Below are 112,731 nucleotides of genomic sequence, written 5' to 3'. Positions count from 1 at the left end.
CGATGCCGGCGCAACTTCCTGTCGCCTCCATCATCTCGAGGTCGAAGGTGGTGCGCTGCTCCAGCCGTTGCGCCTCCAGCAGGCGCCCCTGGTCGTGGAGCTGGTCGAGCCGCATCTTCAATTCGGACTTGATCGATTTGATCGCCTGCACCAGCGTCGGGCGCGGCGTCACATAGTGCGAATTGGCGTACATCTTGATGAATTCGAGCTCGTCCTGCTTGTGGCCGGTGAGCGGATCGAACTCCTCGATGTTCTCGATGGTGTCGCCGAACAGGTTCACGCGCCAGGCGCGGTCCTCATAGTGCGCCGGGAAGATGTCGATGACGTCGCCGCGCACGCGAAAGGTGCCGCGGCTGAAATCGGCCTGCGTGCGCTTGTACTGGAGCGCGACGAGATCGGCGATCAGCTGGCGCTGGTCGATGCGCTCGCCCTTCTTCAGCGCGAAGGTCATCGCGGTGTAGGTCTCGACCGAGCCGATACCGTAGATGCAGGACACGGAGGCGACGATGATGACGTCGTCGCGTTCGAGCAGCGCGCGCGTCGCCGAGTGGCGCATGCGGTCGATCTGCTCGTTGATCGACGAGTCCTTCTCGATATAGGTGTCGGTGCGCGGGACATACGCTTCCGGTTGGTAATAGTCGTAATAGCTGACGAAATACTCGACCGCGTTGTCCGGAAAAAAGCTCTTGAACTCGCCATAAAGCTGAGCGGCGAGCGTCTTGTTCGGCGCCAGGATGATGGCGGGACGCTGCGTCGCCTCGATCACCTTGGCCATAGTGTAGGTCTTGCCCGAGCCGGTGACCCCGAGCAGCACTTGCGAACGGTCGTTGCGCTGGATGCCTTCGACGAGTTCGGCGATCGCGGTCGGCTGGTCGCCGCGCGGCTGGTACGGTGACTTGATCTCGAAGCGCACGCCACCTTCGGACTTCTCCGGGCGCGGCGGCCGATGCGGGGTCCACACTTTCGTGGAGCCGTCATCCCTGCGGAACTCCGGCCGGCCCTCGCGGATCAGCGATTCCAGTGCGTCGGCGGTCGCCTTGACGCCGAGCGCCTCCATCTTGGTGCGCGGCGGACGCGCCAGCGCCTCGGCGTCGTCCTCCTCGGTGGGAAGGCCGAGCTGCCGGGCCAGTTCCGGATCGAGCGTCGGGATCGTAGCCGCGGTTCCGTAATTGGCCTGCGGCGCCTCGTCGAAGCCGCCGCCCTCCCGCGGTTGCGGATCTGGCCGCAGCGGCACCGGCCGATCCTGCGGAAATTCCTTCGGGGTCGAGGCGCGTGCCCGATGTGCGGCGGCCTCGCCGCCGGAGCGGCGGTCGCGCGAATTATCCGGCGGCGGCTGAAGGCCAGTGCCCGATCCAAGCCCGGCATCGCCGCGATTGATCGCGGGATTGAGCAATTCGGCCAGCGCCGGCCCGATCGGCTGCACATCGGGGCGGTGCGCCTTCGAGTTGGGTGCCTTGTTAGCTGCCTTGGATTTGGGGGATTTTGGGGGAGCAGGTTTCTTCGCCATGCCCCGAATATGGGACGAGTCCGTCGCCCAGAAAAGAGCGAAAGCCCGCCTGTGCGCAGGCTGCTGACAGCAAGTTGGCAGCAGGCCTTGGTTCAGTGGCCTTGCGACTACGCCGCCGGCAGTGGCCCGTCGCCGTCCACGACCGTCAGGCGTGGCTCGAGGATGTCGAGATGGATTCCGCCGCAATCGGTGCAGCGCATCGTCCAGTACTCGCACCCGGCGCGGCCGCCGATCACACGGAGCACCGTGAGATCGCCGTCGCATTCGGGGCATATCGCCAGCACCTTGCGCGAATAAATCCGCGGCCGCGCCGTGTCGTCGCATTCGATGACTGACATAAACCGGTGTCCCCCCTGTTACGCCACGCTGTCGTTCAGTTTTGTTGCCGTCTCGGCGGTCTATTCGTCGCTGTCGTCGGCGCGCCGGCGGAAGCGATCGATGTGATGCTTGGCGTCTTCGATCGCGGCGTCGGGATCGGGCCAGGCGAAGCCGACTTCCATGGCCGGAAACAGCACGCCATCGATGGCAACCGGGCTGAAATCGGCGCGCCGGATCCGGGCGTGCCACAGTCCCTTGCCAGCTTCGAAGGATTCGATGTCAAAGCCGTCGTAAATGGTCGTCATTGGTAGTCCCCAAATACTCTCTTGTCGGAGGGTTAGAGGACCACGTTTGCGGATTTCACAATGTGAAGCCGTTCACAAGCCGCCGGCTTTTTCACCGAAAGGGTGATGGTCAGTTCCGTGCGGCGGCGCGCCCGGACCGCCGCGGCCGGACCGCGGGTTCCGCGGCGGAACGCATGATCCAGCGGCGGAACGCGGCAAAATCGCGCTGTTCGGTTTGAAAACTGCGATAGAGCAGATACCAGCGCATGCCCTTGGGCACCGAGAGGTCGAATGGCGCGACCAGGCGTCCCGCGGCGAGGTCGTCGTCGATATAGGGCCGGATGCCCATGGCAATGCCGAGCCCGTCGGCGGCGGCCTGGAGTGCCTGGCCGTAGAACTGGAACTCTGGCCCGCGTGCGTTGATGCGAGCAAGGTTCGCGGCCTTGAGCCAGATCGGCCAGTCCTCCGGCGAATGCGTGACGCGGATCAGGCCGGGCCCTCTGAGATCGGCCGGCCGCTTCAGGCCATTGGCGAGGCGGGGCACGCAGACCGGGGTGAGGTCGCCCGCGAACAGCGGTTCGGCGACGAGCCCCGGCCAGTCGCCGGTGCCGAGCTTGATGCCGCAGCTCCAGTCCTCTCCGAACGGCACCTCGGCACCGCCGGTGGTGAAGCGCACCTCGATGTCGGGCTCCTCGCTGCGAAATTCCGACAGCCGCGGGATCAGCCAGCGCATCGCAAAGGTGTGGCCGACGCCGATGGTGAGCACGCGCACGCTGGACGGTGCCGTCACCTGCGCGGTGAGGCTTGCGAGCGCGTCGAAGATCGGCGTCAGGCCACTTTGATAGGCACGGCCTGCCTGCGTCAGCACGAGCTTGTTGGCCTTGCGCTCGAACAGTGCGACGCCGAGCCGCTCTTCCAGGAGATGCACCATGCGGCTGACGGCGGCCGCGGACACGCTCAGCTCGACACCCGCCGCAGCAAAGCTGCCGGTCCGCGCCGCGGCCTCGAATGCCTTGATGCCGTTGAGAAAGAGCAGCCGCCGCAAACGAATGACCCTCAGGAAAGCTGATGCCAGGCCAAGATAACTCAGTTTGCGAAGATGGGGCAAGGGAGGCACAAGAATGAGAGTAATTCCAAGTTGATTTGTCGACGCGAGGACGCTTCCCGCCTGAGGGCGAGAGCGCGGAGCAGTTTGCGTCCCTTACGCGACCACCACCGGAGACTTTCGTGACGCCCATCATGATCGCTGCCCTTGGATTGCTGATGGTCGCCACCGCGTTCCTGTCGGGGCTGTTCGGCATGGCGGGCGGGCTGATCCTGATCGGCGTGCTGCTGGCGCTGATGCCGCTGCCGACCGCGATGGTGCTGCATGCGATCACGCAGATGGCTTCGAACGGCTGGCGCGCTCTGCTGTGGCGCGCGCATATCCGCTGGCGGCCGGTCGCGAACTATATGGTCGGCGCTGCCATTGCGCTGGCGGCCTGGTCGCTCACCCGCTATGTGCCGGACAAGCCGATGGCGCTCTTGACGCTCGGCGCCACGCCGTTCATGGCACGGTTGCTGCCGACGAATATCAAACCCGATCCGGATCGTCTCTGGCAGGGCACCGTCTACGGCACGATCTGCATGGGCCTGATGCTGATGACCGGCGTCTCGGGACCGCTGCTCGACACCTTCTTCCTCGGCGGCGATTTCGGCCGGCGCGAGAAGGTCGCGACCAAGCGATGTGCCAGCTCGTCAGTCACTTCACAAAACTGATCTATTTCGGCGGCATCATCGACCAGGCCGCCACGCTCGACCCAGTGTTGGCCGGCGTCGCGATCGCGGCCTCCATGCTCGGCACCACGCTGGCGCGACGCATTCTCGAAGCCATGACCGACCAGCAATTCGTGGCTTGGTCGAACAAGCTGATCACCACCATCGCCTGTTATTACATCGCCTATGGCGGCTGGCTGCTGGTTCGTACGCCGGTGCTGGCTGCCTTCGACAAGGGAGGTTTGCAATGAACGAGACGGCCGACCCGCTGGTGCTGGACTTCGTCGAATGGATCGCGCGTGAGCCGCGCGCCTATGCCGAGGTGGTCTCGACCTGGAAGACCTCGTGCCCGCGCCTCACCATCTGGGAGGACGCCGCCGATCGCGGCTTCGTCGCGCGCCAGACACTGCCCGGCATCGGCCTGATTATCGCGGTGACGGAAGACGGCGAAAGGCTGCTGCGAACCAACGGGCGGTGACGTCTCTCAACATCGTCATTGCGAGCGCCAGCGAAGATTCCATGGGGAGTGGATAGCGACCAGATCTGAGGCCAGACTGAGGTTGCTAAATCCATTCAACCTGGAGACGACGATGTTGCTCGATCATCCTTCCGACGGACCGGCCGCTATCCGCACGCAGTTTGGCGCAATTTTTGTGTCATTGGAACTGAGCCGCTCGACATGGCTGGTGACCTCGCTGTCGCCCGGCAAGGGCGAGAAGATGTCCAGACACAGCGTGGAGGCCGGTGATATTGCGGCGCTCTTGAAGCTGTTTGCAGAGCTGAAGCAGAAGGCCCTGGCCCGAACGGGGGAGAACTATCCGATCATCACCATCCAGGAGGCTGGACTGGATGGGTTCTGGCTTCACCGCGCTTTGCAGCAGGAGGGCATTGAAAGCCACGTGGTCGATCCGGCCTCGATCGCGACGCCGCGCCGGCGCCGGCGGGCCAAGACGGACAGGCTCGATGGCGAGACGCTGCTGCGGTCGCTTCTGGCCTACAAGCGCGGCGAGCCGCGGGTCTGCGCGATGGTGGTTGCTCCTTCACCGGAGGACGAGGATCGCCGCCGACTTTGCCGCGAGCGGCGGACATTGATCGCGGAGCGGATCGAGCACGTCAACCGGATCAAGGGGCTGCTGTTTGCACAAGGGATATCCGGCTATGTGCCGCTGCGGCGCGACCGCAAGGCACGGCTCGAGGCCTTGCGCACCGGGGACGGGCGCCCGTTGCCGCAGCATTTGAAGGCGCAGGTCGGCCGCGAGCTCGCCCGGCTCGAACTGCTGCTCGAGCAGATCGCGGCGGTGGAGCGCGAGCAAGAGGCGCTACTGACGGCGAGCAAGCCAACCGGCGAGAAGGCTGCATCGGACCCGGTCACCATGCTGCTCGGCCTGAAGAGCCTGGGCCCGAACTTCGCTGCCGTTCTCTGGACGGAAGCCTTCTGGCGCCAGTTTGCCAACCGCCGCCAGGTCGCCTCCTATGCGGGGCTTGCGGCCACGCCATGGCGCAGCGGCGGTATCGAGCGCGAGCAGGGCGTGTCGAAGGCCGGCAATCCGCGGCTGAGAACCACGATGATCCAGCTCGCCTGGTTGTGGATACGCCACCAGCCCCAATCGGCTCTGACCCAATGGTTCAAGGCCAACAGCCAGCGCGGCCGCAAGCGCGCGATCGTGGCGTTGGCGCGCAAGCTGCTGGTTGCCTTGTGGAAGTATGTCACCCAGGGCGTCGTGATCGAGGGGGCCGTGATGAAGCCTGCCGCCTGAGCCCTCTTCACCACCTCAAAACCAATCTGCCGAGGTCCGATCGAACCTCGGCCGATCCGGGTGGACGAACCGATGGATTGCATGGCTTCAAACGCCGCAACGAAGAATGGCCTCGTCCTCTCGAGCCTGCCCGCCGCAAGCGGAATGTTGGTGCTGTCGCTATCACGCGACGACCGAATGTGAGTTTGATCTGGCAAGCAAAACCAGATTGTCAAAACTGGCTCGAACCTGAGATCGCCTGACGACAAGGAGTTATCCGCCCGACCACCAAAGCCTGATGGCGTGCTCGCTCAAGTCAAGGTCAAGCCGCTTCGCGGCGGCCCTACGGGCCGACCTTGACTCGATCTGCGCGCGCCATCCGAAGGGCCCCATGGTCGGGACGAAGAGCTGGCTGCAATCGAACAAAAAGCTGAACTACCACCTTGACACACCAAATCCCCATGTGAGCAATCCAGAATGTCTCCGCAGCGGCAGACTGGATTGCTTCGCTGCGCTCGCAATGACGGAACACCAAAATGTCGCTCAAACTCTTCGAACTCGTCGGCACCGATGCCTCGCGCCCGTTCAGTCCCTATTGCTGGCGCACGCGGATGGCGCTGGCGCATAAGGGGCTGACGGCGGAATCGCTGCCCTGGCGCTTCACCGAGAAGAGCACGATCGCACCCCACGGCTCGGAGAAGGTTCCGGTGCTGCTGCATCACGACAAGCCTGTGGTCGATTCCTGGGTGATCGCGAATTATCTCGAAGACAATTTTCCGGATCGCCCATCGCTGTTCGGCGGCGAGGGCGGCCGCGCCATGGCGCGCATGCTGAACGCGTGGGGCGACATCGCCATCGTCGGCGGCATCTTTCCGCTGATCGTCGCCGACATCCCCGAGAAGCTCGACGAGGTCGATGCCGCCTATTTCCGCAAGTCGCGCGAGGCGCGCTTTGGCGGCAAGACGCTGGAGGAGGTGATGGCGAGCCGCGATAGCGCTGTGATCGGCTTTCGCAAATCGCTGGAGGTGATGCGGCAGACGTTCAAGACGCAGGCCTATCTCGGCGGGGCCGCGCCGAACTATGCCGACTACATCGTGTTTGGCGGCTTTCAGTGGGCGCGCGTGGTGAGCCCGTTCAAGCTGCTTGAGGCCGATGATCCCGTCTATGCCTGGCGCGAAAGGCTGCTCGATGCGTTCGACGGCATGGCGCGGAAACCGCCCGGATTCGCGGTCTAGGTTTGCGCTGCCTCCGCTGCCGCCTTCCGCAAACACTCCCGGCACAGGCAATCCTCGCCCTTGACCGGCATCGGCAGCTTTGCCGTCTCCTCGGCGCACCAGCATTGGCCGGAGAGGTCGCAGCCGAATTCGGTGCCGCATCGGGAACAGGCGAGGCGGCGCGGTGCCGGTTGCGTGAGCGTGATTTCTTTCGGATTTGTCATGATTTACGCAAAAGCTTCGCCGTCATTTTCATGTCGGGTTCATCTCCGGCTGCGGTATATTAGGCGCCGCACACCGACCAGGGAAGCGGTTGGCACCGCGCGGAGGACAAATCGATGGCCCGCGATTCGCAAGCCGCCCTCGTCGCGCTGAACCGCTTCGGCTTCGGCGCCCGCGGCGGGGCCTCCGGCGATCTCATCAATGCGGCCTCCGATCCCCGCGGCTTCGTGAAGGCGGAACTGGCGCGTCCCCTCGGCGCGCTGCTGGAGGCGCCGGGCCTGCAATCGACGCCGCAGCTAGGCCAAGCCGCGTTCGCCTATCAGGATCAGGTCAAGCAGGCGCGCGAGGTCGCGAAGGCCGCCGCGCCGACCGAAGCGCCGGCGCCGCAGCCGCCCGCCGACCCGAAGCCCGACAATACGTTGCGCCGCAATCTCTCGCTCAACACGGTCATGACCGAGATCGCAGGTCAAATGACCGAGGCCAAACCTGCTGCCGACAACAAGGCCGCCGACAGTGCGATGAAGCCGGACAGCATGCAGCCCAATGCCGCGCCGGCTGCTGCAAAACCGTCGCCGCAGCCGCTCAACGTGATCCAGAAGACCTTTCGCGCTGAGGCACTGGCGCGGCTGCAGCGCGCGATGATGGCCGATTGCGGCTTCACCGAGCGCCTGGTCGTGTTCTGGTCCAACCATTTCTGCATCTCCGCGAGCAAGGGCGAGCTGGCGCGGATGTGGGCCGGTGCGTTCGAACGCGAGGCGATCCGCCCGCATGTGCTCGGGCGCTTCACCGATATGCTGAAGGCGGTCGAGCAGCATCCGGCGATGCTGTTCTTCCTCGACAACCAGCAATCGCTCGGACCGGACTCGCGCGCAGGCCAGAACCGCAAGCGCGGGCTGAACGAAAATCTCGCGCGCGAGATCATGGAGCTGCATACGCTCGGCGTCGGTGGCGGCTATACGCAGGAGGACGTTACCTCGCTCGCGCGGATCATCACCGGATGGACCTTTGCCGGCCGGCAGGGGCAGCTCGGGGCGCCCGGCTCGTTCGTCTTCAACGCCAACGCGCACCAGCCCGGGCCGCAACGGCTGCTCGGCAAGACCTATGAAGCGACTGGCCTTGCCCAGGGCGAAGCCGCGCTCGCCGACATCGCGCACCATCCGTCGACCGCGAATTTCATCGCCACCAAATTCGTCCGCCACTTCGTTGCCGATGATCCGCCTCAGGCCGTGGTTGCGCGGTTGCGCGATGTCTTCATCAAGACCGACGGCGATCTCAAGGCGCTTGCCACCGCGCTGGTCGACTCCAACGAAGCCTGGAAGGCGCCGCTGACCAAGATGCGCTCGCCTTACGATTTCCTGGTCGCGAGCGGCCGGCTGCTTGCGCGCGTGCCGGAGGATCCCGGTGGCTATCTCGGCAATCTGAACCTGCTCGGCCAACCCCTGTGGACGCCGGCCGGACCGAACGGTTTCCCCGACACGTCCGCGGCCTGGGCCGCTCCGGAAGGCATGAAGCTCCGGCTCGACATCGCTTCGCAGATGGGCGCGCGGCTCGGGCCCAACATCGATCCGCTCGACTTGCTGGAATTCGCTGCAGCCGATGCGGCGTCAATCGAGACGCGGCGGACCATCGAGCGCGCGGAATCGCGCCAGCAGGCCTTGGCACTGCTGCTGATGTCGCCGGAATTGCAGAGGAGATGACGATGATCGACTGCGTCGAAAACCGGCTCCTCACCTCGCGCCGCGGCCTCCTGCTCGGCGGCGCCTCCTTTGCGGCCTGGGCCTATTTGCCGAAATTCGCCCGCGCCGCCGCCGATGGGCGCGATCCCCGCCTGGTCGTGGTGATCCTGCGCGGTGCGCTCGACGGGCTCGCGACGGTCGCGCCGGTCGGCGACCCCGACTATGCCGGCCTGCACGGATCGATCGCGCTGACCGCCGATGGCGCGCATCCCGCGCCGATGCTCGACAGCTTCTTCGCGCTGCATCCGTCGATGCCGGAATTTGCGCGGATGTATCGCGCGCAGCATGCTGCGGTGATTCATGCCGTCGCGACACCCTATCGCGATCGCTCGCATTTCGACGGCCAGGATGTGCTCGAGAGCGGCTATGCCGGCCCTGGCCGCGTGCAGTCCGGCTGGCTCAACCGCGCGCTGGAAGCGCTGCCGCGCGGCGAGCGCGTGTCGAGCGGTCTCGCGGTCGGCCCCACCACGCCGCTGGTGCTGCGCGGCAACGCGCCGACCGTTGGCTGGGCGCCGGTCGCGCTGCCGCAGGCCGACGACGACACCGCGATGCGGCTGGTCGAGCTCTATCGTCACCGCGATCCCGCTTTGGCCTCCGCGCTGTCGCAGGGCCTTCAACTGGAAAAGGCCGCGAGCGGCGATGACATGAAGCCGAAGCCCGGCAATGCCGTGGCGCAGATGCGCCAGGTCGCGCGCGGCGCCGCCAAGCTGATGGCCGCCGATGATGGTCCGCGCATCGCCGCACTCGCATTTGACGGTTGGGATACGCATGCCAACGAAGGCGGTTCGGTCGGACGTCTCGCGTTCCTGCTCGGCGGTCTCGACAGCGCGCTCGCCGAATTCGAAAGCGGCCTCGGCGACCGCTGGCGCGACACCGTCATCGTGGTCGCGACCGAATTCGGCCGCACCGCGCGTATCAACGGCACCGATGGCACCGACCACGGCACGGCGACCGTCGCCCTGCTCGCCGGCGGCGCGGTCAAGGGCGGCCGTGTCATCTCCGACTGGCCCGGCCTCAAGCCCGCCAACCTCTTTGAGGCCCGCGACCTCAAGCCGACCACCGATCTCCGGTCCGTGATCAAGGGCGTGCTGCAGGGCCAGTTCGGCCTGTCCGATCAGGTGCTGGCCCAGACAGTCTTCCCCGACAGTGCCGCCGCGCGCCCGATGAAGGGGCTCGTGGCTTAGCAGCCGCCGGCGTCATTCCACGCCCGCGCCTTGCGGCGCGTCGCGGAATGACGACATGATGAGCCGAGCATCAGGAGACCACTCGCATGTACATCGCCATGAACCGCTTCCGCGTCGCCAAGGGATCGGAGGCCGCCTTCGAGCAGGTCTGGTTGTCGCGCGACACCCATCTGGACAAGGTGCCGGGCTTCGTCGAATTCCATCTGCTGCGTGGCCCCGAGCTTGAAGACCATACGCTGTATGCCTCGCACACGGTGTGGGCCAATCACGCGGCGTTTGACGCTTGGACAAAGTCGGAGGCTTTTCGTGCGGCGCATCACAAGGCCGGCGACAACAAGCCGCTTTATCTCGGCCATCCCCAATTCGAAGGCTTTGAGGTGATGCAGACGGTGGGACGCGGCGCCAAGTAGCGCCGCGCCGCAGAGATCAGCCTTTGGTGATCTCATCGATCTCGGCGAGATCGTCCGCGCTGAGCTGCCAGGCGATCGCCTTGACGTTCTGCTCGACCTGCTCGACGCGGGTGGCGCCCGCGATCACGCTGGACACCTGCGGCCGTGCCGCGAGCCAGGAGAAGGCGAGCTCGAGCATCGAATGGCCGCGCGCCTTGGCAAAGGCCTGGAGCTTCTCGACGATGTCCTCGTTGCGCGGCGTGACGTAGCGGTCGCGCAGCGCCGGCGCCTTGCCGAAGCGCGTGTCGGCGGGGGCTGCTGCGCCGCGCTGGTATTTGCCGGTCAGCAGGCCGCTCGCGAGCGGGAAGAACGGCAGCAGGCCGAGCTTGTATTCCTGCGCGGCCGGCAGCAAATCCTTCTCGATGTCGCGGACGACGAGGCTGTACTCGTCCTGCGCCGAGACGAAGCGGCTGACGTTCATCGCGCGCGCGGTGAACTCGGCCTCCGCAATGCGCCAGGCCGGAAAATTGGAATGGCCGATGTAGCGGACCTTGCCCTGGCGGACGAGATCGTCGAGCGCGCGCAGCGTCTCCTCCATCGGCGTCAGCGAATCGTAATCATGCTGCTGGTAGAGATCGATGTAGTCGGTCTTGAGCCGCGTCAGGCTGGCTTCGACCGCATTCATGATGTAGCGGCGCGAGGCGCCCTGCTTGGTGCCGTCGGCCGCCATCGGCTTGGAATATTTGGTGGCGAGCACGATGTCCTTGCGGCGGTCGCCGAGCACGGTGCCGAGCACTGTCTCCGAGCCACCCTGGCCGGCGTAGATGTCGGCGGTGTCGAACAGCGTAATGCCGAGATCGATCGCGCGGTGGATCACCTTGCGCGAAGTTTCCAGATCAGTGCGCTGGCCGAAATTGTTGCAGCCGAGCCCGACTGCGGACACGCGCAAGCCGGAGCCGCCGAGATTACGAATTTCCATGGGAGATCCTGTCAGAAAAAGCAGGCGCCCATTGTGACCGCGGTGCACCGCACCGGCAAGCGGCTGGCCGCGTTGCAGCCATGCTGAAAGGAACTGCGGACAAAAAAATGCGGCCCCTGTCAGACGCGGCGACTGACGGGGACCGCTTTGGGGCGTTTGATCGGTGACGGGGGCCTGATCAGACGCAACCGCAACTTAGTCCCGGTGTGTTACGGGCCAGTGACAGGCCGAGTTATCCACAGGGTTGCGACAGCCGCATCAGAACAGCTTGCGGTAGACGATGAAGCCGGAGCGTTCCGCGACCTTGTCGTACAGGCTCTGCGCCGTGGTGTTGGTCTCGTGCGTCTGCCAGTAGACGCGCGGCGCGCCTGCGAGTTTTGCGCGCTCGTAGACGCCGTGGATCAGCGCAGAGCCGACACCCTTGCCGCGCGCAGCCTCCGACGTGAAAAGATCCTGCAGATAGCATGACGGCTCAATCGCGGTGGTGCTGCGATGGAAGAGATAGTTCGTCATGCCGAGCAGCCGGCCCTCGCTCTCGGCGACCAACCCGTGCACCGGCTCGTAGGCGTCGAAGAAGCGCTGCCAGGTCACCTTCGTAATCTCAGGCGCGAGCGCGGTCGGCCCGGAGCGGCCGTAGAAGGCGTTGTAGCCGTCCCACAGCGGCAGCCATTGATCGTAGTCCTGCCGAGTGACGGAGCGAATGGTAAGCGACATCTGGGGAATCCGCGATTTCGAAGGATGCGCCTTCATACGTGATGATGGGCGCTTCGATCAATTGCCGTGTCGCGCTCACTCCGCCACGCGCAGATATCGGATCAGCTTTCGCGCCGTGGGATCGCGCAGCGAGCGGTAGTACTCGGCGCGGGCCGGCGCGTCGGTGTGGCGCACGAGGTCGGTCACGGGCGTGTAGCTCAGCATGCGGCCGCCGTCGGGCAGCGCGGTGCAGACGAAACGCAGCACCTCGCCATTGCGCAAATTGATATTGATCGGCGTGGCGTCGCCGATCCGCACCATCTCCATGCGCTGCGCGATGAAGACGCCGAGCTCATCCTCGGGCAGCTCGAACGCGCCAGTATCACGGCCGTGATACATCAGCGCGATGAAGGGTGGCTTGTCGTCGGCCTTTTCGTCCGGCAGCGCGAAATAATCGCGGAACGCGCGATTGATGAATTCGGCGCGGGTCTCGGCATCGAGCAGCACGATGCCGATATCGACCTGGTCGAGCGCCGCCGACAGCCGCGCCGCGGCGGCGTGGTTGTGCCGCTCGGCGGCAAAGGCGTCGAGCAGACGCTCGCGCATCAGGCCGGTGATGCCAGCGGTAAAGGCGGCCGTGAGCGCGAGCAGGCCGAGCGGCGCGAGATCGGTCACGTCAAAGCCGGGGGCGGTGCGATGGCTGAGCGCGAGCAGCGCCGCGCCGATCACGGCGATGGCGGCGCTGCCAAGCGCAGAGGCAAAGCCCGAGAGCGAGCCGGCCAGCGCCACGATGCCAACGAACAGCGGTGCAAGCGACAGAGCGGGAGCATGACGGTCGAGCAGGATCGCCAGCAGTGCGATCGCTGCCGTCAGCACGGGACCGGAAATGGCACGCCATCCGAACCGCATGGGCCTGGCTCGTTCTTCCCTGCACGAGATAAGGACGTCAGACTGACCGATGGTTGCGCCAGCGCAATCCGATTTCACGCGATGCGCTTAACGGGCGCTTGCCTGCGCGCTCAAAGCTTTCGGATGATTTTAGACCAAATGCGCGTGCATGATGCGCTGTTGCGGCGCGGGCGCATTCAGCGTCGAGGTGCCCGGGCCCTTGCGGGTGCCGACGAAAATCAACAGCGATGCCGCGACCAGGATGGCCGCAGTCAGGGTGATTGCAACGATGACCACAGGCGATTTCATCGGTGTCCCGTCGCGATGCCGGCAGGCGCGGGCCGCGCAGCACCTTGAAGGCAGGTCGAGGATGAAACGGGGATCAGACCGGCAGACCCATCGCCATGGTCGCCTTGGTCGTCAGCACTGTCAGGGTGACGATCACGCACAGCGAGAGCGCGGCGACGGCGAGCGAGGCCGCAACCGCGTTGGTCAGCCGCGAAGACGAAACGGTATCGGTTTGGCTACGAAAGCCTGCCGTGCCGGACGCCCGAATCATGGTCTAAATCCTTCAACGTGCGAGCGAATCACCCGCGACGCCGGACAACCTCACAATTTCAACTGGCGATATTGCGGCGGTCAAACCGCTGAAAGCGGCGGGATTACGGCAAAGGTTAACGCTATGCCCGCTATTTCTTAACGCCGTACCGGTTTTCAGGCTCCGGCCGCGATGCTGGCGGGATCGTCGATCTCGGCGGGGCGCCAGTCCATCGCCACGAAGCCAGGCGCGGCCTCGACGCGCTTCAGCCAGTCCCGGACCGCCGGGAAGGTCGAAAGGTCGAAGTCGCAGCGGTCGGCGAGGTGGGTGTAGCCGTACAGCGCGATGTCGGCGACCGTGAGCTGGCGGGCGGCGAAGTAGGCACTGGTTTTGAGATGGTTTTCCATCACCTGGAGCGCGCCATAGCCGCGCTCCATCCAGTCCTCCAGCGAGTGGGTCTGGAGGTCGCGGCCGCCCTTGACCAGCGACAGCCAGAAATAAGCCGCGCCGATATTCGGCTCGAGCGCGTGCTGCTCGAAGAACATCCATTGCAGCGCCTCGGCGCGATCGATCCGGTTCTCCGGCGCGAGCGGCGTGCCGACGGCGACGTACCACAGGATGGCATTGGACTCGGCGAGATAGCGATTGTCGCCGACCTCGAGCAACGGCACCTGTCCGGACGGGTTCTTCGCCAGGAAGTCCGGCGTCTTGCTCTCGCCGCGCAGAATGTCCACCTCGATGGGTTCGTAGGGCACGTTCAACAGCGCCAGCGCAAGGCGGACCTTGTAGCTGTTGCCCGAGCGTTGCATCGAATAGAGCTTGTACATTCTGGGAGTTCGATTCCGAAGGACGGGAAAGCGCGGTGCTTGTTGCCCCGCACCGCGGCTAAACAATGATGCCGATGCGAATCCGCCGCAAGTGCTGCCCCATAGAAAAACTCGAAAACCCTACCGCACTGCAACGTTGCAGAAGATCGTGTTCGTGCGACGGTGCAAATCAGATCACGCTTGCGTCAATATGCACGACGCACCGTTGCAACGTCAGCTGATCGTCAGTCTCGTGGCGCTCGCGCGGCGCAAAATTGCTCCGAGGACAAGCCTTGCCGGATATGAGGAGTTTGTCCGGCAAAGTTGCGGAAAATTGCGGGAAATCGAGCCTTGAAACGCTCCAAACCCGTAAACTTTTCCTGGATCGTGCCGAAGTTTCTTGCGGTGCAGCGGTACACGTTTTAGGGTGTGTCCATTCCCACAATCAGAGTCGTGACGACCCATGGGTTCACGACGCTTGTCAGGAGATGACAATGGCCTTCCTTGCTGCTGCGCTCGACCGTGTGAAGCCGTCCGCGACCATCGCGGTCACGGATAAAGCACGCGCGCTGAAAGCGGCGGGCCGCAACGTCATCGGCCTCGGCGCCGGCGAGCCCGACTTCGACACGCCCGCCAACATCAAGCTGGCGGCGATCCGCGCCATCGAGTCCGGGAAGACCAAGTACACCGCGGTCGACGGCATCCCCGAGCTGAAGGACGCGATCATCGCGAAGTTTCAGCGTGAGAACGGCGTCGGCTACAAGCCGAACCAGATCATCGTCGGCACCGGCGGCAAGCAGGTGCTCTACAACGCGCTGATGGCGACCATCAATCCGGGCGACGAGGTGATCATCCCGGCGCCCTATTGGGTCAGCTATCCCGAGATGGTGGCGCTCGCCGGCGGCGAGCCGGTGCCGGTGGTCTGCACCGCCGCGAGCGGGTTCAAGCTCCAGGCCGAAGCGCTCGATCGCGCGATCACGTCGAAGACCAAATGGGTGATCCTGTGCTCGCCGTCGAACCCGACCGGCGCGGCCTACACAAGGGCCGAGCTCAAGGCGCTCACCGACGTGCTGGTCAAGCATCCGCATGTGTGGGCGATGACCGACGACATGTACGAGCACCTCGTCTATGACGACTTCCAGTTCACCACTGTCGCGCAGGTCGAGCCCAGCCTCTACGACCGCACGCTCACCGTGAACGGCGTGTCGAAAGCCTATTGCATGACCGGCTGGCGCATCGGCTACGCCGGTGGTCCCGCGCAGCTGATCAAGGCGATGTCGACCATTCAGTCGCAGTCGACCTCGAACCCGTCCTCGATCTCGCAATGGGCGTCGGTCGAGGCGCTGAACGGTCCGCAGGACTTCATCGCCGCCAACAACAAGGTGTTCAAGGAGCGTCGCGATCTCGTCGTCTCCATGCTCAACCAGGCCAACGGCATCGAGTGCCCGCGTCCCGAGGGTGCGTTCTACGTCTATCCGTCCTGCGCCGGCACGGTCGGCAAGAAGGCGCCGTCGGGCAATGTGATCTCCAACGACGAGCAGTTCGTCACCGAACTGCTGGAGACCGAAGGTGTTGCCGTCGTCCAGGGTTCGGCCTTCGGCCTCGGCCCGGCGTTCCGCATCTCCTACGCGACCAAGACCTCGGACCTCGAAGACGCCTGCAAGCGCATCCAGCGCTTCTGCGGCAACCTGCGCTAAGCTCGCAGTAACGATCCGGCATGAAAGGGCCCGCGCAGAGCGGGCCCTTTTTTCTTTCACGTCCGCGCGATCTGGCACGCCCCCGACGAATGTGGCATAGACCCTCGTGCGGCTTCGCGCCGCGCCCTCCAATGCTCGCATCACATTCATCGCCGGAGACATTTCATGCGCCGCTCACTCCTCCTTGCCGGGCTCGCTGCCGCGAGCCTCGTTGCCTCGATCGCGGGCGCCAGCGCGCAGTCGCGGATGGTGCAGGTCGGCGTGCTCGAATGCCGCGGCGGCGCCAGCATCGGCTTCGTGGTGGGATCGGTGACCAATCTCGGCTGCGTGCTGCGCGCCGACGGCCTGCCCGAAGACCGCTACGTCGCGACGATCCGTAAAGTCGGCATCGATCTCGGCATTACCCAGGAGACGGCGCTCGCCTGGGGCGTGTTCGCGCCGGTCAATCGACTCGGCGCCGGCGATCTCTCCGGAAATTATGCCGGTGCGCAGGGCAGCGCCTCGGTCGGCGTCGGCCTCGGCGGCAACGTGCTGGTCGGCGGCTCCAACAATTCGATCGCGCTTCAGCCGCTCAGCGTGCAGGGCCAGGTCGGCCTCAACGTCGCGGCCGGACTCGAGAGCCTGGAACTCCGTCCGGGCCGTTAACGCGCGCCAACGGAGGTGTCCGTTCACCTCTCCCGAAGGGGAGGTCGGATCGCATCGACAGATGCGATCCGGGTGAGGGGTTACAATCTCACCGAAAGTTGCGGCCCTCACCCGGATTGCTCAGGCGCGCAATTGCGCGCCAAAGCAATCCGACCTCTTCCCGTCGGGGAGAGGTGGAACACCGGGCCGCACCAGCCATCAAGACTTTGTCTAACCGACGACGCACCGCAGCGACGTTTGACGCTTGCCAAATCTCGGGGACGGGCAGAGCATCTGCGTTTGCCGACCCAATCATGGGCCGAGCTCCACACCAAGGAGGCGGCGAAATGGGACAAGACGTCAGAAGTCCCCGAGGTCCACGGTGCATTGCGCTGGTGGGCCCTTTCCAAAGCGGTAAAACCACACTTCTCGAAGCGATCCTGGCGCGAACGGGCGCAATCCCGCGTGCCGGCAGCGTCGACGCCGGAACTTCCGTCGGCGACGCCACGCCTGAGGCCCGTCATCACAAGATGACCGTCGGGCTCACTGCCGCCACCACGAGTTTCATGGGCGACAGCTATACCTTCCTGGATTGTCCTGGTTCCGTCGAGTTCGCCCACGACATGCGCGCCGCGCTTCCCGCCGTCGATGCCGCCATCGTGGTCTGCGAGGCCGACGAGAAGAAGCTGCCGCAGCTTCAGATCATCCTGCGCGAGCTGGAGGAGCTGAAGATTCCGCGTTTCCTGTTCCTCAACAAGATCGACCGCGCCAACCAGCGCATCCGCGAGACGCTCGCGATGCTCCAGCCCGCTTCGCGCGTGCCGCTGGTGCTACGCCAGATCCCGATCTGGAAAGGCGAGCTGATCGAGGGCTTTGTCGATCTCGCGCTGGAGCGCGCGTTCGTCTATCGCGAGCACAAGGCGTCCGAAGTGATCGCGCTCGAAGGCGGCGATCTCGATCGCGAGAAGGAGGCGCGCTTCTCGATGCTGGAGAAGCTGGCCGATCACGATGACGCGCTGATGGAGCAATTGCTGGAGGACATCCAGCCGCCGCGCGATGCCGTGTTCGACGATCTCGCCCGCGAATTGCGCGAAGGGGTAATCTGCCCCGTGTTGCTCGGCGCCGCTGCGCGCGAAAACGGCGTGCTGCGTCTGATGAAGGCGCTGCGCCACGAGGCGCCCGGCATTGCGGAGACCGCAAAACGTCTCGGTGCGCCCGAGAGCAAGGATGCGCTCGGCTTCGTCTTCAAGACGCTCCACTCGCAGCACGGCGGAAAACTCTCGCTGACGCGGCTGCTCGCCGGCCATCTCGACGACGGCGCCACGCTGCAATCCGCCTCCGGCGGGTCGGGCCGCATCTCCGGCATTCTCGCCGTTAACGGTGCTTACGACAGCAAGCGTGCCTCGGCCGAAGCCGGTGACACCGTAGCGCTCGCCAAGCTCGATCCGATCAAGACCGGCGATACCGTTTCGAGCGGCAAGGCGCCGCCCGCCGGGCTCGCCGCCGCGGAGCCGATGCCGCCGGTGCTCGCCATGTCGGTTGCGGCCACCGACCGCAAGGACGATGTCAAGCTCGGCCAGGCATTGACGCGGTTGCACGAGGAGGATCCGTCGCTCGTCGTCGTGCAGAATGCCCAGACCCACGACACCGTGCTGTGGGGACAGGGCGAGATGCATCTGCGTGTCGCGAGCGAGCGGCTGCGCGATCGCTTCGGCGTCAAGATCTCCTCGCATCCGCCGGCGATCGGCTATCAGGAGACCATCCGCAAGCCGATCACTCAGCGCGGCCGCCACAAGAAGCAGTCCGGCGGTCACGGCCAGTTCGGCGATGTCGTGCTCGACATCAAGCCGCTGCCGCGCGGCGAAGGCTTCAAGTTCGACGAGAAGGTCGTCGGCGGCGCGGTGCCGCGCAACTATATCGGTGCGGTGGAAGAAGGCGTCGTCGACGGGCTGACGCGAGGCCCGCTCGGTTTCCCCGTCACCGATTTGCAGGTGACGCTGACCGACGGCTCCTATCACAGCGTCGATTCCTCCGACCTCGCCTTCCGCACGGCCGCGAGGGTCGGGCTCAATGAAGGCTTGCCGCACTGCCAGTCGGTGCTGCTGGAGCCGATCCACGTGGTCGAGATCGTCTGTCCAACCGATGCCACCGCCAAGATCAACGCGATCCTGTCGGCGCGGCGCGGCCAGATCCTCGGCTTCGACACCCGCGACGGCTGGAGTGGCTGGGACTGCGTCCGCGCCATGATGCCGGAAGCCGAGATCGGCGAGCTCATCGTCGAGCTGCGTTCGGCAACGGCAGGTGCGGGCAGCTTCACGCGTCAGTTCGACCACATGGCCGAAGTCACGGGCCGCGCCGCCGACCAGATCATCGCCGCGCATCAGCACGCGGCGTGATCCGGTAAAGCATCACTCTGTCATTCCCACCCTCTCCCTCGTTCTTTGTTCAGACCGGGGACATGGTGGACGGGTGTTCGGAGACATCGTGGACAGTTTCGACAGCGAATCAAGGAGGCTGTCGGATGCCGTTCCGCGAGGTGTCTCGGATGGACGCGAGATTGGAGTTTGTGATGTTGGCCTCGGCAGAGGGAGCCAACGTTCGGCAATTGTGCCGTCGGTTCGGGATCAGTCCGACGACGGGCTACAAGTGGTTGGAGCGTTGGCGGACAAGCGGGACGACGGGGCTTCAGGAGCAGTCGCGGCGGCCGCAGCATTCGCCGCTGCGCAGCGTTGCGGCGACAGAGGATGCGGTGCTTTCGGTCCGCACGGAGCATCCGGCCTGGGGCGGCCGCAAGATTGCCAGGCGGCTGAAGGATCTCGGCCACGATGAAGTTCCGGCGCCCTCCACGGTGACGGCCATCCTGAAGCGGCATGGTATCGAGCTCGGCACATTCGGCGGTGGTCAGGCCCCCTTCACCCGCTTCGAGCGCGGGCGGCCGAACGAGTTGTGGCAGATGGACTTCAAGGGCCATGTGGCCATGCACGCCGGCCGGCTTCATCCGCTGACCGTGCTCGACGATCACTCGCGCTTTTCCGTGGTGCTTGCGGCTTGCGCCAACGAGCAGACCGAAACGGTCCAGCAGCAACTCATCACCGCATTCCGCCGCTACGGCCTGCCCGAGAGGCTGATTACCGACAACGGTTCGCCCTGGGGCGATGGCCCGGGCAGCCCGTTCACCCCGCTCGGCGTCTGGCTGATCGAGCTTGGCATCAGGATCAGCCATTCGCGGCCCTATCATCCGCAGACCATGGGCAAGGACGAACGCTTCCACCGCAGCCTCAAGGCCGAAGTGCTGTCCGCTCCGCCCTTCGCCGATCTCGCCGCCGCCGCGCGCGCCTTCGAGCACTGGCGCAACGTCTACAACACGCAGCGACCACACGAGGCTATCGAGCTGGCCGTCCCGGCCAGCCGCTATCAGCCGAGCCAGCGCGCCTATGTCGAGACCATCGCGCCCTTCGAATACGCCCCGGGCGACATCGTGCGCCGCGTCCAGCAGGGTGGTCACGTCAGCTTCCTCGGCCGTGCCATCAAAGTCCCCAAGGCCTTCCGCGGAAAGGCGATCGCCTTCCGGCCAACCACACAGGACGGCCTCTTCGACGTCGTCTTCCGAACCCAGACAATTGCAACCGTCGATATTCGGCCTCTCGACGGCAGGCTCGAAAGTGTCCACGATGTCTCCGAACACCCGTCCACCATGTCCCCGGTCTGAACAGTTCTTACGGGAGAGGTGGGGTTGAGGGGTCATCTCTCTCCACACGTCATTGCTCGCGACGCGAAGCAATCCAGACTGTCTCCGACGAGGCGGTCTGGCTTGCTTGATCGCAGTGATCCTCGCCATGACGGAGGAGCGCTTGCGTTCGTCTCATAATGATGTATTTTACATCATTGTATATGCATGAAATATCACTTATAAGCTCTGACACGTGAGGCCACGGTGATCACGTCTTTCCAGATGCGGGCAGCCCGCGCGCTGCTTGGCATCGACCAGAAAACCCTGGCCGAGCTCGCGGGCGTGTCGCTGCCGACCATCCAGCGGATGGAGGCTTCTACCGGCAATGTGCGTGGCGTGGTCGAGACCTTGATCAAGGTGGTCGAGGCGTTCGATCGGGCCGGCATCGAGCTGATCGGCGAGCAGGCCCGCAGCGATAGCGGCGGGCGGGGCGTTCGCCTCAAGGAGCCGGGGCCGCCGCGCAGCATCGGGGCATGATCGCGTTGATCCTGCCCGGGATCAGGATGGACTAGCGCATCGTCGCACGCGCTGCACGATGCATCGGAGCATTGTGGGGGCAGCGGAGCACTTTGCTGAAAATGAGCATCACAAGCGATCACGCAAACGGCTTGCGTCAGTTGCGCCGGCCGACCTTTGCCGAACTCTATCTGCCAAAGCTCATCACCGTCTGGCGCGAAGGCTATGGCCTGTCGGATTTCCGCGCCGACGTGTTTGCAGGCCTCACCGTTGCTATCGTTGCGCTGCCGCTGTCGATGGCGATCGCGATCGCCTCGGGCGTGACACCGGATCGCGGACTCTACACTGCGGTCGTCGGCGGCTTCATCGTGTCGCTGCTCGGCGGCAGCCGCTTCCAGATCGGCGGCCCTGCGGGCGCCTTCATCGTGCTGGTCGCGGTGACGGCGGAGCGGCACGGCGTCGACGGCGTCGTTCTCGCCACCATGATGGCGGGCGTGGTCCTGATCGCCGCGGGCCTCCTGCGCGTCGGCACCTACATCAAGTTCATTCCTTATCCCGTCACGGTCGGCTTCACCGCGGGTATCGCCGTGATCATCTTTGCGAGCCAGCTGCGCGATCTCTCGGGCATCACCCTCGCGGGGAAAGAGCCGAGCGAGTTCGTGCCGAAGCTCGCCGCGCTCGCAGGTGGCCTTCACACCGTCAATCCGTCCGCACTTGCCGTCGCTCTCGTCAGCATCGCCATCATTGCCGGCTTGCGGCGCTGGCAGCCGTCCTGGCCCGGCATCCTGATCGCGGTCGTGCTTGCGGCCATCGCGACGGCTGCACTGTCGCTGCCAATTGAAACCATCGGCAGTCGTTTCGGCGGCATTCCGCGCGAATTGCCGTCGCCGGCGCTGCCGGCGTTTTCGCTGGCCAAGGCAAAAGCGGTGCTGCCCGATGCGATCTCATTCGCGCTGCTTGCCGCGATCGAATCGCTGTTGTCCGCGGTGGTCGCCGACGGCATGACCGGGCGCCGTCACCGCTCCAATTGCGAGCTGGTCGCGCAAGGCGCCGCCAATATCGGCGCGGCGCTGTTCGGCGGCATTTGCGTCACCGGCCTGATTGCGCGCACCGCGACCAACATCCGCGCCGGCGCGCGCGGGCCGCTGGCGGGCATGCTGCACTCCGTCTTTCTGCTGCTGTTCATGCTGGTCGCAGCACCGCTTGCGAGCTACATCCCGCTCGCCGCGCTCGCTGCCGTGCTCGTCGTGGTGTCCTGGACCATGGCGGAGAAGCACGAATTCGCGACGCTGCTGCGTTCGTCCTGGGGCGATGCAATCGTGCTGCTCGCAACCTTCCTGCTCACGATCTTCCGCGATCTGACCGAAGGCATTCTGGTCGGCTTCGCGCTCGGCGCGGTGCTGTTCATCCACCGCATGGCGGAGATGACCGGCATCGAGGAGCGCTCGCCGCTGGTCGCGGCCGATCGCCCCGATGACGGCAATGGCGAGCGCGTGCCCTACGATCCCGCGCTGGCGGTCGACCGCGACGTGCTGGTTTACCGCATCACTGGCGCGTTCTTCTTCGGCGCGGCCTCGGCCATCGGAGGCGTGCTCGATGGCATCGCCGACAAGCGCAAGGCGCTCGTCGTCGATTTCGCGGCGGTGCCATTCCTGGACTCCACGGCGGCGAATGTGTTGGGCCGTGTCGCAGACAAGGCCCAGCGCCAGGGCATCCGGCTGTTCATCACGGGGGCTTCGCCCGCGGTCCGCCGTGCATTGCTGACGCACGGTGTGAGCCCGCGACGCGCGCGTTATCGTCAGACCATCGAGCGCGCGGTCGCGGACATCAAGGCCGCCCCCGGCGCGACCGAAGCCACGGTGTAGCATCCGCCTGCTTGACAGGACCGGCCGGACACGAAATGGATCGCCCTCGAACACCACCCGAGGGAAAGGATGACCGTGACCAAGGCTCCCGCGGCCTGCTTGATCGGATGGCCGGCAGCGCATTCGCGCTCGCCGCTGATCCATCATTACTGGCTGCGCACGCTCGGCATCGCGGGCGGCTATGTCATCGAGGCCGTTCCGCCCGAAGACCTGCGCGATTTCGTGCTGCGGCTGTCGCTGCGCGGTTTCGTCGGCGCCAACGTCACCATCCCGCACAAGGAGGGCGTGCTGGAGCTGTCGACCCCCGATGCGCGCGCCAGGGCCGTGGGCGCCGCCAACACGCTGTGGTTTGCCGACGGCGAGCTGCGCTCGACCAATACCGATGTCGAGGGCTTTCTCGGCAATCTCGACGCTAGCGCGCCAGGCTGGGACAAGGCGGACGAAGCGTTGGTGCTGGGGGCCGGCGGCTCATCGCGCGCGGTGGTGTTCGGCCTGCTCGAACGCGGCTTCACGCGCGTTCATCTTGCCAACCGCACGCTGCCGCGGGCCGAGGCGCTGGCCGCGCAGTTCGGGCCGAACGTGCGTCCGCTTGCCTGGGACGGGGTCAACGACATCCTGCCGCGGGCAAAACTTCTCGTGAACACGACCTCGCTGGGCATGCACGGCCAGCCCGCGCTCGAGGTCGATATGGTGCGCCTGCCGCAAGAGGCCGTGGTCGCCGACCTGGTCTATGTCCCGCTGGTGACGCCGCTGCTCGCGGCCGCCAGGGCCCGCGGGCTGAGGACCGCAGACGGGCTCGGCATGCTCCTGCACCAGGCGGTGCGCGGCTTCGAGCTGTGGTTCGGCCAGAGGCCGCAAGTGACCGCGGAGCTGCGCGCGCTGGTCGAGGCCGATCTCACAAAGACTTGAGAGAATAGTGTGCGGTCTCCGGCGTTCACTATCCGTGGGGGCAATCGGAGACTGTCATGACGATCCAACGTGCTAATTTCACGCGCCCGCTCATCGCCATCGCGATGGTGGCTGCTTCCACCCTCGCGGCCGTCGCGCAGAAGGCGCCGGTGCCGACCCGCGTCCGCGGCACGATCGAGAGCGTCGATGGTGACGCGATGCAGGTCAAGTCGCGCAGCGGCGAGGACGTGAAGCTCCACATCGCCTCCGACGTTCGCGTGGCCGGCGTCACCAAGATCTCGCTCACCGACATCAAGGTCGGCTCGTTCGTCGGCGCCACCACCGTGCCGGGACCGGACGGCGGCGAGAACGCCGTCGAGGTGCATGTGTTTCCAGAGAGCATGCGCGGAACCGGCGAAGGCTCGCGGCCCTATGATCTGAAGCCGAACTCCAGCATGACCAATGCGACGGTGTCCGAGAGCGTGGTCGGCAATGACGGCCATACGCTGCTGGTAAAGTACAAGGACGGCGAGAAGAAGGTGTTCGTTTCCGATATGACACCGGTCGTGACCTTCGTGCCCGCAGACAAGTCCGAGCTGAAGGCCGGCGCCAAGGTCATTGCCTTCATGAAGCAATTGCCCGATGGCTCGTTCGAAACCAATCGCGTCAGTGTCGGCCGTGACGGCCTGACCCCGCCGATGTGATCGAAAATTCAGGGAATAGCGGCGGTCAGACGGGGTTGCCTTGTCTGATCGTCGTAACGCCCTGGAAGGACGAGGCCATGTCGACACTGAACAACTGGATGCCACGCGCTGTCGTGGCTGCATTCGCCACCTTTATCGCCGTTTCAACCGTCTCGGCGCAGCAGACGCCGACCGTCCGCATCCGCGGCACCATCGAAAGCGTCGACGGCAACACGCTCGGCATCAGGACCCGCGAGGGCACCGACGTGAAGGTGCGCATGACCGACAATGTCGCCGTCTTCGCGGTGGTGAAGACGCAGCTCTCCGAGATCAAGGAGGGCTCCTATATCGGCGTCACCGGCATGCCCGAGCCCGACGGCACGCAGAAGGCGATTGCCGTGCATATCTTTCCGGAAAACCAGCGCGGCGCCGCCGAAGGTTTCCGCCCCTGGGATGCCCGCGCCAACTCGACCATGACCAACGCCACCGTGGCGCAGACGGTCAAGGGCACCGACGGCCAGAACATCACGGTCAAATACAAGGACGGCGAGAAGAAAGTCGTGGTGCCGCCGGAGACCCCGATCGTCACCTTCGTCGCCAGCGACAAGTCGGAAGTGAAGCCCGGCGCCAAGCTGATCATCTTTGGTGCGGCGAAGAAGGATGACGGCACGCTGGAGGCGAACCGTGTCAATGTCGGCCGCGACGGCGTGACGCCGCCGATGTGACACGAAGTGTCATTCCGGGGCGCGCTGAGCGCGAACCCGGAATCTCGAGGTTCCCCGGTGCGCAATTGCGCACTTGAGGTCTGGTCCTTCGGACCATCCCGGAACGCGGGCTAAAACAAGGGTGGGCAAAGGCGCACTTGCGCCCTGCCCACCATTGTCCCGCGTTTCGCGACGTTGGTGGGCACGCTTTCGCTTTGCCCACCTACCAGCACCTGTATCCTTACGGCGCCACCGCAATAATATGATCGTCGATCTCGTCGATCCTGTTGACGCCGCACAGGCCCATGGTGGTGAGCAGCTCTTTCTGGATGATGTCGATCGCCTTGGCGACGCCGGCCTGGCCGCCGGCGCCGAGGCCATAGGCGTAGGCGCGGCCGATCATGCAGGACTTTGCGCCGAGCGCGAGCGCGCGCATCACGTCCTGGCCGGAGCGGATGCCGCCGTCGAACATGATCTCCATCTTCTCGCCGACCGCGTCGGCGATCTCGGGCAGCACCTCGATCGAGGATGGCGCGCCGTCGAGCTGACGACCGCCATGGTTCGACACCACCAGCGCCTGCGCGCCGGTCTTGGCCGCTTCCTCGGCGTCCTCGACGTCGAGAATGCCCTTGATGATGAGCTTGCCCGGCCAGATGCTGCGGATCCACTCGACATCCTTCCAGTTCAGCGAGGTGTCGAACTGCGAGGCGGTCCATTCGGCGAGGCGGTTGAGGTCCTCGGTGTTCTTCACGTGACCGGCGATGTTGCCGAAGGTACGGCGCTTGCCCTGCAGCACGCCGGAAACCCACGCCGGCTTGGTCGCGAAATCGATGAATTTCGACAGCGACCATTCCGGCGGGATCGTCATGCCGTTCTTGATGTCGGCATGGCGCTGGCCGATCACCTGGAGATCGACGGTGAGCACCAGCGCGCTGCACTTCGCCGCGATCGCGCGCTGGACCAGCTCCTTGATGAAGCCGCGGTCCTTCATGACATAGAGCTGGAACCAGAACGGCTTCTCGACATTGGCAGCGATGTCCTCGATCGAGCAGATCGACATCGTCGACTGCGTGAACGGGATGCCGGCGGCCTGCGCCGCGCGGCAGGCGTGAATCTCGCCATCGCCATGCTGCATGCCGAGCAGGCCGACCGGCGCCAGGATCAGCGGCATGGTCGATTGCTCGCCGAGGATGGTGGTCGAGGTGTCGCGCTTGGAGACGTCGACCAGGATACGCTGGCGGAACTTGATCGCCTGCATGTCCTCGCGGTTGGCGCGCAGCGTTTCCTCGGCATAGGAGCCGCGGTCGCAATAGTCGAAGAACGCCTTCGGCACGCGGCGCTTATGCAGCGCGCGAAGATCGTCGATACAGGTGATGTGCTTCATGAACGTTCCCCGGCCCGCTTTAGATCGGAAGTCTTGTATTGGAGTTCTTGCATCGGAAGGTTTCGGGGTCATCTAGCATGGTTGGATGCACAGCCAAATCGATTGCGAGAGGGCGCCATGACCAGGCCGCGCACAGGACCTTCGCCGGAAGAGATCAAGGAGAAGCAGGATCTCGACGACGCGCTGGAGGAGGGGTTGGAAGAGACCTTCCCGGGCTCCGATCCGGTCAACGTCACCCAGCCGGCGCCGAGCCGCGCCGACGGTCATGTGAAGCGGAGCGACTAGGGGCGGTTCCGCTTCGTTTCGGGCCCTCAATCGGGAAATATAGTATTAACAACAGGTTACCGGGACGCCGGCGGCCCCCGGTTCCGTAATGATTAATCACATTTATTGAAGCCAAGTTGGCCGCAATGGCTTTATAACACCTCAGCAAATCAGGGATGCGGGGCCCGTCGGGGCACCCGGAGGTTGTCGTGGGAATTCCTGGTTGTTGGGGGACGATATGAGCCGCAAATATTTCGGGACGGACGGGATCCGGGGCCGCGCCAACGGACTGATCACGCCGGAGCTCGCGCTCAAGGTCGGCCAGGCCGCGGGCCTTGCGTTTCAGCGCGGTGACCATCGCCACCGGGTCGTGATCGGCAAGGACACCCGCCTGTCCGGCTACATGATCGAATACGCGATGGTCGCGGGCTTCACCTCTGTAGGCATGGACGTGCTGCTGGTCGGCCCGATGCCGACGCCCGCGGTGGCGATGCTCACCAAATCGATGCGCGCCGATCTCGGCGTGATGATCTCGGCCTCGCACAATCTGTTCGAGGACAATGGCATCAAGCTGTTCGGGCCGCAGGGCTTCAAGCTCTCCGACGACGTCGAGAAGCAGATCGAGCAGATGCTCGACGAGCCCATCGAGAAGAGGCTCGCACAAAGTGCGAGCCTGGGCCGCGCCCGCCGTATCGACGGCGTGCATGACCGCTACATCGAATTCGCCAAGCGCACGCTGCCGCGCGATCTCTCGCTCGACGGCCTCCGCGTCGTGATCGACTGCGCCCATGGCGCCGCCTACAAGGTGGTGCCGGAAGCGCTGTGGGAATTGGGCGCCGACGTGGTGCCGATCGGTGTCGAGCCTGACGGCTTCAACATCAACAAGGATTGCGGTTCGACTTCGCCGGAAGCGCTGTCGCGGAAGGTGCGCGAGATGCGCGCCGACATCGGCATCGCGCTCGACGGCGACGCGGACCGCGTCATCCTGGTCGACGAGCGCGGCCATGTCGTCGATGGCGACCAGCTGCTGGCGGTGATCGCACAGAGCTGGAAGGATGACGGACGGCTGTCGCGTCCGGGCATCGTTGCGACCGTGATGTCCAATCTCGGCCTCGAGCGCTTCCTGAAAGGGCAGGGGCTCGATCTCGTGCGCACGCCGGTCGGCGATCGTTACGTGCTCGAGCAGATGCTCAACGGCGGCTACAATCTCGGCGGCGAGCAGTCCGGCCACATCATCCTGTCCGACTACGCCACCACCGGCGACGGCTTCGTCGCCGCGCTGCAAGTACTGGCCGTGGTGCAGAAGCTGCGCCGGCCGGTGTCGGAAGTCTGCCATCGCTTCGATCCGCTGCCCCAGATCCTCAAGAATGTCCGCCACAAGGGCGGCAAGCCGCTCGACAATTCCGAGGTGAAGTCCGCGATCTCCGACGGCGAGAAGCGGCTCAACGGCCACGGCCGCCTCCTGATCCGCTCCTCCGGCACCGAGCCGGTGATCCGGGTGATGGGCGAGGGCGAGGACCGCGTCCTGATCGAGGACGTCGTCGACACCATCGTCTCCGCGCTGGGACACGCCGCGGCGGCTTGAGCTTTTCCTTCTCCCCCTGTGGGTGTTCAGACCGGGGACATGGTGGACGGGTGTTCGGAGACATCGTGGACAGTTTCGACAGCGAATCAAGGAGGCTGTCGGATGCCGTTCCGCGAGGTGTCTCGGATGGACGCGAGATTGGAGTTTGTGATGTTGGCCTCGGCAGAGGGAGCCAACGTTCGGCAATTGTGCCGTCGGTTCGGGATCAGTCCGACGACGGGCTACAAGTGGTTGGAGCGTTGGCGGACAAGCGGGACGACGGGGCTTCAGGAGCAGTCGCGGCGGCCGCAGCATTCGCCGCTGCGCAGCGTTGCGGCGACAGAGGATGCGGTGCTTTCGGTCCGCACGGAGCATCCGGCCTGGGGCGGCCGCAAGATTGCCAGGCGGCTGAAGGATCTCGGCCACGATGAAGTTCCGGCGCCCTCCACGGTGACGGCCATCCTGAAGCGGCATGGTATCGAGCTCGGCACATTCGGCGGTGGTCAGGCCCCCTTCACCCGCTTCGAGCGCGGGCGGCCGAACGAGTTGTGGCAGATGGACTTCAAGGGCCATGTGGCCATGCACGCCGGCCGGCTTCATCCGCTGACCGTGCTCGACGATCACTCGCGCTTTTCCGTGGTGCTTGCGGCTTGCGCCAACGAGCAGACCGAAACGGTCCAGCAGCAACTCATCACCGCATTCCGCCGCTACGGCCTGCCCGAGAGGCTGATTACCGACAACGGTTCGCCCTGGGGCGATGGCCCGGGCAGCCCGTTCACCCCGCTCGGCGTCTGGCTGATCGAGCTTGGCATCAGGATCAGCCATTCGCGGCCCTATCATCCGCAGACCATGGGCAAGGACGAACGCTTCCACCGCAGCCTCAAGGCCGAAGTGCTGTCCGCTCCGCCCTTCGCCGATCTCGCCGCCGCCGCGCGCGCCTTCGAGCACTGGCGCAACGTCTACAACACGCAGCGACCACACGAGGCTATCGAGCTGGCCGTCCCGGCCAGCCGCTATCAGCCGAGCCAGCGCGCCTATGTCGAGACCATCGCGCCCTTCGAATACGCCCCGGGCGACATCGTGCGCCGCGTCCAGCAGGGTGGTCACGTCAGCTTCCTCGGCCGTGCCATCAAAGTCCCCAAGGCCTTCCGCGGAAAGGCGATCGCCTTCCGGCCAACCACACAGGACGGCCTCTTCGACGTCGTCTTCCGAACCCAGACAATTGCAACCGTCGATATTCGGCCTCTCGACGGCAGGCTCGAAAGTGTCCACGATGTCTCCGAACACCCGTCCACCATGTCCCCGGTCTGAACACTCGCCGCTGCGCCATAGCCGATGCAAAGCATCGGCGTTCCTTAGAACGGCGGCCGAAGGCCGCCTATGCCACCCTCTCCCACAGGGCCCACAGGGGGAGAGGGGAAGTTGCGCATCCCAGCCATCGACGATTGGCGGTGGTTCGGCCGCAGCTAGCATCGTAGTTAGGCGATGCGGCGTTCGCCGCGCCTGCCGGGATGCTGCATTGAACAAGCCTGTCGTGGTCTCAGAGGAAACACTGACCGAGCCCGTCGTCGTCAGCGACGTCGCGCCCAAGTCTGGCGTCAAGACAGCCGCGGGGCCGGCCTATGTCGTGCTCGCCGGCATCAGCTTCTCGCACTTCCTCAACGACACCATGCAGTCGCTGATCGCCTCGGTGTATCCGATCCTGAAGGACACCTACGCGCTCGATTTTGCGCAGATCGGCATGATCACGCTGGCCTTCCAGTTCACGGCCTCGCTGCTCCAGCCGGTGGTTGGCCATTACACTGACAAGAAGGCGCAGCCTTACTCGCTGTCGATCGGCATGGCCTCGACCTTCTTCGGCCTGCTGCTGCTCAGCGCCGCGCACCAATATCTCGTCATCCTGATCGCCGCCGCGCTTGTCGGTCTCGGCTCGGCGGTGTTTCACCCCGAATCCGCACGCATCGCGCGGCTTGCCTCCGGCGGCCGCTACGGTTTTGCGCAATCGGTGTTTCAGCTCGGCGGCAGTTTCGGCACCTCGATGGGGCCGGTGCTCGCCGCCCTGATCGTCGTGCCGTTCGGGCAGGGCAGCATCGCCTGGTTCTCCTCGATCGCGTTCCTGGCGATCGTCATCCTCTGGCGCATTGGCCGCTGGTACGAGCCGCAGATCAAGGCGAAGAAGGCGGCGCCGGTTCAGGCTCATCCCGATGCGCCGAGCTCGCGCCGCGTCACCGTCGCGCTCCTCGTGCTGGTGGCGTTGTTGTTCTCGAAGCAGCTCTACGTTTCGAGCCTGTCGAGCTACTACATCTTCTACCTGATCGACCGTTTCGGCGTGTCGACGCAGGCCGCTCAAATCTATCTCTTCATCTTCCTGGCGGCGAACGCGGTCGGCGCTTTCTTCGGCGGGCCGTTAGGAGATCGCTTCGGCTGCAAGATCGTGATCTGGATTTCGATTCTGGGCGCGCTGCCGTTCACGCTGGCGCTGCCCTATGCCGGGCTCTATGCGAGTGCGGTGCTGTCAGTCATCATCGGCCTCATCATCTCCTCGACGACGTCGTCGATCATCGTGTTCGCGCAGGAGCTGGTGCCGCATCGCTTCGGCATGATCTCCGGCGTGTTCTTCGGCGTCGCCTTCGGCATCGGCGGCCTGGGCGCCGCCGTGCTCGGCAAGCTCGCCGATCACACCTCGATCGAGTTCGTCTATCAGGTCTGCGCCTATCTGCCGGCGATCGGCCTGCTTGCGGTGTTCCTGCCAAAACTGCCGCAGCACGCGCGTTAACAAATCTTCCTTCGCTGCATTGCGGCTTCACACATCGTTAGCAATTGCGGCGTGCAGCTGCCGCATATTTGCAACGCTTGCGTCGCATCCGCGTGTGCAGTGAGAAAAAATCAACCTTAAAAATTAGGGTTAAGCGGCGCTTAAGCATTTGGTGCCATCGTCCGCCTGTGAGTTTCCAGAACGTGAGGCGCCCGTATTGAGCCTCACCGGCCATAAGGACGAAGCCAATGCGTAGCGTTAAGTCTCTCCTTGCCGCGGGTGCGGCGTCACTGATCTCGTCGATGGCGTTCGCCGCCGATATGCCGATCGCGGCTCCGCCTCCCATGTACGCGCCGCCGGCCCCGCCTGCGGACTTCGGCGGCTGGTATCTCCGCGGCGACGTCGGCATGACCAACCAGCGCGCCAAGAGCATCGAGGGCACCGTAGCGCCTGGGTTTACGAAGACGACGGAGGGACTCGGCTTCGACTCGTCCCCGTTGTTCGACCTCGGTGTCGGCTATCGCTTCAACAACTGGTTTCGTGCGGACGTGATCGGCCAGTACCGGGGCAAGGCTAACCTGCATGGTGCGGACAACGTCATTGGGCCCGACTTCGTCGGCTCCAACAATTACAGCGGCAGCAAGTCCGAGTGGGTCGTCATGGCGAATGCCTATGTCGACCTCGGCACGTGGTGGTGCATCACCCCGTTCGTCGGCGCCGGTGTCGGCGGCTCCTACAACAAGATCAGCGGCTTCCGCGACGACGGCATATCTTACACTGTGGGAAATACTCCGCCCCTCGCCAACAGCGTCGCCTACTTCGCCGACAACGGAAAGTGGAACTTCGCCTGGGCCGCTCACGCTGGTCTCGCCTACAAGGTCAACCCAGGCTTCACGGTCGAACTGGCCTACAGCTACATGAATCTCGGCGACGCCGCGCCCGGCAACTTCCGCCTGTTCGACAACAGTGCCTCCGGCCCGACCTCGATCAAGCTCAAGGACCTCACCTCGCACGACATCAAGCTCGGCGTGCGCTGGGATCTCAGCAGCCCGCCGGCCTACATGCCGCCGCCGCTCGTCACCAAGGGCTGATCACCAGCCTCATCGGTTAAAGTCTCTTAACGGCGCGGGATCATCCCGCGCCGTTTTGCTTTGCGTATTTTTCATTGCTCGACGGCGACGAAAGCCTCCGGCGCAACCATTGGTTAAGGTTAACGAGCCATGATCACGAATGAAAGTTCGAGTTCGATGGAGCGTTGCAATGCGTAGGCTTTGGTTGGTGGCGGCGATGTTGGGGACGGTGTCTGCCGCGCACGCGGCCGACATGCCGGATCTGCCGATCCTGCGCGGCAGCTTCACCGACGGTCTGAGCAAGTCCAATGTCAACTGGCAAGGCTTCTATGTTGGCGGTCAGGCCGGCTACGGATCCTCGGACGAAAGCTTCAGTGGCACAAACACCAACAAGCTTGCCGCTTTGCTCGACCATAACGTCGTCGAGCAGATGCAAGTCTCTCAATGGAATCTCGGGCTTGGCAAGCAATCGAGCCGCGCCAGCGGCTATGGCGCCTTCTTCGGATATAATGAGCAGTGGGAAGATGTCGTCTATGGTCTTGAAGTGAGCTATCTGCACGGCACTTATGGCGGCTCATCCAACGCATTCAAGGAGCTTGTCAGCGGAACTACGCTTACCGACGGCGCCTTTCATGATGTTGCGGTAACGTCATCAGCCGCGATGGCGATCTCGGATCTGGCGACATTCCGTGGACGCGCGGCTTATGCCTGGGGTTGTTTCCTGCCCTACATGTTCGGCGGGCTCGCGCTTGGTAAGGCCGACATTTCGCGTTCGGTCTTGGTCACCGATGCGGTCAGCACCAACGGAGTTTCCTGGACACCGCTTCAGCCGCTGAGCTCGACGGACGTCCAGCACAATCACCTGATCTACGGCTACACCGCCGGTGTCGGGATTGACGTCAACCTGGTCGGCGGCCTGTTCATGCGCGCCGAGTACGAGTACATCCGCTTCAGCTCAGCGGTCGACACCAGCATCAACACCGTGCGCGCGGGTCTCGGCTACAAGTTCTGACCGCCGTCTATGTCGACTGTTGACAGCATCGCGTCGTCCTGATGCTCTGTCGCCCGACATGGGGCGGCAGTGATGCAGATTTACGGCGACAGCAATTCCGGCAATTGTCTGAAGGTGAAGTGGGTCTGCGACAAGCTCGCATTGCCCTATCGCTGGATCGAGATCGACACGCGCAAGGGCGAGACGCGCACGCCGCAATTTCTGAAGATGAACGGCGCCGGCCAGGTGCCGACCATAGCCTTCGACGACGGCCGCACGCTGGCGCAGTCCAACGCCATCATCCGCTATCTCGCCCGCGACAGCGCGCTCGTTCCGCGCGACGCCTTTGCTGCCGCCAAGATGGACGAATGGCTGTTCTGGGAGCAGTACAGCCACGAGCCCTATATCGCAGTGTGCCGCTTCCAGCTGGTCTATCTCGGCAAGGATGTCTCCGAGCTCGATCCTGACAGGGTCAAGCGCGGCTATGCGGCGCTCGACCGCATGGAAGCGCATCTCACCGCGAGCTGCTTCTTCGCGGGCGATGAGGTTTCGCTCGCCGACGTCTCGCTGCTCGCCTATACGCGCCTCGCGCATGAGGGCGGATTTGATCTTGGCCGCTATGCCGCCGTCCGCCGCTGGATCACAGAGGCCGAAGCCTATCTCGGTCTACCGCCGGCGCGCTGAGTTCCTCGCGCGGAGTCCCTCGCGCAGAGTCCCGGAGTTTCCAGTATGAACGATAAGTCCGTCTCCATCCGCCCTGCGCGCCGCGAGGACGTCCCCGCGATCGTGGCGATGCTCGCCGACGATCATCTCGGCCGCGCCCGCGAGCGCGTCGAGGATCCGCTTCCGGCCATCTATTACCAGGCGTTCGAGCGGGTCGAGCGCGATTCCAATCTCACGCTCGTGGTTGCCGAAAGCGAGGGCAGGGTGGTCGGGTGCCTGCAACTCGCGGTGCTCGCAGGCATCAGCTCGCAAGGCGGCATTCGCGGCCTGCTTGAAGATGTGCGCGTTGCTTCCGATTGTCGCAGCCGCGGCATCGGTGAGCAATTGGTGCAATGGGCGATCGCGGAAGCCAAAGCGCGCGGGTGCAATCTGGTCGAATTGCTGACGCATTCGAGCCGCGTCGATGCGCAGCGCTTCTACAAGCATCTCGGATTTGTGTTGAGTCACGCTGGCATGACTGTGCGTTTTTGATGCAGGTGATGGCGAGCGTTGCGCAAGCTACATAATCGGATCGCGCGTTCGTTCATCTTAACAGCTGATAAACTACCCCTCGGTCGTTCACGTTGATCGAGGAACGAATGGTGCTAGCGCTGCGTCTGAAACCGGGCTCGGTCGGTTCGGGGATTTCGATGAAAAGCTATTCCATGATCAAGGTCGGCAACGACTACGTTGTGCAGGCCAACGACAAATGCATTTTGAAAGTCGGCAGCCGCCGCAAAGCTGCGCAATTGATCAGCGAGGCCACGGACTTGCTGAACGCGCTCGCCGTGGTCGAAGCGCCGGACATTGCGCCGGAGGCGCCATCACTCGCGCGTGAGGCCCCTGAACTTCCTTGACGACTCTTCCCGTTTCCCGTATCAGCCGCGGCGGGACACCTCCCCCCAACGGGAGGCTTACTATCTGGAAGGGTAGATTATGATTGTAGCGAAGCCCGCTTCGCGGCCGACCGTGCCGCATTTCTCCTCCGGCCCCTGCGCCAAGCGCCCCGGCTGGAACGCCCAAAATCTCAAGGACGCAGCGCTCGGCCGTTCGCATCGCGCGAAGGTCGGCAAGACCAAGCTCAAGCTCGCGATCGATCTGACGCGCGAAGTGCTTGAAGTGCCGGCCGATTATCGCATCGGCATCGTGCCGGCGTCCGATACCGGCGCGGTCGAGATGGCGCTGTGGTCGTTGCTCGGGGCAAAGCCCGTCACCACGCTCGCCTGGGAATCCTTCGGCGAGGGCTGGGTCAGCGATATCGTCAAGGAATTGAAGCTCAAGGACGTCACCAAGCTGAACGCGGCTTACGGTGAAATTCCCGACCTTTCGAAGGTCGATCCCAAGAGCGACGTCGTCTTCACCTGGAACGGCACCACCTCCGGCGTGCGCGTGCCAAACGCCGACTGGATCAGCGCGACCCGCGAAGGTCTGACGATTTGCGACGCGACGTCGGCCGCCTTCGCGCAAGCTCTCGACTGGGCCAAGCTCGATGTCGTCACCTTCTCCTGGCAGAAGGCGCTCGGCGGCGAGGCCGCGCACGGCATGCTGATCCTGTCGCCGCGTGCGGTGGAACGGCTCGAGACCTACAAGCCGGCCTGGCCGCTGCCGAAGATCTTCCGCATGACCAAGGGCGGCAAGATCAACGAAGGCATCTTCGTCGGCGAGACCATCAACACGCCGTCGATGCTCTGCGTCGAGGATTATCTCGACGCGCTGACCTGGGCCAAGTCGATCGGCGGGCTCAAGGCGCTGATTGCGCGTGCCGACGCCAACACCAAGGTGCTGGCCGACTGGAAGGCGAAGACGCCCTGGATCGACTTCCTGGCCAAGGACGCTTCGATCCGCTCCAACACCTCGGTGTGCCTGAAGTTCACCGATCCCGCGATCACCTCGCTCTCGGAGGACGCGCAAGCCGAGTTCTCCAAGAAGCTGGTCGCGCTGGTCGAGAAGGAAGGCGCAGGCTACGACTTCGCGTACTACCGCGATGCGCCGGCAGGCCTGCGCATCTGGTGCGGCGCCACCGTCGAGGCCAAGGACGTCGAGCTGCTGACGCAGTGGATCGACTGGGCTTTTGCCGAGACCAAGGCGCAACTCGCCAAGGCGGCCTAAGTCTTTGACCCTCCCCTGGAGGGGGAGGGTCGACGCACCGTCAGGTGCGTCGGGGTGGGGTGATCTCTCCACACGGCGCATCGGCAATTTTCATTGTTGCGGCTTCACCCCACCCCGGGCGCTTCGCGCCGACCCTCCCCCTCCAGGGGAGGGTGTGAAGGAAGACACATCCCCATGACCAAACCCAAAGTTCTCATTTCCGACGCACTCTCGCCCGCTGCCGTGCAGATCTTCAAAGACCGCGGCGTCGAGGTCGACTTCCAGCCCAACCTCGGCAAGGACAAGGACAAGCTTGCCGAGATCATCGGCAATTACGACGGCCTCGCGATCCGCTCCGCGACGAAGGCGACCGCCAAGATCCTGGAGAAGGCCACCAACCTCAAGGTGATCGGCCGCGCCGGCATCGGCGTCGACAATGTCGAGATTCCGGCGGCGACGGCCAAGGGCATCATCGTGATGAACACGCCGTTCGGCAATTCGATCACGACCGCCGAGCACGCCATCACCCTGATGCTGGCGCTGGCCCGCGAGATCCCGCAGGCCGACGCTTCGACCCAGGCCGGCAAGTGGGAGAAGAACCGCTTCATGGGCGTCGAGATCACCGGCAAGGTGCTCGGCGTGGTCGGCTGCGGCAATATCGGCTCGATCGTCGCCGATCGTGCACTCGGGCTGCGCATGAAGGTCGTCGCGTTCGATCCGTTCCTGTCGCCGGAGCGCGCCAAGGACATCGGCGTCGAGAAGGTCGATCTCGATGACCTGCTCAAGCGTGCCGACTTCATCACGCTGCACACCCCACTCACCGAGAAGACGAAGAACATCATCGACGCGGCCGCGATCGCCAAGATGAAGAAGGGCGTGCGCCTGATCAACTGCGCCCGCGGCGGTCTCGTCGACGAGCAGGCGGTGGTCGATGCGCTCAATTCCAAGCACATTGCCGGCGCCGCCTTCGACGTGTTCGTCGAGGAGCCCGCGAGTACGAACGTGCTGTTCGGCCATCCCAACGTGATCTGCACGCCGCATCTCGGCGCCTCCACCACGGAAGCGCAGGAGAACGTCGCGCTGCAGGTCGCCGAGCAGATGTCGGACTATCTGCTCACTGGCGCGATCTCGAACGCGGTGAACTTCCCCTCGATCACCGCGGAAGAAGCGCCGAAGCTGAAGCCGTTCATCGCGCTCGCCGAGAAGCTCGGCTCGTTCGCCGGCCAGCTCACCGAAAGCGGCATCCTCAAGGTCGAGATCACCTATGAGGGCCACGTCGCCGAGATGAAGATCAAGGCGATCACCTCGGCGGTACTGTCGGGCCTGCTGCGGCCGATGCTGGGCGAGGTCAACGTGGTATCCGCGCCCGTCGTCGCCAAGGAGCGCGGCATGGTGGTGGACGAGATCGTCCGCGCCGCCCAGAGCGACTATGAGAGCCTGATCACCGTGACGGTCGCGACCGAACGCCAGGAGCGCTCGGTCTCCGGCACCGTCTACCACGATGGCAAGCCGCGCCTCGTCGACATCAAGGGCATCCGCGTTGACGCCGAGTTCGGCAAGTCGATGATCTACGTCACCAACGAGGACAAGCCGGGCTTCATCGGCCATTTCGCTGGCCTTTTGGGCGACGCCAAGATCAACATCGCGACCTTCCATCTCGGCCGCGTCGAGCAGGGCGGCGACGCCATCGCGCTCGTCGAGGTCGACGGCGCGGTGCCGGCGGACGTGCTCGCCAAGGTCCAGGCGCTGCCGCAGGTCAAGCAGGTCAAGGCGCTGACGTTCTGATCCTTCACCTCTCCCGTAGGGAGAGGTCGGATCGCATCGCAAGATGCGATCCGGGTGAGGGGTTAGGCTCTCACTGCGCCTCCCTCATCGCGCCTGTCTCCGACATATTCCGACGCACGGAACAACGCCGCCTTCTCGCGAGGGCGGCGTTTTTATTTTCCCGACGGCCCGGACTTGTGTACCAATGGCGTCAGGACAATTCGTTCAGAGAACGCTCCGTTCAAAACGTTCGATAAGGGAGAAAACAATGCGTGAAGCCGTCATCGTTTCCTACGCGCGCACGGGCCTCGCGAAATCCGGCCGCGGCGGGTTCAACATCACGCCGCCGATGTCCCTCGCGGCCCACGCCATCCACCACGCGGTCGATCGCGCCGGCGTCGACAAGGATTATGTCGAGGACTGCTATCTCGGCAATTGCGCCCATGGCGCGCCGAATATCGGCCGCCAGGCCGCGCTGCTCGCCGGCATGCCGACGTCGACCGGCGGCGTCTCGGTGAACCGCTTCTGCTCCTCGGGGCTGCAGACCATCGCGATGGCCGCCAACTCGATCCGCTCCGACGGCGCCGACTGCATCGTCGCGGGCGGCGTCGAGAGCATCTCGATGCCGGGCGGCGGCACGCCGAAGGAGTCGATCGATCCGGAGCTGCTCAAGACCGCGCCTGACATCTTCATGGCGATGATCGACACCGCCGACATCGTCGCCGAGCGCTACAAGCTCAGCCGCGAATACCAGGACGAGTATTCGCTGGAATCGCAGCGCCGCATGGCCGCCGCGCAGCAGGCGGGCAAGTTCAAGGACGAAATCGTCCCGATGAAGACCAAGATGAAAGTGGTCGACAAGGCGACCAAGGCCGAGAGCATCGTCGACTACGTCGTCGATCGCGACGAATGCAATCGCCCTGAAACCACGCTGGAAGGATTGGCCAAACTCGAGCCGGTGAAGGGCCCGGGCAAGTTCGTCACCGCCGGCAATGCCAGCCAGCTCTCCGACGGCGCCGCTGCCGTGGTGCTAATGGAAGCCAAGGACGCCGAGAAGCGCGGTCTCAAGCCGCTCGGCCGTTTCGTCGCCTGGGCCGCCGCAGGCTGCGAGCCGGACGAGATGGGCATCGGCCCGATCTTCGCCGTGCCAAAACTGTTGAAGCGTCACGGCCTGAAGATCGACGACATCGATCTGTGGGAGCTCAACGAGGCCTTCGCCAGCCAGTGCCTCTACTCGCGCGACAAGCTCGGCATCGATCCCGAGAAGTACAACGTCAACGGCGGCTCGATCGCGATCGGCCATCCCTTCGGCATGACCGGCGCCCGTCTCACCGGCCATTTGCTGCAGGAAGGCGCCCGCCGCAAGGCCAAGTGGGGAGTCGTCACCATGTGCATCGGCGGCGGCCAGGGCGGCGCCGGCCTGTTCGAGATCTACAGCTGATCTGAACGCCCGACATGTGAAAGGCACGGCGCTTGCGGCGCGCCGTGCCTTTTTCGTTGCGCATCCATCGCGACAGAATTATATAGCGCGTGTCGGAAAAGGCAGATTTGGTCTGGTAAGCCCAAATCCTTTCGGTAACGAAAGCTCTGGTCTTTGGCCTTGTGCACGAGATCCCCGCGACGAACATCGGGCGCCACGCAGGCGCTCAATCGTTCGTCCGTGTGATTCTCGCATTTCAGGGAACGCTCCGGTCGAACATCGACCACAGGAGCGTCTCATGCAAACTCAATCCCTCAATCTTTACGACGTCGTCATCGCCGGTGCCGGCCCCGTCGGCCTGTTTCTCGCGTGCGAGCTGCGGCTCGCCGGCGTCTCGGTGCTGATGCTGGAGCAAGCACACGACCCGCATTCGGCCTTGAAGCAGCTGCCGTTCGGCCTGCGTGGCCTGTCGGTTCCGACAACCGAGGCCTTTCACCGGCGTGGTCTGCTTGACGAGATCGTCGCCGCGCAGCGCGCGAAGTCAGGCGCGATCAAGAGTGCTGCGCACTGGATGCAGCAGGCCCGGCGGCCTGCCGGTCATTTCGCCGGCATCCAGTTCTATCAGGACGATGTCGATGCCGCGAAATGGTCATGGCGCCTGCCGACGCCGGCTGATGCCAGCGTCGCGGTCGATATGGAAACGCTCGAAACCGTGCTCGCCGGGCGCGCAAGCAGCCTCGGCGTCGAGATCCGGCGTGGTTTCGCTGTCAACGCCATTGCCGTTTCAGAAGACGACGTAACCGTGCAGCCGGCCGGCGAAACATTTCGCGGACGCTGGCTTGTCGGCTGCGACGGCGGCCGCAGCACGGTGCGCAAGGCTTGTGGGTTCGACTTCGTCGGCACCGATCCCGAATTCACCGGCTACTCCATCGAGGTCGAGCTTGCCGATCCGGAGAAACTAAACCCAGGCCGCAACTACACGCCCACCGGCATGTACACCTATGCGCAGCCCGGCACGATCGCGCTGGTCGATTTCGATGCTGGCGCGTTCCATCGCACCGCGCCGATCGCGATCGAACACGTGCAGGGCGTCTTGCGCCGCGTCTCCTGCACCGACGTCACCATCAGCGAACTTCGCCTTGCCGCCACCTGGACCGATCGCGCCCGTCAGGCCGCGACCTATCGCAAGGGGCGCGTGCTGCTCGCGGGCGACGCCGCGCACATCCATTCGCCGCTGGGCGGCCAGGGCCTCAATCTCGGTCTCGGCGATGCCATGAATCTCGGCTGGAAGCTGGCCGCGACAATCCAGGGCCACGCACCGGCGGAACTGCTCGACACCTATTCCCACGAGCGGCATCCCGTCGGCGCGCAGATCCTCGACTGGTCGCGCGCGCAGGTCGCGATCATGCGGCCGACGCCGAGCACCCGCGCGCTCCAGGCCATCATGCGCGATCTCATCGAGACCCGCGACGGCGCGACCTATTTCGCCTGTTACGTGCGCGGCGTTTCGCTGCGCTACGATCTTGGCGGCCGCCATCCGCTGGCCGGCCGCAGCTGTCCCGATTTCAAATTGGCCGATCACACGACGGTCGGAGAACGCTTAAGCCAGGCGAAAGGCATCCTGCTGGACTTCGACGCGCGTGCGCCGCTTTGCCCGTTTGCAGGCCGCTGGGCTGATCGGATCGACTATGTCGCGAGTGAGCCCGCGGATCGGCTCGGCCTGAGCGCCGTGTTGCTGCGCCCCGATGGCTTCGTCGCGTGGGCGAGCGACGGGCACGCCCGATGAAGAAGAGGCAGCTCAAGCCGCAGCGCGTTGGTTCGGCGAGCCTGCGGAGGCGCGCTGAGCGCCGCCCTACGCCCTTGCCACCACCGGCGCGAACGTCACCTCGATCAGCGTGCCGGAATGGCCTGCGCTCTTGATGTTGAACTGGGCGCGGTTGGCTTCGACCAGCGCCTTGGTCAGCGACAGGCTCAGCGCGGAATTGTCCGCGGCATCGCCAGGCGGCGGCGTGCGGAACGGCTCCATCGCGGCGGCGAGTTCCTTTTCGCTCAGGCCATGGCCGGTGTCGCGGATGCGCAGCGCGATCTCGCCGTGATCGTTCAGCGCGGTCGAGACGATGACCTGGCCGCCGGCGCTGGCGAGCCGGATCGAGTTCGAGATCAAATTCATGGTGACCTGGCGCAGCGCGCGTGCATCCGCCGTCACCTGCGGCAGCGCGTGCGCGAGCGAGGTGCGGATGATGATGCGCTCGCGATTGGCCTGCGGCTGCATCACGGTGACGCAGGCTTCAACGAGGTCGTTGAGGTTGAGGTTGGCGAAATTGAGATCGAGCTTGCCGGTCTCGATCCGCGACAGCTCCAGCAAATCGTCGATGATGGTGATGACGCGCTCGCCGGAGGCGCGGATGTCCTTCATGTATTCGCCGTAGCGTTCGTTGCCGAGCGAACCAAAGCGCTCGGAGATCATCACCTCGGCAAAGCCGATGATGGCGTTGAGCGGCGTGCGGATCTCGTGGCTGATCCGCGCCAGCATGTCGGCCTTGGCATTGGCGGCGCCGTCGACGAGGCGTCGTGCCTGCGTCAGCTCGCTCTCGCCCTTCTTGCTGTGCGAGAGGTCGCGGAACACGGCGAAGAAGTTCGGGCCGTCGGGCCGCGTGCGACCCATGATCATGGCGAGCGGAAGCACGCCGCCCTTCTTCTCGCGGCCCAGCACCTCGCGGCCGTGGTCGAGCAGGCTCGCGATGTCCTGGCTCTTCAGGCTTTCGAGATAGTCGATGACGATCTGCTGGCTCTCCGGCACGAACAGCGTCACCAGATTTTGCTGCATCAGCGCCTCGCCGTCATAGCCGAACAGCGCTTCCGCGCTGCGGTTGCAGGCGTGGATGTTGCCTTCGGCGTCGAACATCACGATGCCCTCGGCCGTGGTGTCGAGGATCGCGGCGAGATCTTCCGCGTCGGTATCGCCGGCCTCGAGCTCCGCCTCCGGCAGATCGGGGATCACCACCACCGGCTCCGCCATCAAAGGCGCGGCGACGACAGGCGCGGCTGGCGGCAGCGCGCAGATCAGCGCATGCGCGCTCGCGCCGTCCCAGTCGATCGTGTGCAGATGCGCTTCCGTCGTCACCAGCGGCTGCTCGCCATTGGCGATCGCTGCGCTGATCGTCACCGGCGTGCCGGCCTGCGACGTGCTGCTGGCGGCGGAGACGCCGGGCTCGACATAGAGCGCATCGAGCCCGCCGGCATCTTCCAGCGCGCCGAGGCTGGCATAGCCCATGCGCGTGAGGAAGGCGGGATTGGCGTAGAGCAGGCGATCGAGCCGGTAGATCAGCATGCCCGTCGGCACCAGATCGAGCAGGGCGCGGTCGCGCGTGCTGTGGCCTTGCGCGGGCGGCGCGGGCTTGCTCAGCCATTCGGCTGCCGCCGGCGGCGCCCCAGGCTCTGATATCCGCGTCGGTGCATCCTGCGTGATCTCTTCTACCGGCGGCTCGGCCGCGGCGGATGCGATCGTCTCGCGCTCGCGTTCGAGCCGCTCGGACAATTGCCGCGCGAGCTCGTTGAATGCGCTGTTCTCGACCGGCGTCAGTGTCGGCGATCTCGGATCACTGGGTGATCTCTGATCACCGGGTGCGCGGAACGGCACGACATTCGGAGGCGTTTCCACTGGCGTTTCCGGATCGGTTGGGTGTGAATTCGCGTCGGTGATTGGTGAGGGCGGTTCAGGCTCAGTTGCAGTCGGCGGTTCAATTTCAGGCGGCGGCTCGACCACCGGCGGAGGCGGCGCCTCTGCCTCGACCTTGGCCTCCGGCTCCGCCACATCGGCCGAAAGCCGCTGCGCTAGGCGCGGCTCGGCGAACAGCTCGTAACGGCGCAGCGTATCGAGCCGGTTGAGGCCGTCGAGATCGCGGCAGACGCCAAAACCCTTGAAGCCTGCAAAATTGCGCTCGCGGTCGTAGACCGGCAGGCCTGCGAGCTCGACCGGCAGATGCTCGCCGCCGTCGGCCGGCCAGTTCACGGTGATGCCGGCCCAGGTGTCGTGGCTCGCCAGCGCCTGCGCGACGCGCCCGTCCGGATCGAGCGCAAACTCGTCGGCGATCTCGCGCCAGGGCCGGCCGAAGCCGGCCGTCGTGTGCGGGCCGATCAGGCGGATGAACTCGTCTGAGCCGAGCACAAAGCGCCCCTCCGCATCCATCTGCCACAGGAAACGCAGCGGATGCTGGCGCGGTGTGTCAGCATGTGCGGACCGCGTCTCCGCGTGTCCAGGCGGCTCGACCATGTGGCTTGTGATCGGCGCGGGTTGCGGCGGCACGATGGCTACGGACGGGTTTTCAACCGGTGTTTCCAGCTCCGCAAAGGCGTCGAACAGGTCGATTCCGGCGGCGGGTTCGTTCGCTGGCGGCGTCTCGACGGCCTGCGGCACCGGCTCGACCGGCGCCGGTGGAGCAGGGGCCGGCGCTGCTTCGGGCTCCGCGACTGGCACGGCAACCGGCGTGCTTTCAGCGGCAGGCGCAGCCTGCGCGACCGCAGGCTCGATCAGCGCGACCAGGCCGACATCGGCACCGGTGCCGACCCGTTGCAGCACCATCTTGCCGAAACCGATCGGCAGCTCGACGCGCCCTGTCGCGAGCGCATCGCTGCGCGCCTGCTCGAGGCCGGCCTCGCCGAGATTGCGAAAGCCGCGCAGGGGGCGGGCCGCCTCGCTCGCGCCGATGAACAGGCCGTCGGGCGCGAACGCCGCCATCGGCACCGTCGCGCCGTCGACCAGGCGAAGCAACCGCTCGACCAGCGGCATGGTGCGCGCGCCCGCATCCATCGCGGTGACGAGCACGGCTTCGCGGCCATCGGCAAAGGAGAGCCGCGCGCAGGCGCAGGTCATCAGCGTGCCGAGCGCGGCGCCAAAACCGCGCAGCCGCTCGAGCCTGACCGCGCCGCTGGCCGGCAGCTGGCGGGCGAGCCGGGTGACCTGGCGGCGATGGCCGTCGGCGGGTCCGAATGTCTTTTGCGCGAGGAGTTCCGCATTGGCCGCGCCGAAGAATTTGGCGCCGACCGCATTGGCCCACAGCACGCGGCTGCCGTCGAGGGACCAGAGCCACGCCGGCAGCGGCGAGGTCGCATGCACGGACAGCCTGGGATCGCCGACGCCTCGCAACTGGAAATCCGAACTCGTCATCCGACCGGCTTTAAATCCCGCTGTCACGCTTCACGGTGGAGCTGCCGGGGAATGGCAGCCTTAAGAAAGGGTTAGTATCGCCCGTGGCCGCGGGCAGGTCCACGGCCCGACCTTAACGGGCGCGTCCTAAAGCCGCGATAACCTTAATGTGGCCGAACCCGCAAGCAGCATGGTCGTTGCATCCGCAGGATTCGCGCGAGGGCCGGCGTCATACCGGCAATACCGTCGCCGTCTATCCTCAGGTCGGGCAGGGCGGAACGGCCGAAACGGCCGGCACAACCAGCAAGACATGACAGGCAAGGAAAGAGGAGTCGCCAATGACTGACCAGGCACATTTCGAGCTTCCGCCGGAGATGCGCAACATGGCGGAATCGAGCTTCAGGCAGGCCCGCGAGGCCTTCGAAAAGCTTCTCGCCAACGCTCAGGCCGCCGCCGGCTCGCTGGAGGAACACAGCGCGGCCATGCGCACCAGCGCCAGGGATCTCAGCACCAGGGCGCTGTCCTTTGCCGAGGCCAACGTGCAGGCCTCGCTCAGCTACGCCCAGTCGCTGGTGCACGCCAAGGACGTCTCCGAGGTGATGCGGCTGCACGGCGAGTACGTCCAGGCGCAGATGAAGGCCCTGGCCGATCAGGCCGGCGAAATGGGCCAGATCGTCCACCGCGCCGCGATGGACGCGACCAAGCAGAAGCATTAGCCCCCGCCGGCGTGGCACCAGAGGTGCCCATCCTCCCCTGGAGGGAGGATCGGTTCGCATGAAATGCGAACCGAGATGGGGTGACGGTTTCTCCGCCTTGCACAGTGCCCGCGTGGAGAGATCACCCCACCCCGCTCGCGCTGCGCGCCATCGACCCTCCCCCTCCAGGGGAGGGTAAGAAATCAGCGCATTTTGTTGGAGTTTCCAGCACCCGACTACCCTCAACCCCCGGTTCCCCACTCCGGGAACCTCACCCTTACCGAGATTAAATTTCGCAACGCATCCCCGGATCGCGTTGCGCTGCACAATGTTGACATGTTAGGCAGGAATACTCCTGGGCGCTGGACGAGCCATCTCGTTTGTTTTGCGTTTCCAGTCTTTCGTACCCGCCATTCGTAACAAGAAATGGCCCCGGTTGGCCGGCGGGCGCGCCAGAAGGCTCACTCCATTTTACTTTTATCGTGAGGGACAACCATGACAGGTGCGACTGATCCGTTTTCTGCCTCGATCATTCCGTTCGAGGTCCCCGAGCAGGTGCGCGCGTTCGCCGAAAAGGGCGTTTCGCAGGCCCGCGAGAACTACGCCAAGTTCAAGGACGCCGCCGAAACCCACAACGGCACCGTCGAGGCCGTGTTCGCTTCGGCCAACAAGGGCGCGAGCGAGTACACCGCCAAGCTGATGGAGTTCATGAAGGCCAACACCACGGCCCATCTGGACTTTGCCCAGGAGCTGCTCGGCACCAAGTCGCCGACCGATGCCTTGCAGCTCTGGACCGGCCACGCCAAGACCCAGCTCGAGACCTTCCAGGCCCAGGCCAAGGAGCTGGTCGAGATCGCCCAGCGGGCCGCAGCTGCGACCGCCGAGCCGATCAAGGCCTCTGCCGCGAAGCTCTACCCGCCCGCCGCCTGAGCGGATTGGATGGTTTGAGTTAAGAAACCCGGGCCCCATGGCCCGGGTTTTTCTTGGAAATTACGTTGCTTAAGACGGCGATTTCAGGGTTTTGCGGCCTTGCCAAAAACGGCCGTTGCACCTAGTTTCCGCCCCGTCCAGCCTCCTCGGTGACCGGCCCTCTCAGGGCGCCCAGAGGTGCGGCTCGCAAGGATGCAGTTGTAGCTCAGTTGGTTAGAGCGCCTGTCTGTGGAACAGGAGGTCGGTGGTTCGAGCCCACCCAACTGTACCAACGAAATCAATAACTTCTTCCAGTCTTCGCGCGAAGGCCAACGGCCACTAGCTACCACGGCGACGGAAACGCGGTCTGGTTCTAAAAGCGTCCACGCAGTGCGCAATGCGCTATCGGTAGCGAGCCGAGACTTTCATGGAAAAGCAAGGCAGGCGAAAAGATCGTGAGCTTCTTCGAGCGTCTAAAGACAGAAGCATCCGCTGAGTGGCGGGCCTACACCGAGCATCCCTTCACGAACGGATTGGCGGACGGCTCGCTCCCCGAAGCGGCGTTTCGCCACTACCTCGTTCAGGATTATCTGTTCCTCATCGAGTTTGCTCGCGCCTACGCGCTCTCGGTCTACAAGTCGCCCAAACTTGCCGACATGCGTGAAGCAGCCGCCGGCCTTTCGGCCATCCTTGATGTCGAGATGAACCTGCATGTGAAGCTCTGTGCCGGTTGGGGTCTGTCCCCGAGCGACCTGGAACAAACACCTCCAGCGGTCGAAATGCTGGCCTATACACGCTACGTGCTCGACGCAGGAATGCGCGGCGATCTGCTGGCGCTCAAGGTGGCGCTTGCCCCCTGCGTGATCGGGTACGCCGAGATCGCAACGCGGCTCGCCTCGCGACCCGGTGCGGACGCTGCGACGAACCCCTATCGCGTTTGGATCGCCGAGTACGCCGGCGTGCCATATCAGGAGGTCGCGGCAAAAGCGCGGGCGCACCTGGAGCATCTCGCCGACCTCTACGCCACGCCGGCCCGCGAGGCAGAGCTGATTGCGACCTTCAAGGAAGCCACCCGGCTCGAGGCAGACTTCTGGGAGATGGGCTGGCGCGCGGGCCGGCGTGTTGAATAACCCTTTCGGCAATCGTCAGGCTCATAACGTGAAGGTCATAGGTTCAAATCCCATCCCCAAACAGCCCTACAGACCATCCCAGGTCATGGGAGCGCTATACGTCGGCCTCGTTCGAATGAAATATCCGGCGATAGTGGGATCGGACATCGCTTTCACACTCACAAGCCCGCTGGCCGATCATGTCGAGGTCAAGAAGACGGATGCGCCCTCGAGAATAGGTGATCATTCCCGCCTTTTGAAGTTCGCCGGCCACCTCCGTAACGCTCGTGCGCCTTACGCCCATCATTTGCGCAAGAAAATCCTGCGTAAGAAGAAGATCCGCTCCAGCCAGATCATGCATACGCAGAAGCCATTTGCATGTTCGCGCCTGAACCGTGTGGAGAGCGTTACAAGCTGCCGTTTGTTGCACTTGAGCCAAAAAGAATTGATCGTATTTCACGAGCAACCCGCGAAAGGCTGGGATCGCATCGGCGGCTTCTCGCAACAAATCAGATGAGATGACTGATACGTCCCCAGACACCTGCATCACGACGTGGTTGAGTGAAACCTTGTCATCAAGCGCCTGCGACGCGCCAAACACGCCGTCGTTTCCGATCATGCCGGTTTCGATAGCTCCCCCGCCGATGGTCTCTACAACACAGGAAATGATGCCGGTGTGAGGAAAATACACTTTCTCTATGCGTGCATGACTTTCGGCGAGCACATCGCCCTGCGCCAGGGGCACAACAACCAGAGCGGACGAGATGCGGTCGAGAACGTCCGGGCCAAGCCGATTGAGAAGGAAGTTTTTGCGATGTGGCACTGGGTGCGCTCCTCTGCCATGCAGGCGGGAGCAAAATCACTCTCAGCTATCGGCGCCCATTGACGTAGCCGATAATGGGGAAATTTTAGGCCCGCTGGCCGGCATAGCAAGGATTAAGTGAGCCGAATATTCCGGGCGGCAGCCGCCCGCGGAGCTCTATCGTTCTGTCGAGAACCGGATGCTGCATCACCGCGCAATCTCGGCATCTATCGGTGACTGAGATTTCTGCAGGCTCCCGCCCAGTTCTGCGACATGGCTGTTTCCTGCAATCTGTCGGCTACCGTACCGACAGTCCATCCTAACGAACGTTAACTCTCTGCATCCGCACTTCACCTGCCATGAGAGGAGCGCGTCATGCCGAGGCGCCGTTTCAAACAGACGACTTCGCTGGATCATCGCCTGGAAGAACAGGCAAAGCGCCTCAGGCGCGAAGCGTGTGGCATTCCGCCTGGTATCGAGCGCGATCGCCTAATTCGAAGGGCAAGGCAAGTCGAGGTCGCCGCGCACATGAGTGAGTGGCTTTCGTCGCCCGGGCTGCGGCAGCCGAAATGACGAACGTACGAACCAGCAAAGCTCCCCTGATTCTACAGGCGGCGGACGTACTTCAGCGTGCCCGCAAGCTGCCGGTCGGGGCTGCGAGAAATGACCTCCGACAGCTGGCAAGGGGGCTGCTGAAACTCCACCGGGCCGGCATTCGCGCAAACGTCCAGATAATCGAAAAGCGAACGTCCCATTAGGGCCTTGCTTCTGCATTTCCTACGATCGATCTCCCAACCAAGGAAATGAGCAGAGGGGAAGTCTAGGGGAGCGGCTGTTGCGGGTCCCGCAACCAAACAAATTACGGTGCCAGTGCACGAATCCCCGTGACATCAGGCGACATCGATTTGATGCACCGTAATTCGGCGTTCGGCTCGGAAACAAACCCAGGTTCTCAGTAAGTCTACGGATTGATCTCAGCCGCAGGTTGCGGCTAGTCGCTCCCACATATGTTTTTGGATATTTTTGACGTCGAGGCACCCGGCCACAAGACCGCCCTCGACGCGCCGATTGCAGTTAGCCGCATTGATGTCGCCCTGATCCTGATCATGGCGGCCCTTGCCGGTTACTTCTTCATCTATCCGCTCTGGCGGTCCCAATTCTTCATTGAGATATGGTTCACCGAGGGCTGGAACGCATACTTTCAGGATGCCGCCGCATCGGGCGGGCACGTCTATCCTTCTGCGAATACCCTCATCGTCAACAATTACCCGCCGCTGTCCTTCTATGCGATCGGGCTGCTCGGGAGTGTGCTCGGCGATAACCTCTTCGTCGGCCGCGCTCTGTCATTGATATCGCTTGCAGTTGTCAGCATCGAAATTTTCGCCTGTGCGAGGATACTTGCAGGTGGCGTGATCGGGCCCGCGCTCGGGGCGCTGTGGTACGCAGCGATCATGTCCCACAACTTCACCTCCTATGTAGGGGCGAATGATCCTCAGCTCGCCGGCGAGGCCATCATGGGGTTCGGGCTAGCTTGGCTGTTGCGGCGACACAAGGCTGGTGAAAGGCCCCTCGGACCGCTGCTCGTGATGGTCGTGGGCGGCTTTTGGAAGCACAATATGATAGCCGTCCCGTTGACAGCGGTCGTCTGGCTGCTTGCGCGACGAGGAAGGCAGGCTTTCGCGCCACTTGCGTTCAGCGCGCTTGCCGCCGTAGCGGGCCTGGCTGCCTGCGGATGGATGTTTGGTGCTGACTTCTTCCGCAATCTGCTTACAGAGCGCGACTACAGCCTCGGGCACATTCTCGGCAATATGGGGCATCTCCAGTGGTCGGCACCCGGAGCGGTCATCTGGCTCTCCTGGGTGTTCAACAACCGGAGCCTAGGCGCCAAATTCACGTCCATTCATGTTCCCATCGCCTTGGCCTCGTGTCTTCTGCAATGGACCGGTGATGCGATCTTCGGCAACGCCGAGTTCGATTGGATCATCGCGCTCGGCATCGCTATCGGCGTAACCTGTGCGTCGATTGAGACCAGCATCGTTGCTCGATATATTGGTCCAAGCTGGACCAGGGGCGCCGTCGTGGCTCTGCTGGCTGTCCGCCTCATCGCAACCGACCGGCAGGAGCCTTTGCTGATCCTGATGGACCCGCAGTTCAGGCGCGGGTTCGAGGCTGGAGAGCAGTCCGTCCGGACGGAGGCCACACAGGTCGCTGCGATCGACGGTGAAGTCTATTGCGGCATCAAGATCGTGTGCAGGCTCGCCGGGAAGCCTTTTTCAGTCGATGATTTCAAGGTCGGTCAAATGCTCGCAACAAAGCGCTTGAACCGATACGACCTGGACGAACTACTTGCCTCCCGGCGCATCACCACGTTCCAGAGCAATCCGATTGGCATGGGCAGCGTCGATACATCGCTGGCTCACGCCATTCAGCGGGCAAGGACCCCTTGAGCATTTCAATTGTGGTGCTGGGTGTCACCGCGATCAGCGTCATCAGATGGAACGCGTCACACGTTCGATTTCCGGAACTCCCTGAACATCCGTTCAAGAAAGTTTCGAGACGGAAACCGGAACGTCACCATGCGCGATTTGTTTTTCTCGCCGAGGGGTAACTAACACTGGAGAAGGGAACATGAAGAAGCTGTCTTACGTTCTCGCCGCGTTAGCCACCGTTGCGGTTGCCGTGCCGACCATCGCGAGCGCAGGAGAGTTCGGCGTTCGCATCGGCAGCGATCGCGACTACTACTCTGACCATTATGGCCCGCGTGCGGAATTCTATGCGCATGATCGTGGCTGGCATCGTGGCTGGTATGATCGCGACGCCGACCGGACGGTCGTGATCAGGCGACACCATCACTACGATTGGGACTAACCGGAAAAGGGCCCCTTTGGGGGCCCTTTTTTGGCAGGGTGCGGCGCTGTCACTGCAACTCATGTTCCCCCGAACATATGATGTGGGAATCGATCCGCGGCGTTCCGCGGAACGTGCGATTGAAACCTTTGTTGCTCGCGCAATCGCGAACGGCGCAGGCGGAACGACCGTCGGCGGCAGGGATTTGTCGAGGGTCAATCGCAGAGATGGAGAAGACGATGACGCACTTGAAACGACTGAGCGTGGCTGCCGTGATGGCCGCGATCGTACCGCTCGCCGCATCAAGCCCGAGTTTCGCCGCGGGACGCGGACCCGGCTGGTGCACGCCTCCCGGCGGAGACGCTGTTGGAGCCGCAGGCCCTGCGATGAACGGCGGCCAGCTGTCAGCTGGCGTCGGCCAATGCCGGAGCTATGGAAGCTATCACCGAACCTACAGCTACCGGACTCCCGGCTATGCGTATGGCTACGCTGAGCCCGGCTGGGGCGCACCGGTCGACGAGCCGGATTACTGGTAACCGAACCTGACGCTATGGCACAGAGCGCGGCGCGGCCGACACCGGCCGCGCCGCTGTCGTAGTTGGACAAGTTCCATGCGGAAACAGACGGCGCAATGTTTCCGCCGCTACCTCACCCGGCAACCACCATCAGCACCACCGGCAACGTTACCGCCGCCAGCAGCGTGCCCAGCGCCACCGCGCCCGACACAGGGTTCACCAGCCGCTGATACTGAACCGCAAAAATATACGCGTTCGCGCCGGTCGGCATCGCCGCGAACAGCACGATCACGCCGGATGCCACCGGCGGCAGGTTCAACAGTTTGGCCAGCACGAACGCCACCGCCGGCATCGCCAGCAGCTTGAGCGCGCTCATCACGACGACGCTCTGCATCTCGCCCTTCACCTCGAAACGGAACAGGGTGATGCCGAGCGCGATCAGCGCCGCCGGCGATCCCGCCTGCGCGAGCAGCTCGACCGTCTTGTCGACGACGGAGTTGAGGCCGAGGCCGGTGAAACGCCAGATCACGCCGAAACCGATCGCGAGCATCAGCGGATTGCGCGCGACATCGGCGAGCACGGGCCGGATCACCGCGAGCGGCGAGCCCGTCCGCTTGCGGCTGACAAGCTCCATCTGCAAAATGCCGCAGAGCCAGAGCAGCGGCGTGTTCACCGACAGTATCAGCGACATCGGGCCGGCCGCCTCGTTGCCGAGCGCCGAGAGCACGAGCGGAATGCCGAGCATTACGATGTTGCCGTAGACCGAGCCGATCGCGAACACGACGCCGTCCTCGCGGTTCTCACGCCGTTCGCGCAAGGACGCCGAGATCAGAAGCGCCGCGATCCAGGTGAGGGCGAGCGCGCCGTAATAGGCGCCCCACATCCTGTAAGGGCTGACATCGGGGAATTCCGAGACGACGATGGTGCGGAACAGCAGCGCGGGGATCGCGATGCTGAAGGCGAATTCGGAGATGCCCTTGTGCGCGCCCTCGGAGACGAAGCGAAACAGCACCGACGCATAGCCGGCCGCGATCAGCGCAAACACCGGGGCGACGATCAACACGGTGGCCATGCGGTCCTCCCCCTCACGGGGAGATTAGGCCGACCACCCCACGCGCGTCTCGATCCTGCCATCATGCCGGTGTTTTGCCCGACGTGTCAAAGGAAATTCGTAAAATCCGCAATGGTGCGAAAATTCGCCAAGCCGCCCAGGGCCCTGGCTACTGTGCATGGGGTTGTTTTGAAGGTTTTGGGTCGGAGGCGCAGCCCCACACACGACTGTCATCCTCCGCGTAGGCGGGGGATCCAGTACGCCGCGGCTTCTCGATGAACTACAAAAGACGGCAGGCCGCCCTCCCTGTTGCCGAGAGCGCACAGCTCCCGGGTTTCGCTTCGCGCCTCGTTGCCAACGAACGCCCGTTCACTCACACTCTCGTCCGACTCGACACTTTGGGGGGATCGATGCCGGTATCTCGCTTCAGGACATCCTTGGCTGCCGCCACGTTCGGGATGGCGCTCGCCGTTCTGGTCCAGCCGGGCACGGGCTTCGCCTACACGCCGGAGCAGGAGCAGGCCTGCACGCCGGATGCGATGAACCTGTGCGGCGAGTTCGTTCCGAACGTCGATGCCATCACCGCCTGCATGATCCGGAAGAAGGCGCAGCTGTCGCCGCAATGCGCGGTGTTCTTCCGCCGTGGGCCGGAGCCGGGCGAGGTCCGTGCCGGTCAGCCTACCAACATCAAGCCGGTCGTTGCGAAGAAGACCAAGCCGAAGGCCAAGAAGAAAAAGACCGACGACGGCTAGGCGCTCCGCCCCGCGTTCCTTCCCTGAAACTCGCGACCCCCTCGCGTCAGATTGACTCAGGGGCATCAGCCACGCGACAGCCACCGGACTCGTTTTGTTCACGCGGCTCGCGCGCACGCATGCAGCAATTGCTGTTACGTTCGATGGCAAGGACCACCGCGACGGTTTGCGCGGCAAGGTTGTAGTCCGAGTTTTCCCGCGTGATTGGCTGGAAAAACGCGCGATTGCCCGTGTGAACAGCGATTCATGAAGGTTCGTGTCTGTCGTCGCGCGCAGCAGTGTGACTCAAAAGCCAACACGCTTTGTTATTTCGTGGCTTTGACACAGCTCCCGATAAATTTATCTTTCACGAATCAGCGCGGTGATTCATTTTCGTGGCCTGGGGTCAATCTGGAGGCCAGAGGTATGAACGTTATTGTTTTTGCATCGCGTAAAGGCGGCTCGGGCAAGAGTACCCTGGCCGCACATCTCGCTGCGCAGATCAAGGCGAGCAAGCAGGTGATGCTTGTGGACGCGGATCCGCAAGGCTCGCTCACGTTGTGGCACAAGCTGCGTGGCACCAACGAGCCGCCGATCAAGGCGGCCGTGAACTCGGTCAGCGGCATCGTCTCCGCTGCCAAGCGCGACGGTTACGAGTGGGTGCTGATCGACACGCCGCCGAACCTGTCGGCCGTCGTCGACGACGCCATCAAGAACGCGACCATGGTGGTCATCCCGGCACGTCCCGGCGTGTTCGACGTCAACGCGGTGCAGGAAACCATCCAGATGTGCCGCGCGGCGCGCAAGCCCTACGCGGTCGTGCTGAACGGTGCGCCGGCGCGTCGCGACGAGTCCGAAAGCCCGATCGTCACGATTGCCCGCGAAGCGCTGGCCAAGTTCCGCGCGCCGGTGTGGGGCGGTCAGATCACCAATCGTTCGGATTTGCTGATGGCGCTCAGCCACGGCGAAGGCGCGCGAGAGTATCAGGCCGAGAGCCGTGCAGCTCAGGAAATTGCAAGGCTGTGGGCGGCGATCGAGCGTTCAGTGAAAGCTATTCGCGGCACGGCGTCGGCTTCCGGCGCAATGCACAAGCAGGCGGCATAATTTCATCACTCATTTCCCCGGACGACAAACGCGCGGCGTGTCCCGCGCGTTTTGCGTTTGTAGGAATGAGGATGAAGGGTCAGGCCACCATCAGCATGTAAAACACGATGACCGGCGACAGCGTCAGGATCACCGACCAGATGCCGACGGCCCAGATGATGTCTTCGGTGGAAAAGCCCTGCTGTCCGGCGCCGTAATGCGACGCCGCATCATTCTGATTGTTCAAGATCGCCCCCGCGATTTCTTCGCTAATGGGCTGAACGATACGCGGAATGTTTTAAGATTCCGGGCCGCTGCCGCGCTCGCATTTTGAGCGCATTTGTGACCCCGGCTTAACCATGCAAGCGGTCTTGCGTCATCAGGCGAGCCAGACCCGAACAGCAGCACCGGCATCAGGCCGAGCATCACGGCCCAGAAGCCGAACGACGACACCACCAGGATTCCCTGCAAAAGATCAGCAGGCGCGAAGCTTTCCGCCGCGGTCGGACGAACGCGTTGCCCCATGGTCATTCCCCCTTTTGAAAGACGTTGAAGCAAAACGATAGGCGCCATTGCGTAAACGAGGCGTGGATGCGCCATGCGGCGACAGCGAACGCCGTTCGCGCCCCTTAACCACGGCTACGCGCTCGCGCTCCCTCTCCCCGTTCTACGAGGAGAGGCGAGGGAGAGTGTTACGCCGCGACTTTCATCCGCCGCTCGATCTCGCGATCGAGTTGGGCGGCGAGCTCGCTGCTCACCTCCACCATCGGCAGGCGCACCTCGGGGCTGTCGATCAGGCCGGTCCGCCACAGCCAGTACTTCGCCGGCGCCGGGCTCGGCTCGGTGAAGAGCAGCCGCGTCAGCTCCGCGACCTCCTGCCAGCGCGCCAGCGCCGCATCCTGGTTGCCACGCTTCAGCTCGGCCTGCACGGCGGCGAAGGTTGCGGTCTCGAGATGGGCCGACAGCAAAATGCCGCCATCGGCGCCGTCGCTGAGCGCCTCGAAATAATTCGCGTCCTCGCCCGTGAGCACGCGAAAGCCCTTCGGCCTGTCGCGCAGCAAAGCGATCGACTGCTCGCGGCTCGCGCCGCAATCCTTCAAGCCGATGATGTTGGGATGCTCGGCGAGCCGCAGCAGGGTCTGGTTGGTGATGCCGACGGCGCAGCGATAGGGAATGTTGTAGAGCGCGAGCGGCCAGGCGGCGTGATCGGCCAGCGCCTCGAAATGCGCGAGGATGCCGCGCTGCGACGGCCGCACGTAATAGGGGCTCGCGATCAGATAGAAGTCGATCGGCCAGTCCGCGGTCTCGTCTAACCGCTCCTTCATCCGCGAGGTGTCCGCGCCCGATAGGCCAAGCCCGATCGGCAACGTCCGGCGGCCGGCCGCCATCTCGTCGCGGACGGTGGCGACGAGGCGTTCGAGCTCGGCGTCGCGCAGCGTCATGCCTTCGCCGGAGGTCGCCCCAAGGATGAAGCCGTCGATCGCCTGTGTGCAGTAGTGCCGCGTCAGCCGCCGCAGCGATGTCTCGTCGAGGCGGCCATAGTGAAACGGCGTCGCCAGCGGCAGCCAGAGCCCGTGCATATGGGTTCGCAGATCAGTCATGTTCCTTCTCCTTCTCCAAGAAAACCTGAGACGGAGGGCACATGAAAAAAACCCCGTCCAGGCGGCGGGGTTTTCGGGATTTGCTTGCGATGACGAAGCGTCGTTAGCGCGCGCAAAAATCCGAGGTCCCCGGATGGGGGCCCTTTTTCGAGACGATTGCGCACGACTTCGTGATCATGTGGAAATGATGCGGGGTATGCCCAAAACTGTCAATACACGCGGAAGGCGAAAGCTGAATTGGACAGAAAAAAAGCCGGACCCGAAGGGCCCGGCTTAGGTATTGGCCACGTGAGGCCGACACAATCACCTTCCAAGAGGGATTACTGAACTCCCGCGCCACTGGAGGAGGGGGACAAATGCGCAACGCGAAGGCTCAGCGTGCAAGCAGTATGGGCTTGACGAGCGGCATGCAGCAACCGCCGAGGCCGCATGTCAGTCATGCGGAAATCAGGACGGCCAGCGCTGCGCCTTGCTCACCACGAAGTCGCGGAACACCTGCACGCGCGCGACCGTCTTCAGCTCTTCCGGATAGACGAAATATGTATCGAGCTGGATCGAATCCGATTCGCCGAACAGTTGTACGAGGCGGCTCTGTTCTTCGATCAGGTAATCCGGCAGCGCCGCGATACCGAGGCCTTGCTGACAGGCGCGCACCAGGCCGAGGATGTTGTTCACCCTGAAATAGGCCTCGCGCGGACCGCTGCCGTTGCGGCCCGCTTCGACCAGCCAGTTGCGGTTCTGCAGATGCGGCGCGAAGTTGCCGTCGGACAGCGTGATGATGCGGTGGGAGTCGAGCTCCTCCAGCGTGCGCGGCGTGCCGAAGCGCTTGATGTAATCCGGCGAGCAATAGGCGTGGAAGCCCATCGCGAAAAGCTTGCGCTGGATGAGATCCGGCTGCGTCGGCTTGCGGGTGCGGATCGCGACGTCGGCTTCGCGCATCGACAGGTCCAGCTCCTCGTCGGTGACGATCAGCGAGATCCGGATCTCCGGATAGAGCGCGGTGAATTCGCCGAGCCGCGGGATCAGCCAGTTGATGCCGACGCCGGGCGTAGTGGTGATCTTGAGATCGCCGCTCGGCCGCTCGCGGCTGTCGGTCAGTTTCGCGCGCGCAGCCTGCAGTTGCATGAACACGTCATGCGCGGTGCGGAACAGGAGGTCGCCCTGCTCGGTGAGGATCAAGCCGCGGGCGTGGCGGTGGAACAGTGAGACCGAGAGTTCCTGCTCAAGTGCCGAGACCTGGCGTGATACCGCCGATTGCGACAGGCCGAGCTGCTCTCCCGCATGCGTGAAGCTTCCCGCCTCCGCCGCAGCGTGAAACACCTTCAGCTTGTCCCAATCCATATCCGTAAATCCGTCGCGTGTTCGAGGCATGATCGTTATTCCGCTGCCGCGCGCTCGCTGGCGCGCAGGGCCAAGAAACGTTCGGCCTCGAGGGCTGCCATGCAGCCGAGGCCGGCGGCCGTCACGGCCTGGCGGTAGGTTTCGTCAGCGACGTCGCCGGCGGCGAACAGGCCGGGCACTGAAGTCGCGGTCGAGTTCGGGGCGACCTCGACATAGCCCGACGGTTTCAGCTTGACCTGGCCTTTCACGAGCTCGGTCGCGGGCGCATGGCCGATGGCGACGAACACGCCGTCGGTCGGCAGATCGGTCAAGGCTCCGGTCCTGACATTCTTCAGGCGCACATGGGTGACCTTGTTCGGGTTCTCGGTGCCGCAGATCTCGTCGACGGCGGAGTCCCAGACCACCTTGATCTTCGGGTGCTTGAACAGGCGCTCCTGCAGGATGCGCTCGGCGCGGAAGTGATCGCGGCGATGCACGATGGTGACCTGCGAGGCATGGTTGGTCAGGTACAGGGCCTCCTCGACCGCGGTATTGCCGCCGCCAACCACCACGACGTCCTTGTTGCGGTAGAAGAAGCCGTCGCAAGTGGCGCAGGCCGACACGCCGCCGCCCTGGAATTTCGTCTCGGACGGCAGCCCGAGCCAGCGCGCTTGCGCGCCGGTGGCGAGAATCACGGCTTCGGCAAAGTAGACGTCGCCCGAGTCGCAGGTAAGGCGAAACGGCCGCTGCCAGGTCTCCAGCTTGGTGACCAGGTCGGTGACGATCTTGGTGCCGACATGAACCGCCTGCTTCTCCATCTGTTCCATGAGCCAAGGGCCTTGGATCACGTCGGCGAAGCCCGGATAATTCTCGACGTCGGTGGTGATGGTGAGCTGGCCGCCCGGCTGGATGCCTTGGATCAGGATCGGCTCGAGCATCGCGCGCGCGGCGTAGATCGCCGCGGTGTAGCCAGCCGGACCGGAGCCAACGATGACAACCTTTGCATGAACAGGAGCGGACATATTTGCGGACGCCTTTCACGGGGGATCTGCAGCGCGGGCGCGGAATGTGCCGGGAGGCCTCGCGGAGGCGCTGAAATATCAGAGCTAATCTAAGCCTTCTGGTGAGCTATGCAAGAATTGCATTCCCAATCGGCGGATTTTTCCAACAAGGAACAAAAGTCAGCTGGGGTGAACGCGCAATAAAATTGCGCTGGAGGGCGTGACTGGCTATGAGGTTGCATCAGATCCACCCCGATAGCGCCATAAAGGCCAGGAGTTCCCATCACGTGTCGCGGAACCTTGACGAGATCGACCTGAAAATCCTCACCGAGATCCAGGCCGACGGTCGAATCACCAATGTCGAGCTCGCCAAACGGGTCGGTATTTCGCCCCCGCCCTGCCTCCGCCGGGTCCGGGCGCTGGAGGAGGAGGGCTACATCCACGGCTACCGCGGGCTGCTGGATGCGCGAAAGCTCGGCTTCGACGTCACGGTGTTCGCCGCCGTGCATCTCTCCAGCCAGGCGGAAGCGGATTTGCGCGCGTTCGAGGAATTCGTCCGCGCCGAGCCGCTGGTGCGGGAGTGTTGGATGCTGTCCGGCGAGGTCGATTTCATCCTGAAATGCGTCGCGCCCGACATGGCGACCTTCCAGGATTTCGTGACGCACCTGACCGCCGCGCCCCATGTCCGCAACGTCCGGACCTCGCTGGTGCTGCATAATTCGAAGTATGAGGCGGCCGTGCCGCTGGACGTGAAGGGTCGGAGGTAGCGCCTCTTTCGTCATTGCGAGTTTAGTACCGGCCGGGGGCCGACCCGCGCAAAACTGCTACGCAATTTTGTCGCGAGCTCCTCGCAATGACGAGAGCGCGGGCGCCTCATATTCCAAGCAACACGCCGAAACAAAAAGGCCGCGCGGATGGCGGCCTCTTCGAAACGTCAGTGCGCAGCGGCAGATCCTTACCGCCACTCCACCTTGGTGATCTCATACGCCTTGGCGCCGCCGGGGGCGTTGACCTCGACGGTCGAGCCCTTCTTCTTGCCGATCAGCGCGCGCGCCAGCGGCGAGGTGATGGAGATGCGGCCTTTCTTGGCGTCGGCCTCGACCTCGCCGACGATCTGCCACACCGCCTTCTTCTCGGTGTCCTCGTCGACCAGCGTCACGGTGGCGCCGAATTTGATGGTGTCGCCGGAGAGTTTTGAGATGTCGATGATGTCGGCGCGCGCGAGCTTGTCCTCGAGCTCGGCGATGCGGCCCTCATTGTGGGACTGCTCTTCCTTCGCGGCATGGTATTCCGCGTTCTCCGAGAGGTCGCCGTGCGAGCGTGCCTCAGCAATGTGCTCGATAATGCGCGGACGGTCCTCGGACTGGCGCTTCTTCAATTCTTCCCCGAGTGCGGCAAAGCCGCCCGCAGTCATCGGAACCTTTTCCATCTCTTCTCTCGTCTTTCGATCGCGCGCCCCACGACAACGTAGGGCGCGGCAATCTTGATTCGTCAGTATGTCCGGGGGCTGAACACGCCGCCGCCGGAGCGTTAGGTGGGCCTAGCGCCGGAACAGAACAACCGCAATGCCCGGACAGTTCCTCCGGCCATTGTGGCTTCATTGCCAATCACTTAGCGCAAGGCTTAACCTCTCAAGGCTTGGCCTTCCGCTCGCGATCAGGTTTCCGAAAAGTAGCTCTGCAGGGTCCGAACCTCAAGGTCCCCGCCCAGATAGGCGCGGATGCCCTGCGCGGCCGCCACGGCCCCGGAAAGAGTGGTGTAATACGGCACTTTATGCAAGAGGGCCGCGCGCCGCAGCGATCGGCTGTCGGCGAGCGCCTGCGGACCTTCGGTGGTGTTGAAGACCAGCTGGACGTCGCCATTGGTGATGGCGTCGACGATATGCGGCCGGCCCTCCAGCACCTTGTTCACCTTCTCGGTCGGGATGCCCTCGTCGGTCAGGAAGCGGGCCGTGCCCGAGGTCGCCAGCACCTTGAAGCCGAGCGAATGCAATTCGCGCACGGCCTCTGCGATGCGCGTCTTGTCGCTCTCGCGCACCGAGACGAACACCGTGCCCTTGCGCGGCACCCGCGTGCCGCCGCCGAGCTGGCTCTTGGCGAATGCCACCGCGAAGGAGCGGTCGATGCCCATGACCTCGCCGGTCGAGCGCATCTCCGGACCGAGCACCGTGTCGACGCCGGGGAAGCGGGCGAACGGAAACACCGATTCCTTCACCCCGACATGCTTGAAGTCGGCCTTCTTCAGCTTGAAGTCGGCGAGCTTCTCGCCGGCCATGATGCGTGCGGCGATCTTCGCGACCGGCGTGCCGACCACCTTGGCGACGAACGGCACCGTGCGCGAGGCGCGCGGATTGACTTCGAGCACGTAGATCTCGCCATCCTTGATCGCGTATTGCACGTTCATCAGGCCGACGACGTCGAGGCCGAGCGCGAGCTCGCGGGTCTGCCGCTCCAGCTCCTCGATCATCTTGGCGTCGAGCGAGTGCGGCGGCAGCGAGCAGGCGCTATCGCCGGAATGGATGCCGGCTTCCTCGATGTGCTCCATGATGCCGACGATGAAAGTGTCCTTGCCGTCGCAGAGGCAGTCGACGTCGATCTCGGTGGCGTCGGACAGATAGCGGTCGAACAGCAGCGGGTTCTTGCCAAGCACGGTGTTGATCTGCCCGGTCTTGTCATTCGGATAGCGTGCCTTGACATCGGCCGGCACCAGTTCCGGCAGCGTGCCGAGCAGATAGTCGCTGAGCTGGTTCTCCTCGCGGATGATCTGCATCGCGCGGCCGCCGAGCACATAGGACGGGCGCACAACCAAGGGCAGGCCGAGATCGGTCGCGACCAGGCGGGCCTGCTCGACCGAATAGGCGATGCCGTTCTTCGGCTGCTTCAGCCGCAGCTTGTCGAGCACGCGCTTGAAGCGGTCGCGGTCTTCGGCAAGGTCGATCGCATCGGGCGAGGTGCCCAGGATCGGCACTTCGGCGGCTTCCAGCGCCCGCGCGAGTTTCAGCGGGGTTTGGCCGCCGAACTGCACGATCACGCCGTGCAGCGTGCCGTTGCTGCGCTCCTTCGCGATGATCTCGAGCACGTCCTCGGCGGTGAGCGGCTCGAAATAGAGCCGGTCGGCGGTGTCGTAGTCGGTCGACACCGTTTCCGGGTTGCAGTTGACCATGATGGATTCGTAGCCGGCGTCGTGCAGCGCAAAGCAGGCATGACAGCAGCAATAGTCGAACTCGATGCCCTGGCCGATACGGTTCGGGCCGCCACCGAGGATGATGACCTTCCTCTTGTCCGACGGCGTGCTTTCGTCGGCGGTGCTGCCTGCAAACGGCGACTCGTAGGTCGAGTACATGTAGGCGGTCGGCGAGGCGAATTCGGCCGCGCACGTGTCGATGCGCTTGTAGACCGGACGGATGCCCAGCGCGTGACGCTTCGCGGTGACCTCGGCTTCCGTCGTCATTGCGAGCACGGCAAGCCGCGCGTCGGAGAAACCCATGGCCTTGAGCGTGCGCACGCCGAAGGCATTGCCGGGCAGGCCGTGCTTCCTGACCTTCTCTTCCATGTCGACGATGCCGCGCATCTCGCCGAGGAACCACGGATCGATCTTGCAGGAGTTGAAGATCTCCTCGTTCGACCAGCCGAGCCGCATCGCCTGCGCGACCTGGAGAATGCGGTTCGGCGTCGGCGTGCCGAGCGCGGCGCGGATCGCATTCTTATCGTCGTCGCGACCGAGGCCCTCGATCTCGATCTCGTCGAGGCCGGTCAGCCCGGTCTCGAGCCCGCGCAGCGCCTTTTGCAGGCTCTCCTGGAAGGTGCGGCCGATCGCCATGACCTCGCCGACCGACTTCATCGATGTCGTCAGCGTGGTCGATGCACCCGGGAATTTCTCGAAGGCGAAACGCGGGATCTTGGTCACCACGTAATCGATCGTCGGCTCGAACGAGGCTGGCGTCGCACCGCCGGTGATGTCGTTGGCGATTTCGTCGAGCGTGTAGCCGATCGCGAGCTTGGCCGCGACTTTGGCGATCGGGAAGCCGGTGGCCTTGGAGGCCAGCGCCGACGAACGCGACACGCGCGGATTCATCTCGATCACGACCATGCGGCCGTCCTCGGGATTGACGCCGAACTGCACGTTGGAGCCGCCGGTCTCGACGCCGATCTCGCGCAGCACCGCCAGCGAGGCGTCGCGCATGATCTGGTATTCCTTGTCCGTCAGCGTCAGCGCCGGAGCGACCGTGATGGAGTCGCCGGTGTGCACGCCCATCGGGTCGAAATTCTCGATCGAGCAGACGATGATGCAATTGTCTTTCTTGTCGCGTACCACCTCCATCTCGAACTCTTTCCAGCCGAGGACGGATTCCTCGATCAGGACCTCGTTGGTGGGGGACGCGTCGAGACCGCGCTCGATGATGTCGAGGAACTCTTCCTTGTTGTAGGCGATGCCGCCGCCAGTGCCGCCCATGGTGAAGGAGGGACGGATGATCGCGGGCAGGCCGATCTCGGACAGCGCCATCATGGCCTGGCCGAATGCGTATTCCTGATAGCGCTTGCGGCGGTCACTCTCGCCGAGCGTCCATTGCCGGTCGAGCTCTTCGAGCGCTGCGCCCGACAGCTTCTCGCGTTCGGCGTGGTATTTGTCGCGGAACGACTTCTTCAACCCGGAGGCGTTGGCGAGCCGCGACTTCGGCGTCTCGAGCCCGATCTTGGTCATGGCCTCGCGGAACAGCTGGCGATCCTCGGCCTTGTCGATGGCATCGGCGGTGGCGCCGATCATCTCGACGTCGAACTTTTCGAGCGTGCCTTGCCGGCGCAGCGACAGCGCGCAGTTCAGCGCGGTCTGTCCGCCCATGGTCGGCAGCAGCGCGAAGCCGCCGGGAACGACGTGACGTTCCTTCTCGATGATCTTGGCGACGATCTCGGGCGTGATCGGCTCGATATAGGTCGCATCGGCCAATTCCGGGTCGGTCATGATCGTGGCCGGATTGGAATTGACGAGGACGATGCGAAAGCCCTCTTCCTTCAGCGTCTTCACCGCCTGTGTGCCTGAATAGTCGAACTCGCAGGCTTGGCCGATCACGATGGGACCGGCGCCGATGATCAGGATGGTCGAGATGTCGGTTCGTTTAGGCATCACCGCTCGCGGGCTGGAATTCAGGCACAAAAAAAGGGCGCGCTTGCCGCGCGTCCCCTAAGCCGAGAGCGCGGGGTCTCCCTCGCGCGCGGGTGGGTCTTAGACCAGTTTTCGGAGCGGCGAAACCCCGAAAAGCGCCCCATCAACCAGCAATTTTGACGGGTTTCGGCCGCGCCCGCCAGCCACGGGCGAGATGCACCAGAAGCGAGGCCGCAACGCTCGATCCGCCGATCCAGCCGAGGTCGTTTGGCGAGAGGGCGGCCAGCACGGCCCCGCCCAGGGCGCCGCCGATGGCGAAGCCCAAATACATCGCCGACGCATTGAGCGAGAGTGCGATCATCGAGGCTTGCGGCTCGATCCGGATGATGCTGGCGATCTGGGCCGGATAGAATGCCCAGCCCGATAGGCCCCAGAGGAAGATCGCGCCCAGCACCGCATAATGGGCCTGTCCGGGCATCAATTTCAGAACCAGCGAATGCAGGATCAGCGCGCTGGCCATGCCGGCGAGGCCGAGGGCTGCGGTCGCGAGCGCGCCGAGCCGGTCGGCCAGCATGCCGCCGAGCATGTTTCCGATCGCGGCCGCGCCGCCAAACACCAGCAGCGCAAGGCTGATTTGCGCAGCATCGAAGCCCAGGCCGCGCAGCGGGACCGCAAAATAGGTGAATACGGTGAAGCCGCCCAGCGCCCATAAAATCGTGATCACAAGCGCGACCAAGACATTGCTGTGACGCGCCACGGCCAGCCTTTCGCTGAGCGAGGCTGTGTTGCGCGGCAGGCCGCGGGGCAGGCCGAGCAGGAGGCCGGCGAGCGCCACTGCGCCGATCATTGCGACCATGGCAAAGGTCGCGCGCCAGCCGAGCAGGCTGCCGACGAGATTGCCGAGGGGCACGCCGATGACGGTCGCAACCGTAAGGCCCGAGGTGACCAGCGCCACCGCGCGGCCGCGCCGTTCGGGCGAGGCGACCGCCACGGACACCGCCAGCGCCGTCGGCATGCACAGTCCTGAACCCAGTGCCATCAGCATGCGCGAGGCCAGCAGCAGGGCGTAGCTGGACGCCACCATCGCCGCGAGGTTTCCGGCGATGAAGGTCGTCAGTGCGAGCGCCAGCACGGTGCGGCGGTCGATATTGTTCAGCGCCAGCGCCAGGATCGGCGAGCCGACGGCATAGGTGAGGGCGTAGGCGCTGACCAACTGGCCGGCGGCGGAGACCGAAATCGACAGGTCACTGGCGATCGCCGGCAAAAGTCCAGCAATGACAAAGCCTTCGGTGCCGATCGCAAAGGCCCCCAGGGCCAGCCAGAACACGCTCATCGGAGGCAATCCTTATGTTCAGTGTTTATTGAACTATCGAAGATGGCGATTCAGGAGTCAACTGGTTCAAGAACTATTGAACATTGCGCCCACATCGCTATGATTCCAGGGTCATGAGCCGCACACCTCCGCACCCCACCCGCGAGCAGATCGAGCTGCCACTGGTTCTGGATTGTCTGAGCGATCCGATCCGGTTGGCGATCGTGTATCAGCTCGCCCAGCAGGAACCTGTCAGCAGCGAGCTTTGCTGCGGCGACTTCAACGGGCTCTCGGGAAAGTCGAACCTCACCTATCACTTTGCCAAGCTGCGCGATTGCGGGCTGATGCAGACCCGTGTGGCAGGCACAAACCGCTTCATGCGGCTGCGCCGCGAGGATCTCGAGGCACGCTTTCCCGGCCTGCTCGATGCTGTGCTCAAGTCAGCGGCAAAGGACGCCGACAGGCTTCGGCTTGTCGCCGAGTGTGATGTGGTTGAGGCGGGGTGAGGTTTTGGGCGGGGGCAGTCCGTCTACGCTTGCGCTGCGCTCCAGCTTCGCCGGACACGCTTCGCCCCTCTGGGGTTTGCGTGGCTTCGTCACGCCCGACTACGCCCTGCGGGCTTCGTCGCGGCAGCCTTCGCCACGATAGGGCTTGCCGAGCCGAAGCTGGCGAAGCCAGCGAAGGCTGGAGACCCGGCCTGGATTTGAACCAGGATGAAGAGCGATGCACTGCTCTCGCGTAGACGCTTCCGCCACCGGGCCGCAGCGATCATGTCCGATCGAGGCGCGACAAGCCACCTCAGGTGGTCGTTATGCTTAACGCATCCAAGAACCTTAACGGACCAGCGGCGGCCGGGCGATGAAGGTCATGCGCCAGCGGTTGTGGCCGATATTGGCGCTGGCACGCTGGCTCGCGAAGCCCGCCGTCTTCAGCTTGGCCGTGATCTCGTCCTCGCTGTAGCGCTTCAGCCCGATGCGCGTGCGCAGATGACGATAATCTGACAGCGCGGTGCTGACCAACCCGACCAGCGCGTCCTTCAGGAAGCCGTGACGCAGGCCGAAGGAGAGTAACGCCGTTACGTCCCTGAACATGCCGACGTGGGGCTGCAGGATATCGCCGAGCACGAGCTTGCCGGACGGCTTCAGGATGCGCCGGACATTCATGAGCGCGGCATCGAGCTCCTCCGCCGTCATGTATTGCGCGACCGAGTTCATCACGACGAGGTCGATCGACTGGTCCTGCATCTTGCGGACGTCGTCGAGCGAGCGGACGCGGATCTTGGTGTTCGGCGCAAACCGCGCGATCAGCCGGCCGCGCACGCCGGGCGCGGGCTCGGCCAGGATCAACTGGCCGCAGGCAGCCGCCACTTGGCTCGCCGACAGCGCCTCGCCGCAGGCATAATCCAGCACGGTCGCCTCGGGCGAGTTGATGTAGCCGATGATGTCCCGCGCGATGATCTGGAAGTGCAAGTCGCGATGCAGCTTGCTGACATAGATCGTATGCGTCGAGTCGTAATAATCGATCCAATCGTCCATGGGTATCCCGCCCGGCGGTTCCTATCCAGGAACCGCATTGCCCGCCTTGCGTTAGGGGTGCGACGGCGCGCCGTCAATGTCCGCGTCCTAACAGGAAGGTTTCCCGTGAGCAAAGCCCCCAGCAAGGTCTCACCCGATCTCGACACCCCCACCGATCTGGCGCCCCAGGCGACCAAGAAGGTCTCTGAGGCGCTCAATGTGCTTCTGGCCGATGCCTTCGCGCTGTACCTGAAGACTAAGAATTTCCACTGGCATATCAGCGGCCGGCATTTCCGGGATTACCACCTGCTGCTCGACGAGCAGTCCGACCAGATTTTTGCCACCACCGACCAGCTCGCCGAGCGCGTTCGCAAGATCGGCGGCACCACGCTGAGGTCGATCGGCCAGGTCGCAAAGCTGCAGACCATCAAGGACAATGACGAGGACTACGTTCCGCCACGCGAGATGCTGCGCGAACTGATGCAGGACAACAAGCATGTCGCGGCTGCGATGCGCAAGGCGCACGAGGTCTGCGACGACGCCGGCGACGTCGCCAGCGCCAGCATCCTCGAGGTCTTCATCGACGAGACCGAGCGCCGCACCTGGTTCCTGTTCGAAGCCACCCGGCAGGAAGGTGGCAACGAGGCGTAGGCACACTGCCGTAGGGTGGGCAAAGGCGCGCTCTTGCCCACCATCTATTTTTACGACTTGGATTGATCGGTGGGCACGCTTCGCTTTGCCCATCCTACAGCACCACGCTTGTCGCTACCGCCACAGCCGCAACAACGCCCCGTGCTTGCCCGTGACCGGATCGGCCGGCGGCCGCGCGACGTTCGGAATCGTCTTCAACGCCTTGGCGTGATTCTCCGGCGTGGGCCGCGTGATTTCCATCCGCGAGCCCGGCGGATAGGCGCCGATCACACAGAAATCATCGCTGGCCGTGATGCACTGATGTCCGGTGCCGGCCGGCAGGATCGCGACGTCGCCGGCCTTGATGTCGAACTCCTGGCCGTGATCGCCGCCGAAGCGAACGCGGGCATGACCGCGCGCAACGCCGAGCACCTCATGCACCGTCGCGTGGTAGTGCAGGTAATCGTAGACCCCATTGCGCCACGTGCCGCCCCAATTGTTCGTTTCGAACAGGTTTTCGATGGTCTCCTCCGGCTGCTTCGGATCGAGCGTCACCGCGCCCTGGTAGACCAGAAAGGGGAGAATGTTGTTCGGCACGAGCCCGTCATCCTCGAAGACGATGGCGAGCGGCTCGGCATAGTCGCGGACGACAGACATGGCTGGGCTCCTGCGTCACGAAGGTGCCGAGACAACATTGAAGCGGGAGGAGCCGTTCCTTCAAAGGTCTCGTGTCCCGGACGCGATGCAGCGCGAAGCGGTGCGTCGCAGAGCCGGGACCAGAGTGCCAAGGTTATGGGCCCCGGTTCAGCAGTGCATCACGCTGCGAAGAGCGGCGCGCTGCACTGCGCCCGGGGCACGAGAGCCGCAGCCGAGCCTTACGCGCTCTTCTTCTGTCGCATCAGATCGGCGAACCGCTGGAACAGATAGTGCGAGTCGCGCGGTCCTGGAGAAGCCTCGGGGTGGTACTGCACCGAGAACACCGGCTTGCCGTCGAGCTGGATGCCACAATTGGATCCGTCGAACAGCGAGATGTGGGTCTGCGTCGCGCCCTTCGGTAGCGTATTTTCGTCCACCGCAAAACCGTGGTTCATCGAGGTGATCTCGACCTTGCCGGTGGTCTCGTCCTTCACGGGATGATTGGCGCCGTGATGGCCCTGATGCATCTTCTTGGTCTTCGCGCCGACGGCGAGGCCGAGCATCTGGTGACCCAGACAAATTCCGAAGGTCGGCGTGCCCGACTTGATCACGTCCTGGATCACAGGCACGGCGTACTTGCCGGTCGCGGCCGGATCGCCCGGACCGTTCGACAGGAACACGCCATCCGGCTTCATCGCCATAATATCCTCCGACGAAGTCGTCGCCGGCACCACCGTCACCTTGCAGCCGACGCCGGCGAGCAGGCGTAAGATGTTGCGCTTGATGCCGTAGTCGATGGCGACGACGTTGAACTCGGGCTTGTCCTGGCGGCCAAACCCCTTGTCCCACAGCCAGGGCGTCTCGTCCCAGGTGAAGCGCTGGCCGGAGGTGACCATCGGCACGAGGTCCATGCCCTCGAGGCCGGGCCATTCGCGTGCTTCTTCCTTCAGGCCATGCAGGTCGAACTCGCCGTCCTTGGCGTGCGCAATCACGGCGTTGGGCATGCCCTTGCTGCGGATCAGCGCGGTCAGCGCCCGGGTGTCGATGCCGGAGAGGCCGATGATGCCGCGCGCCTTCAGCCAGGCGTCGAGATGCTTGGTGGCGCGGTAATTCGAGGGATCGGTGATCGCGGTGCGCAGGATCACGCCGCGCGCGCCGGGCGTCGCGGCCATGTTCACCGTCTCGATGTCTTCCTCGTTGGTACCGACGTTGCCGATATGCGGGAAGGTGAAGGTGATGAGCTGGCCGGCATAGGAGGGATCGGTGAGGATCTCTTCATAGCCGGTCATGGCGGTGTTGAAGCAGACTTCACCGACGGCCTGGCCTTCGGCGCCGAGACCAAAGCCTTCGAGCACCGTGCCATCGGCAAGCACGAGAAGCGCGGTCGGTTTATGGTCCGGCCAGGCGGTATCGTTGTCATGTTGTGTCATGAGCCCGCTTCATAAGGCCCCCGCGCGCGCCCGTCAAAGTGGGAAACGGCGGATTCACATGCGTTTTTGCATATTTGACAGGTCCCCTCAGGCACTTAAGCTTGATCTGGTAATTTTGCGCCATTTTGGCCTCCGGCAGGGAAACAATGAACCTCGCATGACAGGTCCGGTATGGCCTCTTTCCGGGGAAGGGCTTAGATCAGGCGCAATAGATTGAGAGGATCACGATCATGCTGCGCGACGACATCAACAATGCGGTCAAGGAGGCCATGAAGGCCAAGGACGAGCGGAAGCTCTCCACGCTGCGCATGGTCAACTCGACCATCAAGAACGCCGACATCGACGCCCGCGGCAACGGCAAGCCGCCGCTGTCGGACGCCGACCTGCTCGGCGTCTTTCAGAAGATGATCAAGCAGCGCCAGGAGTCGGTCGAGCTCTACGACAAGGGCGGCCGCGCCGAGCTCGCCGCGCAGGAGCGCGAGGAGATCGCGGTGATCTCGGCGTACTTGCCGAAGCAGATGTCCGACGACGAGGTGACGAAGGCGATCGCGGACGCCATCACTGAAACCGGTGCCGCCGGCATGAAAGACATGGGCAAGGTGATCGCGGCGTTGCGTGCGAAGTACGCCGGCCAGATGGATTTCGGCAAGGCCAGCGGCCTGGTGAAGGCGGCGCTGACCGGCTAGCTTTCATTCCAGGGCAGGTCCATGCTGACCGAAGCCGCCACTTACGACGAACTCGTCCGCAACTTCCGCTGGGACATCCCGGCGCGCTTCAACATCGCCGAGGCGTGCTGCGATCGTCACGCCGACGGCAGCGGTCGTCTCGCGCTGGTCTATGTCGACGAGAATGGCGCCACCAGGCGCACTTCCTTCGACGAGGTCGCCGAGGCGTCGCGCCGCTTCGCCAATGTGCTGAAGGCGGATGGGCTCACGCGCGGCGACCGCGTCGCGGTGTTTCTGTCGCAATCGCTGGAATTGCCGATGGTGCATATGGCGGCGTTTCGCTCCGGCATGATCTCGATCCCGCTGTTTGCGCTGTTCGGCGAGGACGCGCTGGAATTCCGCCTGTCGAATTCGCAGGCGAAGGCGATCGTCACCGACGAGGGCGGCTGGGAGAAGCTCGCAAAAATCCGCGATCGGCTGCCGGATCTGGAGAACGTCTACGTCGTCGGCGAGCGCGCGCCCGTGGGCACGAAATCGTTCTGGGATGTGGTCAAAGCTGCTTCGCCCGACTTCACCCGCGTCGATACGTCCTTCGACGATCCCGCGGTGATCATCTACACGTCAGGCACGACAGGTAATCCGAAGGGCGCGCTGCATGCGCACCGCGTCGTGCTCGGTCATCTTCCCAATGTCGAGATGTGCCACAATTTCCTGCCCAGGGCCGGCGATCTCATGTGGACGCCGGCGGACTGGGCCTGGATCGGCGGGCTCGTCAACGGCCTGTTCGCGTTCTGGTATCACGGCATTCCCCTGGTCGGTCATCGCGCGCGAAAGTTCGAGCCGCAGGCGGCGATGCAGATGATGGCCGATCTCGGCGTGCGCAACGTCTTTCTGCCGCCGACGGCGTTGAAGCTGATGCGGCAGGCCGGCGTGAGGCACGAGGGCGTCAAACTGCGCAGCATTTTTACCGGCGGTGAATCGCTCGGTGGCGAGTTGCTCGGCTGGGTGCGCGAGACATTTGGCGTCGATGCGCATGAGGTGTTCGGTCAAACCGAGTGCAATCTCGTGATCGGCAGCAACTCGAATCTGTTTCCGATCCGCCCGGGCTCGATGGGCAAGGCGACGCCGGGTTTTGATGTCCGCATCGTCAACGACAAGGGCGAGGCGCAACCACGCGGACAGCGCGGCATTATCGGCGTGCGCCAGCCATGCCCCGTGACCATGCTCGAATACTGGCGCAATCCCGAGGCGACGGCGAAGAAATATGCCGGCGAGTTTCTGCTCACGGGCGATCTCGGCGTGCAGGATGAGGACGGCTATTTCTGGTACGTCAGTCGCGAGGACGACGTCATCACCACCGCCGGGTATCGCGTCGGCCCGTCCGAAATCGAGCATACGCTGATGAAGCATCCGTCTGTGGCGATGGCCGCCGTGGTCGGCATTCCCGATCCGATCCGTACCGAGTCGATCAAGGCGTGGATCGTGCTGCGTCCTGGCTTTGCGCCGGGCGATGCGCTGGCGCGCGAGATCCAGGAGTTCGTCAAGGTGCAGCTTGCAGCACACGAATATCCGCGCTTCGTCGAATTCGCCGAAACCTTGCCGATGACGGCGACAGGCAAGGTGCTCCGGCGCGAGTTGCGGGCGAGAGGTTAGCTTCTGACAATGCCAAAGACGTCTCAAGCACCGGGGCTTCACCGCGCCTCCATCGATAAGCTGCACGATCTCGATGCGGCGCTGGAGCTGATGTATTACGGCTGGCGCGGGATGACGCCCGAGGCCGACGACTATCTCGCCAAGCAGGGCCGTCGCGCTCGCACCATCGCATTCTCTACGTGGTGGCGCGCCGGCCCGACACCGCCATCGGATCGCTGATCGAAATCCTTGGCATTTCCAAGCAGGCCCTGAACGGGGAGCGCCTACGGCGTCTTGATCCCCATCGCCTTCAGCGCTTCCAGCATCTTCACCGGTGGCGACATCTTGATCTGCGGCGCCTTGCCCGTCTCGAGCAGGCTCTTCAATCCCGACAGGATCGCGGGCCAGCCGGTGCGTCCGCCGGAGAGGATGTCGTCGCTGAGCGGCCGGTCATGGCCTTCGCTCATGGTGAGACGAACGGCATCGCCGACCTGTTCGATCTCGTAAGTCACGAGCGTCGGGCCGAGCTTCTCGATCAACTCGGGCCAATTCACGTTGAACGTGACCGAGAGCTTTCGCGGCGGGTCGTATGCGAGAACCTCGCCGCTGATATGCAACGCGCCATCGGGCGTGCGCACAATGAAGGCGCCGCCAAGGCGCGGCTCGACCTCGACGGCATTGCCGAAGAAGTATTGCTTGCTGAACTCCGCCGATGTCGGGGCTTCCCACACATTCTCCGGCGTCGAGGCGATGTAGATGGTGTAGACCGTGAGCGGCTTGAACTGATCGAGGTTCATTTTGCATCAAATCCCTTGTTGAGGGCCGCGCGTGTGATGTTGAGCAGCTTGCCGGTCTCCAAGAGGCTCTTGAGCTGGGACAGGATCGCGGGCCATCCGTTGGAGACGGCGCCGAGATATTTGCCGCCCTCGACGAAGCCGTCATGCAGCACGGTCAAACGCACGACCGGGCCGAAAGGTTCGAGCGTGAAGACGACGCGCGAGATCGGCTCATGGCGCAGCTCTTCATATTTGTGGTGCTTGAAGCTGTAGGACAGGCGCCGCGGCGGATCGGCCTCGAGGATTTCACCGGAATCCGTGATCTCGCCGTCCAGCGAAAGCGCGAAAGGCGAGCCGATCTTCCAGTCTGACCGGACCTCTGCGCCGAACCAGTATTGCCTGGTGAACGCGCTTGACGTCAGCGCCTCCCACAGCTTTTCCGGCGTGGTCTCGATATAGGTGACATAGACGAATTGCGGCTTACTCATCACGTTTCTCCAACTGGCGTTTCAACTCGCTGAGCGCGGCGAGCTTGCCGCGCTCGAATTTCCTGATCCAGCGCTCGCCGATCTGGTGGATCGGCACGGGGTTGAGATAGTGCAGCTTCTCGCGACCATGCTTGATGGTCGTGACCAGATTGGCCTCTTCCAGGATGACCAGGTGTTTTGTCACCGCCTGGCGCGTCATCTCCAGGCCTTCGCAGAGCTGGTTCAACGTCTGGCCGTTCCTGGCGTGAAGCCTGTCGAGCAGCGACCGTCGCGATGCATCGGCGAGCGCTTTGAAGACCTCATCCATAGCGGGGATAATAGGCAACCAAATGGTTGCATGTCAAGACGGTGTCTTTGGCGCCCGCAAATGGCTGTGCTAACCTTGAAGCTTAGCCAACGCAGATTGGTTCCGGGAGGACTTTGATGTTTCGTTGCGTCTTGACTGCCGCCCTCGTCCTTTTAGCCGGCAGCACTTTTGTCCACGCCCAGAAGCAAACCATTGGCGCGCCGCCTGAGGCGTCCAACATGAAGCTCGTGGGCACCAACGATCTCCAGGCGCGCAGCGCCTATCAGCCGACCATCCATCATCAGGGCGACCGCTGGATCGCCTATATCGGCCATCACGGCGGTACCGATGACGTGCCGGCGCCCGTCAATCCGATGACGGGCCAGGCGGAGCCGAACGGGACCTCGATCGTCGATGTCACCGATCCCGCGCATCCCAAATATCTCAGGCATCTGCCGGGGCAGGGAGGCAAATACGAGTCCGGCGGCGCGCAGATGGTGCGGGTGTGCGACGGCAAGGCCTTGCCGAAGGGCGATCCCAATGCGGTCTACATGCTGCGTACTTTTGGCAGCGAGGCGCATGAGATCTGGAACGTTGCCGATCCCGCCAACCCCGTGCTCATCACCCGCATCGGCGGCTTGAAGGACACGCACAAGAGCTGGTGGGAATGCGACACCGGCATTGCCTATCTCGTCTCGGGCGCGCCGGACTGGCGCACACGGCGCATGACGCAGATCTATGATCTCTCTGATCCCGCGCATCCGCAAAAAATCCGCGACTTCGGCCTGCCCGGCCAGGAGCCCGGATCGACCGGCGCGGTGCCGACCGAGCTGCATGGGCCGATCTCGACCGGGCCCAATGGCAACCGCGTCTATTTCGGCTACGGCACCAACAAGGGCGGCATCTTGCAGATCGTCGATCGCGAGAAGCTTCTGAGCGGACCGAAAGAGCCGACGCCGGACAATCTGCGTCTTCCCGAGATCTCGCGGCTGCCGATGTCTGCCTTCAACGGCGCACACACCACGTTTCCGATGCTCGACATGCCGGTGGCGGAATTCGCCGAGGACAAGGACGGCAAGACCCGCGACATCGTCATGATCGTCGACGAGGCGATCCTCAACGAATGCGGCGAGGCGCGACAGATGGTGTGGTTCGCCGATGTCACCACCGAGGCGCGGCCGATGATGATATCGAGTTACACCGTGCCGGAGGCGAGCGGCCAGTTCTGCCAGCGCGGCGGCCGGTTCGGTTCGCATTCCTCGAACGAGAGCATGGCGCCGGTCTACTACAAGAAGATGGCCTTCATCGCCTTCTTCAATGCCGGCGTTCGCGCGCTCGACATCCGCGATCCCTATCATCCCAAGGAAGTCGGCTATTTCATTCCTGCGATCACGCAGGCGACCGACAAGCGCTGCATTCCGGTCGAAGGCGGTGAGCGCTGCAAGGTCGCGATCCAGACCAACAATGTCGAGACCGACGAGCGCGGCTACATCTACATCGTCGACCGCGCCAACACCGGCCTGCACATTCTCGAGCTGACCGGGCCGGCACGCGCCGTCGCCGGCTTGCCGAAGAACTGACGATGCCGCGCGCAGTGACGATCCTGGCCGCGGCAGTCGCGCTCGGCGCGTCCGGCGTCGGGGCGTATCAACTTGCGCCGCAGCCTGCGGCAACATCGGCGCATTGGCGTGAGCTTGCCTGGCCGTTTCCGCGCGATGGCTGGCCCGCGGGCCGTGCGTTTCGCTGCGAGGGCGGTGGTTGCGACGGCGCCGAGCTCTATATCCGCGCCAAGCGCGGCTTCTGCAATTGCGATAGCGGCGTCGCCGATGACGACGAGGTCGATCGTGTGGCCGACATCGATCTGATCACGCCGCGCTTTGCGGCGACCGCGCCGGGCGAGGTGGTGCGTGTGGGCGAGCTGCACGGTCGTGCGCGGCGCTATGATCTCGCCATCTATGACGGAGCCAGCCACGCCGCGGCTGGTATCGCCGTCTCCCGGCACTGCGATCTCTTCGTTGCGGCGGCGCAGGGGCGGGGCGACGCCAACGCGATGCAGCATGCGGCGCTCGCATTCCTGGGGACGCAAGAGATGAAAACGTGGGTGACAGCGGCGCTGGACGGGAAGTAAGGGCCATGCATTAATACCAGCAAGCGCCCTCGAGCCGAGTCTTCATCATGATGTCCATGCAAGCCTATCTCGCCTTCGTCGCCGCCTGCATTGCGCTCGCGCTGCTGCCGGGGCCGATCGTCACCCTCGTCATAGCCAACGGCCTGCGCCACGGCACGCGCGCCGCGCTGACCAACATTCTCGGCGTGCAGGTTGGGCTGTTGATCGTGATTGGCATCCTTGCGGTGGGCCTCACCTCGCTGATGGCGACGATGGGCTATTGGTTTAACTGGGTGCGCTTTGCGGGCGCGGCCTATCTGGTCTGGCTCGGCATCAAGCTGATCCGCTCTCCGGTTGAGGGCGTCGACACCGACGCGCCACCGCCTCCCCCTCGCGGTGGCTTCCTTTTGCAGGGCTTTGTCGTGGCCTTGTCGAACCCGAAGCTGCTGGTGTTCTTCGGCGCGTTCATTCCGCAATTCATGGACATGAGCAAGGATCACCTGTCGCAGGTCCTGGTGCTCGGCATCACCTTCATGGTGCTCGCCGGCTTGACGGACGGAATCTACGCGCTGCTCGCCGGTCAGGCCCGCAGCTTTTTCTCGGCGCGCCGCACCCGCATGATGTCGCGCGTGTCCGGCGGCTTCATGATCGGCGGCGGCATTTGGCTGGCGCTGACCCGGGCCAAATGAGCTGACAGCCCGGTTGAACCCTCGTCACGGGCGCCAAGGGACCAACCGCTCCGCGCGCAGCTCGATTTCGATCTCCGCAAAGATCCGCGCCAGCCGCTCCGCCCATTGCTGCTGACCGGATTGATCCGCGATCAGATCCTGGCGGATCTCGATGCCGGTGTTGACGAGGCCGCGGGCCTCGCCGTGCACGGGGATGGTGTAGTCGCTGAGATCGCTGACCGCGTAGGGCTCGTTGTCGCCGATCACGAGATCGCCCTCGGCGCGCAGATGTTTCAGCAGCAGCTTCGGCAGCATGGTGTCGCGATTGTACAGTGCGCCAATGTGCCAGGGTCGCGCGACGCCGGCATAAACGGGCGTAAAACTGTGCAGCGACACCAGCACTGTCGGCCGCTTGGCGTGGATCCGGCTGTCGATCGCCGCGTCGATGCGACGATGATAGGGCTCAAAGATCTCGCGCCGCCGTGCCGCGCGCTCGCCTTCCGAAATGCCTTCGTTGCGGGGGATCGCCGTCGCCTCTGATATCATGGGGATCGAGCTTGCCACGCCCGGTGAGCGATTGCAGTCGATCACGAGCCGCGAATAGCGCTGCGCGATCAGATGCGCATCCAGCATCTCCGCCAGCCGCTCGGCAACGCCGGCGATGCCGATGTCCCAGGCGATGTGCCGCGTCAGTTCGCCCTCGGCGATGCCGAGATCGCCGAGCGAACGCGGCAGGATGTGGCCGTAATGGTCCGATGTGAGCAGGAAAGGCGATGTGCCCTCTGCATTCACCTCATGCACTGGTGGAATATCGCCTCGTCCCAGGAGTTGATCCGTCGCCTCGGCTGTGTCTAAAGCCATCCTGATTGCCTATGGAAAAAGCAGTCGCCCCGGAAATTGGACAAAGAATCGTTAACAAATGGGCCTGCCCAAAATCACCATGATCTCCTGACGATGCCGCTGCTGACGATTCATCACAAGACCGAATATCGCTACAATCGTCCCGTGGCCTTCGGCGAACACAGGTTCATGCTACGGCCAAGCGACGGGCACGATCTGCGCGTGCTCGACAGCAAGCTCAAGATCTCGCCCGAGCCGATGTCGCTGCGCTGGATCCACGACGTGTTCGGCAACTCGGTCGCGATCGCAGGTTTCGACGCGCGCACGGACCGTCTGATCTTCGACTGGCACGTCACCGTCGAGCACAATCCGGTGGAAGACTTCGCGCTGACGCCGGATGATCCCGCTTACTTCTATCCCTTCGTCTATGACGACGCGGAATTGCCCGATCTCGTCCAGTACATCACGCCGCAATACCCCGATCCCGACGGCAAGATCGCGGAATGGGCGCGCAGCTTTCTCGACGACGACGCGCCGGCGCCGACCTTCGCGATTTTGAGCCGCATCACGCACGCCATCCGCAAGCAGTTTGGATATCGCAGGCGTCATGAGCCAGGCACGCAAGCCCCGTTCGATACGTTGCAGTGGGGCGCCGGCACCTGCCGCGACTATGCGCTGTTCATGATCGAAGCGCTGCGCCGCCTCGGCATCGCAGCGCGCTTCGTCTCCGGCTACATCTTCGTCCCCGAAGACATCGTGCAGCACCATGTCGGCGGCGGCTCGACCCATGCCTGGGTGCAGGTCTATCTGCCGAGCGCGGGTTGGATCGAGTTCGATCCGACCAACGGCATCGTCGGCACCCGCGACCTCATCCGCGTCGCTGTCGCGCGCGATCCGCGCCAGGCCATCCCACTGCACGGCATCTATATCGGCACCCAGGACGCCTTCGACGTCATGGACGTCAGCATCAAGGTGGTCTCGGACGAAGAACGCAGCGGCAAGGAGCTGGAAGCGGAGGTTTTGTAATGGAGCTGTTTCCTTCGTCATTGCGAGCGAAGCGAAGCAATCCAGGGTTTTTCCACGGCGATAGTCTGGATTGCTTCGTCGCAAGAGCTCCTCGCAATGACGGCGTGGAGAGTTTATAGAGCGCCCATGTCCGATCGTCTCTTCGTCTACGGCACCCTGATGCGCGGTTTCGACCATCCGATGGCGCGGCTGCTGGCGCAGCACGCGGATTTCCTGGGCGAGGCGACCTGCTGTGGCCGGCTCGTGCTGGTGAAGCATTATCCGGGCTTGCTGCTGTCCGACGCATCATCGGATGTCGTGCACGGCGAGCTCTTCAGCTTGCGCGCAGGCGACGAGCTCCTGCGCGAGCTCGACATGTACGAAGCCTGCGGCGAGGGCTTTCCGGAGCCGACGGAATATCTGCGCAAGCTGATCGACGTGACCGGCGCGGATGGCGTCACGCAGAAGGCCTGGACCTATATCTACAATTGGCCGGTCACCGATCTGCCGCACATCGAGTCGGGCCGCTTTCTCGACCACTAGAGCGTTTTCAAGCGAAGTGGATGCCGGTTCGCGTCAAGAAAACGCGTCAATACAAGAATCTAGAGCCCCGTTCCGATTCCATCGGAGCGGAAATGGCTCTAGGCCGACAGCACCTCCTTCACCACGCGCACGTCGAACTCGCGCTCGACATAGGTCCACTCTTCGGTTCGCCTGAGCATGCCGACCAGTTCCTCGAACAGCGAGGCGTCGGCCGGTGCGAACTCGAACCAGGTCAGGAAATCGAAGTGCTCGCCGAGGTCGCGGCAGTGATAGAGCTGGCGCGCGATCGCAGGCAGGAAGCGCAAGGTGCTCGCGATGTGGTGCGACTTGTCTTCAAAAATCTTCCGCCGTTCTTCCTGCGTCAGCTCCCACCAGGCCTGCGACTTGCGGATCGGGATCAGCGCCGCGCTGGTCGCCTCCAGCCGGCCGAGGCCTGCCTGTACGCTCACGAGCTGCTGCTTCTCGGCACGCTCGGTGTAGCGCAAGTTGCTCGGCACGCCGACCAGCCGCCATGCATTGCGGGAGGACACCAGCGGCAACGAGACGGCGTTGCCGTCGATCACCGACAGCGCCGGCATGAAGGGCAGGGGCTCGCCCGTCACGGGCGACATCGAGGTCACACGCCAACCCCCGCTCTGGCCACCCCGAAAGGTCCTGAACATGGCCTATGGAAGCTTGGAACCGGGCCGGGTTCAAGCTTTTCCCGTCATTCCGGGGCGCGCCACTTGGCGCGAGCCCGGAATCCATCTCGCCGCCGGGACGCTGGGAGAAACGGATTCCGGGCTCGATGCCCCGCATCGCCCCGGAATGACGAGACCGGAACGAGGCCACAGCGTGCTCAGGCCCGCTTTTTCGGCTTCGACTTCTGCTGCATGTATGAGCGCAGCACCGCATTCATGCGTCGCTGGTACCCCTCTCCCTCGCGCTTGAAGAAGTCGAGCACGTCCTCGTCGACGCGGATGGAGATGGCCTTCTTTCTAGGCGGCACGACTAGAACAGCATCTGACCAGTCGATATCGATTGGCACTGCATCGGGATCGTTGGCGACAGCCTCAGCAATATCTTCATCGGTCAGTGCGTCGACGCGCGCCCAGTCAGTCTTCCCCTTTCTGGGGAAGTCCCTTGAAACGATGGTAATATTCCTCTCGCTCGTCGCGTCGCGCGCGCCGGACCGAGATGAGCCAGCAGACCGCCCCGCGGAGCGCGCAGGCGACCGCGACTTCCCGCCCGTCGATGTAGCCGAAGATCTGGTACCTGATTTCGTCATTGCGATCCGACCGGCGGATGAAGGTGTAGCCGTCGAGAATTCCGCGCGCGTCCTCGAAGTCGATTCTGTGAGTTCGCAGATTTGTCGCGCGCTTCTTCGGATCCCATCCAAAGTCGCGAACGCCTGCGAACAGCGGCTGCAAATCTTCCGTCATGGCAGGTTATCCCGATGACACCGCATCTTGCCATGCATGAGATTTGCCATGACGTCTGAAGCCGTAGCCGCGACTTCATCGTATTTCTGTATATACAAACGTAATCGCTGTATGTCAACGATTATGGTCCCACTAGGAAAAGTTGAAGCTGTGTGCTGCATCGACGGCAGTCTATGAGGTCCGGGTGGGGATTCCGTTGCGTGAGCAATTTCCGGCCCTGTGCATAGGTCGAATAACCCGGATAACCCACCTAAACCTGACTTCTGACCGGGCCGTCCCTATATCCCTGATCCTTCGCCCGACTCACACGGTTTCGCGCTAGACAGAGCTGATGCGCTTCACGCCCCAATTCCTCGACGAGCTGCGTGCCCGGCTTTCGGTCTCCGAAGTCGTGGGCAAGCGCGTCAAGCTGAAGAAGGCGGGGCGGGAGTGGAAGGGGCTGTCGCCGTTCCAGCAGGAAAAGACGCCGTCCTTCTACGTCAACGACCAGAAGGGCTTTTACCACGACTTCTCCTCCGGCAAGCACGGCGACATCATCACCTTCGTGATGGAGACCGACGGCCTGCCGTTTGCCGAAGCGGTCGAGCGGCTCGCTGGCATGGCCGGCCTGCCGCTGCCGGCAGTAACGCCGGATGCGGCGCGGCACGAGCAGCGGCGGCGCACGCTGCATGACGTGATGGAGCTCGCGGCCAAGTTTTTCGCCGAGACATTGGCCTCACGCGTCGGTGCGAAAGCGCGCGGCTATCTCGCCGACCGCGCGATCTCGCCTGCGACGCAATTGCAGTTCCGGCTCGGCTATGCGCCGCCGCCGCCGGAGCGTTTCGCGCTGAAGGAGCATCTCGGCAAGCTCGGCGTGTCCGTCGAGGACATGATCGAGACCGGGATGCTGGTTGCCGGCAACGACATCCCGGTGCCCTACGACCGCTTCCGCGATCGCGTGATGTTTCCGATCACGGACTTGCGCGGCCGCGTCATCGCCTTCGGCGGGCGCGCGTTGGAGAAGGACGTTCCGGCAAAATACCTGAACTCGCCGGAGACGCCGCTCTTCCACAAGGGCGACAATCTCTACAATCACCAGACCGCGCGCAAAGCCACCCATGACGGCGCATCGCTGATCGTGGTCGAAGGCTATGTCGACGTCATCGCCATGGTCACCGCGGGTTTTGCAGGCGCCGTCGCGCCGCTCGGCACCGCGCTCACCGAAAACCAGCTCGCGCTGCTCTGGAAGATGGCCGACGAGCCGATCCTCTGCTTCGACGGCGACCGCGCCGGACAGAAGGCCGCGTATCGCGCCGCCGATCTCGCGCTGCCCTTTCTCGCGCCAGGCAAGAGCCTGCGCTTTGCGCTGCTGCCTGAGGGACAGGATCCCGACGATCTCGCGCGCTCCGGCGGCCGTGGCGCGATCGAGGAGGTGATCGCGGCGGCACGTCCACTCGCCGACATGATCTGGTCGCGCGAGCTCGAAGGCGGCAATTTCGCCACGCCCGAGCGCCGCGCGGCGCTGGAAGCGCGCATCAAGGAATTGTCCAACGGCATCCGCGACGAGGTGGTGCGGCGCTACTACCGCGACGAGTTCGTCGAGCGGCTGCAGCGCACGTTTGCGCCGGACGGCGGGCGCGGCGGCTTTGCCGGCCGGGGCAATTTCCGCCAAAGCGGGGGCGGCCACTCCTTTCAGCCCCGCGGGGGGCAGGCGAATCGATTCGGTGGCCAAGGATTCGGCCAGGGATTCGGCGGAAGCCGCCGCGGCCCGCCCGGTCTGATCCCGCTGCCGTCCGGCCCCTACCAGGCGGCAAGCCCCCAGCTCGCGGCGAGCCCGATCATGCGCGGGCAGAGAAGTGCCATTTCACGCCGCGAGGCCCTGATCCTGCAAAGCCTGATCAACCACCCCTGGCTGCTGCATGAGCACCTCGAGGAGGTGGCCGCCCTGGAGTTCGCTCACCCCGAGGCCCACAAGCTCAGGGCCGGCATCATCGCCGCTTTCGCCAATGATCATCACCACTCGCCGGACCCGGGCGAGCAGGCCGAAAAAATGCGGGCCGATATCGAGAAGGGTGGATTTTCGCAGCTTCTTCAAAGAGTTGAGGGCGGTATCACGACCGCGGCGGTGTGGGGCGCCCGCGAGGGCGCGGCGCGGGACGACGTTCTTGCCACCTGGCACCAGCTCGTTGCCTTGCATCGGCAGTACCATTCACTACTTAGAGAGCTGAAAGACGCCGAGCTGGCCTTGGGGGAGGATCCCAGCGAGGCCAATTTGGCGTGGCTGCGTGACGTCAAGGCGCGGCTGGCCGAGGTCGACGGCACCGAGGCCCTGATCGAGGGTTTTGGCGAGCTGTCGGGCCGGTTCCAGAAGAGCGTGTGATGAAAGAATCATGCGGACGGCTCAGGCCGGAACCGCTAAAAGACTCGCCAAATCCAAGGTTTGGCGGCAAAAACAGGGTTAATCGAGGCTTAACGGTCTTGTAGCACTTTGGCCCCCAGGCGGCCGCAGGCAGAACAGACGCGTCAGGAATGAATCCGCGCAATAGCTGTTGGCACTTCACCTGCATCCGCTGCGACAAAGAGGCTCACGAAGCGTTAGGCAAATCCGGCGAGAGAAAGGTCGGGGTGGCGAGAGATGTGCGCGCCGCCCTTTCCGTGTCGAGATCTGGCGAAGCGAGAGCGTCGAGCAACAGGTTCAAGTGATTTCACGCGGGCGCGCGCACGTCCGCATGAAACGCGTTTAGGAGCAATGGATGGCCACCAAGGCAAAGACGCTGCAGGCGAAGGACAAGGAAAAGGACGACAAGGCAGCGGACGCGCCGGAGAAGGACTCCCAGGACGCGCCGTCGCCGTTGCTCGATCTGTCCGACGCGGCAGTGAAGAAGATGATCAAGCAGGCCAAGAAGCGCGGCTTCGTGACCTTCGATCAGCTCAATGAAGTTTTGCCGTCCGACCAGACCTCGCCCGAGCAGATCGAGGACATCATGTCCATGCTCTCGGACATGGGCATCAACGTCACCGAAGCCGACGACAGCGAAGGCGAAGAGGACAAGGACGAGGGCGGCGAGGACGAGACCGACAACGAGCTCGTCGAGGTCACGCAGAAGGCCGTCACCGAGGTCAAGAAGAGCGAGCCGGGCGAACGCACCGACGATCCCGTGCGCATGTATCTGCGCGAGATGGGCACGGTCGAGCTGCTCTCCCGCGAAGGCGAAATCGCGATCGCCAAGCGCATCGAGGCCGGCCGCGAGGCGATGATCGCAGGGCTCTGCGAAAGCCCGCTGACCTTCCAGGCCATCATCATCTGGCGCGACGAGCTCAACGAAGGCAAGATCTTCCTTCGCGACATCATCGATCTCGAAGCGACCTATGCCGGCCCCGACGCCAAGGCCGGCATGAACACTGCGATGATCGCCGGTCCCAATGGCGAGAACGGCGAAGCTCCGGCCGAGGGTGGTCCGGCTGCAGCGGCCGTGGGTGCGCCCGCGCATGTCGCGCCGCCCGCCGCGCCTCCGGCGCCGACGCCGTTCCGCGCTGCGCCCGTCGGCGGCAATGCCGGCGAGGCCGAGAAGGATCCTGCGGAGTCCGCCGCCGAAGCCGACATGGACGAGGACGACGAGTTCGAGAACCAGATGTCGCTCGCGGCGATCGAGGCTGAGCTCAAGCCGAAGGTCGTCGAGATCTTCGACAAGATCGCCGACAGCTACAAGAAGCTGCGCAAGCTTCAGGAGCAGGACATCCAGAACCAGCTCCAGAACGAGTCGCTCTCGCCGCACCAGGAGCGCAAGTACAAGAAGCTGAAGGACGAGATCATCGTCGAGGTGAAGTCGCTGCGCCTGAACCAGGCCCGTATCGATTCACTCGTCGAGCAGCTCTACGACATCAACAAGCGCCTCGTCTCGCATGAGGGCCGCCTGATGCGCCTTGCCGACAGCCACGGCGTCGCGCGCGAGGACTTTTTGCGCAACTACACCGGCTCGGAGCTCGATCCGCGTTGGCTCAACCGCGTCTCGAAGCTTTCGGCCAAGGGCTGGAAGAATTTTGTTCATCACGAGAAGGACCGGATCAAGGACCTCCGCCACGAGGTGCATCAGCTCGCGGCGCTGACCGGCCTCGAGATCGTCGAGTTCCGCAAGATCGTGCACTCCGTGCAGAAGGGCGAGCGCGAAGCCCGCCAAGCCAAGAAGGAGATGGTGGAAGCCAACCTCCGTCTCGTGATCTCGATCGCCAAGAAGTACACCAACCGCGGCCTGCAGTTCCTCGACCTGATCCAGGAAGGCAACATCGGCCTGATGAAGGCCGTCGACAAGTTCGAGTACCGTCGCGGCTACAAGTTCTCGACCTACGCGACGTGGTGGATCCGGCAGGCGATCACCCGCTCGATCGCCGACCAGGCCCGCACCATCCGTATTCCGGTGCACATGATCGAGACGATCAACAAGATCGTGCGCACCAGCCGCCAGATGCTCAACGAGATCGGCCGCGAGCCGACCCCGGAAGAGCTCGCCGAAAAGCTCGGCATGCCGCTCGAGAAGGTCCGCAAGGTCCTCAAGATCGCGAAAGAGCCGCTCTCGCTCGAAACGCCGGTCGGTGACGAAGAGGATTCACATCTCGGCGATTTCATCGAGGACAAGAACGCGATCCTGCCGATCGACGCCGCGATCCAGTCGAACCTGCGCGAAACCACCACGCGCGTGCTCGCCTCGCTCACCCCGCGCGAAGAGCGCGTGCTGCGCATGCGCTTCGGCATCGGCATGAACACCGACCACACGCTGGAGGAAGTCGGCCAGCAGTTCTCGGTCACCCGCGAACGTATCCGTCAGATCGAAGCGAAGGCGCTGCGCAAGCTGAAGCATCCGTCACGGTCGCGGAAGCTGCGGAGCTTTCTGGATAACTAATCCAGGCAGTCATCCAAACGAAAACGGCGGGCCGAAAGCCCGCCGTTTTTTCTTCCTGTCGCTTCGCGCGCTTCGCGAGCAGCGCCCTACTTCTTCTTCGCCCCGACCCGGTCGAGGCTCTTGATCTCGATCGGCGGGCGGCCGGATTTTTCGGCGATTTCGCGGTCCTGCTCCATGATGAAGGCGCGGGCGGGCTCGTCGCCATCGAGGCCTCCGAGCAGCTCCGACGGCACGCGCCGGTTGGAGCGTTGGGAGCCGTCTTCGTAGAAGACGTTGAAAAAGGCGAATTCGCCCTTGGGATTGGTTCCAGGTTTTTTGGCCATGCCGGGCTTGTCGTCGATAAGGGCGCCGCAGTCAAATGACTTCAACAGCCGCCAGCGCCAATCCGGCAGCTTTCTGCGCAATCGTTTGGCGATTTGTTTGCCCGATCGGAGCGCCGGGCACCCGGAAGGTCCGATGCGACCCTCACCTCAATAAACGGCGGGCCGATAAGCCCGCCGTTTATTTTTGGTCGTCAGCGTCGCCCGGGGCTGGCAGGGCGACAACCTGAGATAGAATGCTATAGCTTGCGCTCTGCAATGGCAAGATAAATCGTCATGGTGTCGATGTCGCAGCGAGCCCATCAGAGATGCGGCGAACGTCATCGTGGGTTCCCGCAATTTCGCGACGCAGATGTGTGCATCATCGAAATAGTTTGTTCATCAATGTCGTTCGTGCGTTGCACATCACGTTAGCCGCACACGCCGCTTTGACGCGAATCCTGTTCCCGGGCATGATCGCCCGCTGCCTTCCGCGCCTGGTCCTCAAGGATTTTCCTGCATGTTCAGATACGCTCTCGCCGTCGCTTCCATCGTTTGTCTGGCCGGCGGGTCGGCTGAGGCCGCGCGTTGCGGCGGCGACTTCAACAGTTTTGTCGCCGGCATGACGGCGGAAGCGCAGGCAGCCGGCGTCTCGGCAGGCGTGACCAGCGCGGCGTTCAGCGGCATCACCCAGGACGGCGCAGTGCTCGCCTTCGACCGGCGCCAGCGCTACACCTTCAACAAGAGTTTTGAGCAGTATGTCTCGACCCGCGTCGGTGCCGGCCGCATCAATGGCGGCCGTGCACTGCTCCAGCGCCACGCGGCCTTGTTGTCGCGCATCGAGCAGCAGTTCGGCGTGCCCCGGCAGATCCTCGTCGCGATCTGGGGCCTGGAGAGCGATTTCGGCAAGGGCGACATGGGCAAGCTGCCGGTGATCCGCACGCTTGCGACGCTCGCGCATGATTGCCGCCGCACCGAGCTGTTCCAGGGCGAGCTGCTTGCCGCGCTCAAGATCGTGCAGCGCGGCGACCTGCCGCTGCGCGACCTCATCGGCGCCTATGCCGGCGAGATCGGCCAGACCCAGTTCCTGCCGTCGTCCTACATCAAGTACGGCGTCGATTTCGACGGCGACGGCCACGTCGATCTCCGCCACAGCGTCGCCGACGTGCTCGCCTCGACCGCGAACCTGCTGCACACCAACGGCTTCAAGATGGGCCAGCCCTATGACGAAGGCTCCGCCAATTTCGACGCGATGCGCGAGTGGAATAGGGCGGTGATCTACCGCAAGACGATCGGGTATTTTGCGGACCGGCTGGTGGGGCAGTGAGGGGCGGGCGTACTCTGAGGGACGGAACGTCGGCGCTACACATGCGGTGTCATCATCCGCGAAAGCGGGTGATCCAGTGTTCCAGAGGCGGCAGTTATTGAACCGAGAGGCCGCGGCGTACTGGATTCCCCGCCTTCGCGGGGAATGACAGCGGGAGCGCGGAGGCAGGCGCCCCACCTCACTTCCCCTTCGCCATCTTCTCCAGCCGTCGCTGCAGCGGCAACCAATAGGTCCCCGGGCGGAAGCGCTGCAGGATGTCCATGAACCTCGCATCGTTGCCGATCAGGATGCGCGGCTCGTTTCTCTCGATACCCCTGATGATGCGCAACGCCGCGTCCTTCGGCGTCGTCCGCGCCGCAGTCTCGAACCGATCGATCATTTGCGCGCGTCGCACGTTGTCGGTGACGCCGACCCCGGTGCGCGAGGAGCGCGCGATGGAGGTGGCGACGCCGCCGGGATGCACCACTGACAGTTTGACGGGGCTGCCCGCCACCGCGAGCTCGTGCCGCACACTCTCAGAGAAGCCGCGCACGGCGAATTTCGCCGCCGCATAGGCCGATTGTCCTGACGGCGCGATGATGCCGAAGATCGAGGAGACGTTGACGATATGCGCCTCTGGCCGCGACTTCAGGTGCGGCAGGAAGGCGCGGGTGCCGTGCACCACGCCCCAGAAGTTGATGTCGAACAGCCAGTCCATCTGTGCCTGGTCGATCTCCTCGAACGTCCCCATCAGCGCGACGCCGGCATTGTTGACGAGGATGCTGAGCGCGGGATGCGCTGAGATCGCATCGCGCGCGAATTGCGCGATGTCGCTCGCCTCGCTGACATCGACGCGATGCACGCTGATCTTGCGCGCTTCGTCGTTTCCTTGGCCGATCTCGGCAGCGAGGCTCTTCAAGCCCGCCTCGTCGCGGTCGGCGAGCGCGAGGTCGCAGCCTCGGCTTGCGAGCTCGATCGCCAGCGCGCGGCCGATGCCGCTCGCCGCTCCGGTGATGGCGGCGGCGCCGCGGATCGCAGTCATGATGCCTCCCGTCAAGCCTGGAAACGGAACTATGATTTACATTTTTTCAGAACGGAACCGAACCGTATGCGAATTCACCCTTTAACACAGGTTACTTGGATGGAGGCGGCAGTATTGGGAGCTACCGATGGGACTATCAGAACCATTTACGGCGACAGCACTCGTGGTTGAAGACGACGCCATGCAGCGGGAGATGTTGAGTCTCTTGCTGGAAGAGAGCGGCTACCAGGTCATCCAGTGCGAGAGTGCGGAAGCTGCCGAGCGTGTGCTGGACAAGAGTGCCGGCGCGCTGTGCCTGATGCTCACCGACGTGCAGCTTGCGGGCCGCATGAACGGCGTCGAGCTGGCGCACGTCGCCAAGGGCCGCAATCCCAAGCTCGACGTGGTCGTCACCTCGGGCCGCCCCTTGATGCAGCCCTTGCCTGACGGCGCGAAATTCTGGGCCAAGCCGTGGGCGCCGCTCGACGTGCTGCGCGAAGCCGAGATCGCCCAGCTGAACTGAGGCGCGTTCGCGCTTTGGATTCGTGTTCGGCGGCGGGCTGACCGTGTCGTGACTTTTCGGCCAGCGTCAGGAGTGGTAGGGATCAGGCATGTCCTGGTCCTTCCTGCTCACCTCGCTCATCGTCGTCGCCTCGCCCGGCACCGGCGTGCTCTACACCCTGGCCGCGGCGCTGACGCGGGGCTCGCGCGCCAGCGTGGCGGCGGCCTTCGGCTGCACCCTCGGGATCGTGCCACACATGATCGCGGCGATGCTCGGGCTTGCCGCCGTGCTGCATACCAGCGCGCTCGCCTTTGCCGCGCTGAAATGGTGCGGCGTGGCCTACCTGCTCTACATGTCCTGGCAGGCGTTGCGCGAGACCGGGGCGCTTTCTGTCGATGGCGAGATCAAGGAGCGCTCGAGCGGCCGGGTCATCGTGACAGGCTTCCTGATCAACATCCTCAACCCAAAGCTCTCGATCTTCTTCCTCGCCTTCCTGCCGCAGTTCATCGCGGCGGACGAGGCGCATGTGCTCGGGCGGATGCTGGAATTGAGCGGCGCCTTCATGGCGATGACGTTCGTGGTGTTCGTCGTCTACGGCCTCTGCGCGGCCTCGGTGCGCGAGCGCGTCATCTCCCGCCCCGGCGTGATGGCCTGGCTGCGCCGCTCCTTTGCGGCAGGCTTTGCCCTGCTAGGTGCCAAGCTGGCGTTCGCCGAGCGGTAGCCAATAAAAAAGCGGGCCTCGCGCCCGCCACCTTCAATCCTAGCCCCACTCGACGCCCGGGCGGAGCACGCTCCACCCGGGCAAATAACATGCTGCGCTACTTCTTCTTCGCAGCCTTCTTGGCCTTCTTCTTCGTCGCCTTCTTCGCCTTCTTCGCTTTCTTAGCCATAGGATCCTCTTAAGGGTTAATGGTGAAACGCGACACGAGGAACGCTCGGCGGAGGGCCAGCCTCGCAACATCCTCATTGACGAACTCAGCAGATTCGCGAGCGTCTGCCCCGCGCTGTCACATCGGTGTCATCCCGTTATCCACAGCTCAGATGCATTTTATGGTGATTTTGCTCCGCGAATCCGCATCGCAACGCGATCGCGCGTCGACGCCGGTGACGTGCCTAACGATCTGATAACCGAGACGCGGCGTTCATGAATCCAAAACCAAGGGCGCGCTTTCGACGATCGCAGTGAGGTTCCGTTAAGCGCGACCGCGCATGATCCTCCGCAAGAACACGGGGACGGGTCATGGACGAACTTCTGCTGGGGACAGGGGGCGGGACGCTGCGCGTATCGCGGGCGCCATGCTGAACGTACCGACGCTTTGGATGGTCTTCGTCGCCAACTTCTCGGCACTCGGCCTGATCTGGGCCTATGTCACGCGCTCCTATCCGAAATTCGAGGCCGCGCGGTACTGGATGGCGTCGGCCTTCGTGGGAGCGGCCGGCGCGATGACGGCCCTGGTCCGCATGTTCGTCGATTCTCCTGTGCCGCTTGTGGTCGGAGCCGCCGGCATTATCGCGGCGAGCTGCCTGGCCGCCATGGGCATTCAGCGCTTCTATGGCCGGCCGGTGCATCTGCGCCTCATGGTCACGACTGGGGTGGCGAGCCTCGCCGGTATCGTGCTGTTCAAAATCAGCTTCGACCAGATGCAGCTGCGCATGCTCAGCTATACGGTCGGGCAAGGCCTGCCGCTGGTGCTGTCGCTGCGTCTTCTGCTATCGCCGCCGGAGGGCCGCGTCAGCCCGGGCGCGCGGCTGTCCGGCATCGTCATCCTCACGATCATCGCGATCTTCGTCGCGCGCGCGGTCGGCAATTCGCTCGGCGGCGATTTCTCGGCGGTGGCCGGCGGTCAGGGCCATGCGGTCATGGTGCTGGCGCTGCTCTTCCTGTCGATGACGCTCAATTTCGGCTTCCTGCTGATGGCGATGGACCGGTTGCGCAACGAGGTCGCCGACCTCGCGCTGCTCGACGATCTCACGGGCGTCGCCAACCGCCGCCACCTGCTGCAACGCCTGAGTGAAGAATGCGCCCGTTCGGAGCGCAGCGGCGAGGCGTTCTCGCTGCTGGTGATCGATCTCGACGGCTTCAAGACCATCAACGACACCCATGGCCACGCCGCGGGCGATGCCTGCCTGCAGCACTTCACCCTGATGGCGCAGACGCGCTTGAGGCCCGGCGACATGCTCGCCCGCACCGGCGGCGACGAGTTCTGCGTGGTGCTGCCGTCCTCCTCCATGCGTGAAGGCGCGCTGATCGCCCGCCGCGTGCTCGATGTCTGCCGCCAGGATGCCGCCGGCTGCTCCGGCAACGACATCCCGATCGCGATCTCGATCGGCGTTGCGGAATGGGATCGCGGCATCGGCCAATTCCCGGACCGCCTGATCGCCCATGCCGACTACGCCCTCTATGCCGCCAAGAAGAACGGCAAGAACGACTTTGCGGTCTATGATCCGGCCCCGCCGCTCTCGCCCGAGCCGGTCGAAGCCGCGCGCAAATTCGCGTAGACCCTGCTACGCTCGGATCCGTTGTTGGATCCCGTGATGCTGTCCAGCCTTGTCGCGGCTGTTCTCGCCGCTATTCTGATCGCTCCCGCCGCCGCCATGGACGTCGAGCTCGCAAAGCTCGCGCGCAGCACCGGCACGCCCGACATTCCCGGCCTGAAGATCGTCTGGCTCGCGCCATGGGGCGATGTCCGTGATGCCCATGCCTGGCGCAACATCATCGTGCACCAGACCGAGGGGCCGACCGGCTCAGCCCGCGGTGGCGCGCAAGAGCAGTCGAAGAATCCCACGCGGCGCGGTGTGATGGTCTGGGTCGAGACCGACGGCACGGTCTATTGGTCGGTCGCGGACAATCTGGTGCCGAGCCATACCGACGGCGCTAACCGCAATGACAACAAATACATCGACAACAGTGCGACGTATCATCAGGTCGTGCGCGACAATTCGATCGGCGTCGAGTTCGCCGGCAACTATCCCGATGTCGCGATCGGCCCGACCGCGGCGCAGATCGCCGCCTGGAAGATCCTGGTCCAGGTCCTGCGCGCGCGCTACGGCATCCCGCTCGACCACGTCTATGCCCACAACTGGATCGACTTCAAGGACGCCCGCTATTGCGAAGGCTGCTGGCTCGCGACGCTGGCGCGAACGTGGGGGGAGTGATGGGCGCGCGTCACACCGGCTGCGCCATCCAGCCGAAGAAGCGCCGGATCAATCCCGGCTGCTCCGGCAATTCCGGCGGCCCGTCCGCAGCGAGCACGCGTTTGAAGAAGTAGTCCAGAAACACCATGTCGTTCGGCTCGGTGACGGTGAATTCCTCCTCGCCGAAATACACGCTGTAATTAAAGAAGAACGGTCCAATGATCGGGATCGTCGCGGTCGAGGCATAGTCCTTGGAGATCACGAACTCCGATGGATCGAGCCCGTGGTCCCGCATGGCTTGCTCGACCAGCGGCAGCTTGCGCATGAACTGGGCGGAGAAGCCGCCGACGGTGGATTGCAGGATGATCGACACGGCGTGTGTCCGCTCTCTGAATGTGGTGCGATAAGATTGGGTCGGCTGACCCGTCACGGGCGTTCAAGATCCCCTGCCGGCGCATCCCGTGAACATGCCGCGCCTCACACAACAAAAAGCCGGCGTTGCCGCCGGCTTTTCGTCTCTTGTCGATCCGCCAATTCCTGGCGCGAGAGCCGCGCGCTTAGTGCGCGGCTTCCAGCGCGGCCTGTTCGGCCCTTGCAATCGTGCCCTTGACCGCGGACTGCACCTTCTCGAAGGCGCGGACCTCGATCTGGCGGACGCGCTCGCGCGACACGCCGAACTCGGCAGCAAGGTCTTCCAGCGTCATCGGCTCATCGGCGAGGCGACGGGCCTCGAAGATGCGGCGTTCGCGCGGGTTGAGCACGCCCATGGCGCCATTCAGCGCGTCACGGCGTTCGTCATATTCCTCGTGCTCGGCCAGCATGGCTTCCTGGTTGGGCGTATTGTCGACCAGCCAGTCCTGCCATTCGCCGGCTTCGCCGTCGTCGCGGATCGGAGCATTGAGCGACGCGTCGCCACCGAGGCGGCGGTTCATGTCGATCACGTCCTGATCGGTGACGCCGAGGCGCTTGGCAATGATCTTCACCTGGTCGGGGCGGAGATCGCCCTCGTCCAGCGCGTTGATCTTGCTCTTCGCCTTGCGCAGGTTGAAGAACAGCTTCTTCTGGTTCGCGGTGGTGCCCATCTTCACGAGCGACCAGGAACGCAGGATGTACTCTTGAATCGACGCCTTGATCCACCACATCGCGTAGGTGGCGAGACGGAAGCCCTTTTCGGGCTCGAAGCGCTTGACCGCCTGCATCAGGCCGACGTTGCCTTCCGAGACGACCTCGGAGATCGGCAAGCCGTAGCCGCGATAGCCCATGGCGATCTTGGCCACGAGCCGGAGATGGCTGGTGACGAGTTGGTGCGCCGCGTCGCGATCGTCATGCTCACGCCAACGCTTGGCGAGCATGTATTCCTGCTGGGGCTCCAGCATCGGAAACTTGCGGATCTCGGCGAGGTAGCGAGAAAGGCCGGATTCTCCATTGAGGACCGGCAGAGCAGCGGTACGGGCCATGGTAAAGCCCCTCCAAAGGTTCAGGCCCCCGATAGCGGCGGGCCAGGCAGACGACCGCTTGGTTAAAGCCGGCCGTAGCTGCGATGTTCCACGTTGGTCATTTCCAACGCAGGCGCAATATACCCCATCGGGGGTCAAAAAGGGAAGGATTGCTGACGTCACGTCCCCGTGTGGCAGCTATAACTTTTTGTAAGGTAAGGGTTTTCTCAAAGCCCCTGCGTCATAGCGCCGCTTTCAGGGCGCTTTCAAGGAGAAGCAAATCCTCCGGCAGGCCCGTCTCCCAGTGAAGAAGTTCTCCGGTCCTGGGGTGCTCCAATACCAGCAGATAAGCATGCAGGGCCTGCCGTCCAAGCGCCGTTAAAGCGGCCTGCGCCTCGGGGGCGAGCTGGTTCGCCTTGGTCTTGAAATGCGGGCCATAGACCGCATCGCCCATCAGGGGGTGGCCGATATGGGCGAGGTGGACGCGGATCTGGTGGGTGCGCCCGGTCTCGAGCTCGCAGGCCAGCAGTGCCGCGATCGGCTTGCCGTCGCGGCCGGCAAAACTCTCGAGCAGCTCCCAATGCGTCACCGCCTCGCGGCCGCCCTGGCGCACCGCCATCTTCTCCCGTGCATGCGGATGGCGATCGATCGGCGCATCCACCGTGCCGCGATGCCGGCCCGGCAGCCCCCAGGCGAACGCCATATAGCCGCGCCGCATCGGTCCGGTGCGGCCGTGGTCGGCGAATTGGGCGGTGAGCGAGGCGTGCGCGAGGTCGTTCTTGGCGACCACCATCAACCCGGTCGTGTCCTTGTCCAGCCGGTGCACGATGCCGGGCCGGCGCACTCCGCCGATGCCCGACAGCGAGGTGCCGCAATGGGCGATCAGCGCGTTGACCAGCGTGCCGGACTCGTGGCCGGCCGCGGGGTGCACCACCAGCCCCCTGGGCTTGTTGATGATGATGATGTCGTCGTCCTCGAACACGATATCGAGGCCGATATCCTCGCCCTTGGGCTCCGGCGGGGCCGCCTCCGGCACGTCGATTGTGATCGTATCGCCGGATGCGACGTGATAAGCGGGGTCGCGGACCGCGGAGGCCTTCAGGCTCACCGCGCCCGCCAGAATCAGGGTTTTGAGCCTTGATCGCGACAGGTCGGGAAGGCGCGCCGCCAGCACGCGGTCGAGCCGGGTCGAGCCCTCGTCGCCTTCGACCGTGACCTCCAACCGTTGCGCTGAGCCTGAGCTATCCATGACGACGCCTGATACCGCTGTTCCCGAACCGACCCCCGAGCAGGCCGCGCTGTTTGCGCGGGTGCGACGGATGATGCTGATCGCGGGGTTGACCTCGGCGCTGGCCATCTGCGCCGTCCTGATCGCGGTGGGCTACCGCCTTTTCAAGTCGGAGGGAAGGGCGGCCGGGCTCGTGGGCGACGTCACCGCCACCCTGCCGAAGGGCGCCAAAATCGTCTCGACCGGCGCGGCCGGCGACCGCCTGGTCGTCACGCTGGATATCGGCGGCGTCATCGAGATCCGCACCTTCGATGCGCACACGCTCAGGCCGGCCGGAAAGCTGAAATTTGCCAATGAGCCATAAAAGGCAGGTTCAGTCCTTGCGGCGGACAAATTTCGAGGTTATTGGCTAGCCCTCACGCTCCCTTCGTCTAGCGGTTAGGACGCGGCCCTCTCAAGGCTGAAACAGGGGTTCGATTCCCCTAGGGAGCGCCATGCTGCGACATTCCGCGAGATCCTGCGACATTCCACGATGCCCCCGTCAGGTAGCGCTATGCCGCCCGCTAACTTGCTCACCGCCGACTGCATCAGCGAAGTTTTGTAACTTGGCGGCTCAATTTGAATAATGAGCGGTTACAGAGTGTCCGCTCCTGCGGGCAATGCTGCGCAACTTCTCTGGATGAGCATCGATTGCCGATTCCTCTCGCGATCATACGCCACCGTGGAAACGGCCCGCGGGCTGATTTGAAACTTCGGAACAGAGTTCCCTTCAAGCGTGTTATCAAAGCCCGTGCCAAGGACAACACTTGCAGGTGGGCTGGGGGTCGCCTGATGTGATTCAGGAGGCGGCGGTGTCGACCGAGGGCGGAATCGTCAGCGTATGGCGCTTGAACCGGTGGATGACGACAGCTTTGGGTTCACGAGGCCGAAGCTCGGCCTCGCATTTGCTGCTCGCCATGCCGAGACGTTGCTCGTGCTCCTTGTGCTGGGTGTGGCCTTGGTCATCGGGCTTGCGACCGCCGCCGATTACGGGCTGTCGACCGACGAATTCAACACCGACGACTACGGACCAAAGGCGCTTGCGTGGTACACGAGCGCCTTTACGGACCGGTCTCAGTTCGAGACGGTTGAAGAGTATCTGTGGATGTATGGCCCGTGGTTGCAGATGCTCATCGCGGCCGTGCAGGCGCTTGGGCTCGCGAACCCGATCACGGTCCGGCACGCCATAACCTTCCTGTTCGGCCTCGCTGGGCTCGCAGCCGTCGTGCCGATCGCACGGCTCACGGTCGGATCCTGGGCTGGCTTGACGGCGCTCGTCCTGTGCCTGCTGACCGGCTACCTGTACGGCAACCTGTTCTTCGCCACGATCGACGTACCGTTCCTCTTCGCCATGAGTTGGTCGACGCTCTCGATCGTCCTGATGGTGCAGCAGGACGTGCCGAGCTGGCGTCTGACCCTTGCGACGGGCCTTGCCACTGGCCTCGCAATTGCGACGCGCACCGGCGGGGTGATCACGCACGCCTACCTCGTCGGCGGCATGAGCCTGTGCGCGCTCGAGGTGCTGCTGTGCCATGGCCGCGCGGGCTATGGTCAATTGCGCCAGATCGCCTTGCATACGCTGCTCGCCATCCTCATGGCCTGGCTGACGGCGATTGCGCTCTGGCCGTGGTTGCAGATCGGAAATCCGCTCACTCAATACGTCGAGGCCTATCGGCATTTTGCTACGCTCGACACCTCTTTCGAATTCCAGAACTGGGGCCTGCGCACGTCCACCGACAAGCTGCCCGCCTGGTATATCCCCGGACAACTCCTGGCGCGTTTGCCCGAGGGGTTTTTGGCGTTGCTGTTGCTTGGCATGGCGGTCTGGATCGGTGCCGCAGGGGCGTGGACCCGCGCCGTCTTTGGTGCCCTGCGTCGGTCCGGCGTCGCTAGAACGTTTTCGAGCGAAGCGGATACCGGTTCGCGTGAAGAAAACGCGTCAAAACAAGAATCTAGAGCCCCGTTCCGATTCCATCGGAACGGAAAAGGCTCTGGATTGCGACCGGTCGCGGCCGAACTCGCAGGATCGCGCGCGGTGCTGGTCGTCAGTGTGGCGGCGCTCGGGCCGATCGGGTTGCTCATGCTGCAAGGCTGGACGCTCTATGACGGTGTCCGCCACGTATTGTTCGTGATTCCAATGCTCGCCATCGTTGCCGCGCGCGGGCTGACGAGACTCCTGCCCTTGTTGCGGCGCCGCTGGATTGTGCCCGCAGCCGTCGGGGGCGCGCACGCCGCCATCCTCGTGGCGATGCTCGTCATCCTGCATCCGCTCGAATATATCGCAATGAACAGTCTCGCAGGTGGCGTCGCCGGCGCTTACGGTCGGTTCGACCTCGATTATTGGAGCATGGCGGCTCCCGAGGCGCTGCGCCGCCTCGAGCATCGACTTGACGCTGAAGGCCGGTTCGCGGGCGATCCACCGCGCGTGCTGGTCTGCCTGGGCTGGCGCGAGACGCTGGCCGGCGTGATGTTCCATCGCAACTGGATTGTCGAAACCGATCTGGACAAGGCCGACTACCTGATCGCCACCGAGCGCTGGCCATGTGCCGACGGCACGACGGCCGTACTGGTTGATGAGGTCACGCGATTTGGCCGCCCGTTCGCCCAGATCTACGCCAATCGTCGCGGGGGCGGCGAGTGACACACTAAGTTTCTGGCGCGACTTGGCAACGGCATCTACTTCTTCGCCTGCAACTTGGTCGGCGGCGCTTCGGCCTTTCGACCCAGCATGGCCGGGCGACGTTTTCGCGGAGGGCCCGCCTCACGCCGGCTCTCCCTGGCGCGATCGATCGCCACGGCGCGCGTCAGGCGCGTGATCATATCGAGCTGGAGCCGCAGCTTGAGATGCAAGTTGAGCATGACGAGGAGGCTGATCACGACCCAGGTGTAGACGATGAGGTCGGAGCCGCGGCCGATTCCCGCGAAGGCCGCAAGCGCGTTGGCATGCTCCGGCACCCAGACGAAGTAGAGGCCGGCGAGCGCAGCGCCGCTCGCGAGCAGGCCGATGATCGGCACCGTCCGATGCATCGACCAGGCGTAAACCAGAACCAGCGCCAGAAAGGCCGTCAGCAACAGCTGCGCGATCATCGGTAGAGCCTCCGCGCAAACAGATCGATCAGGATGGTCAGCGCATCGCTGATGCGTTGACCTTTGCCCAACGAATACGCGCTGTACTCGATGTTCACCGGCACCTCGACAAAGCGCAGGCGGCTCTGCGCGATCTGGTGCAGGATCTCCGACGCGTGCGCCATTCGATTTTGTCGCAGGGAGATCGCGCGGGCGCCGCGCGCTGTCATCGCCCGCAGGCCATTGTGGGTATCGGTGACCGGCAGTCCGGTGCTCGCGCGCGTGAACCGGAGCGCGGCGCCGAGCAGGACGCGGCGCGAAGCCGGCAGATTTGCGGTCGCGCCGGTAAGAAAGCGGCTGCCGAGCGCGAAATCGATGCCAGGCTGCTCGAGCGCCGCGAGCAGCGCCGTGATGGACGCGGGAGAATGCTGGCCGTCGGCGTCGAACGTGACAAGCGCATCCGCACGCTGCTCGAGGGCGTAGTCGATGCCGGTCTGCAGCGCGGCGCCCTGTCCGAGATTGATCGGATGCCGGACAACGAGCGCACCTGCGAGTAACGCGACGTCGCAAGTGCGGTCGCCGGAGCCGTCATCGACCACGACGACCGCGTAGCCGGCGCGGCGAATGGCGGACACGACGCTGCCCACCACCGGCGCTTCATTGTACGCCGCGACAACGACCCAGGGATTGCGGATCCGGCCGGTCATGTCTCATCTCCCCACAACAGGCACAAGGCCTCTGCAATCAGGAGCCGGCCCGTCGCTATGCCGGCCATGCAGTTGCTCACCAATGCGATCTCGCCGAGGCGCTCTGTCATGGGACGCTCCTATCCGGAGATGGGGGCGCCTTGCTCAAGACCACGCGCATCGCGTCGAACAGGTTCACCGGAATGGCGAACCGGTTGCCGGTGGGGCCGGCCGCGATCTTGCGGCCGAGCATGCGACCGAGCTGGAAGGCGATCAGCGAGAACGGCACGAATTTCCAAGGGCGATCGGAACTCTCGACGCGAAGGCCGACCGAGTGGGCCAGAGACGCAATGCTGTCGCGGTTGAAGAACCACAGGTGCTGCGGAGGCGTCATCAGGCGCCAGTGCGCACCGGTCGACCGCGCGGCCAAGGAACCGAAATCTCCGGTCGTCAGCACGATGATTCCGTCCGGCCGGAGATGGTCCGCGAACAGCGCGAGGGCTTCCTGCGGGTCGGGCAGGTGCTCGATGACGTCGAGGAGGACGATGACATCCAGAGTGCCAAACGAGTTGAGAGTCGCTTCGCTCAGCAGGCCGCAGACGACGTTCAAGCCGAGATCGCCGGCATGGGCAGCAGCCGCCTCCGCCGGCTCGATGCCGCTCACCTCAAATCCGGCGCGGCGCGCTTCATCGAGAAAAAAGCCGTAGGCGCAGCCGATCTCGAGCAAATAGCCCTGTGGCTTGCGGCGCTGGATGAACTCCACCGTGCGGGCGAACTCGCTCCGTAGCACGGGTTCGGCGCCGCGATAGTCGGCGTAGCCGTCGGACTGACGGCCGGAAAAGTAGCCATCGTCATAATAGGCGAGGGGATCGAAGCTCGATGCCTCGGTGCGTCCGAGTCCGCAGTCACAACATTGAAAGATGTGGCAACCGTTCTTAACGTAAAGAAACCGATGCGGCGTCGCCCGACTGCACGCGGGACACTCAAGCGCGGACGCAGTTCGGTCGTTTCGCGTCAGCACATGCGTCCCTCCCAAGGCGTTTCTTCAGTGCAAAAATCTTCAGTGCAAAAAACGCCTCCGACGCCGAACTGTTCCGCTCGGCGAACAGCCACGGGGTCGCAGGCTGCCTGGCTGGCAGCTGCGAAATAGATCGAGGATGGTCCACACTCTCGCTTGTGCAGCACGGTGCGACGGCGGTCATCCGAGGGTACGACGCCCGGAGCTGCTGGGGGCCAGCGTCGTCACGTCGGCGTAGCATCAGCGGAGGCTGATCTTGAGCAGCTTGGCCGTGTTGTCGCCGAGGATGCCGGCGCGCTGTCGGTGAGCTTCGGCGCCTTCATGACAGGATCGATCGGATAGGGGGCACGGCGTGCTGCCGGCTCCCTTGCCTCACTCCATCTGCACTTCATGCTTCTGGAATTAGGCAGCAATTTCAATCGTATAAAAGTTCGCAGTTTTGTTCTGGGTGGCGCGCCATAAATTTCAATGACTTAGATCCGTTTTGGAGAAGTCGTCGAATATCCGTTGAATAAGCGTCGGCGGCCCAGCCGCAGCTTATTCTCGCTTCCATCGCCGGCTAGAGTTCAGTGCCTCGGACGCGCTGGGGCGTGATCCGCTCGCGCAGGCTATCGCGCACGCGCGGGGGCTACTTCCTTCGCGATTTGAACGGCAGTGACATCCACAACGATATGCAATTCGTCTCGAAGGTACGCGAAGCGCTCGCGGCTGGTTGACCGCGCTCTATTCGTTCAATGCGCGGATGTGTACCGCGAATTACGGCCGCAAGCGAAGGCTTCCGCACCTTCGGCGGTGCAACCGAGTTCGGCGCGGCCCGGAAGAAGAACGCCCATGACAGCGATCGGGTCTATCTTTCTGTCAGGCTCGATCCCGGTGCCCTCTCTGGTGAAGGGATTCACCTTGATCTGGTCACGGGTCGTGTCCCCGGGCGTGGTGTAACTAGCGGCGGGGCGACTCACGCCGATTGGTCCTTACTAAATCAACCCGTACTTAGGCCGCCGCGAAAGTCGGCCCAGATAGTCGAGCGCTATGTTGCTAGAAACCTTGACTTCCGCTCAGATGCAGACATTTCCAGCTGACGCGCCCGACAAAGAGCGAGCATTTGAGCAAGACTGAACACGCCGTTTTCTATGCTTGGCAAAGTGATTCTCCTGCCGGCACCAATCGAAATGCTATCCGTCAGGCATTAGTTGCAGCCGCCGCCCGGATCGAGCACGAACAGCCGGAACTCACGCTGAAACTTGATGAGGCGACCCGCGACATGATGGGTGCGGACAATGTGCCGCGTTCGATCCTTGAGAAAATCGAGGCCGCGGACATCTTCGTTGGTGACGTGACGACCGTCACACCGCTGGCACCGGAGGAAATCAAGGCTCGGCCCTGTCCCAACCCGAACGTGACTTTCGAGGTCGGCTATGCCGCAGCACATCTCGGCTGGAAGCGAATGCCGCCCGGATTTACAGGGTCGCCCGCTGCGTGGGGCGAGATTTACGCCGCATCGGTCGACAAATTCAGTCCTGCTGCGAGAATCCAGGTCAAGCTTTCTGTTCGAAGAACTCGTTGCCCCGCAACTAGATATGAACGAGAAATACATTGGGAACATTGTCTACAATCGCACTTCGAGGAAGCTCGGCGGAGAAGCCGTAGATAACGCTCCCGAAAGTTGGATAAGGAGTGAAGGGTGTATCGACCCGATTGTGGATCACGATACCTTCTTCAAGGTGAAGAGGATCATCGAACAGCGTCGTGTGTGGCGTCCACTGTCCCTTCTGGGTGGTACAACGTCGCCACCTTGCCAGCGGATTGATTGTTGCCATCAGGCTGGGGGAGAACAACAGCTCCGTACTTGATTACGTGCTCCTTCCTACGAGCGTTACCGATAGAAACGTTCTCAGGTTTTCGGAGATAGGATGCGTACGGGGAACGTTGGGCGTACGGCGTTTCGCGTCCGAAGGAACTTTAATCCGGTCTCTCAGCCGATACGTAGCCAATTCAAGCCATTCTTCGTCAGCCAAGCTAGCGCTGCCGAGCAAGCGAGAGAAAATAACCCGCCCCAAATCCAAGATCGGCCCCGCGCGGCACTAATTGACCGGAGATAGAGGAACGCGCCAATCAGCGTCCCATTAGCCGGCGGCTATACGCAGTCGTCGCTGCATGTTGACGACCGGAGCTCCTCCGCCACTGTCAACAACTATCACCTGGCTGTCTATGGCGGCGGCCAGCTCGGCGCGTGGGGCCTGCGCGGAGGAGCAGCGTTCACCTGGCATGACATCGACAGCAACCGAACGATCGCCTTCCCGGGTTTTTTCGACGCCACCAAGGCGAGCTATGGCGCCCACACCGCCCAGGCATTCGGCGAAATCGGCCGCGCCTTTGCGCTTGGCTATCTCGCGGCCGAACCGTTTGCCGACCTCGCCTACGTCCACTTCGACGGCAACCGCTTCACCGAGACGGGCGGCGCGGCTGCGCTCACCGGCACCGACGATACGCTCGGCGTCGCCTTCACCACCTTGGGTCTGCGGGCGGCCACCGCACTGGCGCAGACCGGCCATAAGCCGCTGACAGTGACCGGCACGCTCGCTTGGCGGCACGCCTTCGGCGACCTGACGCCACAGACGCTGCTCACATTCCGCGACGGCGGCGCGCCGTTTACGGCGGCGGGCGTGCCGATCGCACGCGACAGCCTGTTGGTCGAAACGGGCTTGGGCGTCGATCTCACGGCCGACGCCAGCATCGGCATCACGTATTCCGGTCAGGTCGGGCGCCCACGACCACGGCGCCAAGAGCAACTTAACCTGGCGGTTTTGAGCAGAAGCCCCATCGTACGCTTTCGCTCATCATCGCGAGCCTCCTCCTTGCCGCAACGGCAGGTGCCGCCGAAATTCCTGCCCGTAAGCCTGGTCTGTGGGACATGACCCTGACGCTCGAGGGCCGCAATGTTGTGCCGGTCGTGATGCAGCAGTGCGTCGATGCAGCGACCGACAGGGCGCTGCAATCGAAATTGACCAACGTGAGGCAGGAGGCGTGCGCCAAGCGCGATGTGCAAAATAGCGGTGACGCCATCACGCTGGATTCCGTCTGCAAATTCGGCACTTTCGTCGTCGCGACGCACACCGTGATCACCGGCAGTTTTGACAACGCCTACACAGCCAGGATCAACTCGAAGCGCGAAGGTGATTTGCCCATGCCGGCAGGGGCGCAGAGCGTGATTGGCGACAGGACCATAATGGTCACGGGCAAGTGGCTGGGTCCGTGTAAGGCCGATCAGAAGCCGCGACATCATCACACCCGACGGCATAAAGACGAACGTCAACGACATGTTGTCCCGGCCTGGGCCGACGCCATCACGATGAGGATTCTCGCCCAGCGGATGCTGTTCCCAGAACCTCACGACAAAATGCTCGGCATAGTCGTCCTATTCCGGTCGGCAGACGCCGTTGCGCCGCGCGGGCGTCCGGATTGAATGCCCCTCATGGGCTTTGGATGGAGTGCCAGTGACTGGCACTCTTCGTGCCGATTCACGCACGTCCGAAGGGGTCGCCCCGTACTGCCGGCGAAAGGCGCGGTTGAAATAGGACAGGTCGCTAAAGCCGACCTCAAAGGCAACCGCGCTCACTGGCCGGTCGGCGCGGCGTGGATCGACGAGCAATCGGTGCGCCCGCGCGAGACGCCGCCTCAGCACGAATTGTGAAAATGTAATCCCGTCACCTTCAAACATCCGTTGCACTTGGCGCGGGCTGAGGGCGTGGCGCCGTGCAACGGCCGCAATCGTGAGGGTGCCGTGATTGAGATGGTCGACGATATCGGCTTTGATGGCCCGCAGCCGGGCTGCGGGGATGCCCCGCCCATTGGCAAGAGCCGCGGCATCTCTCGTCGCGCCTAGCGCCAAGGCAATTAGATCGTGCACATGCACCGTCACGTGGTGCTGTAGCTCAGGCGCAGCAAGCGCGTAATCTTGCTGTAGCGCCCCAACATAGCTCACTAGCAATTTCAGCGCTTCGGTAGATCGAACAACGGGTCGCATCAGGGCGCAATCGACGTTGCCGACCAGCGGCGCCAGGAACGGCCGTGGAACGTGGAGACACAGAATCTTCGCCGGGACGGGGGAAACCATGGTGACCGGATCCGCCGAGCTGATCAATAGCCCGTCACCTGCGCTCCACGTGACCTCGCGTCCACACTGCACCATCTTGGCGCCGTGCGAACTCACCACCAGGACAAGCCCGTCATTGCCGTCCGCCAACAGTTCAGCGCCACGCTCGTAACGGAACGCCGACATGCTGGCCGACGTGATGGAGAGTCCGGGCAGCATCCGTACAGTCACGTCCGCATGTAGAGGATGATCCGGCAACGGCGCAATGTCGGCCTTCAGCACCAGCCGACCGTACAAATCATGCCATGCGGCCATCCGGTCCTGCTCGGCAAAATCCTCTAAGGAGAACCGGGAAAGTGCAACGTCGTGGGCGGTCGATGTCATCAGAAGAAACCTCAGGCGTGTTGACAGGTGTCGCCGAATTGCCGCGTCTGGTTCATCAGGGCGACTCGGTTCAGCGACAACAAATATATGTGACGCCAATGCTTCTAGCTTATGACTCGGCCGGATCAGGCAACCTACCTCTGCTGCAGCCGTGGTTCGCCTGCGTCACCAAGCGCAGGCCAAGATGGAACGCTCGTCCAATTGATGAACGCGCATACAGATTGATTGCCGCCGCTCATGTCGCTTTCGTCCAAATGCACTGTCGCACATGTCCAAGCGGGCGGGCGGACAGGTCACTAAACGTCTAGCCTGGAATTGACCCGCTCGCGGGAGGATGTGGAGCGATTTTCGCACCACTGTTGCGCATTGCGTCGCCCTCGGCGTCATCGGCGCACTGGCCGTATTCCTCGGAATGTTGTCCCACCGCTATGAGGATTGAGCTGATGACATTGGAGCCTCGGGATATCACCGGCTTTCGCTTCTCGACCGCGGATTGGGGCGAGCGCGACCGATTAGCGATTTTCCGGGAGCAGATCGGACGGATGATCCTGAAACTCGAACCGGAGCCGCTGGTCGACGGCGCGTTCCATGCCGAAGTGACCGTCCGTGAGCTGCCCGGGCTAGGCATCGGATCCTGGGCGTGCACCAATCTGCGGGCCGCACGACCGCGCGAGCTGCTCGATGGCAATGACGACTTGGTTCTGACGATCGCCACAAGCGGCAACATGAACGCATCGCAGCTCGGTCGGGAAGTCAAGCTCGGCCCGGGCGAGGCCGTGCTGATGTCGGGCGCAGAGGCCGGTAGCATGGCCGTCTCGTTGTCGCAGACCCGCTTCGGGGGTCTTCGGCTGCCCCGCAAGGCGCTGGCGCCGCTGGTCACCGATCCCGAGCAGGTGCTCATGCGTGCGTTGCCGGCCAACACGGAAGCCCTGCGGTTGCTCGCATTCTACATTAGGGAGCTGGACGACCAACGGCTTGCGACACCCGGGCTGCTCGATGCGGTTGTCGGCCATTTGACCGACCTTGCGTCTCTGGTCATCGGCGCGAATCTGGATGGGACGGTCGCCGCGGAAGGCCGAGGACTGGCGGCCGCGCGCCTCGCTGCTGTCAAGGCCGACATCAACCAGCATCTCAGCTATGGCGACCTGACATTGCCCGCCGTGGCGGCGCGGCTGAAGCTCACGCCGCGTTACATCCAAAGACTGTTCGAAAGCGTGGATTCGACGTTCTCGGAATTCGTGCTCAGTCAGCGCCTCGCGCGCGCGCATCGCCTTCTAACCGATCCGGGCCGGAGCGACAGCACCATCGGTACGATCGCGTTCGAATCGGGATTCGGCGATCTGTCCTACTTCAATCGCACGTTCCGCCGGCATTACGGTGCAACGCCTTCAGACATCCGCGCCGCTTCGCGGCACGGCTGACAGCAATGCTTTTCAATGGCTTACCCTTTCGATTATGGCTGGTCCGCGGCCCGAGAGATCGCCCCTTTTTGGTGAGCGCGCGGAGGCTGCTTCAAGTTTGTTGACCAAGGTCGCGTATGTCCTGCGCCGCGTCATGTCTGTCCGTGCCTAATATCCAAGGCGGCCTTGAAGGTCGCCCTCCGAACAGTCATCCCGCAGCCAAGAGGAGTCATACGAGCGTGGTTGTTGAATAAGGCTCCGATCGCCGCGCTAGGGTGGGACGGCATCTACGTCCGAATCGTTGTCGCCTCTGCCCAAGCAGAGATCCGAGTGAATCAACTAGAGCTCAAACAGCAGCGGCACCAGTACGAGGTCGACTGCGGGAGTGTGCGGGATGATTTGCTCATTATTGTTGTCCCCATCGCGTTCAGGCGTGCGGGCTTTGCTGGCGGAATTGTGATGAGTGTCAGGCTGTACTTCACGCTCGCGCCTGCTGATGTGCGAATCAACTTCGTCGGCTTTGTTGCGTTAGTCAGGGGCGGGCTGCTCCGAGCTGTCGGCTTGCTTGCATTCCTGATCGGTTGCACCGCATCCCAAGCCGAAATCTCTACGTCATCCTGCCAGCAGGTTAACGGCACGCCGATGCTGCAGGCAGAGCTTTTCTTTGGACGCGATATTTCCAGCCATCGTCACGTATCAGACGCGCGATGGTCGGAGTTCGTCCGCCGAGAGATAACACCGCGTTTTCCCGAGGGGTTGACGTTGCTGAGCGCACTCGGACAGTGGCGAGATGCGACAAGTGGGCGGATCACGCACGAGCGGTCCTTCGTGGTGCGGATCGTCGCTGCCGGGACCTCGGACACGTTATCGCGGCTGACCCAGCTCAGAGATGCGTACATGCAACGCTTTCACCAGCAGTCGGTCGGTCTGACGCTCTCGACCATCTGCGCCTCGTTCTGATGGTCAGCTTGCCGAGAAATGAATCGGTAAGCATCACATCCTTGTGGGGAGCGGCACTTTAACGTCGTGGAATCGCCTCCATGTCGCGGCCCGTACATCGGAAGCAAGCGCGAGATCGGGGGAATCATCTAAGCGGCCAGGCCGACTGGGCAAATCAATCAGACCGCCCGAAGATCGGTCCCTTAGCGGATGCTTAGTTCGACCCGGCGGTTCTTGGCACGACCATCCTCAGTGTCATTCGAATCTGCCGGGGCCTGCGAACCAAATCCCTTTGTAACCATCCGGCCTGCTTCGATTCCGTAAGTCTGGCTAAGATCCATTGCTATCGCTTCTGCGCGCATCTGTGACAGCCGCATGTTGAACTCAAGGCCGCCGATATTGTCAGTATGGCCCGTCAAAGCGACGTTTTGAGTCGGATGCTCCTTGAGGAATTTCGCAACTGCATCGAGAGTAGGTCGCGACTCAGGCTTGATCGTCGCCTTGTTGAATTCGAATAGAATGCCGTAGAGGGCGACCTTGCCAGATGCCTCAAGACCCTTGGCAATGTCGGTCGAGGAGACTGCGACCATTTGATTGGACAGCTTGCCGACCCTCAGCACATCGAGACGGACGAAGACTTGTCCCTTTTTCGGAGACAGGCCGGGAACATAACCGTCCTGGAATTCGATGACATAGAGCGCGAGATACTTTTTGTCACCACCATCCTCCTTCACCGCCGCGGCATAGCGCGCCTCTTCAGGACTGTAGCCGAACAGCTGACCTCCAGGCCCCATGCTCTCGAAGACACGTTCAAGATACTTGGTCTCCTCCTGCTTTGCTTCGAACAGGATGTTGAAACCGGCCCGGTCCAAGTCATTCCTGTAGTTGCGGAACACCTCGACTGACGACGCCCCTAGCGGCACGGCATAGATAATTTGCGTCAGCTGACCCTCGAGATCTTCCTTGCGCTCGAAGCTCGCTTTGTTTCCGCTGAACTCCGTGACGCCGCCCGTTGGCAACGTATATTCCGCAAAATTGCGCTGCTCGCACATCACGATCGCCGACCCAGTGAACCGATTGAGGCTGGAGACATCATTGCAGCCCGGTTTATCCACCGACTGAGCGCGCGTGCCGACGAGCGTGCAGGTCGCAAGCCCGACGAGCGCTACGCGCGCGAGGCTATATAAATTCGCTCGAGTCATCGGCTCCTCCACGTATTGCTATCCGCTGTCCATGTTCGCTCAGCGAGACTGAGCGACGCGCGTTAATTTATAGGAGGAACAAAAATATCGGGCTTGGCAACGCGCGACGACGGACTTGGCCATAGGTGACGTCGACCCGGTCCGCATTCTGACTTCGCGACCATTGAATGGGGCATCAGCAAGGAAAAGCCAGCGCTCGCCAGAGAGCTGCCGCGCCGGCAAAGCGTAGCACCAAGGAAGCGGCTTTCGGACAAAAGCGTGTGTCGCTTTACGGGCGGATTAGCGCGCGACAGCGGATATGGCGCCCATGCGGAATGATGCAGAGTCGTTGATAGGCCGCCGTGCTCGCCTCCCAGCGGTGCGGTGCCCATTGAATGGCCAACTAAGGCCGGAAATGCCAGCCGCAGGGGTACTTCGGAGACGGGGCATCGCCAAATGCCCAAGGCATACCTCGGTTGCATGTTGATATGCGGTAATTGCGTTTGGCATGACAGCAGTGACCGGGGCCGTGTCGCGCCTGCCCAAGCAGACGCTCTGGCACATCAACTAAGACTGGTCGGGAATACCCGGGCAGTGGCTCACGCAATCTCGATAGGAGATGTAGTTGTCTGATTCGAGTTTGTTCTTTGGCAACAGTACACCACGATGGATCCCCACGCAGCCTGGGCCCCGAGCGGAGTCAACTGATCGTCCTCACACTTATCCGTTGTTGATCCGTGATCATAGCCTGGCAACGTGCTGGTCGCTGATGATGCGGAGCCTGCCTTACGCGATGGTTCGACTGGCAACGTTGCTCGGGTCGGCGCTGCTATGGAGCCTTTGGCTCGTTATTGCCGTTGGCGGCGCCGCATGGATCGGCATTCATGTCTCTACAACACTTGGCGTTGTGTGGCTAATGCCCTGGTTGGCGGCGGGAGGCTGGATTTGGGGGACGATTCTTCGCTACACGCTTCACCTCGTTGCCTGCGGTCATGTCGCGGTTCTTACGCGTCTGATCACGGAAGGGACGACAGGAGAGCCAAACGAGTCCCAATTCAGCTATGGACGCCGCATCGTCAAGTCCAGCATTGGGGAGATCACCGTGCTGTTTGGCTTTCAGGCGTTCGTTCGAGGCGTTCTCAACGCTTTTCACGAAACGCTGGATACGATCAGCGAGATGCTTCCCATTCGTGGGCTCCGTGCAGTCACAAGCGTCATCGACTCGATTGCGAAAGCTGCCACACGTTATCTGGACAAAGTTGTCCTGTCCTACACGCTGGCGCGAAACGATGGCGATCCATGGCAGAGTGCGCACGACGGCATAGTTTACTACTGCCAGAACGCCAAAGACATCCTGAAAACATCGGTTTGGATCCTCGTCATGGAGCGTGCGGTCAGTTTGCTTTTGTTCCTCTCGCTTTTCATTGTTGCTGTAACCGCAGTGGCGACATTGCCAGAAGCAGCGCGGGAAATGGGAGCGGGCGTTGCAGTCGTGATCGCTGTTCTTTTTGCAATGGCCATAAGAGCAGCATTCATAAAGCCGCTATTTCTGATCTCGATGTTGGTGCGATTTCATACTTTGATCGAGGAGCAGCCAATCAACATGCAGTGGTCGCACTATCTTGATCAGCTGTCCCCTGATCTTGGCAGAAAACGATCGACCTGATGCGCGCCCACCGAGGCACACGCCGCCCTGGAGAGGGGTGACACGAAATGTTTCAGCTGCAAGGCGCATCGAAGCGAGGACCAATGCAAGACACGGGTTAGAAGAGTATGAGCTAACGAACAAAGACTTTCACCGCCGAAGAATCCGGCGCGATCGCCGGCCATCTGAAACTATCACGAGGACGTCCATGAAAGCATTGAATCTCATTGGTCTGGCATTGGGTGCATCCGTTGCGCTTACGACGGCCGCACTGGCGCAGGACATCACAGTTGCAGTTGCGTCCTCGATGACGGGAGGCGAAGCCGCATTCGGGCGTCAGTTCAGCAATGGAGCCGAACAGGCGGTGTCCGACATCAACGCCGCCGGCGGCGTGCTCGGCAAGAAGCTTGTGCTCGATGTCGAGGACGACGCCTGCGATCCCAAGCAGGCCCGCTCGGTCGCGGAAAAGATCGCCGGCTCTAAAATTCCGTTCGTCGCCGGACATTACTGCTCGTCGTCTTCGATCCCGGCCTCGGAAGCTTACGCAGATGGTAATGTTTTGCAAATAACGCCCGCTTCCACCAATCCGCTCTTCACCGAACGCAAGCTGTGGAACGTTGCGCGCGTCTGCGGCCGCGACGACCAGCAGGGCCTGATCGCCGCCGCCTACATTGCGAAGAACTATGCGGGCAAGAACGTTGCCATCCTCAACGACAAGACGACCTACGGAAAGGGCTTGGCCGACGAGACCAAGAAGGCTCTCAACAAGATGGGCTTCACTGAGAAGATGTTCGAGTCCTACAACAAGGGCGACAAGGATTTTAATTCGATTGTCTCCCGCCTGAAGCGCGACAACATCGACTTGGTCTATGTCGGTGGGTATCACCAAGAGGCCGGCCTAATCGTTCGCCAAATGCGCGACCAGGGTCTCAAGACCGTGCTGATGGGGGGCGATGCCATCAACGACAAGGAATTCGCCTCGATCACTGGACCCGCCGGGGAAGGCACGCTATTCACCTTTGGTCCCGACCCCCGGAACAAGCCGACCGCCAAGGCGATCGTCGAGAAGTTCAAGGCAAAGAACGTCGATCCCGAAGGCTATACGCTCTATACATACGCCGCTTTCCAGGTGTGGTCGCAAGCCGTGACCAAGGTCGGCTCGACCGATCCAAAGAAGGTGATTGCCGCGATCAAGGCCGGTGAATGGGACACCGTGCTCGGCAAAATGGCATTCGATTCCAAGGGCGACATCAAGGTGATGGACTATGTCGTCTACAAATGGGACGCCAAGGGGAATTATGCCCAGCTCGACGCGAAGGGCATGTGAGGCGCCAAACGTTCTTGACATCGTCGTGCATTTTGAAAGGAGCCGGCGCGAAGCGTCGGCTCCGGGCTATCGGAATGGGGTGGAGGGATCAATGGCCGAAACCGCGGTGCCGTCGTTCATCGAGACTGCTGCGGCCCTCGCACCGCTGGTGCAGGCGTCTGCGGAAGAGAGCGAGCGGTCGCGGAGGCTGTCTACGCCGTTGGTCGAGGCGATGGCACGGTCGGGGCTTTTTCGCCTGTGGATTCCGCGCAGCATCGGCGGTCAAGAGACCGACCCAATGTCACTTGTTCGGGTCGTCGAAGAGATCTCGCGCGCAGATGGTGCGGCGGGTTGGTGTATGGCAATCGGCGGCGGATATGGCGCATTCGGCGGATATCTCCGGAAGGACGCAGCGCTCGAGATTTACGGTGGCGATCCGTTCGTTAGAGTAGCCGGAGGCCTACGACCCTCCGGGAATGCTGTGGTCGTCGATGGAGGTTATCGCGTCACCGGCCGATGGCCACTCGGAAGCGGCTGCCAGCACTCCACCTGGATCGTGGGCGGCTGTCGAATCCTGGACGGGGATCAGCCTCGCCTGAGAGCGGACGGCACGCCAGTCACGCGCCTCCTGCTGTTTCCTGCCGCGGAATGCGAAATCCTTGATACTTGGCACAGTATCGGGCTTCGCGGCACGGGAAGCCACGACTACGCGGTCGCAGACGTTTTCGTTCCGTCCGAGCGGTCCCTCTCGCTTCGCGAACCGCCTGTAGAACAGGGGCCGCTATATGCGCTTCCGACAATCGCAATTTTCGGTGCTCTGCTCGCCGCCGTACCGTTGGGCATCGCGCGCCACGCGATCGATGTTCTGGTCGGGCTTTCCGGAACCAAGATCGCCGCCCGTTCTCGAAAGTCGCTCAGCGAGGATGTTACGATGCAAGCCAGTTTGGGACGGGCCGAGGCATTGCTGCGCTCGGGGCGGGCGTTCCTTTACGATGCACTTGAAGAGGCATGGCGGGTCGTCAGTCAAGGCGAGACCGTAAACCTTGCTCAGCGCGCCACGCTATGGCTCGCCTCGACGCATGCCGCGAACGTCGCCAAAGAAGCCACCGAACTTATATTTAGCGCGGGCGGCTCGGCCTCCCCCTATGTGAGCGCCGGGCTCGAACGCTGCATGCGCGATGTTCATGCGGCCACGCAACACATCACTCTAGCACCCGCCAATTATCAGATGGTTGGTCAGGCGCTTTTGGGTTCGGACATGCGATCGACCCCGTTACTTTTCACAGATGACCGCAGCATGGAGTAACAAGCCACGTGCATTCACCTGTACATCACTGCAAGGACAGCAGCGCTTTGCGGCCAGAATCTGGGTATACTCGCGCCTGACGTGCGGCTGCTCAGTCAAACGATATCATGCTGGCGGCGAAATCCGGCACGCATCAAGCAGCCGTGCGCGCAACCTTCGGCTTCGTCTGCAACGATCGTGACCGCAGGATGATCTCGCCGACGAAGCGAGTGTGCGGCTCGCTCTTGTCAATTGTGCGTGGGAAGCCCCTAACATTATGCGCTGTGGGCGAATCGATCAGCAGGGGCATCGCCGGGACCGGAGAAGTGTGCGGTGCCGAACTTATCGAGCGTATCCAAGTGGCTCGGAGGATAGGCGACATCCTCCTTCAGACCGTTGCCGGCACGTTTCCGGCATTAATGGCTTGATCGATGATTTGGATACCACGATCGATTTCGGTGCGGGTGATGGTAAGCGGCGGGGCGATACGCCAGATTGCTGACATTGTCCCGATTGAAACGATGTTCATAGACATGCCCCGCTCCATGCAACGCCGGGTGATCGCACGACCGGTTTCCGCGTCGGGCGCGCGGGTCCGGCCTCCAGCGTCCTCAGCAGCTCTCGTTCGCGTCTATGAATGCCGCAACGAAATCGCAACGAATTGGGTGAAACGACCGTGAACAGAACGGGACTGGTGCGACTACCACTGTGAGAAAGATCAATAACTTAGAAGATGCTCACTGCGTTCGGGACGCAATGAACGTCAGGCTACCGCCTGAAAAAGCAATTTGAGATGCTTGCACGTCCCTCGATATGAACCTTCAGGGCGGAGAGTCCGGGCGAGCATGCTCTCCATCAGCGACCCCACGTCATTGTTGACAAGATCTCGTTGGACCTTGGTTGCTGGAGCTAGATCAAACTTGCCCATGATGGATTGGAGCGAGAGTTCGGTTTTTCAATCGGTTAAAGGGCAGCGTGTGCATATCGTCATGCACTGGGTGATCAAGAAAAATCTTGCGCACGCCAACGTGATCAGGCGTGTTGCAGCAGGCGCTAGCCTCCGATTTTTCAAAGCAGTCTTTTGGGGAGAAAGGGCCAACGAGCTCGACGGTGCAAAGAGCCCGCTCAAGCCATAGCAACTGAGCAACCGCCAGCCGTCGACGACGATGAAGGTCTGCGACCGACAACGCTAACGACGCTCGCAACGGCAAAGATCAAGGAGCCGACAAACAGTGGCATGAACTGGCGCATCAAGATCGGAGCGATATGATTGCGCACTGTCCGAGCGGGCGCGGCTGCAGCAGATCAGCCCCAGCGAAAAGTGTCGATCGTGTAATCGGGAAAAGCGCACCGTTGCTTGAACAATGCAGTCACATCGGCGGTGTTGCTTAGTATGCCAGAGAGCACCAGCGCGGTCGCAAGGCCGGCCCCGCGTCCACCGACGATGTCATGCTCAAGGCTGTCGCCGACGCAAACGACACTTTTATGGCCCGGCTTGCCCGCCAATTCCAACGCGGTTTCGAAAATTTGTGCGTTGGGCTTACCGATGCGGGTAACCCTGCCGCCCAGGTTCTCGTAGAGATCGGCCAGCTCGCCGGCGCCGAAGCGCGGGCCGAGTGCCGTCAGCATAATCCTGTCGGGGTTCGTACGCCTCGCGCGGCCGCCGGAGCGAGTAGTGCACGATAATGATCAAGATTATAACGGTCACCTTCGCTGGCCGAAATGAGTACCAGTTCGGCATCGTCGCCGCTGCCGGTCAAGACGAAGGGCAGGCTTTCGACTGCGGAGCGATCAGCGTCGCGGCTGATCAGCAGGCATTTGGTAGCTGGTTGCAAAGTCCCTGCCGCCACCATGTCAGCGAAGGAGCGCCACGCCACCTCGCCGGAGGAAACGAAGTAGTCCCAACTTCCCGCTTCAAAGCCAAGCTTCAGCAAGCGGGCTTCGTTCGGCGCAGCGCGCTTGCCGGAGTTCGAAATCAAGACGATGGTCTTACCCGCGCGCTTCAGTGCAGAAAGAGCGTGCACAGCACCGGCGTAGGGCCGCCGACCATCATGTAGCACGCCGAACTGGTCGAGCAGGAACACCTCATATCGTTCCGCGAGCGGGCTGATCCCATTAAGGTGTTGGATGTGCATCGCGCTACAGCAGTCCCGCCTCGCGCGCACCAGTCAGCGCGAGCCTTGCGGCGCCGGCAGCCGCTTCGTCCGAGAGTGCCGGCAGCAGCGCAACCCCTAGCTTGCGCTGCCGGATTCTGGTCCAGGCTGGATTCGCGGCCCCACCACCGACGCTCCTAACCGAGGTCAACGGGGGGCGCCGAGCTCGGCCAGGCGTCTAAAGCCGAGTGCCTCAATTGCCGCGATGCTCTCGAACATCGCCTTCAGATAATCCGCATCGGCCGCCGGTCGTGGCGCCATTCGTGGCTGCAGGGCAGGATCTGCGATCGGAAAGCGTTCGCCGGCGGCGGCAAGCGGATAATAGTCGAGACCGGTATCGGTTTCGGGATCGATCGTGGCGCTCGGTGCGACGATGCGTCGAACGGGGAAATGCTGGGCCAGCACCCTGCCTCCAGAATTCGAGGCGCCACCGGCCAGCCAAGTGCCACCCAACCGGTGACTGTAGATCCCGTAGCGTGGTGCCGAAATCGGCCGATCCGACAGGATCTTGATGGTCAGCGAGGATCCCAACAAGGACGTACTCAAACAGCATCCGGACATCAATATCCTCTCGGACGATCAGAATGCCGAAGGCTCTCGGGACGGCGGCTTGAAGGTATTCCAGTCGCTGCTGACCCGCTTCGACAAGATCGACGCCGTATTCGCGATCAACGATCCCACGGCAATCGGCGCGGAGCTCGCGGCCCGGCAGCTAAAGCGCTCCGACTTCATCATCACGGCTGTCGATGGCGCGCCGGATATCGAGAAAGAATTCTCATCCGGCACCTCGCTGATCAAGGCCTCGGCCTCACAGGATCCTTATGTCATGGCGGGTCAGTCGCTGCAGATGGCTGCCCAGGTGCTTGCCGGTAAGAAGCCAGCCGAGTCAGTCGTGCTGCTTGACCCGAAGCTGATCACAGCTGAGAACCTGAAGGACTACAAGGGCTGGACGGCGGCCCGCTAGAGCCGCT

At 63.5% G+C, this 112,731-nt stretch carries 107 protein-coding genes, 2 tRNA genes and 6 pseudogenes (1 of these 115 cut by a window edge); 69 read left to right on the top strand and 46 right to left on the bottom strand.

The features are described from left to right. From uvrB to JJC00_RS33780, 4 genes are all read right to left on the bottom strand, one after another. Window positions 1-1,507 carry the 5' portion of an excinuclease ABC subunit UvrB gene (gene uvrB / locus JJC00_RS33795; RefSeq protein WP_200470076.1) on the bottom strand. Its footprint begins 1,451 nt before the window's first position, so only the first 1,507 of its 2,958 coding nucleotides appear in the window; its start codon is at window positions 1,505-1,507; its stop codon lies beyond the left edge, outside the window. 107 nt (window positions 1,508-1,614) lie between these two features. Then, on the bottom strand, window positions 1,615-1,845 hold the full coding sequence (locus JJC00_RS33790; protein ID WP_200470075.1) for a hypothetical protein: 231 nt from the start codon (window positions 1,843-1,845) through the stop codon (window positions 1,615-1,617). A gap of 60 nt (window positions 1,846-1,905) precedes the next feature. Then, entirely contained in the window at window positions 1,906-2,130 is a 225-nt protein-coding gene (locus JJC00_RS33785) for a hypothetical protein (RefSeq protein ID WP_200470074.1), read from the bottom strand. A 109-nt stretch (window positions 2,131-2,239) separates the two neighbouring features. After that, on the bottom strand, window positions 2,240-3,154 hold the full coding sequence (locus JJC00_RS33780) for a LysR substrate-binding domain-containing protein (RefSeq protein WP_200470073.1): 915 nt from the start codon (window positions 3,152-3,154) through the stop codon (window positions 2,240-2,242). Window positions 3,155-3,336: 182 nt separating this feature from the next. On the opposite strand from JJC00_RS33780, the pseudogene JJC00_RS33775 reads away from it, so the two are divergent. The 4 genes and pseudogenes from JJC00_RS33775 (at window position 3,337) to JJC00_RS33760 (ending at window position 6,835) form a co-directional block, all read left to right on the top strand. Further along, window positions 3,337-4,115, top strand: a pseudogene (locus JJC00_RS33775) (TSUP family transporter). Beyond that, window positions 4,112-4,342, top strand: coding sequence for a hypothetical protein (locus JJC00_RS33770; protein ID WP_200470072.1), 231 nt, complete (start codon window positions 4,112-4,114; stop codon window positions 4,340-4,342). The pseudogene JJC00_RS33775 and the gene JJC00_RS33770 overlap by 4 nt, the downstream one beginning before the upstream one ends. Window positions 4,343-4,454: 112 nt before the next feature. Further along, a complete protein-coding gene (locus tag JJC00_RS33765; RefSeq protein ID WP_200467696.1) occupies window positions 4,455-5,621 on the top strand; it encodes an IS110 family transposase in 1,167 nt (388 codons plus the stop codon). Window positions 5,622-6,136: 515 nt separating this feature from the next. Beyond that, window positions 6,137-6,835 (top strand): glutathione S-transferase family protein, encoded by a 699-nt coding sequence (locus JJC00_RS33760; RefSeq protein WP_200470071.1) that lies wholly within the window; start codon window positions 6,137-6,139, stop codon window positions 6,833-6,835. Here JJC00_RS33760 and JJC00_RS33755 read toward each other — a convergent pair. After that, the gene (locus JJC00_RS33755; protein WP_200470070.1) at window positions 6,832-7,038 is read right to left on the bottom strand and encodes a cysteine-rich CWC family protein; all 207 of its coding nucleotides are present in this window, start codon (window positions 7,036-7,038) and stop codon (window positions 6,832-6,834) included. The genes JJC00_RS33760 and JJC00_RS33755 overlap by 4 nt on opposite strands. Window positions 7,039-7,152: 114 nt before the next feature. Here JJC00_RS33755 and JJC00_RS33750 point away from each other — a divergent pair, with 114 nt between their 5' ends. From JJC00_RS33750 to JJC00_RS33740, 3 genes are all read left to right on the top strand, one after another. After that, window positions 7,153-8,733, top strand: coding sequence for a DUF1800 domain-containing protein (locus JJC00_RS33750; protein ID WP_200470069.1), 1,581 nt, complete (start codon window positions 7,153-7,155; stop codon window positions 8,731-8,733). 2 nt (window positions 8,734-8,735) lie between these two features. Further along, complete coding sequence (locus JJC00_RS33745; RefSeq protein ID WP_433996468.1) at window positions 8,736-9,956, top strand: DUF1501 domain-containing protein; 1,221 nt, start codon at window positions 8,736-8,738, stop codon at window positions 9,954-9,956. Between the two features lie 86 nt (window positions 9,957-10,042). Beyond that, window positions 10,043-10,366 carry an antibiotic biosynthesis monooxygenase family protein gene (locus JJC00_RS33740; RefSeq protein WP_027534263.1) on the top strand — a complete coding sequence of 108 codons (324 nt, stop codon included), beginning with the start codon at window positions 10,043-10,045 and terminating at the stop codon, window positions 10,364-10,366. Window positions 10,367-10,382: 16 nt separating this feature from the next. On the opposite strand, the gene JJC00_RS33735 is transcribed toward JJC00_RS33740, so the two are convergent. From JJC00_RS33735 to JJC00_RS33710, 6 genes are all read right to left on the bottom strand, one after another. Beyond that, window positions 10,383-11,324: an aldo/keto reductase gene (locus JJC00_RS33735; RefSeq protein ID WP_200470067.1), complete on the bottom strand. Its 942-nt coding sequence runs from the start codon at window positions 11,322-11,324 to the stop codon at window positions 10,383-10,385. Window positions 11,325-11,582: 258 nt separating this feature from the next. Next, the gene (locus JJC00_RS33730; RefSeq protein ID WP_200470066.1) at window positions 11,583-12,038 is read right to left on the bottom strand and encodes a GNAT family N-acetyltransferase; all 456 of its coding nucleotides are present in this window, start codon (window positions 12,036-12,038) and stop codon (window positions 11,583-11,585) included. Window positions 12,039-12,113: 75 nt separating this feature from the next. After that, a complete protein-coding gene (locus JJC00_RS33725) occupies window positions 12,114-12,926 on the bottom strand; it encodes a PAS-domain containing protein (protein ID WP_200470065.1) in 813 nt (270 codons plus the stop codon). A 129-nt stretch (window positions 12,927-13,055) separates the two neighbouring features. Beyond that, complete coding sequence (locus JJC00_RS33720; protein ID WP_200470064.1) at window positions 13,056-13,214, bottom strand: hypothetical protein; 159 nt, start codon at window positions 13,212-13,214, stop codon at window positions 13,056-13,058. A 73-nt stretch (window positions 13,215-13,287) separates the two neighbouring features. Then, window positions 13,288-13,464 (bottom strand): hypothetical protein, encoded by a 177-nt coding sequence (locus JJC00_RS33715; protein ID WP_200470063.1) that lies wholly within the window; start codon window positions 13,462-13,464, stop codon window positions 13,288-13,290. 155 nt (window positions 13,465-13,619) lie between these two features. After that, a complete protein-coding gene (locus JJC00_RS33710) occupies window positions 13,620-14,270 on the bottom strand; it encodes a glutathione S-transferase family protein (protein ID WP_200470062.1) in 651 nt (216 codons plus the stop codon). Window positions 14,271-14,743: 473 nt separating this feature from the next. On the opposite strand from JJC00_RS33710, the gene JJC00_RS33705 reads away from it, so the two are divergent. The 9 genes from JJC00_RS33705 (at window position 14,744) to JJC00_RS33665 (ending at window position 24,917) form a co-directional block, all read left to right on the top strand. Further along, entirely contained in the window at window positions 14,744-15,946 is a 1,203-nt protein-coding gene (locus JJC00_RS33705; protein ID WP_200470061.1) for a pyridoxal phosphate-dependent aminotransferase, read from the top strand. A gap of 165 nt (window positions 15,947-16,111) precedes the next feature. Beyond that, window positions 16,112-16,591, top strand: coding sequence for a DUF992 domain-containing protein (locus JJC00_RS33700; protein WP_200470060.1), 480 nt, complete (start codon window positions 16,112-16,114; stop codon window positions 16,589-16,591). A gap of 326 nt (window positions 16,592-16,917) precedes the next feature. Then, complete coding sequence (locus JJC00_RS33695) at window positions 16,918-18,966, top strand: elongation factor G (RefSeq protein ID WP_200470059.1); 2,049 nt, start codon at window positions 16,918-16,920, stop codon at window positions 18,964-18,966. A gap of 125 nt (window positions 18,967-19,091) precedes the next feature. After that, window positions 19,092-20,279 (top strand): IS481 family transposase, encoded by a 1,188-nt coding sequence (locus tag JJC00_RS33690; protein ID WP_200469293.1) that lies wholly within the window; start codon window positions 19,092-19,094, stop codon window positions 20,277-20,279. A 225-nt stretch (window positions 20,280-20,504) separates the two neighbouring features. Beyond that, window positions 20,505-20,777 (top strand): helix-turn-helix domain-containing protein, encoded by a 273-nt coding sequence (locus JJC00_RS33685; RefSeq protein ID WP_200470058.1) that lies wholly within the window; start codon window positions 20,505-20,507, stop codon window positions 20,775-20,777. Window positions 20,778-20,878: 101 nt separating this feature from the next. Beyond that, the gene (locus JJC00_RS33680; protein WP_200470057.1) at window positions 20,879-22,621 is read left to right on the top strand and encodes a SulP family inorganic anion transporter; all 1,743 of its coding nucleotides are present in this window, start codon (window positions 20,879-20,881) and stop codon (window positions 22,619-22,621) included. 69 nt (window positions 22,622-22,690) lie between these two features. Further along, complete coding sequence (locus JJC00_RS33675) at window positions 22,691-23,530, top strand: shikimate dehydrogenase (protein WP_200470056.1); 840 nt, start codon at window positions 22,691-22,693, stop codon at window positions 23,528-23,530. Window positions 23,531-23,586: 56 nt separating this feature from the next. Further along, entirely contained in the window at window positions 23,587-24,213 is a 627-nt protein-coding gene (locus tag JJC00_RS33670) for a hypothetical protein (RefSeq protein ID WP_200470055.1), read from the top strand. Between the two features lie 98 nt (window positions 24,214-24,311). Next, the gene (locus tag JJC00_RS33665; RefSeq protein ID WP_433996537.1) at window positions 24,312-24,917 is read left to right on the top strand and encodes a hypothetical protein; all 606 of its coding nucleotides are present in this window, start codon (window positions 24,312-24,314) and stop codon (window positions 24,915-24,917) included. Between the two features lie 220 nt (window positions 24,918-25,137). Here JJC00_RS33665 and JJC00_RS33660 read toward each other — a convergent pair whose 3' ends face one another. After that, the gene (locus tag JJC00_RS33660; RefSeq protein WP_200470053.1) at window positions 25,138-26,280 is read right to left on the bottom strand and encodes an alpha-hydroxy acid oxidase; all 1,143 of its coding nucleotides are present in this window, start codon (window positions 26,278-26,280) and stop codon (window positions 25,138-25,140) included. A gap of 117 nt (window positions 26,281-26,397) precedes the next feature. On the opposite strand from JJC00_RS33660, the gene JJC00_RS33655 reads away from it, so the two are divergent. From JJC00_RS33655 to JJC00_RS33595, 13 genes and pseudogenes are all read left to right on the top strand, one after another. Continuing rightward, window positions 26,398-26,565: a hypothetical protein gene (locus JJC00_RS33655; RefSeq protein ID WP_200470052.1), complete on the top strand. Its 168-nt coding sequence runs from the start codon at window positions 26,398-26,400 to the stop codon at window positions 26,563-26,565. Window positions 26,566-26,782: 217 nt separating this feature from the next. Next, window positions 26,783-28,129 (top strand): phosphoglucosamine mutase, encoded by a 1,347-nt coding sequence (glmM, locus tag JJC00_RS33650; RefSeq protein ID WP_200470051.1) that lies wholly within the window; start codon window positions 26,783-26,785, stop codon window positions 28,127-28,129. 102 nt (window positions 28,130-28,231) lie between these two features. Continuing rightward, complete coding sequence (locus JJC00_RS33645; RefSeq protein ID WP_200469293.1) at window positions 28,232-29,419, top strand: IS481 family transposase; 1,188 nt, start codon at window positions 28,232-28,234, stop codon at window positions 29,417-29,419. 208 nt (window positions 29,420-29,627) lie between these two features. Then, window positions 29,628-30,884 (top strand): MFS transporter, encoded by a 1,257-nt coding sequence (locus tag JJC00_RS33640; protein ID WP_200470050.1) that lies wholly within the window; start codon window positions 29,628-29,630, stop codon window positions 30,882-30,884. 227 nt (window positions 30,885-31,111) lie between these two features. Then, window positions 31,112-31,954, top strand: a complete 843-nt coding sequence (locus tag JJC00_RS33635) for an outer membrane protein (protein WP_200470049.1) — start codon at window positions 31,112-31,114, stop codon at window positions 31,952-31,954. Between the two features lie 169 nt (window positions 31,955-32,123). Then, window positions 32,124-32,945, top strand: coding sequence for an outer membrane protein (locus JJC00_RS33630; RefSeq protein ID WP_200470048.1), 822 nt, complete (start codon window positions 32,124-32,126; stop codon window positions 32,943-32,945). Window positions 32,946-33,017: 72 nt separating this feature from the next. Next, window positions 33,018-33,608 (top strand): glutathione S-transferase family protein, encoded by a 591-nt coding sequence (locus JJC00_RS33625; protein ID WP_200470047.1) that lies wholly within the window; start codon window positions 33,018-33,020, stop codon window positions 33,606-33,608. Window positions 33,609-33,653: 45 nt separating this feature from the next. Continuing rightward, entirely contained in the window at window positions 33,654-34,118 is a 465-nt protein-coding gene (locus JJC00_RS33620) for a GNAT family N-acetyltransferase (protein ID WP_200470046.1), read from the top strand. Window positions 34,119-34,291: 173 nt separating this feature from the next. Beyond that, a complete protein-coding gene (locus JJC00_RS33615) occupies window positions 34,292-34,483 on the top strand; it encodes a hypothetical protein (RefSeq protein ID WP_246774018.1) in 192 nt (63 codons plus the stop codon). Between the two features lie 79 nt (window positions 34,484-34,562). Continuing rightward, entirely contained in the window at window positions 34,563-35,735 is a 1,173-nt protein-coding gene (locus JJC00_RS33610) for a phosphoserine transaminase (protein ID WP_200470044.1), read from the top strand. 174 nt (window positions 35,736-35,909) lie between these two features. Then, window positions 35,910-37,499 (top strand): phosphoglycerate dehydrogenase, encoded by a 1,590-nt coding sequence (serA, locus tag JJC00_RS33605; RefSeq protein WP_200470043.1) that lies wholly within the window; start codon window positions 35,910-35,912, stop codon window positions 37,497-37,499. 247 nt (window positions 37,500-37,746) lie between these two features. Then, window positions 37,747-38,919, top strand: a complete 1,173-nt coding sequence (locus JJC00_RS33600) for a thiolase family protein (RefSeq protein WP_027534284.1) — start codon at window positions 37,747-37,749, stop codon at window positions 38,917-38,919. A gap of 277 nt (window positions 38,920-39,196) precedes the next feature. Beyond that, a pseudogene (locus JJC00_RS33595) lies at window positions 39,197-40,742 on the top strand (FAD-dependent oxidoreductase). Window positions 40,743-40,750: 8 nt separating this feature from the next. On the opposite strand, the gene JJC00_RS33590 reads toward JJC00_RS33595, so the two are convergent. After that, the gene (locus JJC00_RS33590) at window positions 40,751-44,065 is read right to left on the bottom strand and encodes a PAS domain-containing sensor histidine kinase (RefSeq protein ID WP_200470042.1); all 3,315 of its coding nucleotides are present in this window, start codon (window positions 44,063-44,065) and stop codon (window positions 40,751-40,753) included. A 317-nt stretch (window positions 44,066-44,382) separates the two neighbouring features. Between JJC00_RS33590 and JJC00_RS33585 the strand changes: the two genes are divergently transcribed. From JJC00_RS33585 to tenA, 4 genes are all read left to right on the top strand, one after another. Continuing rightward, window positions 44,383-44,760 (top strand): phasin family protein, encoded by a 378-nt coding sequence (locus JJC00_RS33585; protein WP_200470041.1) that lies wholly within the window; start codon window positions 44,383-44,385, stop codon window positions 44,758-44,760. A 474-nt stretch (window positions 44,761-45,234) separates the two neighbouring features. Continuing rightward, window positions 45,235-45,669, top strand: coding sequence for a phasin (locus JJC00_RS33580; RefSeq protein ID WP_200470040.1), 435 nt, complete (start codon window positions 45,235-45,237; stop codon window positions 45,667-45,669). Between the two features lie 194 nt (window positions 45,670-45,863). After that, window positions 45,864-45,940 (top strand) — tRNA-His (locus JJC00_RS33575). Between the two features lie 163 nt (window positions 45,941-46,103). Next, complete coding sequence (gene tenA / locus JJC00_RS33570) at window positions 46,104-46,778, top strand: thiaminase II (RefSeq protein ID WP_200470039.1); 675 nt, start codon at window positions 46,104-46,106, stop codon at window positions 46,776-46,778. A gap of 94 nt (window positions 46,779-46,872) precedes the next feature. Here the strand turns inward: tenA and JJC00_RS33565 are convergent, their stop codons facing one another. Next, window positions 46,873-47,580, bottom strand: coding sequence for a Crp/Fnr family transcriptional regulator (locus JJC00_RS33565; RefSeq protein WP_200470038.1), 708 nt, complete (start codon window positions 47,578-47,580; stop codon window positions 46,873-46,875). Window positions 47,581-48,566: 986 nt separating this feature from the next. Between JJC00_RS33565 and JJC00_RS33560 the strand changes: the two genes are divergently transcribed. From JJC00_RS33560 to JJC00_RS33550, 3 genes are all read left to right on the top strand, one after another. After that, entirely contained in the window at window positions 48,567-50,006 is a 1,440-nt protein-coding gene (locus JJC00_RS33560) for a glycosyltransferase family 39 protein (protein WP_200470037.1), read from the top strand. A 181-nt stretch (window positions 50,007-50,187) separates the two neighbouring features. Then, window positions 50,188-50,427 carry a hypothetical protein gene (locus JJC00_RS33555; RefSeq protein WP_200470036.1) on the top strand — a complete coding sequence of 80 codons (240 nt, stop codon included), beginning with the start codon at window positions 50,188-50,190 and terminating at the stop codon, window positions 50,425-50,427. A gap of 218 nt (window positions 50,428-50,645) precedes the next feature. Continuing rightward, the gene (locus JJC00_RS33550) at window positions 50,646-50,942 is read left to right on the top strand and encodes a hypothetical protein (protein WP_200470035.1); all 297 of its coding nucleotides are present in this window, start codon (window positions 50,646-50,648) and stop codon (window positions 50,940-50,942) included. 112 nt (window positions 50,943-51,054) lie between these two features. Here JJC00_RS33550 and JJC00_RS33545 read toward each other — a convergent pair whose 3' ends face one another. After that, complete coding sequence (locus JJC00_RS33545; RefSeq protein ID WP_200470034.1) at window positions 51,055-51,993, bottom strand: AEC family transporter; 939 nt, start codon at window positions 51,991-51,993, stop codon at window positions 51,055-51,057. Window positions 51,994-52,382: 389 nt separating this feature from the next. Between JJC00_RS33545 and JJC00_RS33540 the strand changes: the two genes are divergently transcribed. Then, window positions 52,383-52,724, top strand: coding sequence for a hypothetical protein (locus JJC00_RS33540; RefSeq protein ID WP_200470033.1), 342 nt, complete (start codon window positions 52,383-52,385; stop codon window positions 52,722-52,724). Window positions 52,725-53,129: 405 nt separating this feature from the next. Beyond that, window positions 53,130-53,807, top strand: coding sequence for a ParA family protein (locus JJC00_RS33535; protein WP_028150667.1), 678 nt, complete (start codon window positions 53,130-53,132; stop codon window positions 53,805-53,807). A 79-nt stretch (window positions 53,808-53,886) separates the two neighbouring features. Here the strand turns inward: JJC00_RS33535 and JJC00_RS33530 are convergent, their stop codons facing one another. From JJC00_RS33530 to trxB, 5 genes are all read right to left on the bottom strand, one after another. After that, the gene (locus tag JJC00_RS33530) at window positions 53,887-54,033 is read right to left on the bottom strand and encodes a hypothetical protein (protein ID WP_187434884.1); all 147 of its coding nucleotides are present in this window, start codon (window positions 54,031-54,033) and stop codon (window positions 53,887-53,889) included. Next, window positions 54,030-54,311: a hypothetical protein gene (locus JJC00_RS33525; RefSeq protein ID WP_200474378.1), complete on the bottom strand. Its 282-nt coding sequence runs from the start codon at window positions 54,309-54,311 to the stop codon at window positions 54,030-54,032. The genes JJC00_RS33530 and JJC00_RS33525 overlap by 4 nt, the downstream gene beginning before the upstream one ends. 167 nt (window positions 54,312-54,478) lie before the next feature. Beyond that, window positions 54,479-55,387: a 4-hydroxy-tetrahydrodipicolinate synthase family protein gene (locus JJC00_RS33520; protein ID WP_200470032.1), complete on the bottom strand. Its 909-nt coding sequence runs from the start codon at window positions 55,385-55,387 to the stop codon at window positions 54,479-54,481. A 447-nt stretch (window positions 55,388-55,834) separates the two neighbouring features. Then, window positions 55,835-56,758 carry a LysR family transcriptional regulator gene (locus tag JJC00_RS33515; RefSeq protein WP_027534296.1) on the bottom strand — a complete coding sequence of 308 codons (924 nt, stop codon included), beginning with the start codon at window positions 56,756-56,758 and terminating at the stop codon, window positions 55,835-55,837. Between the two features lie 5 nt (window positions 56,759-56,763). Continuing rightward, complete coding sequence (gene trxB / locus JJC00_RS33510; protein ID WP_200470031.1) at window positions 56,764-57,729, bottom strand: thioredoxin-disulfide reductase; 966 nt, start codon at window positions 57,727-57,729, stop codon at window positions 56,764-56,766. 266 nt (window positions 57,730-57,995) lie between these two features. Here trxB and JJC00_RS33505 point away from each other — a divergent pair, with 266 nt between their 5' ends. Beyond that, window positions 57,996-58,475: an Lrp/AsnC family transcriptional regulator gene (locus tag JJC00_RS33505; RefSeq protein ID WP_027547667.1), complete on the top strand. Its 480-nt coding sequence runs from the start codon at window positions 57,996-57,998 to the stop codon at window positions 58,473-58,475. A 188-nt stretch (window positions 58,476-58,663) separates the two neighbouring features. Here JJC00_RS33505 and greA read toward each other — a convergent pair whose 3' ends face one another. The 3 genes from greA to JJC00_RS33490 all read right to left on the bottom strand — a co-directional run bounded on the left by greA (window position 58,664) and on the right by JJC00_RS33490 (window position 64,141). Next, complete coding sequence (greA, locus tag JJC00_RS33500; protein WP_027534300.1) at window positions 58,664-59,137, bottom strand: transcription elongation factor GreA; 474 nt, start codon at window positions 59,135-59,137, stop codon at window positions 58,664-58,666. A gap of 227 nt (window positions 59,138-59,364) precedes the next feature. Continuing rightward, a complete protein-coding gene (gene carB, locus JJC00_RS33495) occupies window positions 59,365-62,829 on the bottom strand; it encodes a carbamoyl-phosphate synthase large subunit (protein WP_200470030.1) in 3,465 nt (1,154 codons plus the stop codon). A 142-nt stretch (window positions 62,830-62,971) separates the two neighbouring features. Next, window positions 62,972-64,141: an MFS transporter gene (locus JJC00_RS33490; protein WP_200470029.1), complete on the bottom strand. Its 1,170-nt coding sequence runs from the start codon at window positions 64,139-64,141 to the stop codon at window positions 62,972-62,974. Between the two features lie 113 nt (window positions 64,142-64,254). On the opposite strand from JJC00_RS33490, the gene JJC00_RS33485 reads away from it, so the two are divergent. After that, on the top strand, window positions 64,255-64,626 hold the full coding sequence (locus JJC00_RS33485) for an ArsR/SmtB family transcription factor (RefSeq protein WP_200470028.1): 372 nt from the start codon (window positions 64,255-64,257) through the stop codon (window positions 64,624-64,626). 327 nt (window positions 64,627-64,953) lie between these two features. Here the strand turns inward: JJC00_RS33485 and JJC00_RS33480 are convergent, their stop codons facing one another. Next, window positions 64,954-65,655 carry a class I SAM-dependent methyltransferase gene (locus JJC00_RS33480; protein ID WP_200470027.1) on the bottom strand — a complete coding sequence of 234 codons (702 nt, stop codon included), beginning with the start codon at window positions 65,653-65,655 and terminating at the stop codon, window positions 64,954-64,956. A gap of 105 nt (window positions 65,656-65,760) precedes the next feature. On the opposite strand from JJC00_RS33480, the gene JJC00_RS33475 reads away from it, so the two are divergent. Continuing rightward, window positions 65,761-66,285, top strand: a complete 525-nt coding sequence (locus JJC00_RS33475; protein WP_200470026.1) for a Dps family protein — start codon at window positions 65,761-65,763, stop codon at window positions 66,283-66,285. A 114-nt stretch (window positions 66,286-66,399) separates the two neighbouring features. Here JJC00_RS33475 and JJC00_RS33470 read toward each other — a convergent pair whose 3' ends face one another. Together JJC00_RS33470 and carA are read right to left on the bottom strand one after the other, a co-directional pair. Beyond that, window positions 66,400-66,921 carry a cupin domain-containing protein gene (locus JJC00_RS33470; RefSeq protein ID WP_200470025.1) on the bottom strand — a complete coding sequence of 174 codons (522 nt, stop codon included), beginning with the start codon at window positions 66,919-66,921 and terminating at the stop codon, window positions 66,400-66,402. Window positions 66,922-67,139: 218 nt separating this feature from the next. Beyond that, on the bottom strand, window positions 67,140-68,330 hold the full coding sequence (carA, locus tag JJC00_RS33465; protein WP_200470024.1) for a glutamine-hydrolyzing carbamoyl-phosphate synthase small subunit: 1,191 nt from the start codon (window positions 68,328-68,330) through the stop codon (window positions 67,140-67,142). Window positions 68,331-68,560: 230 nt separating this feature from the next. Here carA and JJC00_RS33460 point away from each other — a divergent pair, with 230 nt between their 5' ends. The 3 genes and pseudogenes from JJC00_RS33460 to JJC00_RS33450 form a co-directional block, all read left to right on the top strand. Then, complete coding sequence (locus JJC00_RS33460; protein ID WP_200470023.1) at window positions 68,561-69,016, top strand: GatB/YqeY domain-containing protein; 456 nt, start codon at window positions 68,561-68,563, stop codon at window positions 69,014-69,016. Window positions 69,017-69,037: 21 nt separating this feature from the next. Further along, a complete protein-coding gene (locus JJC00_RS33455) occupies window positions 69,038-70,648 on the top strand; it encodes an acyl-CoA synthetase (RefSeq protein ID WP_200470022.1) in 1,611 nt (536 codons plus the stop codon). A 9-nt stretch (window positions 70,649-70,657) separates the two neighbouring features. Next, window positions 70,658-70,906: pseudogene (locus JJC00_RS33450) on the top strand (MarR family transcriptional regulator); the annotation flags it as partial. Window positions 70,907-70,911: 5 nt separating this feature from the next. Here JJC00_RS33450 and JJC00_RS33445 read toward each other — a convergent pair. From JJC00_RS33445 to JJC00_RS33435, 3 genes are read right to left on the bottom strand one after another with little or no spacing between them, the layout of a single operon-like run. Then, complete coding sequence (locus JJC00_RS33445) at window positions 70,912-71,424, bottom strand: SRPBCC family protein (RefSeq protein ID WP_200470021.1); 513 nt, start codon at window positions 71,422-71,424, stop codon at window positions 70,912-70,914. Then, window positions 71,421-71,891 (bottom strand): SRPBCC family protein, encoded by a 471-nt coding sequence (locus JJC00_RS33440; protein WP_200470020.1) that lies wholly within the window; start codon window positions 71,889-71,891, stop codon window positions 71,421-71,423. The genes JJC00_RS33445 and JJC00_RS33440 overlap by 4 nt, the downstream gene beginning before the upstream one ends. After that, entirely contained in the window at window positions 71,884-72,198 is a 315-nt protein-coding gene (locus JJC00_RS33435; protein WP_200470019.1) for an ArsR/SmtB family transcription factor, read from the bottom strand. The genes JJC00_RS33440 and JJC00_RS33435 overlap by 8 nt, the downstream gene beginning before the upstream one ends. 116 nt (window positions 72,199-72,314) lie before the next feature. Here JJC00_RS33435 and JJC00_RS33430 point away from each other — a divergent pair, with 116 nt between their 5' ends. The 3 genes from JJC00_RS33430 to JJC00_RS33420 are packed head-to-tail and all read left to right on the top strand — an operon-like array spanning window position 72,315 to window position 74,973. Then, window positions 72,315-73,757 carry an LVIVD repeat-containing protein gene (locus tag JJC00_RS33430; protein ID WP_200470018.1) on the top strand — a complete coding sequence of 481 codons (1,443 nt, stop codon included), beginning with the start codon at window positions 72,315-72,317 and terminating at the stop codon, window positions 73,755-73,757. A gap of 2 nt (window positions 73,758-73,759) precedes the next feature. Continuing rightward, the gene (locus JJC00_RS33425) at window positions 73,760-74,305 is read left to right on the top strand and encodes a hypothetical protein (protein WP_200470017.1); all 546 of its coding nucleotides are present in this window, start codon (window positions 73,760-73,762) and stop codon (window positions 74,303-74,305) included. 50 nt (window positions 74,306-74,355) lie between these two features. Next, window positions 74,356-74,973, top strand: coding sequence for a LysE family translocator (locus tag JJC00_RS33420; RefSeq protein ID WP_200474315.1), 618 nt, complete (start codon window positions 74,356-74,358; stop codon window positions 74,971-74,973). 24 nt (window positions 74,974-74,997) lie between these two features. Here JJC00_RS33420 and JJC00_RS33415 read toward each other — a convergent pair whose 3' ends face one another. Continuing rightward, a complete protein-coding gene (locus JJC00_RS33415) occupies window positions 74,998-75,813 on the bottom strand; it encodes an N-formylglutamate amidohydrolase (protein WP_200470016.1) in 816 nt (271 codons plus the stop codon). A 93-nt stretch (window positions 75,814-75,906) separates the two neighbouring features. Here JJC00_RS33415 and JJC00_RS33410 point away from each other — a divergent pair, with 93 nt between their 5' ends. Both JJC00_RS33410 and JJC00_RS33405 read left to right on the top strand, forming a co-directional pair. Beyond that, a complete protein-coding gene (locus tag JJC00_RS33410; protein WP_200470015.1) occupies window positions 75,907-76,818 on the top strand; it encodes a transglutaminase family protein in 912 nt (303 codons plus the stop codon). 126 nt (window positions 76,819-76,944) lie between these two features. Further along, window positions 76,945-77,340 carry a gamma-glutamylcyclotransferase family protein gene (locus JJC00_RS33405; protein ID WP_200470014.1) on the top strand — a complete coding sequence of 132 codons (396 nt, stop codon included), beginning with the start codon at window positions 76,945-76,947 and terminating at the stop codon, window positions 77,338-77,340. Between the two features lie 98 nt (window positions 77,341-77,438). Here JJC00_RS33405 and JJC00_RS33400 read toward each other — a convergent pair whose 3' ends face one another. The 3 genes from JJC00_RS33400 to JJC00_RS38480 all read right to left on the bottom strand — a co-directional run bounded on the left by JJC00_RS33400 (window position 77,439) and on the right by JJC00_RS38480 (window position 78,749). Next, on the bottom strand, window positions 77,439-78,002 hold the full coding sequence (locus tag JJC00_RS33400; RefSeq protein ID WP_200470013.1) for a chlorite dismutase family protein: 564 nt from the start codon (window positions 78,000-78,002) through the stop codon (window positions 77,439-77,441). A 176-nt stretch (window positions 78,003-78,178) separates the two neighbouring features. Then, window positions 78,179-78,367 carry a BrnA antitoxin family protein gene (locus JJC00_RS38485; RefSeq protein ID WP_246774014.1) on the bottom strand — a complete coding sequence of 63 codons (189 nt, stop codon included), beginning with the start codon at window positions 78,365-78,367 and terminating at the stop codon, window positions 78,179-78,181. 67 nt (window positions 78,368-78,434) lie between these two features. Further along, a complete protein-coding gene (locus JJC00_RS38480) occupies window positions 78,435-78,749 on the bottom strand; it encodes a BrnT family toxin (protein WP_246774013.1) in 315 nt (104 codons plus the stop codon). A gap of 343 nt (window positions 78,750-79,092) precedes the next feature. Here JJC00_RS38480 and dnaG point away from each other — a divergent pair, with 343 nt between their 5' ends. Continuing rightward, window positions 79,093-81,120 (top strand): DNA primase, encoded by a 2,028-nt coding sequence (gene dnaG, locus JJC00_RS33390; protein ID WP_200470011.1) that lies wholly within the window; start codon window positions 79,093-79,095, stop codon window positions 81,118-81,120. Window positions 81,121-81,493: 373 nt separating this feature from the next. Then, a complete protein-coding gene (gene rpoD / locus JJC00_RS33385) occupies window positions 81,494-83,638 on the top strand; it encodes an RNA polymerase sigma factor RpoD (protein WP_200470010.1) in 2,145 nt (714 codons plus the stop codon). An 86-nt stretch (window positions 83,639-83,724) separates the two neighbouring features. Here the strand turns inward: rpoD and JJC00_RS33380 are convergent, their stop codons facing one another. Next, window positions 83,725-83,961 (bottom strand): hypothetical protein, encoded by a 237-nt coding sequence (locus tag JJC00_RS33380; RefSeq protein ID WP_200470009.1) that lies wholly within the window; start codon window positions 83,959-83,961, stop codon window positions 83,725-83,727. Between the two features lie 496 nt (window positions 83,962-84,457). Between JJC00_RS33380 and JJC00_RS33375 the strand changes: the two genes are divergently transcribed. Next, on the top strand, window positions 84,458-85,264 hold the full coding sequence (locus JJC00_RS33375; protein WP_200470008.1) for a lytic murein transglycosylase: 807 nt from the start codon (window positions 84,458-84,460) through the stop codon (window positions 85,262-85,264). Window positions 85,265-85,442: 178 nt separating this feature from the next. On the opposite strand, the gene JJC00_RS33370 is transcribed toward JJC00_RS33375, so the two are convergent. Further along, entirely contained in the window at window positions 85,443-86,285 is an 843-nt protein-coding gene (locus JJC00_RS33370) for an SDR family NAD(P)-dependent oxidoreductase (RefSeq protein ID WP_200470007.1), read from the bottom strand. Window positions 86,286-86,412: 127 nt separating this feature from the next. Between JJC00_RS33370 and JJC00_RS33365 the strand changes: the two genes are divergently transcribed. The 4 genes from JJC00_RS33365 to JJC00_RS33350 all read left to right on the top strand — a co-directional run bounded on the left by JJC00_RS33365 (window position 86,413) and on the right by JJC00_RS33350 (window position 89,922). After that, window positions 86,413-86,787: a response regulator gene (locus tag JJC00_RS33365; RefSeq protein WP_200470006.1), complete on the top strand. Its 375-nt coding sequence runs from the start codon at window positions 86,413-86,415 to the stop codon at window positions 86,785-86,787. Between the two features lie 88 nt (window positions 86,788-86,875). Beyond that, window positions 86,876-87,487: a LysE family translocator gene (locus JJC00_RS33360; protein WP_200470005.1), complete on the top strand. Its 612-nt coding sequence runs from the start codon at window positions 86,876-86,878 to the stop codon at window positions 87,485-87,487. Between the two features lie 575 nt (window positions 87,488-88,062). Then, complete coding sequence (locus JJC00_RS33355) at window positions 88,063-89,265, top strand: GGDEF domain-containing protein (protein ID WP_200470004.1); 1,203 nt, start codon at window positions 88,063-88,065, stop codon at window positions 89,263-89,265. A 36-nt stretch (window positions 89,266-89,301) separates the two neighbouring features. Further along, a complete protein-coding gene (locus JJC00_RS33350) occupies window positions 89,302-89,922 on the top strand; it encodes a peptidoglycan recognition protein family protein (protein WP_200470003.1) in 621 nt (206 codons plus the stop codon). 10 nt (window positions 89,923-89,932) lie between these two features. On the opposite strand, the gene JJC00_RS33345 is transcribed toward JJC00_RS33350, so the two are convergent. The 3 genes from JJC00_RS33345 to JJC00_RS33335 form a co-directional block, all read right to left on the bottom strand. Next, window positions 89,933-90,274 carry a hypothetical protein gene (locus JJC00_RS33345; RefSeq protein WP_200470002.1) on the bottom strand — a complete coding sequence of 114 codons (342 nt, stop codon included), beginning with the start codon at window positions 90,272-90,274 and terminating at the stop codon, window positions 89,933-89,935. A 184-nt stretch (window positions 90,275-90,458) separates the two neighbouring features. Further along, window positions 90,459-91,358 carry an RNA polymerase sigma factor RpoH gene (gene rpoH, locus JJC00_RS33340; protein ID WP_018318222.1) on the bottom strand — a complete coding sequence of 300 codons (900 nt, stop codon included), beginning with the start codon at window positions 91,356-91,358 and terminating at the stop codon, window positions 90,459-90,461. 220 nt (window positions 91,359-91,578) lie between these two features. Further along, the gene (locus tag JJC00_RS33335; RefSeq protein ID WP_200470001.1) at window positions 91,579-92,586 is read right to left on the bottom strand and encodes an RluA family pseudouridine synthase; all 1,008 of its coding nucleotides are present in this window, start codon (window positions 92,584-92,586) and stop codon (window positions 91,579-91,581) included. Here JJC00_RS33335 and JJC00_RS33330 point away from each other — a divergent pair. From JJC00_RS33330 to JJC00_RS33320, 3 genes are all read left to right on the top strand, one after another. Beyond that, window positions 92,585-92,929: a hypothetical protein gene (locus JJC00_RS33330; RefSeq protein WP_200470000.1), complete on the top strand. Its 345-nt coding sequence runs from the start codon at window positions 92,585-92,587 to the stop codon at window positions 92,927-92,929. The two genes, JJC00_RS33335 and JJC00_RS33330, sit on opposite strands and share 2 nt — an antisense overlap. A gap of 56 nt (window positions 92,930-92,985) precedes the next feature. Then, window positions 92,986-93,060: transfer RNA gene (locus tag JJC00_RS33325), tRNA-Glu, on the top strand. A gap of 385 nt (window positions 93,061-93,445) precedes the next feature. Next, on the top strand, window positions 93,446-95,245 hold the full coding sequence (locus JJC00_RS33320) for an ArnT family glycosyltransferase (protein ID WP_200469999.1): 1,800 nt from the start codon (window positions 93,446-93,448) through the stop codon (window positions 95,243-95,245). Between the two features lie 35 nt (window positions 95,246-95,280). On the opposite strand, the gene JJC00_RS33315 is transcribed toward JJC00_RS33320, so the two are convergent. The 3 genes from JJC00_RS33315 to JJC00_RS33305 form a co-directional block, all read right to left on the bottom strand. Then, entirely contained in the window at window positions 95,281-95,691 is a 411-nt protein-coding gene (locus JJC00_RS33315) for a DUF2304 domain-containing protein (protein ID WP_200469998.1), read from the bottom strand. Continuing rightward, window positions 95,688-96,377 (bottom strand): glycosyltransferase family 2 protein, encoded by a 690-nt coding sequence (locus JJC00_RS33310; RefSeq protein ID WP_200469997.1) that lies wholly within the window; start codon window positions 96,375-96,377, stop codon window positions 95,688-95,690. The genes JJC00_RS33315 and JJC00_RS33310 overlap by 4 nt, the downstream gene beginning before the upstream one ends. A 106-nt stretch (window positions 96,378-96,483) precedes the next feature. Then, window positions 96,484-97,083: a class I SAM-dependent methyltransferase gene (locus tag JJC00_RS33305; RefSeq protein ID WP_246774012.1), complete on the bottom strand. Its 600-nt coding sequence runs from the start codon at window positions 97,081-97,083 to the stop codon at window positions 96,484-96,486. 1,393 nt (window positions 97,084-98,476) lie between these two features. On the opposite strand from JJC00_RS33305, the gene JJC00_RS33300 reads away from it, so the two are divergent. From JJC00_RS33300 to JJC00_RS33285, 4 genes are all read left to right on the top strand, one after another. Further along, window positions 98,477-99,025 carry a hypothetical protein gene (locus tag JJC00_RS33300; protein ID WP_200469995.1) on the top strand — a complete coding sequence of 183 codons (549 nt, stop codon included), beginning with the start codon at window positions 98,477-98,479 and terminating at the stop codon, window positions 99,023-99,025. Next, window positions 98,952-99,224, top strand: coding sequence for a recombinase family protein (locus tag JJC00_RS39055; RefSeq protein ID WP_200469994.1), 273 nt, complete (start codon window positions 98,952-98,954; stop codon window positions 99,222-99,224). Before JJC00_RS33300 ends, JJC00_RS39055 begins: the two co-directional genes overlap by 74 nt. 261 nt (window positions 99,225-99,485) lie before the next feature. After that, window positions 99,486-100,289: an autotransporter outer membrane beta-barrel domain-containing protein gene (locus JJC00_RS39050; RefSeq protein WP_200474314.1), complete on the top strand. Its 804-nt coding sequence runs from the start codon at window positions 99,486-99,488 to the stop codon at window positions 100,287-100,289. Next, window positions 100,286-100,837, top strand: a complete 552-nt coding sequence (locus tag JJC00_RS33285) for a DUF3617 domain-containing protein (protein WP_200469993.1) — start codon at window positions 100,286-100,288, stop codon at window positions 100,835-100,837. The genes JJC00_RS39050 and JJC00_RS33285 overlap by 4 nt, the downstream gene beginning before the upstream one ends. Here JJC00_RS33285 and JJC00_RS33280 read toward each other — a convergent pair. Continuing rightward, window positions 100,790-101,851: a helix-turn-helix domain-containing protein gene (locus JJC00_RS33280; RefSeq protein ID WP_200469992.1), complete on the bottom strand. Its 1,062-nt coding sequence runs from the start codon at window positions 101,849-101,851 to the stop codon at window positions 100,790-100,792. The two genes, JJC00_RS33285 and JJC00_RS33280, sit on opposite strands and share 48 nt — an antisense overlap. A 428-nt stretch (window positions 101,852-102,279) precedes the next feature. On the opposite strand from JJC00_RS33280, the gene JJC00_RS33275 reads away from it, so the two are divergent. Together JJC00_RS33275 and JJC00_RS33270 are read left to right on the top strand one after the other, a co-directional pair. Further along, on the top strand, window positions 102,280-103,272 hold the full coding sequence (locus JJC00_RS33275) for an AraC family transcriptional regulator (RefSeq protein WP_200469991.1): 993 nt from the start codon (window positions 102,280-102,282) through the stop codon (window positions 103,270-103,272). Between the two features lie 225 nt (window positions 103,273-103,497). Further along, on the top strand, window positions 103,498-104,211 hold the full coding sequence (locus JJC00_RS33270; protein WP_200469990.1) for a DUF3574 domain-containing protein: 714 nt from the start codon (window positions 103,498-103,500) through the stop codon (window positions 104,209-104,211). Window positions 104,212-104,393: 182 nt separating this feature from the next. On the opposite strand, the gene JJC00_RS33265 is transcribed toward JJC00_RS33270, so the two are convergent. Then, on the bottom strand, window positions 104,394-105,392 hold the full coding sequence (locus JJC00_RS33265) for an OmpA family protein (protein WP_200469989.1): 999 nt from the start codon (window positions 105,390-105,392) through the stop codon (window positions 104,394-104,396). Between the two features lie 748 nt (window positions 105,393-106,140). Between JJC00_RS33265 and JJC00_RS33260 the strand changes: the two genes are divergently transcribed. From JJC00_RS33260 to JJC00_RS33250, 3 genes are all read left to right on the top strand, one after another. After that, the gene (locus JJC00_RS33260) at window positions 106,141-107,037 is read left to right on the top strand and encodes a hypothetical protein (RefSeq protein WP_200469988.1); all 897 of its coding nucleotides are present in this window, start codon (window positions 106,141-106,143) and stop codon (window positions 107,035-107,037) included. Between the two features lie 187 nt (window positions 107,038-107,224). Then, a complete protein-coding gene (locus JJC00_RS33255; protein WP_200469987.1) occupies window positions 107,225-108,343 on the top strand; it encodes a branched-chain amino acid ABC transporter substrate-binding protein in 1,119 nt (372 codons plus the stop codon). 91 nt (window positions 108,344-108,434) lie between these two features. Further along, entirely contained in the window at window positions 108,435-109,628 is a 1,194-nt protein-coding gene (locus JJC00_RS33250; protein WP_200469986.1) for an acyl-CoA dehydrogenase family protein, read from the top strand. Between the two features lie 367 nt (window positions 109,629-109,995). Here the strand turns inward: JJC00_RS33250 and JJC00_RS33245 are convergent, their stop codons facing one another. The 3 genes and pseudogenes from JJC00_RS33245 to JJC00_RS33235 form a co-directional block, all read right to left on the bottom strand. Next, window positions 109,996-110,142 carry a hypothetical protein gene (locus JJC00_RS33245; RefSeq protein ID WP_200469985.1) on the bottom strand — a complete coding sequence of 49 codons (147 nt, stop codon included), beginning with the start codon at window positions 110,140-110,142 and terminating at the stop codon, window positions 109,996-109,998. 770 nt (window positions 110,143-110,912) lie between these two features. After that, window positions 110,913-111,742 (bottom strand): annotated as a pseudogene (locus JJC00_RS33240) (TIGR01459 family HAD-type hydrolase). Window positions 111,743-111,746: 4 nt separating this feature from the next. Next, window positions 111,747-112,291, bottom strand: a pseudogene (locus tag JJC00_RS33235) (FGGY-family carbohydrate kinase); the annotation flags it as partial. Window position 112,292: 1 nt separating this feature from the next. Between JJC00_RS33235 and JJC00_RS33230 the strand changes: the two are divergent. Continuing rightward, a pseudogene (locus tag JJC00_RS33230) lies at window positions 112,293-112,724 on the top strand (substrate-binding domain-containing protein); the annotation flags it as partial. Window positions 112,725-112,731 lie beyond the last annotated feature (7 nt).

Source organism: Bradyrhizobium diazoefficiens, from assembly GCF_016616885.1.
In the GTDB taxonomy this organism is placed as follows: domain Bacteria; phylum Pseudomonadota; class Alphaproteobacteria; order Rhizobiales; family Xanthobacteraceae; genus Bradyrhizobium; species Bradyrhizobium diazoefficiens_F.
Note: the sequence above shows the minus strand (reverse complement) of the source record. Positions and strands in the feature narration are given on the sequence as shown.

Bases quoted from the DNA above. Each gene is read 5' to 3' on its own strand.
- JJC00_RS33790 (WP_200470075.1), bottom strand. From the start codon at position 1,845: ATGTCAGTCATCGAATGCGACGACACGGCGCGGCCGCGGATTTATTCG.
- JJC00_RS33785 (WP_200470074.1), bottom strand. From the start codon at position 2,130: ATGACGACCATTTACGACGGCTTTGACATCGAATCCTTCGAAGCTGGC.
- JJC00_RS33770 (WP_200470072.1), top strand. From the start codon at position 4,112: ATGAACGAGACGGCCGACCCGCTGGTGCTGGACTTCGTCGAATGGATC.
- JJC00_RS33765 (WP_200467696.1), top strand. From the start codon at position 4,455: ATGTTGCTCGATCATCCTTCCGACGGACCGGCCGCTATCCGCACGCAG.
- JJC00_RS33760 (WP_200470071.1), top strand. From the start codon at position 6,137: ATGTCGCTCAAACTCTTCGAACTCGTCGGCACCGATGCCTCGCGCCCG.
- JJC00_RS33755 (WP_200470070.1), bottom strand. From the start codon at position 7,038: ATGACAAATCCGAAAGAAATCACGCTCACGCAACCGGCACCGCGCCGC.
- JJC00_RS33750 (WP_200470069.1), top strand. From the start codon at position 7,153: ATGGCCCGCGATTCGCAAGCCGCCCTCGTCGCGCTGAACCGCTTCGGC.
- JJC00_RS33745 (WP_433996468.1), top strand. From the start codon at position 8,736: ATGATCGACTGCGTCGAAAACCGGCTCCTCACCTCGCGCCGCGGCCTC.
- JJC00_RS33740 (WP_027534263.1), top strand. From the start codon at position 10,043: ATGTACATCGCCATGAACCGCTTCCGCGTCGCCAAGGGATCGGAGGCC.
- JJC00_RS33735 (WP_200470067.1), bottom strand. From the start codon at position 11,324: ATGGAAATTCGTAATCTCGGCGGCTCCGGCTTGCGCGTGTCCGCAGTC.
- JJC00_RS33730 (WP_200470066.1), bottom strand. From the start codon at position 12,038: ATGTCGCTTACCATTCGCTCCGTCACTCGGCAGGACTACGATCAATGG.
- JJC00_RS33725 (WP_200470065.1), bottom strand. From the start codon at position 12,926: ATGCGGTTCGGATGGCGTGCCATTTCCGGTCCCGTGCTGACGGCAGCG.
- JJC00_RS33720 (WP_200470064.1), bottom strand. From the start codon at position 13,214: ATGAAATCGCCTGTGGTCATCGTTGCAATCACCCTGACTGCGGCCATC.
- JJC00_RS33715 (WP_200470063.1), bottom strand. From the start codon at position 13,464: ATGATTCGGGCGTCCGGCACGGCAGGCTTTCGTAGCCAAACCGATACC.
- JJC00_RS33710 (WP_200470062.1), bottom strand. From the start codon at position 14,270: ATGTACAAGCTCTATTCGATGCAACGCTCGGGCAACAGCTACAAGGTC.
- JJC00_RS33705 (WP_200470061.1), top strand. From the start codon at position 14,744: ATGGCCTTCCTTGCTGCTGCGCTCGACCGTGTGAAGCCGTCCGCGACC.
- JJC00_RS33700 (WP_200470060.1), top strand. From the start codon at position 16,112: ATGCGCCGCTCACTCCTCCTTGCCGGGCTCGCTGCCGCGAGCCTCGTT.
- JJC00_RS33695 (WP_200470059.1), top strand. From the start codon at position 16,918: ATGGGACAAGACGTCAGAAGTCCCCGAGGTCCACGGTGCATTGCGCTG.
- JJC00_RS33690 (WP_200469293.1), top strand. From the start codon at position 19,092: ATGCCGTTCCGCGAGGTGTCTCGGATGGACGCGAGATTGGAGTTTGTG.
- JJC00_RS33680 (WP_200470057.1), top strand. From the start codon at position 20,879: ATGAGCATCACAAGCGATCACGCAAACGGCTTGCGTCAGTTGCGCCGG.
- JJC00_RS33675 (WP_200470056.1), top strand. From the start codon at position 22,691: ATGACCGTGACCAAGGCTCCCGCGGCCTGCTTGATCGGATGGCCGGCA.
- JJC00_RS33670 (WP_200470055.1), top strand. From the start codon at position 23,587: ATGACGATCCAACGTGCTAATTTCACGCGCCCGCTCATCGCCATCGCG.
- JJC00_RS33665 (WP_433996537.1), top strand. From the start codon at position 24,312: ATGCCACGCGCTGTCGTGGCTGCATTCGCCACCTTTATCGCCGTTTCA.
- JJC00_RS33660 (WP_200470053.1), bottom strand. From the start codon at position 26,280: ATGAAGCACATCACCTGTATCGACGATCTTCGCGCGCTGCATAAGCGC.
- JJC00_RS33655 (WP_200470052.1), top strand. From the start codon at position 26,398: ATGACCAGGCCGCGCACAGGACCTTCGCCGGAAGAGATCAAGGAGAAG.
- glmM (WP_200470051.1), top strand. From the start codon at position 26,783: ATGAGCCGCAAATATTTCGGGACGGACGGGATCCGGGGCCGCGCCAAC.
- JJC00_RS33645 (WP_200469293.1), top strand. From the start codon at position 28,232: ATGCCGTTCCGCGAGGTGTCTCGGATGGACGCGAGATTGGAGTTTGTG.
- JJC00_RS33635 (WP_200470049.1), top strand. From the start codon at position 31,112: ATGCGTAGCGTTAAGTCTCTCCTTGCCGCGGGTGCGGCGTCACTGATC.
- JJC00_RS33630 (WP_200470048.1), top strand. From the start codon at position 32,124: ATGCGTAGGCTTTGGTTGGTGGCGGCGATGTTGGGGACGGTGTCTGCC.
- JJC00_RS33625 (WP_200470047.1), top strand. From the start codon at position 33,018: ATGCAGATTTACGGCGACAGCAATTCCGGCAATTGTCTGAAGGTGAAG.
- JJC00_RS33620 (WP_200470046.1), top strand. From the start codon at position 33,654: ATGAACGATAAGTCCGTCTCCATCCGCCCTGCGCGCCGCGAGGACGTC.
- JJC00_RS33615 (WP_246774018.1), top strand. From the start codon at position 34,292: ATGATCAAGGTCGGCAACGACTACGTTGTGCAGGCCAACGACAAATGC.
- JJC00_RS33610 (WP_200470044.1), top strand. From the start codon at position 34,563: ATGATTGTAGCGAAGCCCGCTTCGCGGCCGACCGTGCCGCATTTCTCC.
- serA (WP_200470043.1), top strand. From the start codon at position 35,910: ATGACCAAACCCAAAGTTCTCATTTCCGACGCACTCTCGCCCGCTGCC.
- JJC00_RS33600 (WP_027534284.1), top strand. From the start codon at position 37,747: ATGCGTGAAGCCGTCATCGTTTCCTACGCGCGCACGGGCCTCGCGAAA.
- JJC00_RS33590 (WP_200470042.1), bottom strand. From the start codon at position 44,065: ATGACGAGTTCGGATTTCCAGTTGCGAGGCGTCGGCGATCCCAGGCTG.
- JJC00_RS33585 (WP_200470041.1), top strand. From the start codon at position 44,383: ATGACTGACCAGGCACATTTCGAGCTTCCGCCGGAGATGCGCAACATG.
- JJC00_RS33580 (WP_200470040.1), top strand. From the start codon at position 45,235: ATGACAGGTGCGACTGATCCGTTTTCTGCCTCGATCATTCCGTTCGAG.
- JJC00_RS33560 (WP_200470037.1), top strand. From the start codon at position 48,567: ATGTTTTTGGATATTTTTGACGTCGAGGCACCCGGCCACAAGACCGCC.
- JJC00_RS33555 (WP_200470036.1), top strand. From the start codon at position 50,188: ATGAAGAAGCTGTCTTACGTTCTCGCCGCGTTAGCCACCGTTGCGGTT.
- JJC00_RS33550 (WP_200470035.1), top strand. From the start codon at position 50,646: ATGACGCACTTGAAACGACTGAGCGTGGCTGCCGTGATGGCCGCGATC.
- JJC00_RS33545 (WP_200470034.1), bottom strand. From the start codon at position 51,993: ATGGCCACCGTGTTGATCGTCGCCCCGGTGTTTGCGCTGATCGCGGCC.
- JJC00_RS33540 (WP_200470033.1), top strand. From the start codon at position 52,383: ATGCCGGTATCTCGCTTCAGGACATCCTTGGCTGCCGCCACGTTCGGG.
- JJC00_RS33535 (WP_028150667.1), top strand. From the start codon at position 53,130: ATGAACGTTATTGTTTTTGCATCGCGTAAAGGCGGCTCGGGCAAGAGT.
- JJC00_RS33525 (WP_200474378.1), bottom strand. From the start codon at position 54,311: ATGGGGCAACGCGTTCGTCCGACCGCGGCGGAAAGCTTCGCGCCTGCT.
- JJC00_RS33520 (WP_200470032.1), bottom strand. From the start codon at position 55,387: ATGACTGATCTGCGAACCCATATGCACGGGCTCTGGCTGCCGCTGGCG.
- JJC00_RS33515 (WP_027534296.1), bottom strand. From the start codon at position 56,758: ATGCCTCGAACACGCGACGGATTTACGGATATGGATTGGGACAAGCTG.
- trxB (WP_200470031.1), bottom strand. From the start codon at position 57,729: ATGTCCGCTCCTGTTCATGCAAAGGTTGTCATCGTTGGCTCCGGTCCG.
- greA (WP_027534300.1), bottom strand. From the start codon at position 59,137: ATGGAAAAGGTTCCGATGACTGCGGGCGGCTTTGCCGCACTCGGGGAA.
- carB (WP_200470030.1), bottom strand. From the start codon at position 62,829: ATGCCTAAACGAACCGACATCTCGACCATCCTGATCATCGGCGCCGGT.
- JJC00_RS33490 (WP_200470029.1), bottom strand. From the start codon at position 64,141: ATGAGCGTGTTCTGGCTGGCCCTGGGGGCCTTTGCGATCGGCACCGAA.
- JJC00_RS33485 (WP_200470028.1), top strand. From the start codon at position 64,255: ATGAGCCGCACACCTCCGCACCCCACCCGCGAGCAGATCGAGCTGCCA.
- JJC00_RS33480 (WP_200470027.1), bottom strand. From the start codon at position 65,655: ATGGACGATTGGATCGATTATTACGACTCGACGCATACGATCTATGTC.
- JJC00_RS33470 (WP_200470025.1), bottom strand. From the start codon at position 66,921: ATGTCTGTCGTCCGCGACTATGCCGAGCCGCTCGCCATCGTCTTCGAG.
- carA (WP_200470024.1), bottom strand. From the start codon at position 68,330: ATGACACAACATGACAACGATACCGCCTGGCCGGACCATAAACCGACC.
- JJC00_RS33460 (WP_200470023.1), top strand. From the start codon at position 68,561: ATGCTGCGCGACGACATCAACAATGCGGTCAAGGAGGCCATGAAGGCC.
- JJC00_RS33455 (WP_200470022.1), top strand. From the start codon at position 69,038: ATGCTGACCGAAGCCGCCACTTACGACGAACTCGTCCGCAACTTCCGC.
- JJC00_RS33445 (WP_200470021.1), bottom strand. From the start codon at position 71,424: ATGAACCTCGATCAGTTCAAGCCGCTCACGGTCTACACCATCTACATC.
- JJC00_RS33440 (WP_200470020.1), bottom strand. From the start codon at position 71,891: ATGAGTAAGCCGCAATTCGTCTATGTCACCTATATCGAGACCACGCCG.
- JJC00_RS33435 (WP_200470019.1), bottom strand. From the start codon at position 72,198: ATGGATGAGGTCTTCAAAGCGCTCGCCGATGCATCGCGACGGTCGCTG.
- JJC00_RS33430 (WP_200470018.1), top strand. From the start codon at position 72,315: ATGTTTCGTTGCGTCTTGACTGCCGCCCTCGTCCTTTTAGCCGGCAGC.
- JJC00_RS33425 (WP_200470017.1), top strand. From the start codon at position 73,760: ATGCCGCGCGCAGTGACGATCCTGGCCGCGGCAGTCGCGCTCGGCGCG.
- JJC00_RS33420 (WP_200474315.1), top strand. From the start codon at position 74,356: ATGTCCATGCAAGCCTATCTCGCCTTCGTCGCCGCCTGCATTGCGCTC.
- JJC00_RS33415 (WP_200470016.1), bottom strand. From the start codon at position 75,813: ATGGCTTTAGACACAGCCGAGGCGACGGATCAACTCCTGGGACGAGGC.
- JJC00_RS33410 (WP_200470015.1), top strand. From the start codon at position 75,907: ATGCCGCTGCTGACGATTCATCACAAGACCGAATATCGCTACAATCGT.
- JJC00_RS33405 (WP_200470014.1), top strand. From the start codon at position 76,945: ATGTCCGATCGTCTCTTCGTCTACGGCACCCTGATGCGCGGTTTCGAC.
- JJC00_RS33400 (WP_200470013.1), bottom strand. From the start codon at position 78,002: ATGTTCAGGACCTTTCGGGGTGGCCAGAGCGGGGGTTGGCGTGTGACC.
- dnaG (WP_200470011.1), top strand. From the start codon at position 79,093: ATGCGCTTCACGCCCCAATTCCTCGACGAGCTGCGTGCCCGGCTTTCG.
- rpoD (WP_200470010.1), top strand. From the start codon at position 81,494: ATGGCCACCAAGGCAAAGACGCTGCAGGCGAAGGACAAGGAAAAGGAC.
- JJC00_RS33380 (WP_200470009.1), bottom strand. From the start codon at position 83,961: ATGGCCAAAAAACCTGGAACCAATCCCAAGGGCGAATTCGCCTTTTTC.
- JJC00_RS33375 (WP_200470008.1), top strand. From the start codon at position 84,458: ATGTTCAGATACGCTCTCGCCGTCGCTTCCATCGTTTGTCTGGCCGGC.
- JJC00_RS33370 (WP_200470007.1), bottom strand. From the start codon at position 86,285: ATGACTGCGATCCGCGGCGCCGCCGCCATCACCGGAGCGGCGAGCGGC.
- JJC00_RS33365 (WP_200470006.1), top strand. From the start codon at position 86,413: ATGGGACTATCAGAACCATTTACGGCGACAGCACTCGTGGTTGAAGAC.
- JJC00_RS33360 (WP_200470005.1), top strand. From the start codon at position 86,876: ATGTCCTGGTCCTTCCTGCTCACCTCGCTCATCGTCGTCGCCTCGCCC.
- JJC00_RS33355 (WP_200470004.1), top strand. From the start codon at position 88,063: ATGCTGAACGTACCGACGCTTTGGATGGTCTTCGTCGCCAACTTCTCG.
- JJC00_RS33350 (WP_200470003.1), top strand. From the start codon at position 89,302: ATGCTGTCCAGCCTTGTCGCGGCTGTTCTCGCCGCTATTCTGATCGCT.
- rpoH (WP_018318222.1), bottom strand. From the start codon at position 91,358: ATGGCCCGTACCGCTGCTCTGCCGGTCCTCAATGGAGAATCCGGCCTT.
- JJC00_RS33330 (WP_200470000.1), top strand. From the start codon at position 92,585: ATGACGACGCCTGATACCGCTGTTCCCGAACCGACCCCCGAGCAGGCC.
- JJC00_RS33335 (WP_200470001.1), bottom strand. From the start codon at position 92,586: ATGGATAGCTCAGGCTCAGCGCAACGGTTGGAGGTCACGGTCGAAGGC.
- JJC00_RS33320 (WP_200469999.1), top strand. From the start codon at position 93,446: ATGGCGCTTGAACCGGTGGATGACGACAGCTTTGGGTTCACGAGGCCG.
- JJC00_RS33315 (WP_200469998.1), bottom strand. From the start codon at position 95,691: ATGATCGCGCAGCTGTTGCTGACGGCCTTTCTGGCGCTGGTTCTGGTT.
- JJC00_RS33310 (WP_200469997.1), bottom strand. From the start codon at position 96,377: ATGACCGGCCGGATCCGCAATCCCTGGGTCGTTGTCGCGGCGTACAAT.
- JJC00_RS39055 (WP_200469994.1), top strand. From the start codon at position 98,952: ATGAACGAGAAATACATTGGGAACATTGTCTACAATCGCACTTCGAGG.
- JJC00_RS33285 (WP_200469993.1), top strand. From the start codon at position 100,286: ATGACCCTGACGCTCGAGGGCCGCAATGTTGTGCCGGTCGTGATGCAG.
- JJC00_RS33280 (WP_200469992.1), bottom strand. From the start codon at position 101,851: ATGACATCGACCGCCCACGACGTTGCACTTTCCCGGTTCTCCTTAGAG.
- JJC00_RS33275 (WP_200469991.1), top strand. From the start codon at position 102,280: ATGAGGATTGAGCTGATGACATTGGAGCCTCGGGATATCACCGGCTTT.
- JJC00_RS33265 (WP_200469989.1), bottom strand. From the start codon at position 105,392: ATGACTCGAGCGAATTTATATAGCCTCGCGCGCGTAGCGCTCGTCGGG.
- JJC00_RS33260 (WP_200469988.1), top strand. From the start codon at position 106,141: ATGATGCGGAGCCTGCCTTACGCGATGGTTCGACTGGCAACGTTGCTC.
- JJC00_RS33255 (WP_200469987.1), top strand. From the start codon at position 107,225: ATGAAAGCATTGAATCTCATTGGTCTGGCATTGGGTGCATCCGTTGCG.
- JJC00_RS33250 (WP_200469986.1), top strand. From the start codon at position 108,435: ATGGCCGAAACCGCGGTGCCGTCGTTCATCGAGACTGCTGCGGCCCTC.
- JJC00_RS33245 (WP_200469985.1), bottom strand. From the start codon at position 110,142: ATGTCTATGAACATCGTTTCAATCGGGACAATGTCAGCAATCTGGCGT.